This is a genomic window from Candidatus Poriferisodalis sp., from assembly GCF_965215815.1.
Lineage (GTDB): Bacteria > Actinomycetota > Acidimicrobiia > Acidimicrobiales > Poriferisodalaceae > Poriferisodalis.
This window is the reverse complement of the sequence record NZ_CBDCEO010000013.1, coordinates 2,298,459-2,413,801: the sequence shown is the minus strand read 5'-3', so window position 1 is coordinate 2,413,801 and position 115,343 is coordinate 2,298,459. Positions and strand designations below refer to the sequence as shown.

Sequence of the window (115,343 nt, the reverse complement as noted above, 5' to 3'; positions counted from 1 at the left end):
GGTGCCGTCGCAATAGATCATCACGAGCATCCGCGACTGGTCATCGACGCCGTAGTCGTCGCTGCTGGGCAGCACCTCCACATAGCGATCGCCACGACGGCTCGATGCCGTCAGGCCGTCGACGACGAGGCTGCCTCTCGTTCCGCAACCGCTGTTCGAGCGAACTGAAAAATCGCCTCCGCTGACACCGACCCGGAGAACGGTTCCGCCGCTGAAATCTTCACCTGCAACGCTGAATGCCGATTCCGAGGTGACGAGCAGGTCGCCTCGGTTGCGAGTCAGGTGGACCCAGATGTCCCGTTCGGCGATGTCGGTGAGCGAAGTGTTGCTGTAGTAGTGGCCGACGATGCGATCGCTGGTCCAGCCGTAGTCCAGCGCGTAGCCGAGCGCGCCCCATTGGCTCAGACCATTGCCGTGGCCGAAGCCACGCCCCTCCACGGAGATCACCTCGGGCGCCAATTGGTTTCCAGTCGACTGAGCACCCGCGTCAGGCGTCATGACTGCCAGCACACCAGCCAGCACGACCGCTGCGACGAACGCCTGCGCGCCACGCGCCAGCATCGGGCCCATCACTGCAGCTTGCGCCGCTCGATCTCGAGGTCGTGGGAGACCATCGACGTCACCAATTCCTCGAATTTCATCCGAGGCTCCCACCCCAAGACCCGTCTGGCCTTGGATGCGTCGCCCACCAGCAGGTCGACCTCAGCCGGGCGGAAGAATCGGGGGTCGATCCGAACGTGGCGCTCCCAGTCGTCGATGCCCGCTGCGGCAAATGCAAGTTGGACGAAGTCGCGCACAGCATGGGTATGCCCGGTCGCAATCACGTAGTCGTCGGGCTCGGGCTGCGCCAGCATGAGGTGCATCGCCTGCACGTAGTCGCCGGCGAAACCCCAGTCTCGCTTGGCGTCGAGGTTTCCGAGGGTTACTTCGTCCTGCAGGCCCAGCTTGATGCGAGCAACGGCGTTGGTGACCTTGCGGGTCACAAATTCGAGGCCTCGTCGCGGCGACTCGTGGTTGAACAAGATGCCGCTGCAGGCGTACAGCCCGTAGCTCTCCCGGTAGTTCACGGTGGTGTGATGACCGAACACCTTGGCTGAGCCGTAGGGACTGCGCGGGTGCAATGGAGTCAGCTCGTTCTGAGGGGTCTCGCGCACCTTGCCGAACATCTCGCTGGACGAGGCCTGGTAGAAGCGGATCGGATTCTCCACCCCGCCCACAACGCGGATTGCTTCAAGCAGTCGAAGCACGCCCAGACCGGAGATGTTGGCGGTCAACTCGGGCTGCTTGAACGACAGCGCCACGAAACTGATCGCGCCAAGGTTGTAGACCTCGTCGGGCTGGGTGTACTCGAGTGCGGCGATAAGGGACCCGAGGTCGGCGAGGTCGCCGGGCACGAGTTCGACAAAGGGCAGGTCGGCGGCCATCGTCTCAGAGCGCGGATTGCGCTGGCCGGTGATGAGCCCGACGACCCGGTAGCCCTCGCCGTGCAGGAACTCGGCGAGATACTGGCCGTCCTGGCCGGTGATTCCGGTGATGAATGCCGTCGGCACGGGTCGGCTCCGGTTCGGGTGGATGAAGAGCGGGCGTCAGGGCGCGGCAGCGGTCGGGGCCGGGCCGGCGGCGGTCGTTCCGGCGCGCATGAGGGCCCTTGGTGGGGCCTGTGGCGCCACAGTTCAGGGTACGGGTCACCGGCATCGCCGTGTGGTCACTCAGAACCACCCAGAGGCTCACCCGCGTAGCCGACGGGTTCCGATACGGTGCCGCGGATGGCTCTGCGCCCGCACTTGCGCCAGCGGCGCCCTCTGCTCGCTGCGGCGGCGATGCTGGCAGTTACCGCAGCCGCAGGCATCGGGACTCCGGCTGGCGCTGCATCACGGGTCGAATCGGAACGACTGTGGGGCGCCGACCGTTACGAGACTGCCGCCGAGATAGCCGAAGAATTCGTCTCCCTAGCCGGCTCGACTGACACTGTCATCGTGGCCTCCGGGGAGATCTTTGCCGACGCCTTGGCAGCCACACCGTTGGCGAGCGTGCTCAACGCGCCGATCCTGCTGTCACCGCCGGACGAGCTTCACGAGGCGACACGTGACTTCATCGAGCGCCACCGTGTCGATGAGATCATCATCGCCGGGGGTACCGAAGCCATCTCAGACCAGGTCGAAGACTCGCTGGCGGACCTGATCGACGGTGTGCCTGAACGGCTCGAAGGCGTGAATCGCTACCGGACGGTCACCAACATCGCACGTGAAATCGATGCCGACGACATCGGCACGTTTTGTGGGGACGGCCTCCGCACGGCACTGCTCGCAACTGGGGAGACGTTCGCCGATGCGCTGGCACTGTCACCGCTCGCCTTCTCGGGTCCGCATCCGGTTCTGCTGACTCGCCCCGACCGGCTCTCTGAGGCCGTCGAGGAGTTCGTCGTGGACTATGAGATCTCCCAGGTCGTCATCGCCGGCGGACCTGCAGCGGTCTCCGAATCGGTTGCTGACGAACTGGAAGACCTCGGCATCGAGGTTCGGCGCCTGTGGGGCCAGGACAGGTTCGAGACCGCAGTCGAGATCGCTCGAACACTGACCGACCGCTGCTTCGATACTGACGAGTTCGGCCTCGCAGACGGGTGGAAGTTCCCCGATGCATTGGTCGGCGGAACGTTGCTGGGCCGGCTGCGGGCGCCCCTGCTGCTCTCCGAGCCAGTCCTGCCCGATACGACACGTGGGTTCCTGAGGGGTCCGATTCCCGATTCAGGCACCGTCACGCTCAAGGTGTTCGGCGGACCGGCAGCCGTTTCCGACACCGTCGTCGACGCAGCGATCGACGCTCTGCGTGGTGTCGACCGCGATTGCGATCCACGTACCGACGAGCCAGGAGTTCCACGCAACTTCTCGGTCGAGCCCCGGGACCAAGGTCTGCTCGTCAGCTGGAGGCCGCCAGCGAACATCGGCGGCTCCGGGCCGTCGGGCTACCGGGTCCGGTACCGGCCGGCCGGGGGGCAATGGACGACGATGCGTGACGTCGACTCACCTACAGAGATCACCGGATTGCAGAACACGACGCTGTATGAGGTACAGGTACGAGCAGACGGTGGCTCTTATGGCGTGTGGACGCCCAGCGCATGGGCAACGCCCTCGAACCCCCTCGGGGCTGTCGGCCTAGACGCTCGGGGCGACAGCGTCTCGACCGTCGCGGCATCGGCTTTCGTGCAGCAAGCATCTTCTGGGGACCGAGACTGCCCACCGGCGACCGGATGACAGGTCGCTAGCGTCACTGGCTGTGTCGGGGGCCGAACGAACAACCGCCAGCAGCACCGCTGGCTCCGTTGCCGTCCTCGCCGGTGGGGTGGGCGCAGCCCGGTTCCTGAACGGACTGCTACGCGTGCGCCGACCCGCGGAGGTGACCGCCATCGTCAATGTGGGCGACGACTTCACACTGCACGGCTTGAACATCAGCCCCGACCTCGACACCGTCACCTACACGCTTGCCGGCGAGATCAACCCCGAGACCGGCTGGGGGCGGGCCGGTGAGACCTGGCGGGTGCTCACCGAGCTGGGACGCCTAGGAGGTCAGGACTGGTTCAAACTCGGCGATCTGGACTTGGCGCTGCACCTGTTCCGCACCCAGCGTCGCAGCGAAGGCGCATCCCTGTCCCAGGTGACCGGCGAGGTCGCCGCCAGCTTCGGACTTGGACTGACACTGCTGCCGGTCAGCGACGATCCGATCCAGACCCGCATCACGCCCGCTGAACCCGAGGATGCGACCGAGATCGACTTCCAGGACTACTTCGTGGCTCACCGGCACGGCATTGCTGTGCGAGCTGTTCGCTTCGCAGGCATCGACGAAGCCAGGCCCGCGCCGGGAGTGCTCCGTGCGCTTCAGGACGTAGCGACCATCGTGGTGGCGCCGTCCAATCCGTTCGTCTCGATCGGCCCCGTGGTGGACGTGCCACAGGTACGCGAGACCCTGTGCCGCCGGCGAGACAGCGTCGTCGCCGTGTCGCCCATTGTCGGCGGCACATCGATCAAAGGGCCCGCCGGAGCCATGATGCGTGAGCTGGGCCACGAGCCCAGCGTTGCGGGCGTCGCACGGCTGTACGCCGACTTCGCCGGCACCTTGGTGATCGACCATGCCGATGGCGACCTCGCCCCCGCAGTGGCCGAAGCGGGGATGACGCCCGTCGTCACCGACACGATCATGGCCGACCCGGACCGCGCTGCCACGCTGGCCAAGGCAACGCTCGAAGCTGCGAGCGCGAAGGGAACCACGTGACCATCGAATTGCACCCTGTCGAAGGCATCGGCGAGATCACCCTCGGTGCCGATCTCGGAGCGGTCATCTCAAGCGCCTGCGCGGCGTCGCCCGCGGGCCTGCGTGATGGTGACGTGCTCGTGGTAACGCAAAAGATCGTCTCCAAGGCCGAGGGCGCCATGGAGACCATCGATCCCGACGATCCGCTGTCGCACAAGCCCCTCGTCGAGCGCGAATCGGTGCGCATCCTGCGCCGCCGCGGCGATCTCATTATCAGCGAGACCAAGCACGGCTTCATCTGCGCGAACGCCGGAATCGACCTGTCCAACGTCGAACGGGGCCACGCCGCGCTGCTGCCCGACGACAGCGACCGTTCCGCCAACAAGATCCGTGACCGCATCCGGGCACTGTGGGGATGCACCGTTGGAGTGATCATCTCGGACACCTTCGGACGCCCATGGCGGCGGGGCGTCACCGACGTGGCAATCGGCTGCGCGGGCATCGCCGCGGTCGTCGATTTGAAGGGCACTACCGATGCACTGGGCCGCGAACTCATGGTCACCGAGGTGTGCGTAGCCGACGAGATTGCCTCCGCGGCCGATCTGGTCTGCGGCAAGGCGCGGGGCGTGCCAGTTGCGATCGTGCGGGGAGTCGATCCCAGCTGGTTGCGGCGTGCCTCAGTGCGCTCGGAAATCATCCGAGATCCCGCCGAGGACCTGTTTCGCTAGTCGTCAGACGGCGGCTGGCGCTGCGCGCTCAGTGCAGCGCGCGGAGCCACTTGCTCTCCGCGGCCCACCACCGAGAACTCGCAGAGCGTTGCCCCGGCACCCACGACGACGTCCGGGCCGAGCACCGAGTCGACCACGACGGCGCCGGCGGCGACATGGCAGCCGTTCCCAACTACGGATCGCTGCACGACGGCGTCGGGTCCGATTTCGCATCCGCGGCCGATGACCGACGTCTGGATGCGCGAGTCGGGATGGATGCCTGCAGATGCCACCGTGGCGCCGTCGACCACCCTGGCATCGGCACGCCGGCCTTCGAGGATGTCGAGATTGGCCGCCAGATACTGCTGTGGCGTGCCCGTGTCGAGCCAGTAGGTATCTAAGACCAGCGCCGCCAGCGTTCCGTCTGCGACGAGCTGGGAGAAGACTTCCCGCTCGATGGAGACAGGCTGATCGGGGGGGATGCGATCGAGAACAGCTGGGGTCAGCACGTAGGTGCCGGCGCTGATGGTGGGCCGTTCGCCACGCGGCAGTGCTGTTCGGGTGACACCGGGTTCTGGCTTTTCCGAGAACGACATCACCCGGCCTTGCGGATCGGCCACCACCAAGCCATACGGCGTCGGATCAGCAACGGGCTGCAGCGCAATGGTGGCTTCCGCCCCCGAGCTCGCGTGGAAGCGTGCGAGGGCACCGACGTCGAGGTCGGTCAGCACGTCCCCGTTGAGCACCAAGAACGATCCGGTGATGCCGCTGGCCTCCGCGGCGAATCGCACTGCTCCCGCAGTGCCCCTCGGTCCAGGCTCGACCGCCACCTCGTACGCCAGCCGGCCGATGCGACCCTGCGGGTACGCCGTGGTGAACGCCTCGGCTCGGTAGCCCAGCGAGAGCACCACTTCGTTCACACCGTGTCGGCTGAGGTGCTCGCAGACCCACTCGATCATCGGACGCCCGCACACAGGCAGCATCTGTTTCGGAGTGTCGTTGGTCAGCGGCCGCAGCCGGGTGCCCAAGCCGCCCAGCAGCAGGATCGCCTTCATCCTGAGCTCGGGGTGCTGGCCCTCAGGGTGTCACGGCAGCCGGCTCGCCGCCCATCGAGTTCTCGTCGGTGCCGGGCTCGACAGTCTCAGTGGGTTCGGACGTGACCGGCAGGTCGCCTTCGACCGGCTCGCTCTCGCCTCCGTCATCGAGCACCGGCCCCTCTTCGGTCGAGCCATCGGTGAGCGGTTGGTCCTCTGGCGGCAGGTTCAAGTAGGAGCGCAGGAATGCGTCGTCGGGTCGCGGAACGTCGGCGTTTTCGACGCTCGGATGGACGTAGACGAACACGAAGATCTGGCCGTCGCCCAAGAAGCGCACATCTCGCAGGTCCTCTGTGAAGGCCAGCGCCTTTTCGGCCTGCAAGGTCTCCCAGCGCATGATGCGCAACTCCGCTCCCGGTTCAGAGATGTCCGGATCCTCACTGTCGGGATCAGGCGACGCACATCCCTCGCCGGATTCGTCGAGAATCGTCCCATCGGGCAGCTCGAACCTCGAGTCGTTCAACTCGAACTCGATCTCACCCATGAATGCTCCGACAGTGGCGAATTGCCCCGTCACGCCCGTGTGGAACGGATGGATGTGGATCAGCCCGTCGCCGTGAGTGTGAATGCCAGAGAAGTCATCGACATCGTTGGGGTAGAGGTCGAGGACAAAATCGTCACAGTCGTAGATCGCATAGAGCGAGTGCCAGTGGTCGTCCAGCCGCGGAGGACCAGCGGGGGCATTCGTGGACCGTTCATTTCGGGCCACCAGGATCAGTACGACGCCCAGAATGACGACCAGGAGCATCGCCGCCGGGAACAGAAGGTCGCGCCGAGGGCGGAAGCCTCTGCGGCTCCCGCCGGCACTCGCCGCTTTGGCGACTTTCTTCGCAGCGGCTGATCTCGCCATACGGGGCGACAAGCTACCGGCGCGCCCGCCCGGTCCGGCTCAGCGAAGGCGTTAGCGCCTGCCGAACCCCACTCGCCGGCGTTAGCGCCGGCCGAGGCCTTCGTAAGTGAAGCCTGCTGCGCGCAGCTGGACGGGATCGAGCAGGTTGCGGGCATCCACGATGCGGGCAGCAGCCATCTCGGCGGCCGCCCGGGCCCAGTCCAGCGTCGCGAACTCTGGCCACTCGGTGAGCACGACGGCCACTTCGGCGCCGCGCAGAGCCTCGAACGCAGAACCGCGGACGGTCAGGGCCGCCGGCAGCTGTGCGGAGATGTCGGGTCGAGCGTCGAGGCCGTCGCCCAACGCTGGGTCGTACGCCACGAGTCGCGCTCCTGCCGCTCCAAGCCGGTCGGCCACCCTGAGCGCGGGAGAGCCTCGCAGGTCATCGGTGCCCGCCTTGAAGGTCAGGCCGAGCACCGCCACCGTCACACCATCGAGACACCGAACGTCGACCCCGGGTGCGTCGGTGCTGAGATCCGATGGCCGGCCAGGCTCGGTGCCGACGATGCGAGCAACCTTGGCAACCACGCGGTCGAGCTGCTGATCGTTCACCGTGATGACGCCTTCGAGCAGATGGAAGACGTAGCCGGCGTCGTTCGCGACCGACACCAGGGCGCGCGTGTCCTTGGGCAGGCACGAACCGCCCCAGCCGGGGCCGGGTTGCAGGTACGCGGAACCGATGCGGTGATCAGAGCCGACCCCCTCGAGCACCGAGTCGACGTCGGCCCCGACTGCTTCGCACACAGCGGCGAGCGCGTTCACGAACGAGACCTTGGCGGCCAGGAAGGCATTCGCCGCGTACTTGACCGTTTCGGCTGAAGTCGGATCGCTGAGAATTACCGGCGCATCCACGCCCGCATACAGCGCTGCGACCCGGTGCGCCGCCGAGAGGTCGTCTGCCCCGATGACGATTCGATCGGGTGCCAGGAAGTCGGCCACCGCCGAGCCTTCCCGCAGGAACTCGGGATTCGACGCCAGCGCTACATCGGTCCGTCCCAGTGCAGCCGCGATCTTGGGTGCAGTGCCGACCGGCACGGTGGACTTGGTTACCAGCACCGAGCCAGGCCGCAGGCGTGACGCCACCGAATCGAGTGCAGCCATGAGATAGCTGAGCTCCGTCTCACCGTCAGCACGCAATGGCGTCGGAACGCACAGGAAGGCAAAATCGCACGTAGCCGCAACAGCCTCCGCCGAGATCACGAAGCGGAGGCGACGCTGTGCGATGCCCTCAGCGACCAGCCGGTCGAGATCGGTTTCGCGAATCGGCACAACGCCGGCTGACAGCGACGCCACCTTGGCACGATCGATGTCGGCGCAGATGACGTCATGGCCGAGGTGGGCGAAACACGCCGCCGTCGTGAGGCCGACGTAGCCGGCGCCGACGACGAGGATCCGCTGCTGGGGCGTTGTTCCGCTCATGGCGCAAGATGGTCAGCAGATGGCACGTCGACCCGCCGGTAGCCCGCATCGACGCGCGGCGGCCGCTCACCCGTGTGAAGGATCACCGTGATTGCGTCGAGGTCGTCATGGCCGGAGAATTCTGGCACAGGCACGAGGTGACTGGCCAGCAGTCCCGCTGCAAGGCGACCCTCAGCAGCGAGATAGACGACGGTGCCGTTTGGTGGTTGATCAACACCCGTCGGCATGGCCCCTGTGGCATGCGCGTCGAAGCCGAGTTCGCTGAGCTCCGCCGCGATCCGACGACGCTCCGCGCCGGTGACCAGCACCTTTACGCGCGACTCCACCACGTCATCCCAGCCGATGCCTCGGAACACGTCCAGCACCCGCTGGTTGTCCCGGTCCGCAGTGAGTTCCAGCGACCACCGCACGGGTTCATGGACGTCCTGCACCCGCAACTCGTAGTCCTCAATGTCGTTCTCGAATTCGATGTCGGAGAACTTGGCTGCGAGGCGGCGACCGTCGTTCACGATGCTCAGCGTGTCCGAGGTGGACAGGTGGTCGGCTGCAATGTCGAGCACCGAGAGCAGGTTGATCGGGTTCGCAAGCAAGCCGGGAGCGACCTGCTGCGCCGCGACGCGCATGAACTCCCGTTGGCGGTCATTGCGGTCGAGGTCATTCCAGACACCGTGCCGATTCCAGGATCCGTTAGACGCCTGCTCTTCCAAGTGGCGGCTGCGGACGTACGCCAAGGCCTGCCTGCCGTCCAGGAGATGGGTGCCAGCCTCGGTGAGAAATCCGCTGCGGCTCTCAGATGGGTCGTCCGCGTTCTCCTTGGGCTGATCCCGCAGCGGCCGGTCAAAGGTCATCTCGACGCCGCCGACCGCATCCACCAGATCCAAGAACGCCTGAAAGTCCACTTCGACGAAGTGCTGCAGCGTGATGCCGAGGTTCTCCTCGATGGTGTCGATCAGCCGGGCTGCACGTCCAGCAGCGGTGCGGTCGCGGTTATAGGCGCTGTTGATCTTGGCCACCACGCCGGTGCCCGAGATGTCGCTGGTGCCGGCGATCTCAGCGGCCAGGTCGCGAGGAATCGACATCATGGCCAAGGTGCCGTCGTCGCGCAGCCGGATCACCATGATGACATCCGCAAGCCGGCTGAAGTCCGAGTGGCCATTGCGCAGCGGATCGTCGGGGGCGAGTCCCAGAGTGCTGTCGGTGCCGACGAGCAGGTAGTTCTCGCCGGCCGGGGCGCTCGGCAGCACCGGCTCCCCTGCGGACTGGTCCGCATCGCCAGCCGATCCCGCTGAGAAATCTGCATCGTTTGCCGGGTCGGCGCCGTCACCTGAGGTGCTGCCTGCGACGCCGTTGTCGGGGACTTCGTCCGAGGCTGGATCAGGAATATCAGAGGAGGGGTCAGGCAGGCTGATGACCACATCAGCCGCAGTGACCGGCTGCTGGGGCGCCGATGTGAGCACGTCTGCGAGAGAGTGACGTTCGATCCGCCCGAGCTGGAACAGCACGAATACAGAGCCAGCGGTCGCGACCGCTCCCAGCAGGGTCAACGCCGCCAGCGAAGTAAGAATGAGGCGAGCCCGCCAACTGCGGTGGCTCACTCGGCGGCCTCAGGCCTACTCACTCGGCCGCCTCAGAAAGGGCCTCGCTCAGGGATGGGTAAACGAACAGGCTTTCGGCGATGTCCTGGACTCGCAGGTTCGCGCTCACAGCCAGCGCCACCACCGAGATCAGCTCGGCTGCATGGCGACCCACGATCGATCCGCCCAGGACCTGGCCGGTCAGCGGATCAGAGACGATCTTGACGAAGCCACGAGGATTCTCTTCGATCAGCGCCTTGGCATTGGCACCGAACGGCACCTTGGTGACCCGGATCTTGCGGCCCGTGGCAAACGCCTCGGCCTCGGCAAGTCCGACATCGGCGATCTCGGGCTCGGTGAAGATGGCCGACGCGGCCTTGTCGTAGTCGAGGTGCCGATGGGGCCGGCTGTCGTGCGGGCCCATCGAATGCTCGACGATCTTGCGCCCCTGCATGGCCGCCACCGAAGACAGCGGCAGCTTGCCGGACAAGTCGCCGGCCGCATAAATGCTCGGAACCGACGAGCAGAGGTTGTGATCGACCTCGACGAATCCCTGCTCGTCGACGCGCACGTCGGTGTTCTCGAGACCCAGCCCGTCGCTGTTGGGGATCGAGCCGATGGCAATCAGCGCATGCGATGCCTGCACCGTTCGCCCATCGCTGCAGAAGACTTCTACGGCGTCGCCGTCGCGCACGATGCTCACCGCACGTGCACCCTTGAGCAGGTGCACGCCAAGATCGCCGAAGGTCTGCTCGAGCACAGCGGCGGCCTCGGGATCCTTGTGCGGCAGCACCTGCTGGCGGCTGACGATCAGCGTCACCCTGGAGCCCAACGAGGTGAACATGTGCACGAACTCCACACCGGTCACACCGGAGCCCACGACGACGAGGTGCTCAGGAAGCTCCGCTGGGGGGTACGCGTCACGGGTGGTGAGAATCCGCTCACCGTCGATCGGTGCCCAGTCGGGGATCCGGGGACGGCTGCCGGTCGACAGCACGATGACGTCGGCGGACAGCTCGACCGCTCCGTCGGATGTGTCGGCGCAGACCTCGTTGGGCCCGAGCAGCCGACCTGAGCCAGACAAGATCCGCACACCCTGTCTGACCAGCATCTGCCGGGCCACGTCCGCGAGGCGGTCCTCGATATCGCCGATGCGCTGGCGCAGTTGCGGCGTGTCGACCGACGTGGAGACGTTGGCCAAGCCCATGTCGTCAAGGTGGCCGGCGAAGCTGAGCGCGGAACCCGTGGCGATCATGGTCTTGGATGGCACGCAATCGCGCAGGTGCGCAGAACCGCCGACGATGTCACGCTCGATAAGCGTCACTTCTGCGCCGTAGCGGGCCGCGTAGGTTGCCGCCGAATGGCCCGCTGGGCCACCGCCGATCACGACGAAGCGCTTCTGGGCCATGAGTGGGCAGCGTACCGGTGGCTCCCGGCCCCTCTGTCGTCGCGGCCTCGGAGCGGGACGGGCTCAGCTCAGCGTGGGGCTGCAGAGACCGTCGAGCTCGCTGACCGTGATGCGTTCGCGATTGGCGTAGGTCACCTCGTTGGAGGGATCGGGCCGCAACCGGAACTCGTGGAACGACATCTCCAGCGAATCGAACGCGATGATGCGGCCCGCCAAGCCGTCGCCGATGCCCAGGATCAGCTTGATCGTCTCGAGCGCCTGGATCGACCCGACGATGCCTGGCAGCACGCCGAGCACGCCAGCTTCAGCGCACGAGGGAGCGAGTTCTGCCGGAGGGGGCTCGGGCAGATAATCGCGATAGGTCGGACCGTTGTGCGGGTCGAAGACCGTGACCTGGCCCTCGAAGCGGAAGATCGAACCGTGCACCACCGGAATGCCGAGCTTCACCGACGCGTCATTGAGCAGGTAGCGGCTCGGGAAGTTGTCGGCGCCGTCCACGACGACGTCCCAGCCCGACAAGACGTCGAGCACGTTGTCGGCCCCGAGCCGGGTGTCGTAGGTGACCACGTTGACGTCAGGGTTCAGTGCAGTGAGGGTCTTCTTGGCCGAATCCACCTTGCGGTCGCCCACCCGGTCGACGTTGTGGAGGATCTGACGCTGCAGGTTGGACTCATCGACCACATCCATGTCGATGATGCCGATGGTGCCGACGCCGGCCGCAGCCAAGTAGAGGGCCGCGGGAGAGCCGAGGCCTCCGGCGCCCAGCATGAGCACCTTGGCGTCGAGCAGCTTGAGCTGTCCGGCCTCGCCCACCTCGGGCAGCAGCAGGTGACGCTGGTAGCGGTTTCGCTGCTCGGCGCCGAGGGAGGCAGGCGTGGCCCACGGACGACCTTCGTCCTTCCAGCGGCCAAAGCCGCCATCCATGGAGACCGAGTTGGGGTACCCGAGTTCGGCGAGTGTCTTGGCCGCGAAGGCCGAACGGACGCCGCCGGCGCAATAGATGATGATCTCGGCGTCGTGATCGAGGACGCGGTTCTCGATCTGCGCCTCGAGATGCCCGCGCGGGATATGGATCGCGTCGGCGAGCGCACCCTGCTCGTACTCGTCGGGCTCGCGCACGTCGAGCACGACCGGTGAGCGGTCGGAGATCCACTCGGCCGCGGTGGCCGTGTCGATCTCGGTGATCTCGCGTTTGGTCGCTGTCAGCAGTTCGCGGAACGAGGGCATCTGGGCCTCCCTGTTCGTAACTCGGCGTCGCGTCCGGTGCGACCTGATCAACCGATCAGGTTCTTGCCCTAAATCCTACCTATCCGGTCAGGAATTAGTCACGCCGGCGGGCGGTGCCGCCGCAGATCAGCGGCAGCACCTCAGAGATGGACATTCGCAGGACCATGTCGGCCAGGTGATCCATCTCTGTGGGCTCGGCGTTGACGATCACCACGCGTGCGCCGACCGACTTGGCTGTGGGGACAACCGCAGCGATGGGGTATACGGCCAGCGTCGTGCCCACGGCCAGCATCAGGTCGCAATTTTCAGCTGCGATCTGAGCGCGCAGTAGGTCTCGTGCAACGAGCTGCTGGCCGAAGCTGATCGTGGCGCTCTTGAGAATCCCGCCGCACTCGGGGCATGGTGGGTCGTCCTCGCCGAGCCGCACCCGGTCCAGCGCGGTTCCCATGTCGTCGCGGTAGTCGCACCCCAGGCACGCAACCTCGCGGATGGTGCCGTGCACCTCCACGATCTTGTCGGGGTCTGATCCGGCGTCGTGGTGCAGCCCATCCACGTTCTGCGTCAAGAGCGACACCAACTTGCGACGGCGCTCCAGCTGCACGAGGGCCCGGTGACCGTCGTTGGGCTCGGCGCCCCAGGCCCGGTGGTCCATGCGAGCTCGCCACGCCAAGACACGCACCTGCGGATCGGCCAAGTAGTTCTGCAGCGTCGCCTGCTTCTCGGCGGCGGGGTTCTTCGTCCACACGCCATTGGGACCGCGAAAGTCCGGAATGCCCGAATCGGTGGAGATGCCTGCACCGGTGAGCACCGTGATGGCACGTGCCTCGTCGATCCATCCAGCCACAGTTCGCACCTCGTCGACTGGAGAACTCGAATCGGCCCCACTGTTCATCTCATCGGGGTTCATCTCACCAAGTCTGTCGTATCGCGCATGGCTCGACTTGACGAGCGTTATGGCACTTCCAATAATTTTCATGTTGTTTGATCTGTTTTGATATATAAGTATTCCCATCCAAATGAATGACAGTCACGAGCAAACGTGAGGGAGATCCCAGTGCCAGCTGAACAGAGACCCACATTCCCCGTCCTCCCGGCCACTCCAGATGGGGCAACCCCGGCCACGCTGCAACTAGTCGGTGGCACTTCAACCGGGCCGGGCAGAACTTCACACGACGGAACTGCGGCGGAGCCACTGCGGGTCCTGCAGGTGCGACCTTGGGACGATCCCAACCTTCACCGCGATGGCCACGACCCGCGCTCGGCCTACGTGGAGCGTTTCTGGATCGCTGTGCTCGGCCCCAGTGCGGTCTGGCTGCTGCGGCTGCTTGCGCGCGAATTCGACGAACTGGCCCCAGGTGAGAATCTGCGCCTAGACCTCGAGTCCACAGCGCAGCGACTCGGGCTGCAGCACCGCGGCGGCCGCCAGAGCACGTTCATGAGAACCATCGACCGCTGCCGCACGTTCGATCTGGCCCACTTCGAGAACGACGATGTCCTGATTGTGCGCAGGCAGATACCGCCGGTACCGCGCAGGCTGCACGTCCGCATGCCGCGCGAATTACGCGCCGAGATCGGTCGCTGGACTCGCACCGTTGGACATACGGACTTTTCCGTGGGCGAGACGCGACTGCTTGCGACGTGCATGCTGATGCTTGGCCACGGCCTCCACGAATCCGCAGAGCGGCTCGTGATGCTGGGATTGGCACCTAGGGCCGCCAACGAGGCGACCGCGTGGGCGTGGGCGGATCGTTGCGTGCGGCCTCACGCAACCCGGGGTGTGTGACGCGACCAGCCGGGGCGCCGTCGCTCTCCTGCAGGCCCAGCGCTGCACCCAATCACCAATTGCAGACCAGTTCGACCAGCGTGCGCACACCGAAGCCGGACGCACCCTTGGACAGCTCGCCAGCATCTGAATCGGCTCGTACCGGCCCGGCAATGTCGAGATGCACCCAGGGGGTCTCGCCGACGAATTCCGACAGGAAGATGCCGGCGACGAGCGTGCCCCCGTAGCGACCCTTGCCGATGTTGCGCAGGTCGGCAATCGGCGAGTCCAGCTGCTCGCGATACTCCGCCGGCAGCGGCAGATGCCACAGGTGCTCCCCCGCGGCATGAGCCGCAGCCTCGGTGCGCGCGATCGCCGACGCGTCGTTGCCCATCAGCCCCGCGTACCTGTCGCCCAGGGCGACGAGGCAAGCGCCTGTGAGCGTCGCGAGATCTACCACCAGGTCAGGCTCCTCCTCGACCGCCAGCGAGAGGCCGTCCGCGAGGACGAGCCGGCCCTCGGCGTCCGTGTTCAGCACCTCGACCGTCTTGCCATTGCGGATGCGCAGGACATCGCCGGGCTTGGTGGCCGTGGGTCCGGGTTGATTGTCCGTGCAGCAGCAGATGCCGGTGACCGCGACGTCGGGTGCCAATCGGGCGATGACGCTCATCGCTCCGATGACGGCCGCAGCACCGCCCATGTCCACCTTCATCCATTCCATGCCTTCGAAGGACTTGAGGTTGAGCCCGCCGGTATCGAAAGTGATGCCTTTTCCGACGAGATGGACAACCGCTCGTGGAGTGGCCGACGGCTGCCATCGCATGCGGACGAGGGCGGGGGGCTCTGTCGAGCCTGCGTTGACGCCGAGCAGCCCGCCGCATCGTTCGGCTGCGAGCCGTTCGCGGTCCCATACCTCGACCGACGCAGTGCCCGCTGCGGGATCGCCATCTGCCGCAGCTGCTTCGATTGCATTGACTGCGGCAGTGGCGAGGCCGATCGCGCTGAGCGCACCGGCTGGCTGGTTCACGAGGTCGCGGGCCAGCGCGATCCCGCCGGCCACGGCGGCGGCACGTGCAATGGCTGCTGCCACGTCGGTGCCATCGGGCGCCGCGAGCGCTATCCGCTCAAGCGCAGCCGGCGCCGGCGGGTCGCCCTTGTGCTCGTTGAACCCGTAGGACGCCAGCAGCATGCCTTCGACGACTGCGCCGAGAGCGACATCGGCGCCAACGTCGTCAGACGCTGCCGCCGCCAGCGCCGAGGTCAATGAGTCGAGCTTCGAGGCGGCACGCCAGAGCGAGGCCGACGCCTTGCGGATGTCTGCCGTGGTCAGATCGTCTGAACCCAGCCCGACTGCAATCGGCAGCGTGTCGTCCGCAGTATCGGACGCGCCGACCATGAGCGCCGTGCTGCCCACGGAGCCATCGAATCCGCTGGCGGCCAAGTAGTTGGGTGTTGCACCCAGCGTGTCCAGGGCATCGCTGCGCACCGGCCGGTCGCTGGCGGCCGTGGGCGGCGCAGCAGCAGGGTCGGTGACAACCTCGAATGCGTCGGTCGAAATGGTCAGCGGCACGGCATCCTCGCTCTGTCGTTGCTTACGCGGCTTGGCAGCGGGCGGGGTCCCGCAGCGTGGTTCTACCCGACGCCCAGTCTGGGCGCACCACAGTTTCGCCCAACATCGTCCACTAGTGGGCTGAGCGCAGATGCACGACATCGCCGACAGCCACAGTGTGGGTGGCGCCGGCGTCATCGGTGACCAACAATCGCCCTTCAGCATCGAGGTCGGTCGCGAGTCCTTCGAGGGAGCGCGAGGTCGTCGTCACATCAAACGAGATGCGAACTCGACGCCCGAGAGTGGCCGAATTCTGTCTCGCCTCTTCCAGCACGTCAGTTGTCCCGGTGGCGTCGCTGGCGCCGTCGCCGCTCTGGCAGAGGCGCTCGTACCGAGCGTCGAATCCCTCGAGGATCCGGCGCGCCAGCAGCGTGCGGTCCACTGGAACGCCAGATTCCAGATTGAGGCTGGTCGCGATGCCCTCCAGTTCTGCGGGCACCTCCGGCCACCCGGTGTTCAGGCCTATGCCGACAACAAGTGCGGTGATCTGTCCTTGGGTGCTGATGGATTCGGCCAGGATGCCGGCGAGCTTGCGGTCTTGACGAGTTTCACCAAGGCCCGCCTCGCCAGCGATCACAAGGTCGTTTGGCCACTTCAACTGGGGTCTAACGCTGCTCGTCTGCTCGCATGCGTCGGCTGCAGCAAGTGCGACTGCGAGGGTCACCAAGGCCGCACGAGCAGGAGGCAGCGGACCTGCTGGCGGTCGCAGCAGCACGGACATCATCAACGAGCTGCCCGGCGGCGCCGTCCACCTGCGACCACGGCGACCGCGACCGGCGGTCTGGCGGTCCGCGATCAACACGACCCCCTCGGGTGCGCCGCGTCGGGCCCGATCGAGCAGTTCGGTATTCGTGGAGCCGATCTCGTCGTGCCACTCGACATCGGTGAAGCGGGTGCCGTCGACAGATCTGAAATGCCCAGAGTCAAATTTGGACGGGTCAAATTTGGACGGGTCAAGACGGGACGGGTCGTGCACAGCTGGCACGCAGCGAGCGTACCGGCGACCCCAGGCAAGAATCTTGGGGGCTGCGGCACCTCCCGAGCGGCACCTGTGGGGCAGTGGGTGCTCCGGCCGCCCCATGTGACACCATTGACCGCCGCGGTGTCACTCGCAGAACCAGCCGACAGACTTGCCCGCTGCCAGTCCCAATTGGATTGGCCCAACCGGGTTGGGGTCGGCGTGCACCGGCAGGCCACCACAGCCGGGACCTGACAGTTAGGACCTGATTCGTGTTCAGCAAGCTCCTCATCGCCAACCGGGGCGAGATCGCGGTGCGTGTCATCCGGGCCTGCCGCGAGCTGGGCATCTCATCGGTTGCCGTCTACAGCGAACAGGACCGGGACGCCATGCATGTGCGGCTCGCGGATGAGGCGTTCGCCCTCGGCGGCCAGACGGCAGCCGAGAGCTACCTCAACACCGAAGCAATCCTGGACGTGATCTCCCGCAGCGGGGCTGACGCAGTCCATCCCGGCTACGGCTTCTATTCCGAAAACGCCGACTTTGCGCGGGCCATCACCTCCAGGGGTGTGACCTTCGTGGGACCGCCACCGGAAGCCATCGAGGTGATGGGCGACAAGATTTCGGCACGCCTCGCCGCCGAACGGTGCGGGGTCGCCGGCGTTCCGGGCACCACCGAGGTGATCACTTCGACCGACGACGTCGCTGCCTTTGGGGCGGCCCATGGTTACCCCATCGCCATCAAGGCGGCTTACGGCGGCGGCGGCCGCGGCATGAAGGTCGTTGGCGGGCCTGACGAGATCGAAGCCGCGCTGGAGTCTGCGCAGCGCGAGGCCGAGGCGTTCTTCGGGCGCGGCGAGTGCTACCTGGAGCGCTACCTCACTTGGCCGCGCCACATCGAGATGCAGATCATGGCCGACCATCACGGCAACGCCGTCTGGCTCGGCGAGCGCGACTGCTCCGCTCAGCGCCGGCACCAGAAGCTGGTTGAAGAAAGCCCCGCGCCGCTTCTCGATGACGCCATTCGCAAGGCGATGGGAGACGCAGCGGTGGCGGTTGCCCGATGCTGCGACTATACGAACGCAGGCACCGTCGAATTCCTCTACCAGGACGGCGAGTTCTTCTACTTGGAAATGAACACCCGGCTGCAGGTGGAGCACCCAGTAACGGAGATGGTGACCGGCGTCGATCTGGTCCGCGAACAGATCCGGGTGGCCGCCGGCGAGCCGCTGTCGTTTACGCAGTCGGAGGTGACCTCGGTCGGGCACGCCATCGAGGCACGCATCAACGCCGAGGACCCCGCAGGCGGGCGATTCCTGCCCTCACCCGGGTTGCTGACATCACTGCGTGTGCCCAACGGTTTCGGCGTTCGCTGGGACGGCGGGTACGAGGCAGGCGACACCATCAGCCAGTACTACGACAACCTCATCGGCAAGCTCATCGTGTGGGGCTCGGACCGCCCGACGGCAATCGCTCGCATGCGCAGGGCGCTGGGCGAATTGAGCATCGGCGGCGTGGCCACGACCGCCGCCGCTCACACCGCGATCATGGCGTCGGAGGACTTCCGGGCCGGCACCCACAGCACCAAGTGGGTTGAAGAACAACTCGACCTGAGCGGTGTGAGCGGCAAGGCCGACGGTGAGGCCTCCGTCGGGTCTGGTGGCACACCCGACAGCGACGACATGCCGCGCGTGCGACGCGATGTCGTCGTCGAGGTCGATGGCAAGCGATTCTCGGTGAGCGCATGGGTGCCCGAGACAGCCTCGGCCGCCGCTGCGACTGCTTCGACGCGCCCGAGGCGCGCAAGCAGCACCGCTTCAGCCAGCACCGGTACGGGGCAGGTGACCGTCCCGATGCAAGGCACCATCGTCAAGATCCTTGTTGAGGTCGGCCAAGAGGTCACCAGCGGTGAGGGCGTGGTCGTGCTCGAAGCCATGAAAATGGAGAACAGCATCAACGCGGACCGCTCCGGAACCGTCACCGAGATCAAGGTCGCGCCAGGCGACACCGTGGGCGCCGGCGACGTGGTGGTCGTTATCTCGTAGGCGGGGAGCTCCCAGGCGAGGCGGGTGGCGGAGGAGCCCCCTGCTCCGGGAATCCAGCAGGTTCCAACCTCGCAGGGCTCTCCTCCGCCACCCGCTTGTCCTTCGTGAGCGTCCCGACGTCGAGCTCGATGGCGCGAACTCGGCGCAACGTTCGCTCAGCAATTACCCGGTTGGCTCGCAGCAGGTCCGCGAGGACACCGAGCATCAGCAGCTGCATCGCCACCAGCAACGCAACCGCGCCGATGATGAGCGACTGCACGTGGCCCGATCCGTCAGAGGTCACCAGGAACCAACCGAAGCGGGCGAACAGGAACACGCCGACCGCCGCGAACAGCGCAGCCAACGCGGCAAAAACCCGCAATGGCTCGTGCATGGCGTACACGCGGACGATGGTGCCCGCGGCCCTCCGTACGTACTGCCGCTTGGACTTGAAGAGCCGGGACGGGCGGGTGGTGGGATTCACCCGAACCGGCACATCAGTCACGGCCAAGTCCGACTTGCCGGCCTGGATCACCGTCTCGAGCGTGTAGGTGAACCTTGAGACCACGTTCGCCGCCAGCGCGGCATCGCGGCTATAGGCGCGGAATCCGGAGGTGACGTCAGCCACATCGGTAGCCGAGGCCTGACGCACGGCCCACGATCCGAGTCGCTGCAGCCGCTTCTTGAGCCGTGAGAACTCAGGGTGATTGCGGATGTCCCGCGAGCCGACAACCAGGTCGGCCTGACCAGCCAAGATCGGTTCGGTGAGCCGGCTGATGTCGTCCGAGTTGTACTGGTTGTCGCCGTCGGTATTCACGATGACATCGGCACCCATGCGCAGCGCTGCGTCGACGCCAGTTGCGAAGGCCACCGCGAGCCCCTTGTTCTGCGTCAGGCTCACGACTGCGTCGGCGCCATGAGTCCATGCCACGTCGACCGTGTCATCGGTTGAGCCGTCGTCGATGACCAGCCACTGCACTTCGCTGAAGCCCTCCACCTGGCGCGGCAGCGCGTTCAGGGTCTCCCCCAGCGTCTCTGCCTCATTGAGACAGGGGATCTGGATCACCAGGCGCACCCGCACATTGTGTCGGGTTGACCCGACGTAGGGGAACTCGGGTTCTTAGTCCACGTTGAGATGCCGGAGTCGCAGCGCGGCGAGCCCGAGGCTGACCACCGACACGCAGGCCAGCACGATGATGGAGGTGGCGAGGCGATTGGGGTCGAACCCCAGATCGACGTCGGCGAGATGGGCAAGCACCGAGCGGGCGTATCCGCGCAACGAGAGCCGAGCGGCGAAGTCGCCAAGACCCACCGCCAATCCTTCCCACAGCAGCACATACGCGATACCCCAGAGGACCGCTTTGCGGAACAGCAGTCCGAGGAGCACGAACAGGCACGAATACGCCGCTGTTCCCAGTGCCGCCGCGGTCAAGATGCCCACGGCAAGATCTCCCGACCCGGCAACACGGCCCGACGCAAGCCAGCCTCCCAGCACCGTCGGCGCAACGCACAGCGGCAGCGCCACCGTCATGGACACGGCAGCCGCCGCGACTGCCACTGGAGCGCGGCCCATCGGGCGCAGCCACAGGTACACGAGCGTGCCGTCATCCCGGGCGTCACCCAGCGAGGCCGCTGCGAAGACCAACGAGATGATCGGCACGATGACGATCAGGCCGAAGGCGTCGGCATAGCCAGCACCGTCGCGCAGCATGGCCGACGAGCCGAAATCCCGATCGGCGCCAGCCACTCCCACGACCCACCCGACCACGATCATGATCGCGCCGAGCGCGCCCAGTGCAGCTAGCCGACCCACCGAGACGATCTGGCGGATCAGCACCCGGTAACACAGCAGGGTTGCCCGCACGGCCCCGACGTGCCGATTTGCAGCCACCGAATCCGGGCTCATCGCCGAAGCGCTCATCGTCGTTCCACCAGGTAGCGGAACACCGATTCGAGATCCTCGTCCAACGGCCGCACGGCGCGCAGCCGTGCGCCGAGACGTCGTGCCAGCGGAGCGATCTCGCGTCCGAGCCGATCAACCTCCAGAGTGTCCGCTACGACGATGTCCCCATCGATCTTTACACCGACGACAGTGCCGGATTCCACCAGCGCAGCAGCGAGTGGGCGGGGCCGGTCAGCTTCGATGCTGATTCGGTGCGGGCGGTCATCCATCATCTCGCGCAGCTCGCGGTAGTCGCCGCTCGCGATCAGCCGGCCCTGGGCGATCACGAGGATCCGTGACCCCAGCCGGGCGACCTCTTCGAGCACGTGTGACGACACCAGCACGCAGCGTCCTTGGGCACCCATTTCTTCGAGCAATTCGATCATGCGGCGCCGTTGAACCGGATCGAGGCCGTTGAGCGGCTCGTCCAGAATCAGCACGTCTGGATCGTGCACGAGCGCAGCGGCCAGCTTGGTGCGCTGCCGCATGCCCTTCGAATAGCCCGACACCGGTCGGGGATCGTCCGGGTCGAGTTCAACCAGTCCCAAGGCATGACGCGCGGCTCCCGCAGGATCAGAAACGCCCTGGGTAGCAGCGGCAACGGTGACGAAGTCGACTGCGTCAAGCCGGTCGAACAGGGCGTCCTGCTGCGGTGCCAGACCGATCCGGCCCCGCACGTCGCGGTCGCGGCGAGCATCGGCGCCCAGCACGCGCACCGTGCCCCGCGACGGAGGCGTGAGCCCGCACATCATGCGAAACAGCGTCGACTTGCCCGCACCATTGGGGCCCAGCAAAGCGGTAACACCCGCGCGTACCGCAAACGTCACGTCTGACACGGCCACCACGTCGCCGAAGATCTTCGAGACGCCATGCACCTCGACCATGCCGGTAGGCAATGGCGTGGCCGCAGGTGCGTCCGCTCGTGGCTGGGGTGCCGTCCCGCCATCAAACGGAATCGATTCGGAGACCGCCTCGCCGCCGGCCGAGGCGGGATCAGGCGCAGGCGCCGGGCGAGGACGGGACCTCATTTGCCGCCGTCGATTCGCCGGTAGCGCCACCAGACCACAGCCGCACCTGCCAGCACCCAGGCTGCATTCGCTGCCACCACAAACATTGTCGACAGCTCGCTGATGCTCTGGCCCGGTGAGACTTCGCCCTCGTCGAACGAAGCAAGCGCTCCGACGCCGTAGATCCGGTCCTTCAGTGCAGCGGCAATGTCGCTGAGGTTGAACGCGTACAGCCGAGGGTCCAGCTCTGCGACTTCCACGAGTACGCCTGTGACGAGGCGGCTGCCCAGCAGCAGCAGGATCACGCCGATCGCGGCGAACGCCCGCCGGTCGGTCAGGCTGGAGATGGCCAGGCTGGCAGCGGTGATCGTCGCAGCGATGGCGACGCCGGCAACCAGGATGCGGACGAGGACGACGAGCCAATCGGTGAGGCCGTCAGGACCGGATCCCTCGATGGTGTAGGCGACCAGCAGGAACAGCAGCGGACCAACGGTGATGACGGCCAACGTCACCGCTACCGCCACCGACTTCGAGGCCAGGTAGCTCCAGCGGCGCAGCGGCGTCGACAGGTACAGCGGCAACATCCCGTTGCGACGATCGACCACCAAGATCTCGGGCACGACGATCCCGCAGAAGAAGAACAGCGCCACCTGGATGAAGCCGTAGTACTGGTGGTATTCGGGCAGGATCTGCTCGGAGACCATGTCGATGTCGAGCACTGTCGCGATACCGACGAAGACGACGGCGGGAACGAGCGCTATCACCACCGCCAGCCACGGCAGGAACTTGTGGCGAGCCGGGCGCCCCAGACCGAGCGTGAACCTCACTGAAGAGACGACAACCGCACGCATGGCACCAGCGAGGCCACGTCGCGGACCGCTGTAGGGGCGGTAGCGCTGGTCGAGGATCTGCGCAGCGTCCTCGGCGGCTTGGACTGCCGGCATTTCGACGTCGGCTTGCTCGCTCATACCGATGTCGCTTCGAACAGGTCGGCCAGTGTGCGTCGGCGGGTTTCGAGGCGTCGAATGCGTGCACCCGCCTCGGCGACTGCGTCACGGGCTCGGTCGCACAGCTCGTCCCGGTCGCGGCCGCCCAGACGCAGCGTGGTGCCCAAGCGCTGCACCTCCACACCGGCGCGGCGCAATGTGTTCTCGACGACATCGACCGACCCTGCGGGCTCCGCGACATCGACGAGTTCCAGGGTGACGCCCTCACCATCGCCCACAAGCTCCGCGAGCGGCCCGCTCGCCACCAGACGACCCGCGTCCAGCGCCACGACGTGGTCGCACACGCGCTCGACTTCCTCGAGCAGGTGCGACGAGAGCACGACGCTCACCCCGTGCTCTGCGCTGATCTCGCCGATGAGGGTGAGCATTTCCGTGCGCTGCGTCGGATCGAGGCCCGACGTGGGCTCGTCGAGCAGCACCAGCTGCGGATCTGACGCAATGGCCTGTGCCAGCTTGGCCCGTTGGCGCTGGCCGGTGGACATGGTGCCGAGCGTGCGTGTGCGTTCCTCGCCGAGGCCGACCAGCCACAGGCTGTCCGAGGCTCGAGTGCGCGCCTCGCTGCGGGGCAGGCCGCGCACCTGCGCCAGATGGCGGACGAAGTCGACGGCACGCATCTCGTCGGGCAGCACGTCACGCTCTGGAGCGAACCCGACCTTGGCCCGCAACGTCGCCCCTTGACTGATGGGATCGAGCCCCAGCACTGTCGCCGAGCCCAACGTCGGCGTGCGCAGGCCGAGCAGCGCGTTGAGCAACGTCGTCTTGCCCGCGCCATTCGCGCCGACGAGCCCGGTCACGCCGGGCCGCATCTGGACATCCAGCGCGTCAAGCGCCACCGTCGAGGAGAATCGCTGCGTCAGCGCCGATGTCTCGACGATCAGCGCATCGTCATCGGTGCCGCCGCTCACCTGCTCAACGTATCTGCCGTGCTCCGAACCGACCGGTCAATGGGGGAGGCCGCTGAAACCGTCCCGGCCCACCGGTGCTAGTGAGCAGACTCGGAGAGGCCTGCGACTGCGAGCGCCTTTTGCTTGGCACCTTCGAGGTCGTAGTGCCTGCGGGTGACGATGCGTTGGGCGTACAGTCCCCCGCCTGCCTGCAGGTTGGTGACGAATTTCCAGTCGCCGTAGGAGTCCGCGGTGAGATCCCGGATGGTGTGCATCAGCCGGGCCCGGTACTCCCCGGCGGGTGCCGGTATCGGGCGGCATCGGGACCGGCGCAGCGGGTGCGCTAGAACGACTCGCATGACCGATCCTTCCTATAGGGGCCCTGTGCCTGACACCTCGGACCCCGACGCGGCTGCCACGTACCAACTCGACGGGCACATCGCCACGATCACCTACAACCGGCCCGAGGCGATGAACGCCATCAATGGCGACATGCGGCAGTGCCTGAACGCAGCGTGGATGGAGTTCTACAACGACCCCGACGCTTGGGTGGCGATCATGACCGGCTCCGGAAGGGCGTTCTGCGCCGGCGCCGATTTACGCGACCCGACCCGCGGATCGGCAGGAACGTGGTCGGGGTCGTACTTCGAGATCCCGACCATCAACAGCCTCGAAAGCGGTCTTGAGCTGTTCAAGCCGATCATCGCCGCGGTGAACGGCGCATGCATCGGTTACGGGCTAACAGGGGCTTTGGTGGCGGATTTTCTGATCGCGTCCGACCGTGCGCTCTTCGGCATGCCCGAGGTGAAGATCGGCGTGCCGACCATCGTGGGCTCGATGCGGATGCCGCACAAGATCGGTTGGGCCAACGCCATGGAGATCCTGCTGACCGGCGACAATATCGATGCAGAACGGGCTCGCGAGATGGGTCTGGCGTGGAAGGTCGTGCCGCACGACTCGCTGATGGACGAGGCACGCTCGCTGGCCGAGCGGCTCTGTCAGGGAGCGCCGCTGGCAGTACGGGCCGTCAAGGAAGTGGCGTGGCGCAGCCAGCGCATGGGCTGGACCGAGGCGTTGCGCATGGGCGAGGCGATCCGCAAGATCGTCGGCGACAGCGACGACGCCAAAGAGGGAGGCCGGGCCTTCGCCGAGAAGCGCCCGCCCGAATGGACCGGCGCCTGAGGTGAGTCTTGCTAAGGCCTGTTTACAAAGGTCAAGGCGATGGACTTCGCGCTATGTACCGGCCCGCGGGGAACAACAGAGGCTCTGTAAGTGACTCCAACCATTGACGCCGCTCGGGAGGCAGATTCGCAATAGCCCTCTCTGCTTGGGCAAGTTCGGGGATCTTCTCCAAGCCAGCAGAGAATGCGTTGCTGAATTCAGCAGCCATGACGGCCAAGCCGAGATCGTGGATCATGCGCAATGCAACCCACGCTGTGGCGTACGCGATTTCAAGCCATTGTTGGGTGATTTCTACCCGTTGTCCTTCTTCGCCGTTGATCGGCTTGAAGATGCCCCATAGGTACTCGGCGTGGGCAACGCAGTTTCGGTTGGCGACGCTCTGCTTGATCCATTGAAGCCCCTCGGTTGAACGAATTCGTTGATACCGAGAGAGCGGTACCACCGTTCGCACTTGGTTCTCAGTTGACCAGCAGTTAGCAGTGTCCAGGTCGGTGAACATCGGCAACGTGTTCTGCAACATGCTCTCCAAGCCGTATTGGATTCTCCAGAATCTGCCGATCATCTCCCACACGGATTCGAGTGGCTCCCAGCCCGGTGCTGCTCTGCTTGCTTCACCAGCCAAATGCTACGACTGCGTTGGAGGTGCGATGCGGCTGCCGTTGTCGTCTCGCCGTTCCTTGCCAGTGCGCCCATGCGTGGCTCTCGACTGCTGCTGCGATGACGGGACCGGACTGCCAGCCGCGGCAGATGGCTTCTGCTTGGATGGCGCCGGGGATCGGCTGAACATGCTCGACCCGCGGCAAGCAGATCAGTCATCTCGTGCACGCGGCAATGCCGCGTAGCCGGCGTCTCAAAGGCGTGCTGGGCGGCATCGCACGCGTCAACGTCGTATTCGTCTCCGACGCCGAACTGCCGCTCGTCAAGCTTGCAGACCCCGCACTTCGGCCTGGGCTTCGTCCTCGGCGTCCGGCGCGTCCGGGCACGAGTCGTCGCCCACTGCAAGATCTCGTTTGCCCGACGCAGCTCGCGGTTCTCCTGGCGCAACCGTCGTAGCTCCTCGCTCTCCGATCGAGCTCAGCCCCGCACGGGCACCCGCGTCGATCTCGGCCTGAGCGACCCACTTGCGGACCGAGAACCACGCCGTAGCCGAGCTGCGGAGCCACACGCGTTACCGTCCCCGCCGAGGCGCCCAGCTCCTCTCGCAGCGCCAGCACCATCCGCACAGCGTGCTCCTTTTGCTCGCCGAATACCGACGAGACGCCGCAGGACTCACACGGGATGCCAGGTCGGGCAGCAGCAGCAAGCCCACCCCGGTGGCGATGACGGCCGCGTATTGAGCGCAGCCATCCGCTGCGAGCGCCAGATGCGCACGCACGAGCCCAGCAAGCCGCCGTAGCCGCGTCAATGCTGCCGCCAAGCACGGCGATCATGCCGGTGGGCAGCAGCAGCAAGCCCACCTCGAGGCCAGGCTGCCGCGGCGCGCAGCGGCTCCCGGCGCAGGCTGGCTGCACGAGATACCAATGGCCAAGCAGCATCGAATTGCTGACCACACCGAGGAAGGCTGTCCCGGCGACGACACGCGCTAGGTGCAGAACCGGGTTGACGTCTCCGCTGGCGCCGAGTCCCGCAGCCACCACACCCACCACACCGGCGAGCGGTGCCGCAAAATCCCAGCGAGGGTCGAACCCCTCGATCGTCCTCCTCGGAGAGGAATCAACCGGTACTGCACCGTCGCTGTCGAAGCTTCCGACTGGTTCCCGGGGACCCGCCGCGGGCACGGTGGGTAGTACCGAGCGCACAAGCGTCGCGCCTGCGCACGCGGCCATCGCAATGCACGCCAGGTCGCGGACGGCATCGGGCTGAAACACGAATCCCGTGACGGCTGCGATGATGGCGATCGCTCCGTACAGCGACCGCAGGAGCCAGCCATAGCCGAGCCCGACTTCACGTCGCCGAGTGGTCACCCACAGGTACGCCAGCCCCCCTGTGGCCCACTGGCAGAGCACCGTTGCCACATCGACGGGTGCACCCTCACCCACAGGGGGCCAATCTCAGTCGTAGGGACCCAAGAACTTGGATCCGTCGAAGTGAATGAGATGGTCAGGCGATTCGGCAATCCAGACTTCGGTTTCCCATGCGATGTCTGCGACGTACTGACGGAAGGTTGCGCGATCTGAGAATGCTGTGACGAAGACGAGTTCGAGACGCGGCGATTGCAAGAGCTGGTCCAGTTCGGCTCGGCGATTCGGATCGATGGGTCCGTGCGATGTCACGGCCTCGACAACGACGAGCCACGACTCGTCCACATGCTCGACGATGACATCGGGCATCTTGCCGTGATGGGGAACACTGATACGAGCACGCACGAATGCGTTTTCGTCGTAGACCGCGAACTTCTCATCGGCATCGCCGATGTACCAAACGGCTCCTCCGGGCGTGAATCTTGGACAGAACCCTTGGATGATCTCCTTAATGAGGGGGTTCTGGCCTCCCGGCGACAGATCCACCGAAGTGCCGTCAGGCAAACGCACTGGGATGCGACGCAGTCGGCGCTGGCGCTCAAGCTGGTCGGCGAGCGTCCCTACCCGCTCGAGATAGGTGGCCAGTCGTTCTGACCAAGCGTCGGTGCCGTGCGCCTTGGCCAACGTCCAGGCAATGCCGTTGACCTGGTAGACGGTCTTGCCGCTGTTGGTGGGGCGGTCGGGTCGGGGTTCTTTGTAGCCAAACCGGCTGCGCAGAACTGGTGAATTGTCTGCCGTCGAACCGTCTCGCGGGTATTGGGCGCATAGTCCTTGCCGTAGTCGACGCGCATGAACTTCATCATCTCGGTGATGCCCCGCAGCGGGGTGCTCGCCGCCGCCCACGGCATGTCGGGCTGCACGTCAAGAAGCGCGAGGAAGGCAAGTGCAGAGCGCTCGTTGCTCTGCGCAGGAGGGAATCCGAGTTCCTTGAGAATCCACTGCGCCTCGGAGATGCGCTGGGTGATCTGATGGTTCACCGGACACCTTCGAGAGCCGGGACGTGGCGTTCCACCAGCAAGTCCGTGGCTGCCTGCTCGAAACTAGCTGAGCGTGCCTCGGCACCCAAGGCGAGGAGAGACTGAATGTCCGGATATCGAAGCGACTCTAAGTCGGCAGCGTTCACTTGTGTATGCCCGTTGAACTGCCGGAAGAACAGGTCGACAGCCGTCGAGTTGAGGTAGGCCGCCAATCCCCATGCGAGATCGCGTTCCATGCCTCGGTTCGAGACGTGCAGCACGTTGACGTGATTCTCCATAGCGACGACATCGCTCGGCAGATCCACGGATTCCAGCACTGCCGCGACTACCCGTCGGCGTTCCTCTTTCGATGAGAAACGTTTGACCAGCACGTACTCACCCGAAGGCAGGAACATGCCTTCGGTTGCCGGCGACACCGCAATCGCGCACGGCTTGGAGTTGGATTCACCCGGCCAGTTGATCCTGCCTCGCCGCAAGTGTCCGGGGTAGATCAACGGGATCGCGTCGCCGTCGCAGTCTTCACGCAGGTGCTCCCGCGACCGAAAGTCCACCACCCGGCCTGTCGAGGCTGTGACACCCAATCCTGCCAGCGTCTGCGGGAGGCCTCCTACGTGCTCCGCCAGCACGACGCTCGCGGGGTCCTCGGGTATGCGAATAAAGAGCCGTGGATCCTTCGGGTGGACGATTGAGTCAGCGCTGACTTCATGCCGGCGGGGTTCGTCGAGGCCCGAACCCGAACTGACGGCGATCTGCACCGGGGGGCGCTGAGCGGACCGAACGATCCTGAAGATGATGTTCTCTTGAAGCACCGCGCCGTCGCGAAATGCGGTGTCGCGGGATTCGAAGACGTGGATGTCCCGTAGCGCACAATCGTCCAGCAGGGCCTGCCGGAATGACCTGAAATACGACCCGTTGCAGAAACTCCTCGGGGTGATCGCGACCAGCTGGCCACCGGGAACGAGCAAGCGGCTAGCGAGCCAGACAAAGGCCGAATACAGGTTGCTCGTGCGAACACCAAGACGCCGAAGCCGCTCATGAGTCGCCGAAGCTGTGCGCAGCTTGCCGTATGGCGGGTTCATGATGACGAGATCGAACGGCAGACGTTCTCGCTGGAACATCTCTGGCGCTGCTTGGGCCGCAGCCCATGTCAAGAAATCCGAATGCTCGACACGACCCTGAACAGAGGGCATTACATCGCAGCAGTCACTGAGGGTCGCTTCGAGACTTTCCAGCAGGCGATCGTCGACTTCCACGGCCGTCACGTCCAGCGAGCACTGCCAGCCCTCGCTGGCCGCTCGTTCAACTAGCGCAGCCGCGAGTGACCCGACACCGGCACCAGGGTCCAGGACGCGTACGCGTCCCTCCGGCGGTTCGAACATATCGGCCAGCAGTCTCGCTATCGGAGCGGGCGTGAAGTACTGGCCAAGCTCCGCGCGACTTTCATCGCTCAGCCCCTCGGCCTGCGCGATGCGGCGTTGCTCGGCACGCGTCAGCGGCCCAGCCGCAAGCAGATCATCGACAACTGCCGCCACACGACCTCACCAAACAAGTCGGGTTCGAAACCTGTCGGCAGCATAGGTAAGCCTCAGCTTCGCTACGCGGAGTGTTTCAGGTTGCCTGCGACTGCTGCGCTAGGCCGGGACGGGCCGGGTCCGGGCGCCGAGCTGCACGGCTGAAGCCGATTCAGCGGCGTTGTAGCTGGAGCGGGTCAGCGGGCTGGACTCGACGTGGGCGAGGCCCAGGGCAGTTCCGACCTCTCGCCAACGGTTGAACGAGGGGGGCGGCACCCAGCGTGCGACAGGGATGTGATGGCTGGTCGGCCGCAAGTACTGGCCGATCGTCACGATGCTGACGCCGACTGCCGCGAGATCGGCCAATGTGACGTCGACCTCAGCATCGTCCTCGCCCATGCCGACGATGATGCCCGATTTCGTGACGAGCCCGGCAGATGCGCTACGGGCCAGCAGCGCCAGGCTGCGGGCATAACTCGCTGATGGGCGAACGGCTCGCTGCAACCGAGCAACGGTCTCAATGTTGTGGTTCAGGATGTCGGGGCCCGCGTCGAAGACCCTCTGGAGCGCCTCGGCATCGCCGCCGAAATCGGGCACCAGCACCTCGACCGTCGTGCTTGGCGATTGCGCCCTGATCGCCGCGATGGTCTCGGCGAACGCAGCCGCCCCGCCGTCTGGTAGATCATCCCGGGCAACCGCGGTGACGACCGCATGGTCGAGTTCCATCTCGGCGACCGCCACCGCCACCCGGCGAGGCTCATCGGGATCGAGCGGCGCCGGCTGGCGGGTGTCGACCAAGCAGAAACCGCACGCCCGTGTGCACCGCTCGCCGTTGAGCATGAAGGTGGCTGTGCCCGCACCCCAGCACTCGAAGATGTTCGGGCAGCCCGCCTCCTCGCACACCGTCACCAAGTCGTGCTGGCGCATCACTCGGCGCAGCCTCAGGTAGCCCTCATTGGGGTCCATGCGGGCACGCAGCCACGGCGGCTTCCGCTCGGCGAGACCGAGACCGCCGTTCACCCCGGCTTCTGTCAACCTGGCTCGGCTACGCGGCACAGGGATCTCGACCTGACCGGGACCAAGGCCACGGCTGAAGGCGCTGAGATCGGACGGGCGGTGCCGCCACGCCACATCGGCACGTTCGAAGCCTGTGGGCGACCAACGTTCGGCTGCACGCCGGGCCACCGCGTCCACCACCTCACGCATCGTCGTCGTGCAACCCTCGGCCCGCAGCGATGTCGGTCGGAAGTCACGGATGCCGCACGGGATGATCCGCTCGAACCACGCCAAGTCGGTGTCGACGTTCAGCGCAAATCCGTGCATCGTGCGGCCGCGGCTGAGTCGAACGCCGATCGCGGCGACCTTGCGGGGTGTGCCGTCGAGGTCAAGCCACACGCCCGGATAGCCCCGCATCCGGCCGCAGCCGGTGAGACCGAGGCCAGCCAGTGCGTCGATGAGCACTTGTTCCAAGTCGCACACGTACGCAGCAGTCTCCGCCAGTCCGCCGCCCCGGTTGCCTGGCAAGGACAGGATCGGATAGCCGACGAGCTGGCCGGGACCGTGGTAGGTGAAGTCGCCGCCACGGTCGATACGCACGCAGTCGGCGCCGACCGCCGCCGGATCGACCAGCAAGTTCGCCTCGTCGGCACTCGGGCCCGACGTAAAGACGTGATCGTGTTCCAGCAGAAGCAAGTAGTCATCTGAGTTGTGCGTCCACAGGCGTCGCTGCAAATCGAGCGCCTCGCGGAAGCGAACCCGCCCCAGCCACCGCACCTGCAGCATCAGACGAACGCTCCGCTCTTGTTCGCTACGCTCACGGGCCGCTCGGGCCCCGGCCTCGCTGGCGCCGTTGTTGTGCAACCCGAATCCACTGCAAACTCGCTCGGCCTCAGAGCTCCGCTCCCCAGTCGTGCTGTTCCAGCATCTGGCGGATGTGCCCCAAGAATCCTGCTGCATAGCTGCCGTCGAACGCACGGTGATCCCAGCCCATCGCCAAGTGGCCTACCGAGTGCACCACGATGCTCTCATTGCCGAATCGATCTGCGACCACGACCGGGCGGCGCGCAACGCCGTCGGTCGAGAGCACCGCAACCTGGGGCTGGTTGATGATGGCCGCGGTCGTATAGGTGCCGAACGAGCCGTTGTTGGAGATGGTAAAGGTGCCGCCGGTGATGTCGTCGGGCGTCAGGCGCCGCTCGCGTGCCCGCTTTGCGAGTTCGTTCATGGTGCGAGCGACCCCCCGCAGGCTCAGCGAGTCGGCGTCCCGCAGCACCGGCACGATGAGGCCGTCGTAATCGAGGTCGACGGCGACGCCGATGTTGCGACTTCGCCGGATGCGCAGTCCGCCGTCTTCCACCGAGGCGTTGAGCCGGGGCCAGTGAGCCAATGCGTCGGCGACGGCAACGACGATGAAGGGCAGGTAAGTCAGGCTGAATCCCTCTGATGCTCGCCACGCTTCGCGGTGCGCCCGGCGCACCTGCTCGACGTTCTCGTAGTCGACCTCGACGACGGTAAGAGCGTGGGGCGAGGTGGCCACTGAGTTGACCATGTGCTCGCCGGTCCGACGCCGGATGTTGTTGAACGCCTCGAAACGTGAGTCGCCGTCGGTCCACTCAGCCGCAGCCGCGGCAGCTACCGGTGCCGGCACCAAAGGCGGGCTCGGAGCGGCGGCGCGTACGCCTGCTGGCGACGTTGCTCTTGCTGGCGCGGTCGGGGCGGTTGCAGCCGCCGAGCGCTGCTGCTCGTCGATGGCGTTGAGCACATCGGACCGGGTAATTCGACCGCCTACACCTGTGCCGACGAGTGCAGCGGGATCCAAGCTGTGCTCTCGCACGAGGCGCCGCACCACCGGAGACAGCAGCCGACCACCTCCGTTGCGTGCCGAACCGCTAGTTGAGCCATCGGTCGATGCGGCCGTAGCGGCCGTAGCGGCTGGCGCCACTGGGACCGGAGACTCCGATGCGGGGGCCGCTTCCACCGGCGGCGGAGCGGGTGCGGGGGCTGCGGTCGGGCTGGTGTCGGCGACGGGCGCCACAGGCGGCGGCACGACGGCGCCCTCGCTCACCTCGACAATGGCCAGCACCGTCCCAACGTCCACCAACTCGCCTTCGGGCACACGGATCTCGCTGATGACCCCCTCGATGGGTGAGGGCACCTCGCTGTCCACCTTGTCGGTGGACACCTCATAGAGCAGCTCGCCCACCGTGATCGAGTCGCCGACGCCCTTGAACCAGCGGGTGATGGTCCCTTCGGTGACCGTCTCGCCGAGCTGCGGCAGCACCAGGTCAGCCATATCGCTGCCCCGGTCGGCGTCGGGTGCCCCCATGGCCGCTCATCCGTGGAGCCCCCGGCCTGTAAGCGCCATCATCGTCTCGCCGAACAGCTCGGACAGCGTTGGATGCGGCTGCACCAATGCGGCCACCTCGGAGACCGTGGCCTCCCAGTTGACCGCCAGGTAGCCCTGACCGAGCTGCTCGGTGACCCACGGCCCCATCATGTGAACGCCGAGCACGCGCCCTGCGGTGCCGTCGGCGTCCCGCTCAGCCACGATCTTGACGAGGCCCTCGGTGTCGTTGACGATCATCGCCCGTGAGTTGCCGCTGTAGCGGTGCTTGGACGACACCACGTCGTAGCCGGCTTCGCGGGCCGCTGCTTCGGACAGCCCGGTGAAGGCCACCTCGGGATGGCAGTAGATCGCCCACGGCACATTGGGGTAGTCCACCGGCGCGGGGTCTTCGCCCAGGATGTCCTTCACCGCAACGATCGCCTCTGCGAAGCCGACATGGGCAAGTTGAGGCGTATTGATGAGGTCGCCCACGGCGTAGACGCCGGCCATCGTGGTGCGGCACATTTCGTCAGCGACGACGAAACCCCGTTCATCGAGCGTGACCCCGGTGTCATCGAGGCCGAGGTGGTCTGGGTAGGGCCGCCGTCCCACCGACACCACCACGGCGTCCACTTCCAGCTCGGCCATTTCGGCATCGCTGCGGGCTGACGCAACTGTCGTGTATCGCACGGTCGTGCCGCCGCCATCAACCGGCGAGTGACCAGTGACCTGGCAGCCCGTCCGCACAGCGATGCCTCGCTTGGCAAACGCCCGGTTCAAGGCCTTGGAGATGTCCCCATCGACGCCGGGGATGATCTGCGGCGCGTACTCCAGCACGGTCACCTCAGCACCGAGGTCGGCGAGCATCGAAGCGAACTCGCAGCCGATGGCTCCACCGCCGATGACGGCCACGCGGCTCGGTATCTCATCCAGCGCCAAGACTTCGTCCGAAGTCATGACGAGCGTTCCATCGCGATCGAATCCCGGCAGCGTGATGGGCACCGAGCCTGCCGCCAGCAAGACGTGATCTCCGTGCAGCGTCTGGGTCTCAGACTCGCCGTTGCGCACCAGGACCGACCTGTCGGCGCCCAGCCGGCCCGTCCCCTCATACACCGTGACCTTGCGGCGCCGCAGCAGTCCGGACACCCCAGCCTCGAGGCCGTCGACGATGCGTTGCTTGCGGCCCTGCGAGACGCTGAAGTCCAGCTCGGGCGGCTCGGTGTTCACGCCGAATTCGGCCGCTTGGCCAACCGTGCGCCACACGGCTGCTGTCTCAAGCAACTCCTTGGCGGGTATGCAGCCCCGATGCAAGCACGTGCCGCCCAGCCGGTCCCGCTCCACCAGCGCGACCTTCATGCCCGCAGCGCCGGCATACAGCGCCGCTCCGTAGCCCGCGGGCCCGCCGCCGATCACGACGAGGTCGTAACGAACCGGGGCGCTGGATTCGCCGGAATTCGCTTCATCTGCCATCGCGCGACGAGGGTACGCCTCAAGGCTCACCCGTTTGCACCGGGCTGATCATCTGTCCAGACCGGCGCCGAAGCGCTACAACCAGATCAGCACCCGGATCGTGAACGCCACCAGGATGACGACGCCGGTGACAAGCGCTGTGACAAGCAACGCCCGAGTGCTCACCGGGCCGAATGTAACCCGCGCTCTCGCCTCACAGACCAGGGATAGGCTCGGCGAGGTGCGACAACTGCAATACCGAGCGGCCACTGCACTGGTGGCCGGGTTAATTGGTGTCGGCGTCCTAGCCGGTTGCGGGAGCGATGACGACACGTCCTCGCAGGAACCCGCCGCAACAGCTGCCGACACCTCGACAGAGGCTGCGGCGGCCCCCACGACTGCTGCAGGCGAGACGGGTACCACTGCTGCCGCTGCGCAGGCTCCGGCGACAACCACCGCAGCTGCCGCGGCCCCAGTCGAGACCCGCGCCGAGATCTTGTTGCTGGAGGGAGGGCAACTCGACGGGCAGCCGTTCGAGTTGGCTTCGATGGCGGGGAATGATGTCCTGTTCTGGTTCTGGGCACCGTGGTGACCGGCTTGCCGTCGTGAAGCGCCTGCGGTCGCAGCGCTGAAGCAGGAGCATGGAAACGAACTGCTCATCGTTGGCATCCCCGGTGGTGACTCACAGGAGGCCTACAAGGGCTTCGTCGCCAAGCACGGCCTCGGGGACATCCCGCAGGCTGCCAACGCCGACGGCGAGCTGTGGGGTCAATTCGGGGTGAGTTCACAGCCGCGGTGGGTCCTCGTCCGTGCGGACGGGAGCATTGAACGCGGCAGCGGCGGGATACCGGACAACATCGTCACCGAAGCGCTGTCGCCGGCCTGAGACCGGACGTACCGATGGCCGAGAAGCAAAGTGTCAGCGTTGAGCGGCTCATCGCCGCTTCCGCGGAACAGATCTTCGACGTGCTGTCGGACCCGAGCCGCCATTGCGAGATCGATGGCTCGGGGAGTCTCGTGCGGATGACCAGCTCGCATACCCGTCTGGCGCTCGGCAGCACCTTCAGCATGCGAGTGCATCTCGGCGTCACGTACCCCACCAAGAACCGGGTCCTGGAATTCGAGGAGAACCGGTTGATCGCGTGGGCGCACTGGAACGGACATCGCTGGCGCTACGAGCTCGAGCCCACCGACGACGGCGGCACGCTGGTGCGCGAGACGTTCGTGTGGGGAACGGCACGCTGGCCGCGTGTCATGGAACTCACGGGTTATGACAAGAAGAACGTGCCGTTCATGGAAGCCACGCTCGAGCGGCTGGCAGCCATCTTCGAGACGCCGCCCCCCGCGACCCCCGACACAGACACTGACAACGCCGCCTGAGCAGCCAGCGCGGATGGCCAGCAGCAGCTAGTCGGGCTCGATCACCCACACATCCCCGCCGAGCGCTTCTTCCAGGCGCCGGAGCAGGTCCGCCAGCGTGCGGTCGTCAGTTCGGCGAACGAGGATCGCTTCGTCGCAGTTGTGCATGAACCACGTGTCCCGCCGCCGCATCGCCTTGCCGAACGCCTCTCCGTCGACTGGCGCCTTGGCGCCGAGCACGAATTCCTGAGCTGCTTGCTGGCGGAGCTCGGCGAAGCGTTGACGCGACGGCCCCGGCCACCGTCGTTCGACGCCCTCGAATGCGAGCACCACGGCATATGGCACATCAGCCGTCAGCGCAGCCTCGGCACCCAGCGTCTCGGCACCAAGCCCGAGGCCCGTCGCGACCACGAGATCGGGATGCATCTGGCGCTTGGCAGCGAATACGTCGCTCAGCTGCCGGAGCACCTTGCGTGACACCGGGTTCTCGCTGTACCCGCCGAGCTCCGGCGGCCGGTGACCCAGCACGGCCACGACGTGACCGGCGATTTCCCGGTTCCCCGACGTCGGCTCGTCGGTGCTGACGGTGCCCTTCGGGGAGCCGTGCGACCCTGACCGCCCGTCAGTGAGCTGATCGAGCACGTCATCGTCGAATCGCTTGCCCCGGAGCCCAGCACAAGCGCTCGCAGCGTGCACGGCCAAGGCATCGGCGGCGGAATTCAACCGCTGGCCGGCGTGACCCTTCACCCAAGCAAACTCGACATCGCCCCGCTCCAGCACGGCATCGATGAACGGCTCCCACAGGTCCCGGTTGGCCACCGGCTTGCGCGCTGTGTTCAGCCAATTGCGCCGGTGCCAGCCCTTCCACCATTCGTCGTTGAAGCACTTCACCACGTAGGTGGAGTCGCTCATGATGCGCAACGGCCCGTCCAGCGCTTCGACGGCCTGAGCCGCAGCAGTGACCTCCATCCGCTGGTTCGTTGTCTTGGGTTCGTGGCCGCACGCCCACGGCCCGCTGTCAACCACGTACGCCCAGCCGCCCGGTCCCGGGTTTCCCAGGCACGACCCGTCGGTGAAGACTTCCCGGGCTTGGGCGTTCGGCTGAGGACTCATCCAAGTGCGACACTAGATCCCATGCTCTTTGACGGGCTGCATGAGCAGATCCCCGACATCGATCCCGACGAGACCGACGACTGGCTGCAGTCCTTCGCTGCAGTCGTCGAGGAACGGGGCAAGAACCGGGCGCGCTTCCTGATCCGGCGTCTGATGTCCAAGGCCCGCGAAATGCAGGTCGACTTCCCTGCGACTGTCTCGACCCCCTACATCAACACCATCGCCCCCGAAGACGAGCCGTGGTTTCCCGGCGACGATGGGATCGAGAAGCGCCTGCGAGCCTTCATCCGCTGGAATGCCGTCGCCATGGTGACCCATGCCAACTCGTGGGCCGACGGCATCGGCGGCCACCTGTCCACCTTTGCAAGCTCCGCGGCGCTCTATGACGTGGGCTTCAACCACTTCTGGCAAGGCAAGGACGACGGCGAGCCCGGCGACCACATCTACATCCAGGGCCATGCCGCACCTGGCATCTACGCCCGGGCCTATCTCGAAGGCCGTCTTGACGACACTGACCTCGAGCACTTCCGGCGCGAGATCGGCCGCACCGGACTGTCGTCGTACCCCCATCCGCGTCTCATGCCCGACTTCTGGGAGTTCCCGACAGTCTCGATGGGACTCGGGCCGATCATGGCGGTCTACCACGCCCGCTTCAACCGCTACCTGCACAACCGTCGTATCGACGACACGTCCGAGTCGAAGGTGTGGTGTTTCGTGGGCGACGGCGAGACCGACGAGCCCGAGACGCTCGGTGCGTTGCACCTGGCAGCCCGAGAGCGGCTCGACAACCTCGTCTTCGTCGTGAATTGCAACCTGCAGCGGCTCGACGGGCCCGTGCGCGGCAATGGGAAGATCATCCAGGAACTCGAGGCCAACTTCCGGGGCTCGGGCTGGAACGTCATCAAGGTGATCTGGGGCGGCCGCTGGGACGATCTGCTTGCCCGGGACCGAGACGGCGTCCTGCTCAACAAGATGAACGAGACCATCGACGGCGAGTATCAGCGTTACTCGGTGGAAAGCGGGGCCTACATCCGCGAGCGGTTCTTCGGGCCCGATCCCCGGTTGCGAGAGATGGTCCAACACCTCTCTGACGAGGAGCTGCAAACCCTGCCCCGAGGCGGTCACGACTACAAGAAGCTGTACGCGGCCTACCAGGCGGCCGTGGAGCACGAGGGCAGCCCGACCGTCATCTTGACCAAGACCGTGAAGGGCTGGTCGCTGGGACCTGACCTCGAAGCACGCAACGCCACCCATCAGATCAAGAAGCTGACCCGGACCCAGCTCATGACCATCCGGGAGCGCTTGCGGCTCCACGACGAGGTCGACGCCGAGTTCGACCCTGACGATCCGCCCTATTGCCGCCCCCTGCCCGGTAGCGCCGAACACGAATACTTGGTAGCCCGTCGCAAGGCTCTGGGCGGCCCGTTGCCCAAGCGCATCGGCAACTGGTCCCGCAAGGCACTGCCGATGCCGAGCTCGAAGCCGTTCGAGGAGTTCTCGGCGGGCTCGGGCAAGATGGCGGTGTCGACCACCATGGCCTTCACCCGGATGCTGCGGGCGATGACGCGAGAGCCGGGCTTCGGCGAGCGTGTGGTGCCGATCATTCCCGACGAGGCCCGCACGTTCGGCATGGACTCGTTGTTCCGCGAGCTCGGCATCTACGCCAGCCAGGGCCAGTTGTACGAGCCCGTCGACCACGACCTGCTGCTGTCCTATACCGAGCACATCGACGGCCAGATCCTCGAGGAGGGCATCACCGAGGCGGGTGCGCTGGCCAGCTTCACCGCCGCCGCCACCTCCTATGCCGTCCGCGGCGTGGCGATGGTGCCCTTTTACACCTTCTATTCGATGTTCGGCTTCCAGCGTGTGGGCGACATGATCTGGGCGCTGGCCGACATGAGGGGTCGCGGTTTCCTCATGGGGGCCACGGCCGGACGCACCACGCTGATGGGCGAGGGCCTGCAGCACCAGGACGGCCACTCGCCGCTGCTGGCCTCGGTCGTGCCGCCGTGCCAGGCCTACGACCCGGCGTTCGCCTACGAGCTCGCGGCGATCGTGCGCGACGGGATCCGGCGAATGTACGGGGTGGGCGAGGACATCTTCTACTACCTGACGATCTACAACGAGAACTACATCCAGCCGCCTGAGCCGGACGATCTTGAACTGACAGATCTGCTGGCCGGCATGTACCGCTTTGCCCCTGCGCCGACGGGACGCGCCCACGCCGGCACGATCCTGTTCTCGGGTTCGGCGCAAGGCGCTGCGCGTGCGGCGGCGGATCTGCTGGCGGCGGAGCACGATGTCGGCGTCGACTCGTGGAGCGCCACCTCGTACAAGGCGCTGCGCGAGGAGGCGCTGTCGTGCGAGCGGTGGAACACCCTCCATCCCGACGATCCCCAGCAGGTGCCGTTCGTCACCCGGCAGCTGGCCGACGGCACCGGGCCGGTCATCGCCGTGACTGACTTCATGCGCACCGTGCCCGATCAGGTCTCTCGCTGGATCGGCCGCGACTACACCTCGCTGGGCACCGACGGCTTCGGCCGCAGCGACACCCGCAGCCGACTGCGTGAGCACTTCGAGGTGACCGCCGAGCACATCACGGTGGCGGTGCTGTGGCGCCTTGCCGAGCTGGGCGAGATCGACGCGACTGCGGCCGCCGAGGCCATCAAGCGCTACGGCCTGGCTACCGACAGCGCCGACCCTTGGTCCTCGGCAACGCACTGAGCCGGCCGGCGCCCACGATCCCCGACGCTGCGGGCGCGGCGCGTGCAGACTGTCTCGATGCCCAGCGACATTCCCTGCCCGCAGCGATGGTTCGACGACTACGAGGCCGGTGAGCGCTTCACGTTCGGTACGACGACCATCGACGAGGCCGAGATCATCGAATTCGGCCGCAAGTTCGACCCGCAGCCCTTCCACATCGATCCTGAGGCCGCTCGCAACACCGTCTATGGCCGGATCATCGCATCGGGATGGCATACCGGCTCGATCATGATGAGGATGCTGGGTGAATACCTGTTGGGGCCATCGAGCATGGGTTCGCCTGGTCTCGACGAACTGCGCTGGCTGGCACCGGTGTATCCAGGCGACCCTCTCACCCTCGTGGTCGAGATTCTGGAGGTTCGCCCGAGCCGCTCCAAGCCCGACCGCGGCATCATCAAGATGACCCACGAACTCGTCAACCAGGACGGCACCACGGTGGTGCGCGCGGTGGCGAACATGATGATTGCCCGCCACCCCGCTGATCCAGTCTGACCCGGACCGGTCAGAGATCAGCGATCAGCGATCAGTCGAGGATCACGGCGGGAACTGCCTCAAAATCACGGTAGGAATGCCTATGTTTTCACGGTAGAGATGCCTGCAATTTCACGGTAGTGTTGCTGGGACTGGCGTTGGAGCCTACGTGACGACACTGATTGAGCGACGCATCGAGGACATCGCACAGCAGCGAATGGGCGAGAACCCGGTGCTGCTGCTGCAGGGGCCGCGCACAGTCGGCAAATCGACGCTGCTGCGCGCACTCGCCGAACATCACCGCGCCCGGGTGGTTGATCTCGACGATCCGGCCATACGCGAGGCTGCCTCCGACGATCCCGCTCTATTTGTCTCCGGACCCGGTCCGGTGTTCGTGGACGAATACCAGCATGTGCCTGAGTTGCTCGACGCCATCAAGTCCGAGTTGAATCGCGATGGCTCGTCAGGCCGCTTCGTGATCGCCGGATCCACACGGTTCGCTGCGCTGCCACTCGTGTCGCAATCGCTCACCGGACGTCTGCACCGTATCGAGCTACATCCGTTCAGCCAAGGCGAGATCGACGCCAAACACGAGTCCTTGATCGAGATGCTGTTCGGGGATCCAGCCTCCGTTGTGAGCGCTGTTGCGTCCACGACGACGCGAGACGACTACGCCCAGCGCATCTCCCAAGGCGGCCTTCCTCTGGCGCTGGTTCGCTCGGGCGCCGCGCGCGACCGCTGGTTCGACGACTTCCTCGCTCTGTGCCTTGAACGCGACCTGTTCGAACCGGGCCGAGTGCGTCAGCCCGGCGCGCTCGTGCCGTTGCTCTCGCGCGTCGCAGCCCAGACCGCGCAGGTGCTCAACATGTCCCGCGCCGGGGACGACGTCGGGCTCGCAGCCTCCACGGCAGCCGACTACATCAGGCTCTTCGAAGCCAGCTTCCTCGTCAGGCTGCTCCCCGCATGGGGTCGGACACAGCGAGCCGTCAGCTCGGCGCGGCCCAAAGCGCACATGGTTGATTCGGGCGTCGCGGCGCGGCTGTTGCGCCTTCCCCCAGAGAAGCTGGGGCGTCTCGACCCGGCCGCACTACAACAGTTCGGTCACCTCGTTGAGACGTTCGTGGTGGGAGAAGTGTTCAAGCAGGCGTCATGGCTGGAGCATCGCCCGAGCGTCGGCCACTGGCGAACCCGCGATGGCACCGAAGTCGACTTGGTGCTCGAAAGCGGCTACGACGGCGCCGTCGTGGGCATCGATATCAAGGCAGGCAGCCGGCTGCGGCCGGCCGACCGTCGCGGACTCACGAACCTGCGGTCGATGGTGGGCGACCGTTTCCGAGCCGGCGTCATCTTCCATACCGGTCCCTACTGCGCACGTTTGGACGACACCGGCCGCCTGATCGCACTGCCCATCGATCGCCTCTGGACCCCGATCGAGTCCAAGCCGATCGACAATGACATCTGACGCCATCGGCGGTGCAGATCGGCCGAGATGGGCGAGCAGGGTGGAGCATCGTGCTCGCGACGGGCCGCTCAGCGCACAGATGAGGTACGGCCTACTGCCCCGTCCGAAATCCAGACTGCACGACGGGCATCGCCGGATCGCCTCGGGTACCCGAGAACCAGGCAAGTAGGCTCAGAAAGAGTCTCTTGCGCTGCGAGTGCAAGGCATCAGACCCCGCGAGGAGATCGTGATGGACAGGCGCAGCGTCCACTACTTCGAGCTAGAGACTGACCGCACCGTCGACCTCTTGGACGACGCCTGTTTCGATGCGCTCTACGAGGCAGGCTGTGACGACGCCCTCATCGGCCACTACAGACTCGACTTCGCGCGTGAGGCGGAATCGCTGGAAGCGGCGCTCTCGTCGGCCAAGGCCGACGCGGAGTCAGTAGCAGGCGTTCGCATTGTGGCGGCCAAGATTGGCGCCGACGACATCGACTTCACACCGTCGCCGGACGGCCCGGCCGTGTTGAATGCACCAGCTTCAGCCGAGAGCCGAGCCGTCGCGATCTAGCTGAGGGCAGTCCCGCAAGAGTCCACACGGCCCTACAGATCGCGTCGGCGCACCGCCCAGCAGGGCGCAGCGTTCTAGGTGTACTGGGCGGCGGCCTGGTGTTCCAGCCAGCCCAGCAGGATGGCGACGGCTCGGGGGTCATGGCGGATGCGATGATCTGCCCCCGCGATGAGGCGCAGCTCAGCACCGGGGTGCAGCGACGCGAGGTGGCGAGCTTCCTCATAGGGCACTTGGCGGTCGTTGGTGCCGTGCAGGATCAACAGCGGCCGGTCGGTGAGCCGCTGCACGGCGTCCAGCGCCCTGTTCTGCTTCAGCTCACGGTTCCACGCGCTTGGCGAGCGCGGGAAGTTCTCGGATCTGATGACACCGACATTGCGGCAGTGCGCCAAGAAGGCCTTGGGGTCGCCTGCCCAGTCGTCGAAATCAGCCCTGGGCGCCATGGCTGCCACGCCGCGCACTCGGGGGTCGCGTGCGCCAGCAAGGATGGCCAGCGAGCCACCGGTCGTGGAGCCCACGATCCACACACCGCGGCAGCCGTCTTCCAAGACGTGCTCGATCGAGCGCCCGACGTCGTCGATCCAGCCGAGGAGGGAAAAGTCGCCGTCGGATTCACCGCAGCCTCGCAAGCTGACTGCGAGCACCGTCCAGCCCTGCGCTTCGGCAATGCGCTCCGCGAAGAGCTGGTACGTGCGATTCGGAACACCAGGTCGCTGCTTGGAGGGGAATCCATGGCACAGCACCACCGCCGGTCCACTTCCCGTCGAGCGTGTCGGCCGAACCATCAGCGCCGCAAGATGCGGGCTGCCCTTGATGGTGATCTCGGTGACGGTGGTGCTCACCGCGCTGCGTTTCGACCGGGGCGGCGCGAGGGCAGCGCCGTAGGGGGGAGCATCGGCGATTCCTAGCGACAGAGCCGCGACAGCCGATAGCCGCGGTTGCGCGCTTCAGGCAGCTCGTCGGGTCCGAAAGTGGCGTAGGACTGCGCCGTCACGATGTCGGCGACGGCCGCAGCCAGCTGCTCGGCGACGGCGGGATCGACGGTTGCCACTTCCATGTCGTAGACGATCTGGTTGCGCTTGTCGCCGACGAATCGACAACCGGCGAGCTCCCTCGGGATGTCCATGTTCATATTCTGCCGTCCAACGGTCGCTCCCCTCACCCGAGCCGTGGCCAACGAGGCCCGAACGGGAGAGATTCGGCCAGGGCCTCAGCGGCCGTTGGGGGAAACGGCGGCGAGTGCGCCGATCCGGCGCAGGTATTCCAGGTGCGCGTCCACGACGGCGTAGACCTGTTCGAGCGTCACTTCGAGACCTTCGCGACGTGCGGAGCGGTACAGGTCGGCCGCAGACGAACGATCCTCGGTGATCGTCGTGCTGGTATCGCTGGGCGCCCCGTCGGTGTCGCCTGCCGCTACGCCAGCCGACTCAGCGGGTCCGAACTGCAGTTGGTTGAGATGCTGCCGAAGCAGCGCTTCGAGCTCGTCAGCGTCCAGCGCAGCAGCGATGTCGAACGGCAGCAGATCAGCGACGAACTCCGCTGCCTCAGCCAGACGCCACACCGGCTCGCGTCGCTGGCGGCCAAGGCGCTGAGCCTGTGTGCCGATGACCCCTGCGGCGACGACAAAGCCGATCACCAACGAGATGACGATGACCATGGCGATCACCGATGCCTCCTCGGCCTCAAAGGTGTCATGCGGCGCACCGGCCGCACTGCGTTCTGCGTTGTCTGGTCTACAGGCCGATGCGCTGCGCCAGCTGCTCCCGGTGGTACGCGGGATCGCCGAAGATCAGCTCGGAGCTCTTGGCACGCTTGAAGTAGAGGTGCGCAGGGTGCTCCCACGTGAAGCCGATGCCGCCGTGGATCTGGATGTTCTCCGCGGCGCAATGGAAGTAGGCCTCTGAGCAGTACGCCTTGGCCAGCGATGCCACCGATGGCAGCTCGTCGTTCATCTCTGCGGCGCACCACGCGGCGTAGTACGCAGCCGACTTGGCCGACTCCACCTCGAGCAGCATGTCGGCGCACTTGTGCTTGATGGCCTGGAACGAGCCGATCGGACGACCGAACTGCACGCGGTCCTTCGCGTACTGCACCGCCATGTCGAGCACGAATTGCGCACCGCCCACTTGCTCGTTCGCGAGGGCCACAGCGGCCAGGTCGAGCACTCTGTCGATGTAGGCGAAGTTGTCGGTGTCGCACAGGTGCGTGGCAGGCGTGTTGTTGAAGGAGATCCGGGCCTGCTTGCGCGTCTGGTCCATCGTGGCGAGATTCTCCCGGCTGAGGCCAGCCGCGTCGCCCTCGACGGTGAACAGGTGAATGCCGCCATTGCAGCGGGCGGCCACGACGAACAGGTTCGCTGTTCCGCCGTCAGTCACGAACATCTTCTCGCCCGTGATGGTCGCCGAGTCGCCCGTGTCGGTGGCCTCGACTTCTACGCCGTCGGCGTCCCAGCGACCACTGGCCTCTGCCAGGGCCAGCGTGGCGATGATCTCGCCGGAAGCAATGCCCGCGAGCAGTTTTTCCTTGGCCTTCTCGTTGCCTGAGTGCAGGATGGCGTTGCCGGCCAGCACCACGGTGGAGAAATAGGGCGAGCACAGCAGGCTGCGACCCATCTCTTCCAGCACGATGCCCAGCTCCACGTAGCTGGCACCCTGCCCGCCGTATTCCTCGGGGATGATCAGCGCCTGCAAGCCGAGCTGAGTGGCCATCTGCGACCAAACGGCAGCGTCGTAGCCGTCGTCGGTCTCCATCAGCTCGCGTACGGCGGTCTCCGGGGACTTCTCCTCAAGGAACGAGCGGACAAAGTTGCGGAGCTCTTCCTGCTCCTCGGTGAATGCGAAGTTCACGGACGCGCCTCCGGGCCGGGTGAAGCCAGTGCAATCTGATCACCAGCGCAATAGTCAGGCGAAGTTCTATCACCCCGACACAGGAACGGCTCAGTGCGACTCACGCAGACGGCGTGGAACCTGCAGTGCGAGCCGGGCGTTAGCTTTCGTGACGGACGCTATGCGCAAGCACGAGGCGGATCGCAATGCTGATCCGAAAGCGAACATGACTCAACAACGACAGCGCATTCGTCACAGTTCGGGCAATGCGGCCAACAAGGCGGTGCAGCAATGAGCGACGGGTCCAGCCAGACCCCAGACGCGGACTCGCCGGCAACGGACCCGGTCGCGTCGGCCGCATCGAATGGCAGCGCGGTAGGCCGGCTTATCGGGCGGCCAGGTGCCGGTGCCGGTTTGCTGGCCGGCATTGCGGGCGCCGCCGTGGCGCTGGCTTTCGGTGAACTGATCGACGGACTGGTCGACACGATCCCGTCGCTGGTGGTCGCCGTCGGCGAGGCATTGGTCGACTACTCGCCCGACTGGGCCGTGAAGCTGAGCATCGAGTTGTTCGGAGAGAAGGACAAGGCGGTGCTGGCAATCGGCATCGTCGGCGTGTCGCTGATCATCGGCGGCCTGCTGGGTGCCTGTGCCATGGCGTCACGCCGACGCTGGGTGCCGATCGCAGGCTTCGCTGCGTTCGGTGTCATCGGCGGGTGGACCGCAGCCCGCAACCCGATGAGCCCGTTCGTCGGCTCGTGGATCGTTGCTGTTATCGCAGCAGCGCTCGGCTACGTCACGCTGAGAATGCTGTTGCGACTTGCACCAGCCCGCAGCCCCGCACTCAGCGACGATCAACCACCCCTCGAACCTGCTGCTGAAGGGACTCCGGAAATAGCTCCCGATGCCAGCCGACGGGCCTTCCTGCTCGGCGTCGGCGGCGCCGGCGTGGCGGCTGTGGGCCTTGTGGCGCTGGGACGGCGCGTACGCGGCCCCTCGGCGGCGGAGACCGCCCGGGCCAACGTCAACCTGAATCCGTCCGCGCCCCCCACCACCTCAGCCTCCGCAGGTGCCCCAACCGCAGCGCAGACCACCGCCACGACTGCGGCCCGCCGATCAGCAGCAGCCGAGGTGGCCGCGCTGGACACGCTCGACGAGGTCGCCGGCATTTCCCGTTACCTGACGCCCAATGACGACTTCTACCGGATCGACACGGCGCTGACGGTGCCGCAGGTCGATCCGGCCAACTGGAAGCTCCGCTTTACCGGCATGGTCGACAACCCCTACGAGCTGACCTTCGACGAGATCTTGGCGATGGACCTGTCCGAACACGTCATCACGCTGTCGTGCGTGTCGAATCGTGTCGGCGGCCGTCTCGTCGGCAACGCCATCTGGACTGGTGTGCCGCTGGTGGACCTGCTCGACCGGGCAGGGGTGCAAGACGGCGCTGACCAGGTTGTCGGTCGCTCGGTAGACGACTGGACCGCTGGATTCCCGACAGGGCTCCTGCGCGACGGCCGCAACGCAGTGCTGGCCGTCGGCATGAACGGCGAGCCGTTGCCCACCGCTCACGGCTTCCCCGCGCGCCTGGTGGTGGCGGGACTGTATGGCTACGTGTCAGCGGTGAAGTGGATCGAGGAGATCAACCTCACCACCTGGGACGCCTTCGACGGCTACTGGGTACCACGGGGATGGTCCAAGCGGGGGCCCATGAAGACGCAGAGCCGCATCGACGTGCCTGGCAACGGCGACCGGCCCGTTGCCGGAAATCCGACCGCCATTGCAGGCATCGCCTGGGCGCCGACTCGAGGCATCAGCGCAGTCGAGGTGCGTATCGACGACGGCGCGTGGCAGCAATGCGAGGTGGGCGAAGCGCTGGGTGACGAGAGCTGGGTGCAGTGGCACCGTGCCTGGACGCCCACCGCAGGCACGCACTCCCTGCAGGTTCGGGCCATCGACGGCACCGGCATGACGCAGCCCGAGGGACCGAAGGATGTGCGGCCCGACGGCGCTGAGGGCTGGCACCGGGTCGCCGTGCGGGTCGACGCTGCCTGAGCCGAGAGCACACCTTTTCGCGCTGCCTCTTAGGATGCACGCATGGCTCTGCATTGGTCCGCCACCGGCATCGAAGTCCACAAGCACGTCGTGCGCCCCATCGAGGGTGACTTGCCCAGTGGCTTCCCCGACGACTTCGACAACAACGTCTTCACCATTCGCTGCACCGAGACCGGCGAGGCGATGCTCATCGACGCCGCGAACGAGCACGAGCGTCTGCTCGAGGTGTGCCAGGCGCTTGGCGTGACCAAGGTTGTCGAGACGCACGGTCATTGGGATCACATACAGGCGGTCCCGGCCATTCGCGATGCGGGCATCGAGGTCGGCATTACTTCTGAAGACTCATCGATGCTGCCGAGCTACGACTTCATTCTCGAGGACGACTCGGTCATCGAGGTGGGTCGCCTGCGGATCCGCACTATCCACAATCCCGGCCACACGGCGGGTTCCATGAGCTTCCATGTCGAAGGCACGCCGCTGCTCTTCACGGGCGACACGCTCTTCCCGGGCGGACCCGGCGCAACGGGATTCGGCGGCGACTTCGATCAGATCATCCGCAGCATCGAGGACCGGATGTTCTCGGCGTTCGGGGGCGACACGATGGTGCTACCCGGTCACGGCTTCGACACCACGATCGGCAACGAGTCACCGCATCTGCAGGAGTGGATCGACCGAGGCTGGTAAGCCGCTGGGTCTCACCGGTCGCCACCCGGCGGCTGTGTCTAACCCGTCGCAACCCTGCGACCGAGCGACCTGAACGCTATGTAGAAGGTCACGATGGCGAGCCCCACGATTGAGGCGGCTCCCTTGAGGATCATGAGCCCGTCCCAGCCCTCGAACAGGATCGCTCGCATCGCCTCCATGAGATAGGTGACCGGGTTCCACGCCGCCACCGTGCGGAGCCAGCCTGACATCAGCTCTCGAGGCAGGAACGACGGCGTCAGGAACGCGAACGGGAAGAAGATCAAGAACGACGAGTTCACCGCGGCCGGATTCCCGGTTCGCAGCGCAACCGTGTAGGGGATGCCGCTGTACGCAATGCTCCAAGCAATTGCGAGCAGCAAGAAGACCAAGAACCCCAAGAAGCCGGTCTCGAACCACACACCGAAGGCGAGGCCCATCGCGACCACGAACAGGGCCAGTCCGAGCGCCATCACGATGTCAGCCACCATCAGCCCGAACAGCAGCGTGGACCGGCGGATCGGCGTTACGAGCATCCGGTCGAGATAGCCGGACTGAATGTCGATCACGAGCACGCTCGCCCGAGAAATGCCCGTGACAGCAAAGATGATCGCGACCGGAAGCTGGAACGCCCGGTAGTCGAGGCCGACATTGCTCCCCGAGGGCGCCTGTCCCTCCACGAACGACTCCAAGGCGCCGGTATTCACGACAAAGAAGAAGACGGGGATGATCAGCGTCGGGATCAGGTACTCGGGTTCACGCAACACGCTTCGGACAGCCCGCCTGGCGATCGTCGCTATGTCGGTCAGGAAGCCGACACCGTGAGTCAGGCCTCCCCCTGGGGCGACAGCGGCTTCAGTCATCACCCGCCTCCCGCTGCGGCGTGCACGCCGTCGGGGTGTGTGCCTGGGGCGACCGAATCGGCCTGGTCTGGCGCAGCCTCTTCGGCTGCGACTGTGCTCTCCGCCGCAGCCTCTTCGGCTGCGACTGTGCTCTCCGCCGCAGCCTCTTCGGCTGCGGCCATGCGGTAGCCGGTCGCCTGCAGGAACACGTCGTCAAGCGAGGGCGTCCGTACGGTGAACGCTGTTGGATGCACATCGGCACCGGCCAGCGCCACCGCGACGGCACCGACGAGCCCCGCGCCATCCGAAGTCGCAATGGTGATGCCATGGCGACCCGCAGTCACATCGTCGGCCTGAGGCACGGCTTTCGCTGCCTCCGCCGCGCGAGCGATGTCTTCGGGCTCGAGATCCACCACGATCACGTCGGCGCCCACGGCCCGCTTCAACTCGGTGGGCGTGCCCTGTTGCACGATGCGCCCATCGGCCAGGATCGCCACCCGATCGGCCAGCACATCGGCTTCTTCCAGGTATTGCGTCGTCAGGAAGACCGTCACGCCCAGCTCGTCATTGAGGCGACGCACCTCGTCCCATACCTGGGTTCGGCTCACCGGGTCGAGGCCTGTCGTGGGCTCGTCCAAGAAGAGCACTTCAGGGGCATGGATCAGCGACGCCGCTAGGTCCAGCCGCCGTTTCATGCCGCCGCTGTAGGTGGAGATACGGGCATCGATGGCGTCGCCGATGTCGGCGAGGTCGATGGCGCGCTCAATGGATGCGGCCCGGTCAGTGGGGCGTAGCCCGTAGAGCCGGGCTTGCAGGTCAAGGATCTCGCGGCCGGTCTGTTTCTCGTCGAGCGCTGCGTCTTGCATGGCGACGCCGATGCGGATGCGCACCTCACCGGGATTCTTCGCCACGTCGTAGCCGGCAACCCTGGCGGTGCCCGCCGTCGGGCGCAGCAGCGTGCACAGCATGCGCACGATCGTGCTCTTGCCAGCACCGTTCGGTCCCAAGAAACCGAAGATCTCACCTTGGCGGACCTGCAGATCTACACCGTCGACCGCCCTCACCGAACCGAAGTCGCGGACGAGTCCATGAGCCTCAATCGCCGTTGCTGACCCCTCAGACATCGCCTCGGACACGGGCGGCAGGCTACCGAGCCGCCTGCCGGGCAGACGGAGACTTTCGGGGGTTCAGGATGCTCAGGTCAGTGACGGGAGCACGTCAATGTGGCGGGTGGCGGACTCCCAAGCGTGGGCCAATTCGAGCACCGAGCGGTCGGCGCGATGGCGGCCGACGAGCTGCAGACCGACGGGCAGGCCATCGGTGGTGAAGCCAGCGGGCACCGAGATGGCGGGATGGGTCGTGACGGTGATGTCGCTGCACGAGCGCATCCAGTCGATGTAGGTCTCGAATTCGACACCGTCGATTTCGGTGGGGTACTCGATCTCGACATCGAACGGGGGCACCTGAGTGGTGGGGCACGCCAGGTATGCAAAGCCGCCGCCATCAGGTGACATGAACGCATCGACGCTGGCGAACAGCTGGGTGTGGCGGCGGCATGCATCTGCGTATTCGGCAGTTGACATCGACAGGCCTCGTTCGATGTTCCATACCAAAGTGTCCTTGAGCTGGTCGCGGTGCCGTTCGAGCAGTGGCCCGTGACCGACGGCGAACGTCCAGGCACGACGGGCCTGAAAGATGTGCGGGGCATCCGACAGATCGGGCCAGGCCTCGACAACTTCGCAGCCCAAGTCGGCGAGCACATCAGGCACGTTCGCCGTAGCGGCTCGAACCGCAGGATCGATCGGCAGCCCACCAGCATCGGGTGACCACGCCACCCGCACGCCGCGGAGGTCTCGCTCCAGCGAACCTGCGAAGACCTCCGGCGACTCCTGGTTCGACACCGGCGAGCGGTCATCGGGGCCCGCCAGCGCTCGCAGGAAGAACGCCACGTCGGCCACGGTCCGGGCCATCGGGCCTTCGACCGCCAATGGGAACCACGCGTCCTGCGAGGTGGTTGAAGGCACCCGTCCTGGGGACGGCCGGAAGCCCACGATGTTGCAGAACGCGGCAGGGTTGCGCAGCGAGCCGCCGAGATCCGACCCGTCGCACAGCGGCAGCATCCGGGTGGCCAGCGACACCGCTGCTCCCCCGCTGGAACCGCCGCACGTCTTTGCGAGGTCATAGGGGTTGCGTGTGATGCCGAACACCGGATTGAACGTTTGCGAGCCAGCACCGAACTCGGGCGTATTGGTCTTGCCGACCATCACCGCGCCGGCCTCCCGCTGACGTTCCACCACCAGCGCATCGATATCGGGGACGAAGTCGGCGAACAACGGTGAGCCCATCGTGGTGCGGACACCAGCTGTGAGCGCCAAGTCCTTGTGCGCCACCGGCAGCCCATGCAGCAACCCGAGCGACTCGCCGCGGGCGTGCGCCTCGTCGGCGGCAGCCGCCCGTTCGGCCGCGAGCTCCGGTGTGAACGTCACGATGGCGTTGACGGCGGGATTGACCTGGGCGATGCGTTCAAGGTGTGCCGCAAGGAGCTCTCGCGCCGAGATCTCGCCGTTCGCCAGCATCGCCGCCATCTGCGTCGCGGTCAGCCCGCAGATGCCCGCCTCGTCCCCAGAGCTCGTGTCCATCGGCTCATTCGACCACAGCTGCCGCCTAAGTTGCAGCCCATGAGCCAGTCATTCGCTGCCGGGAGAAGCGATGAGAACCGTCGCACCGGCCAGACCGTCGAGCTGCTGCAGACACTGATCCGCAATGAGTGCGTCAATTACGGCACAGCAACCTCGGGGGGCGAGGTTCGCAACTCCGACACCATTCAGGCCTACCTGGAAGGCGCTGGCCTGGATCTTGAGGTATTCGATGCGGCTCCGGGCCGGCGGTCGCTCGCCACCCGCATCGAAGGCAGCGATCCAAACGCGCCCACCCTGTGCCTGATGGGCCACACCGACGTGGTGCCGGTCAATCCCGACGGCTGGAGCCGTGATCCCTTCGGCGGGGAACTCATCGATGGCGAGGTGTGGGGCCGCGGCGCGGTGGACATGCTGAACCTCACGTCCTCGATGGCGGTGGCCTTCCGGCATATGGCCGAGACGGGCTACCGGCCCAAGGGCGACCTCATCTACTTCGCCTGCGCCGACGAGGAGGCCGGCTCGGCCTACGGCGCTCGCTGGATGGCCGAGAACCACTGGGACGCGATCAGTGCCGACTACGTGCTGACCGAGAACGGCGGTTTGCACTCGGGCTCGGCCGAAGCTCCGTTCATCGGCATGAACGTGGGTGAGAAGGGCGTGGCCTGGCGACGCTTGCGGGTTCGGGGCGTACCCGGGCACGGCTCACGACCGTTCCGGCAGGAAAACGCCCTCGTCAGGGCAGCCGCAGTGGTGCACCGGATCTCGCAGTACCGCCCGCCGCCGAGGTTCCACGAACTATGGCGGGAACAGGTCGACACGCTCGGTGTCGACGACGAGACCAAGGCGATCATGCTGGACGAGGCACTCATCGAGGACTGGCTCGACGCCCATCCCAGCGCTTCGGTGGCAGCGCACCTGTACTCGTGCACCCACACCTCGTTCTCGCCGAACGTCATCGGTGCGCCCAACACAATGAAGACCAACGTGATCCCGGACCACGTCGACATCGAGGTGGATGTGCGCACGCTGCCCGGCGAGGGCACAGCGGAAGTGCAGGCGCACCTGAATGAGGCGCTCGGCGATCTGGCCGGCGATGTCGAGGTCGAGATCATCATGAACGACCCTGCCTCGGTCAGCCGCGTCGAGACGCCGCTGTGGGACGCGCTGCAAGTGGCGGTGGGTCGGCGTTTCCCGACGGCTCGGCTCACCCCGCAGCTCATCATCGGGTTCACCGACTCCCGCGTGTACCGGGACATGGGCGCTGTGGCCTACGGGGCCGGACTGTTCAGCCCCGAACTGGACGGCGGCGACTACGGCGCCCGCTTCCACGGCAACGACGAGCGCATCGACGTCGAATCGCTGGCGCTGACCACCCAGCTCTGGCTCGACGTGGTCGACAGCCTCTGGGACTGAGGGCTGCGGGTCTACGACCTGAGCCCCGGTTGGGGCATTTGGGGCCAGCCATACACTGAGCCGCATGACACTGGGCGGCCTAGCGCCGGACGCTGCCTCGGGCGCACCCCTCTTCGAGATCGATGGCTTGGGTGTCCGAGCTGTTGAGGGACCGCAGATCCTCCAGAGCGTGGATCTGACGGTCAACGCGGGCGAGTGCCACGCCATCATGGGCCCCAACGGGTCGGGCAAATCGACGCTGGCAACGACGATCCTGGGATCGCCCGAATTCGAGGTGACCGGCGGGGAGATCCGCTTCCGAGGCGACGACATCTCCGAATGGGATCCCGACGCCCGCTCCAAGGCCGGGCTGTTCCTGGCCTTCCAGTACCCCCAGCACATCCCTGGCGTGTCGGTGCGCAACTTCCTGCGCCAAGCAGTCTCAGCACGGCGTGGCGAGGACGTGTCGGCCATCGAGATCTACGTCGCGATGGGCGAATGGATGTCACGGCTTGGCATGGATGAGTCGTTCATGGACCGCTACCTCAACGAAGGGTTCAGCGGTGGCGAGCGCAAGCGCAACGAGATCCTGCAGCTGGCCCTGCTCGAGCCTGAATTGGCCATTCTGGACGAGACCGATTCGGGGCTCGACATCGACGCACTGCGAGTAGTGGCAACGGGCCTGCAGCAAGTTCGCGCCGAGCGATCGCACATGGGCGTCGTGCTCATCACCCACTACGAGCGCCTGCTCGACGAGATCGAACCCGACCATGTGCATGTGCTGGTCGACGGGCGGATCGTGGCCTCGGGCGGTCCCGAACTGGCCGCCGAACTCGAACGCGACGGCTACGAACCCTTCGAGCAGAAGGCCGCGGCGTGAGCACCGGGGGCGACGTCGCGATCGACGGCCCCATCGATGCGACGGTCAAAGCGCAATTCCCGCTGCTCGAACGCAGCGTCCACGGCCATCCGATCGTCTACCTGGACTCTGCGGCGTCGTCGCAGAAACCAGCAGTCGTGCTCGACGCCATGGACAACTACTACCGCACCATCAACGCCAACGTCCATCGCGGCGCGTACGAGATCGCCGCGGCGGCCACCGAGCAGATGGAAAGTGCCCGAGCGGATGTCGCTCGCTTCATTTCGGCGCCCAGTGCCGACGAGATCATCTTCACCAAGAACGCCACCGAGGCGATGAACCTGGTTGCCCGATCATGGGGTGGCTCCAACCTTGGCCCTGCCGATGCGATTGTGCTCACCGAGATGGAGCACCACGCCAACATCGTGCCCTGGCACATCCTGGCGGCCGAGCGGGGGTTCGAGATCCGCTGGATTCCGATCACCGCTGACGGCTACCTGGACCTGACCGACCTGGACCGTTTGCTCGACGGGGCGAAATTGCTGTCGGTCACGGCGATGAGCAACGTGTTGGGCACGCTGAACCCCATCCCCCGACTCGCGGCCGCAGCCCACGACGCAGGTGCGCTGATCAGCGTGGACGCGAGCCAGTACGTGCCGCACCTGCCCACTGATGTGGGCGCGCTGGGCGCCGATTTCATGGTGTTCACCGGCCACAAGATGTGCGGGCCGACCGGTGTGGGCGTGCTGTGGGCCCGTTCCGAGCTGCTCGAGGCGATGCCGCCGTTTCTGGGCGGGGGCGAGATGATCCTTGACGTCACCAAGGAGGGCTTCCGGCCCAACACGGTGCCCCACAAGTTCGAGGCTGGTACCCCGCCCATCGCGGAGATCGTGGGCCTCGGGGCCGCCGTGCGGTACCTGGAAGGCCTCGGAATGGACGCCGTGCGCGCCCACGAAGTCAGCCTCACCGGCTACGCGCTGCGCACGCTCACCGACCGCCATGGCGACGACATCACCGTGCACGGTCCCTCGGAGCCCGCGCAGCGCGGCGGCGTGCTGTCGTTCGTGTACCGCGATGTGCACCCCCACGACATCTCCCAGGTGCTCGACCAAAGCGGCGTGTGCGTGCGGGCGGGACACCACTGCGCCAAGCCGCTCATGCGATGCCTCGGCGTCACCGCCACGACGCGGGCATCGCTGTACGTGTACAACGACACTTCCGACGTAGATTCGCTGGCAGAGGCGCTCGACGACGTCGGCACCTTGTTCGGCCGCTAGAGGCACCAGGACTGAGGCGGAACGAAACCCGATGGCTGGGCTCGAAGACCTGTACCGAGAGATCATCCTCGACCACTACCGGAACCCGCGCAACCGCGGCGAACTGGAAAGCCCGCCGGCGCATCGCAGCGAGGGCTTCAACCCGCTGTGCGGCGACGAGGTCGTGTTGACCTTCGAGATGGACGGCGACACCGTGACCGACTTGCGGGTCGGCGGCCAGGGCTGCTCGATCAGCCAGGCATCGGCTTCGATGATGTCCTCGGCGGTCATCGGCAAGTCCGCGAGCGAGATCCGCTATCTCACCCGTGCCTTCAAGGCCATGATGTCCATCCACGAAGAAACCATCGGCGGAGACGGATCCGAAGCGCATTTGGGGGATGCCGCTGGGTCCAACGGCGGAGCGCTCCGGCTCGGCGATCTGGAAGCGCTGCGGGGCGTGGTGAAGTTCCCGGTGAGAATCAAGTGCGCGACGCTGGGCTGGAATGCGCTTGCGAGCGGCCTCGACGAGACTTCCGGGGCGGGGTGAGCCTTCCTGCGGATCGGTCCGCCCGCACACGGCGATAAGGGGGACCATGACTGACCAGGCCGCTCGCCGTACCGAACTCGTCGAGCGGGCACGCCAGATCGCCCCGAAGCTGGCCGCCCGAGCGGCGGCCGATCCCTGGGCCCGCCAGATCGCCGCCGACGCCATCGACGAGTTGCGGGCCGCCGAGTTGCTCACGATCGGACAGCCGAGCGCCAACGGCGGTCAGGAACTCGACTGGATCACCTATCTCGAAGTTCACGCGGTGCTGGCCGAGGGCTGCCCGTCGACCGCCTGGCTGGCATGCGTCGGCAACGCTCACGCTTGGCTGGCGGGGCACTGGCCCGATGCCTGCCAGGAAGAGATCTACGCCGGCGGTCCTGACACCTACGTCGCCGGAGTGCTGACCGATCGGGGCGACACAGTCCCGGTCGACGGAGGCTGGACGCTCAACGGCTTCTGGCCGTTCGGGTCGGGTATCGACCACGCCGGCTGGATCGTCCTCGGCGGTCACATCCCGTCGCCAAACGGCGGCGAGCCGATTTCGGGCATGTTCGTCCTGCCCGCCGACGAGGTCTCCTTCCTCGATGACTGGCACGCCAACGGCCTGCGAGCCACGGGCAGCAGCAGCATCGTGGCCAAGGACGTATACGTGCCCGAGCACCGATTCGCCCCCGGCGAAGTGCTGGCTTCAGGCGACACACCCGGCATGGCCCGCAACAGCGGCTGGATCCAGCGCAGTGCGCTCATGCCGACCTTGGCGTACGCCCTCACGCCCGTCGCGATCGGTGCCGCCCGGGCGTCGCTGGCTGCATTCGCCGAGGAAGTGGACGGCAAGGTCATCAGCCACGTCGACGTGCTGCAGACCGATTGGCCGCTGACGCATCGACAGTTCGCCGAATCCCATGCGCTGATCGACCAGGGCGAGCTGCTCCTGCGGCGAACCGCAGAGCTGATCATGGACACCGCACGAGACGGAGAGTTCATGGAACTCGCGCTGCGAGCACGCGTGCGGCTCGACTGCGCTTATGCCGTGCGTCGCTGCCTGGAGGCCGTCGAAACCCTCTACTTGGCAACCGGCGGCCGCGGTGTTCGCGACACCAACCGAATCGGCCGTTTCCAAGCCGATCTGCAGGCCATCAACATGCACGCGATCACCGCGCTCGACCCGGCGCTAGAGGGCTACGGCCGCATCCTCATGGGTCACCCACCCCGCACCCCCCGCCTCTGATCATCTGCGGTGCCCGTCTGAGTGCGTCATCGCTCGGCGCGAAGGTCGCGCCAGCGCCAGGGCGCGTCGGGTCGGAGCAATTCAGGATCGCCGGTCCAAAGTTCGGCATCGTGAGCGATCGCGGTGGCGGCCGCGAACGCGTCTGCGTACGACATTGCGTATTCGGACTTGAGCGTCGCCGCTTCGATGACCCGTGTCGGCGTTGGAATATCGGCTGTCACATTTGCCGAGAGCCGTTGCAACACGCTGTCGGCTGCCTCTGCGCCCCACCGGCGACGCACCGAGTAGAAAACCTCGCCGAGATTGATCCACGACATCACGGCATCGCTGCGCTCCAGCAATTCAGTCGTCATGGTCCTGATCGGATCCCGGCCCTGCAGAAAATGCATCACCGGCCACGTATCGAGAACGACGGCCATCAGGCAGTGCGACCGGCTGGTTGGTCGTCGGCAAGCAGCGCTCCAAACGCGGCCTCACGGGCGTCTTCGCGTTCTCGGTCAGCTCGCCGTTCTGCCAGCAGCTCCACGGCCAAGTCGGGATCCGACGGCAGGCAACCTGCTAACGAGCGAATGTCGTCGACGCGACGGACGCTCACCGCGTCGCCGTCACACCAGAAACTCACACGATCACCCGGGCGGATGCCGAGCTGATCACGGATTTCCTTCGGAATCACGACTTGGCCCTTCGGCCCGACCTTGTGAGTCATACTGGCCAGTATAACTTCTGGCCTTCGAGGTGGCCGCACACGTATTCGTAGAGACCACGCTCCTCCGGCATCTCCTCAGCTAGGCATCGAGTAGGCAGTACTCGGCTTCGATGCCCGCCATCGCTGCGCGGATTCGTGGCCCGTCGTCACCGGACCACACATATAGGGGTGCACCGAGATGCTCCGCAGCAGCGACTGCTTCGGCGCCAAGGCTGGACAGGCGATACGAATCGGCAAGCTCGGCCATGCGAAATGCGAGCAAGCGCATCGGCACAACCTCGACATCGTCACCCAGCATCGCCAATCGACGGCCGAGCGCGCCACGGGCAGCCTGCGGCCATGAACCGGTGAGCGCGCCGCCGGAGGCTGCGACGACGCTCCGGCACAGGCGCACCAAGTAGAGGTTTGTTGTCGCAGGCGAGTGTTCCGCCAGCGTTAGCGCGAGGTCCGAGCCCACCTCGTCCGCGAGCAGATCACGCAGGAGATGATCGTCGAGGACAATCCGGCTCATGTCGTGGCAAGGCCCGGATCGCCGCTGAGCGTCCGGACGAAGGCGGCATGCTCCTCGCGGCCCAACAGGTCACCTAAGAGCCGACGCCCTTGCCCGACGGGCACGGTGAGCACCCCGAATCCAAGATCGAGGACATCCACGGGGCCGCCGTCGTCGAGACTCCACCGATGGCGCGCCGCTGCAGGCAGCGACATCTGACCTGACGAGGACACCAAATACTCGCGCACTGAGTTCATGATCAGAGTCTACTTGGTGACAGGCACATCCCTACCAAGTTTCTTGCAGTGCGAACGCATGGAGCGGGCGCCTGCGGCACAGCCCGTAACGCCCCGCTTTGTCGCTCGCGGCTACCAGCGGTGGCCGGGTGGGACTCCGGTCATCCACTCGGAGATTCGACGTGAGGTGCCGGGCGTCGTGCCTGGCGGCAGCTCGCCGGGGGGGAAGAAGGCCACCTCGGCTATCTCGGGCGAGACGGACTCTTCAACCCGCCAATCGGTGACGACGAACACGACGATGTGGTCGCTGCGACGCCCATGGCGCGAGGAGTACACGCCGAGCACCTTCCGGGGAGCCTCGGCAACGACAATGCCGGTCTCCTCACGCAGCTCTCTGGCTGCCGCCTCCGAAAGCGTCTCGCGTGGCTTCACGCCGCCGCCTGGCAGGAACCAGCCGTCCCGGTAGGTGTGCCGGACCAAGCAGATCCGGCCCTTAGGGTCGACCACGAGTCCGCGCACACCGAGCGTGACCCGAGCCGGCCGCAGGCGCACCCATGCTTCGAAGAGCTGATGCAGCAGGCGGCGCGCGCCCGGCTTCGACTCGATCGTTCCCTCCACCATCTGCGGAGATGCGGATCGATCCCTCTTGTTGCGCCGCTTCAGGCGTCTGCGAGCCATCGAACAGCGATCAGCTTGCGCCGCCCGCCAAACCGTCCATGGCGCGCGCAAGTGCAGCATCCAATTCGGTCACGCCGCCGCGGTCGTGCGTGTTCAGCGCAACCTCGACCGTGCTGTACACGTTCGACCAATTGGGGTGGTGGTTCATCTTCTCTGCCACTAGGGCCGCGGAAGTCATGAATCCGAAGGCCTCCACGAAGCTTCCGAAGCGAAACGTGCGGCGCAATTCGGCTGCCCGACACTTCCCAGTCCCCCAACTCGGCCGCTAGTCCTGCAAGTTCGTCCTGCGACAACAGCTCTCGTGCCATTGGATCATCCTCCCCATGTTTCCCCTTGCCCAGTCAACACCAATCGGCAGGCACATCGAAAGCGCGCTGTGCCGCTCGCGTCAAGGAAGACTCAGCGGCGCTCAGCCCAATTCATCGAGCGGGTCTGCCCAGGGGTCAGCAAACGGATCGTCGGCGGGTGACGGCCCCGCCCCTGCAGCGAGGGAGCTGCCGAGCCCGCCGATGGACACCGTCACGCCAGCCTCAGGTTCGTCGGGCAGGTACGGCGCGTAACCGTCTTTCTCGAGCGCGTCCGCAAGCTCGGGCCCGCCGGAGTCCACGATGCGGCCGCCCACGATCACATGGACTTCGTCGGGTCGGAGGTACTCCAGAATCCGGGTGAAGTGCGTGATGGCCAGGACACCCAGGCCGGTCTCAGTGAGCGCCTCGATGCGTTTGGCGCACGCTCGCAAGGCGTCAATGTCGAGGCCGCTGTCGATCTCGTCCAGGATGGCGATGCGCGGTTGCAGCACCGCCAGCTGGACCGTTTCGTTCCGCTTCTTCTCGCCGCCTGACATGTCGACATTCAGTGGGCGCGCCACCAGCTCAGCCTTCAGCCCGACTGCGGCTGCTTCGGCTTCGAGCAAGACCCGGGTCTGTTCCAGCCGATCGGCAGCCGAGCCGTCATTGCCGGCCCGCAACGCAAGCGCCTCGGACAGCGCCTGAGCTGCGGAGACACCTGGCACCTCAGTCGGATGCTGCATCGCCAGGAACAGTCCGGCTTGGGCTCGCTCCCAGGGGGCCAGGCTCAAGACGTCGATTCCGTCAAAGGTGACCGAACCTGCGGTGACCTCGTAGCCGGGTCGGCCCATCACCACATGCGCAAGGGTGCTCTTGCCCGAGCCGTTGGGGCCCATGACTGCGTGCACCCGTCCCGAGGACACTTCGAGATCGACGCCTTGGAGGATCTTCTGACCGCCCGCGGACGCACACAGGCCCTCGATACGCAGTATGTGAGTAGAGCCTGCGCTCATGGCAGCACCACCGCAATGCCATCGCCTTGGGTGCGTATCTCATAGACCGGCACCGGCTGGGTGGCGGGGAAGCAATTCGGCCGCCCGGTGCGCAGGTCGAAGCTCGACGAGTGCTGGGGGCACTCCAGCGCGCATTCATCAGGCCAGACCCAGCCATCGGCCAACGAGTAGTTCTGATGGGTGCATCGATCGCCGATGGCGTAGAAGTCGTCGCCGATGCGTGCGAGCGCGATGCGATGACCGTCGACATCGAAGCGTCGTGCTTCGCCGTCAGGTACGTCATCACGCTGGCACAGCACCACGGTGCGGACCTCGGCGGTCGGGCTCGTCACGCCGTCTCCATGACGGCCGTATCCATCACGCCGTCCCCATGACGGCCGTATCCATCACGCCGTCTCCATGACGGCCGTGGACACCAATTCATCGATTCGCCGACGCACCGACACAGAGATCTGCTGCGACGGCAGCGCATCGAGGACCTCGTCGAAGAAGCCCCGCACCACGAGTGCCTCGGCCACGTCGGTCGGTACGCCACGGCTCTCGAGGTAGAAGCGCTGGTCGGCGTCGACGGGACCGATGAAGGAGGCGTGGCTGCACTGCACGTCGTTGTTCTCGATCTCGAGGTTCGGCACCGACTCGGCCCACGCATGCGGGGACAGCTTCAAGTTGCGATTTGTCTGATCGGCTACGACGTGGTGGGCATCCGCCTCGATGCGGATCAGCCCGGTGTAGACCACCCGGGCGTGGTCGTCGACCGCCCCTTTGAACAGCAGATCAGAGGTGGTGTGAGGTGCCACATGGGTTTGGAACGTGCGGAAATCCAGCGTGGAGGTGTCACGGCCGAAGTACACGGCGTCGATTTCGCTGTGGCCGCCACGGCCGGTCATGTCTGTGCCGATGCGAGCACGGGTGTATGCGCCGCCCATCGCCACATGACCGATCCGCAGATTGGCGTCTCGGCCCACATCGGAGCAGAGGTTGGCGAGTTGCCACGCGGCGTTGCCGAGTTCCTGCACAGTGAGGTGGCCGAGGTGGGCACCGTCGCCGACGCTCAGCTCGGTGAGTGGGCAGATGAGTGCAGGCGCGTCTCCGCCGGTGTAGTGCTCGATCACCGTGGCCTGGCTCATGCGTCCGGCCATCACGACAAGCCGGGGGAACCATGCCAGCCCATCGACATCGGTGTGGACATGTACGACGATCGGCGCTGTGATGACGGCTTTCGGATCGATGCTGACAGCCAAAGGCGCGGTGGCCAGCGCCAGGTTCCAGTCGCCAAAAACGTCCGGACCCTCGGGAGCCACGGTGCCGATCAGGTCCTCGACGCCATCATCGAGCGTGTTCACCCGGATGCCGTCGGCCTGCACCGACACGTCAATGACGACACCATTGGTGATGCGAATAACCGCAGCGGCGGCGTCATCGACGCCGGCCATCAGGCCCGCCGGGCCCGGAACGCCGCCGGGCGCGGCGAATGTGTACCGATCAGCGTCGAGATCGTCGATCGGGGTGTAGCGCCAGACCTCTTCAGTGAACGACGGCAAGCCAAGTGCGGCCGCGCGGTCCGCGGCGATGCGACGCCGCTTGGTCAACGCGTCGGAGCCGTCGAGCGCGTCGACCAGATTGGGTGTGAACACTATTCGGAGGCTATCGGCGTGTCGGCGACGGGCTCAGTTGCCCTTGCGGCGCTTCTTGCGCTGTTTCTTGCCGCTGCGACCTCGCATTCTGGCCCGGAGTCCCTTGGTTCGAGCATGCTCGGCAGCGACCTCTTCAAATATGCGCGGACCCGCCATATTCACGATGTCCTCGGCCTCGTCCAGCAGCGCCGCAATGGAGTCGTCCTGGCCGATGCTCTCGGGTTCCTTTGCGAAATTCTGAACGCCCAGCGAACCGTGCTGCCATCCGATATCGAGGCGCCGGGGCGAGTACGAGGGACAATCCTCCGGGCAGCGCCACGGGGCCTCCGGTGCAAGGTCGAGATTGCACTTGCGCACAGTGTCACCGTTCGGATACGTCCGGCTCTCGTAGTGTTGACAGTTCGTCCGCATCGGCATGGCAGCTACCTCCCTCAGCGCTGTGCAATCGCGTCGGCGAGCGCAATGGCCCGCCGCGCCTCGTCCACGTGAAGATTCTCGACCATCTTGCCGTCTACGGTTACCACCCCACGACCTTCTGCGACCGCTTCTTCGAAAGCTTCAATGACCCGACGGTGGAAATCCAGCTCATCGAGGCTGGGCGAGAAGGCTCCATTGCACGGCTCGACCTGGCCGGGATGTATCAGCGTCTTGCCGTCGAAGCCGAGGTTTGCTCCCTGTCGGCAGACTGCGGCGAATCCATTGGCATCGCGGATGTCGTTGTAAACGCCATCGAGGGCGCTCACGCCTGCCTCGCGGGCTGCCACCAGGCAGGTGGCCAGATGCGGCACCAGCGCGGCACGATCGGGCGTGATGGTGGCCCGCAATTCTTTGGCCATGTCGTTGGTGCCCATCACTACGGCATCGGTTCGGTCGAAACTGGCGATCTCGCGGGCGTTGCCAATGCCCGCCGGTGTCTCGATCATGGCCCAGATGCGAACCGATTCGGGCGCGCCCGCTGCCTCGAGCAGGCCGGCAACCGCTGCCAGATCAGCGGCGCCTGACACCTTGGGGATGACCACCGCGGACGGTGCCGCAGCACCGGCGGCAGTGATGTCGTCACGCCCCCACGGAGTGTCGAGCCCGTTGCAGCGAATCGTCAGCTCCCGATAGCCGTACTCGCCTGAAGATGCAGCGGCGCACGCACCCTCGCGGGCGGTTTCCTTCGCATCGGGAGCCACAGCGTCTTCGAGATCGAAGATGAGAGCGTCGGCGTCGATGCTGCGGGCCTTCTCGAGCGCCCGGGCGTTCGCTGCGGGCATGTACAGCACCGAGCGCCGCGGGCGGGGGTTGGCGGTGCCGGAGCTCATGGAAATTCTCAGGCGGTCTCGAGGCCGTAGGCCGCCGCCAGATCGGGATCGGCTGCTGCCAGATCACGAGCCAGCCCCAGCACCACCCGGCACTGCTTGACCGTGGCATCGTCCTGCATCTTGCCGTCGATCATGACTGCGCCCGTGCCGTCGCCCATCTCGGTTACCACCCGCTGCGCCCACGCCACCTCGGCGGGCTCGGGGCTGAACACGCGCTTCGCAATGTTGATCTGGCTGGGGTGCAGGCTCCACGCTCCGACGCAGCCCAGCAGGTAGGCGTTGCGGAACTGGTCTTCGCATCCGAGGGGATCGGCGATGTCGCCGAACGGCCCGTAGTAGGGAAGGATCCCGGCGGTGCCGCAGGCATCCACCATGCGGGCCAGGGTGTAGTGCCACAGGTCTTGCTGAAACGACGTCCGAACGTCGTCGTCAACGTCGGGCACTGGATCGGTGCGCACTAGGTACCCCGGATGGCCGCCGCCGACCCGGGTCGTCTTCATGCGTCTGTCAGCAGCGAGGTCTGCCGGTCCCAGCGACAGGCCCTGCATGCGGGGGCTTGCCAGGCAGATCGACTCCACGTTGGCGACGCCGCGGGCTGTCTCCAAGATGGCGTGCACCAGCAGCGGTCGCTCGAGCCCGACACGAGCCTCGAGCTGCGCCAGCAACCGGTCCACGTAGTGGATGTCGGAGGGGCCTTCCACCTTCGGGACCATGATCACGTCGAGCTTGTCCCCGATCTCGTGACACAGCGCCCAGACGTCGTCGAGAAACCACGGCGAGTCGAGGCTGTTCACACGGGTCCACAGCTGGGTGTGGCCCGGTTCCCAGGCCTTGCCGACCTCGATCAGTCCCGCCCGGGCGGCGTCCTTGCTGTCGCCAGACACGGCATCTTCGAGGTTGCCCAGCAGCACGTCGACGGTGGGCGCGATGTCGGGCACCTTGGCCCGCATCCGTTCATTCGACGGATCGAAGAAATGGATCATCCGCGAGGGCCGGAACGGAACCTCGCGCAGCGGTTGAGGCGCCCCGAGCGCCAGCGGGGCAAAGAAGTCTTTTGGGCTGCGCATCAGCCGATCGATCCCTCCATCTGAAGTTCGATCAGCCGGCTCCACTCGACGGCGTACTCCATCGGCAAGGTGCGCGTCACCGGCTCGATGAAACCATTCACGACCATGCCCATCGCCTGTTCAGCGGACAGGCCTCGGCTCATCAGGTAGAAGAGCTGCTCGTCGGCCACCTTGGACACCGTGGCCTCGTGGCCGATCTCGGCATCGCGTGAGCCGATCTCCTGGTACGGGTAGGTGTCCGAGCGGCTGTCCTGGTCGAGCAAGAGGGCGTCGCACTGCACGTGGCTGCGGCAACCGCTCATGCCTTCCTCGACCCGCACCAGCCCGCGGTAGGTAGTGCGTCCGCCGTCCTTGGAGATGGACTTCGAGACGATCTTCGAGGTGGTCTCAGGCGCTGCGTGGACCATCTTCGCCCCGGCGTCCTGGTGCTGACCGGCGCCTGCGTAGGCAACCGAGAGCACCTCGCCCGAGGCCTTGGGCCCCATCAGGTACACGGCCGGGTACTTCATGGTGAGGCGCGAGCCGATGTTGCCGTCGATCCACTCGACGTGGGCCTCGTCGTAGGCGGCGGCGCGCTTGGTGACCAGGTTGAACACGTTGTTCGACCAGTTCTGGATGGTGGTGTAGGTGATGCGTGCGCCCGGCAGCGCCACCAGCTCGACGACGGCTGAATGCAGCGAGTCGGTCGTGTACACCGGGGCCGAGCAGCCCTCGATGTAGTGCACCGTGGCGCCTTCGTCGGCGATGATCAGCGTCCGCTCGAACTGGCCCATGTTCTCGGCGTTGATGCGGAAGTACGCCTGCAGCGGCATCTCCACCTCGACACCGGGCGGCACATAGATGAACGACCCGCCGGACCACACAGCCGAGTTCAACGCTGAGAATTTGTTGTCGCCCGGCGGGATCAGCTTGCCGAAGTAGCGCTGCACCATCTCGGGGTAATCCTTGACGGCGGAGTCCATGTCGCTGAACAGCACGCCTTGAGCTTCGAGATCTTCGCGATTGCGGTGGTAGACGACCTCAGACTCGTACTGCGCCGTTACGCCGGCGAGGTACTTGCGCTCGGCCTCGGGGATGCCCAGCTTCTCGTAGGTGTCCTTGACCGAGTCGGGCAGCTCTTCCCAGGCGTCGACCTGACCCTCGGTGGGCTTGATGTAGTAGTAGATGTCGTCGAAGTAGATCTGCGACATGTCCCCGCCCCAGTTGGGCATGGGCTTGCGCTGGAAGATCTTGTAGGACCGCAGGCGGAAGTCGAGCATCCACTTGGGCTCTTTCTTGAGCGCGGACATCTCGCGGATGATCTCTTCGTTCAAGCCCCTGCGCGGCTTGAAGACGTAGTCTTCCTCGTCGCTCCACCCCAGCTTGTACTTGCCGAGGTCGATTCCAATGGCGGCTTCGGCGGTGTCGGTCATGGGTTCAGCCTAACGCCGCCCGTACCTCTGTCCGGGTGCGGGCGGCTGTGCACACGACCCAGAACCATGCGGCCCGCCGCCGATCAGGGCCTCAGCCGCACAGGGCGGGGGCGAGGCGGCGCCAGCCGTCGAATGCAGCGTCAGGATTGGGGGCCAGAACCTGCACGCAGACGTGGTCGGCGCCGGCATCGAAGTGGGCTTCCACACGGGCTTTGACATCCTCTTCGGTGCCCCAGGCCACGATGGCGTCGACCAGCTTGTCCGACGGTCCCCCGTAGGGGCCGCCGTTGATGTCGGCTTGGGTGAAGCCCAGCCGCAGCAGGTTGTTGGCGTAGTTCGGCAAGCCCAAGTAGATGGCCATGTTCTTGCGGGCCAAGGTCCGGGCCGACTCGGCGTTGGTGTCCAGAATCGCCATCTGCTCGGGGTACAGCGCGGCGTCGGGGCCCATGGTTTCCCGGGCGATCGCTGTGTGCTCCGGCGGCACGAAATAGGGGTGGGCGCCGGCGGTGGCAGTGGCCGACAGCTCCAGCATTTTCGGGCCGAGGGCCGCCAGCACGACCTCGGGCAAGTCTTGAGGGCCGTGGGCCATGAAGCGGGCCTTGTTCATGCGCTCGAGGTACTCGCGCATGTAGCTCAGCGGCCGGGAGTAGTCGTGCTTGCGGATGTACTCGACCAGGTGGTGGTGGCTGACGCCGAGGCCCAGCAGGAAACGCCCTGGGAAGGCCTCGTCGATGGTGCGCAGCGTGTTGGCCATCGTCATGGGGTCGCGGGCGTAGATGTTGGCAATGCCGGTGGCGATCTTGATGGTGCTGGTGCCCTCCAGCAGGCGGGCGGCAGCCACGAATGGGTCACGTCCGACAGCTTCGGGGACCCAGAAGGCCCCGTAGCCAAGTTCCTCCGCTTCGGCGACGAATTCCACACCTTGCACGGACGGCAGCGCGTCGAGCGCCCCCGTCCAGATGCCGACACGTCCCAAGTCGATGCTTCCCATGCTCATGGGTTGCGACGCTACCGCCGCGCCATGCCGCGCGTTCTGGTCGTGAGCAGGTCGGCGGCCAATCCCAGCAGACGGGATACCGTGTCAACATGGAACGCGACGGGGGCGGGCAAGCGTGATCAACGCCGTGGCGGAACAAGCCGACGAGGTTGAGCGCCTGTGCAAACGCTTCAACGTTCAGCGTCTCGAGCTGTTCGGATCGGCCGCCCAGGGGGCATTCGACCCCAGCCGCAGCGACCTGGACTTCATTGTCGATTTTCGGCCTGCCGCCTTGGACAACTATGCCGACACGTACTTCGGACTTCTGGAGGCCCTTGAAGACCTCTTCGGAAGGGCAGTCGACTTGGTAGTCCACTCAACGATCAAGAACCCCTACTTCCTCAAGGCAATCGAGGAGACCAGGACCGCCGTATATGAGGCTTGAGAGCCGGAAATACCTCGACGACATACGGCGGGCCACGCAATCGCTCATGGAATTCACCAGCGGCAAGTCCCTCGCCGACTATCTCGCCGATGCCATGTTGCGCTCCGCGGTCGAGCGACAGTTCGAGATCATCGGCGAAGCAATGACACGGCTTGCGCGGAGCGACGATTCGGCTGCTGCTCGCATCACCGCACACCGGCGCATCATCGCCTTCCGCAATGTGCTGATCCACCAGTACACCGATGTCGACGACCGCCTCGTTTGGGACGTCGCGGAAAAGAGCCTGCCGACCCTCGCCCAAGAGGTCGAAGCGCTGTTGAGCGAGGAATAACGCAGCCGGTCGCTGGATCAGTCGATGCGGCGGAGCTCGCCCATGTAGCGGACTCGGCGGTCCAGGTAGTTCTGCACGCCCGGCAGGATCAGCGAAGCGGTGTCGGGGTGCTCGCGGATCTTGGCCGGGGTGCCGACTGCGATGGTGCCCGGCGGGACCTTCATGCCCCCCGGCACGACCGCTCCGGCGCCAACTAGTGCTCGCTCACCGATCTCGGCATCGTGCAGCACGATCGCGCCTGTGCCAACGAGCGCCTCGTCGTGCACTACGCCGCCTTCGATGTGCGCAAGGTGCCCGATGGTGCAGCGCTCCCCCACTGTCGTGGACCACTCCTCGGTGACGTGCAGTACGGCGTTGTCCTGCACCGAGGTGCCGGCGCCCACGACGATGTCGTTGTCGTCGCCGCGCAGCACCGCACCCGACCAGATCGAGGCCTCGGGACCGATCGTGACGCGACCGATGATGATTGCCTCAGGCATCACGAAGGCATCGGGATGGATGTCTGGCACGTAGTCGCCAAGGGCGTAGATAGGCACGCCGCCAAGCTAGGCGCAGCCGTGGCTGCTCACCACCCGCCTCGACCGTTGGCGGGAGTCCTGTGCCCGGTACTGTGCGCACCTCATGGCGCAGCCACCAGTGGCACCAAAGCGGTCGCACGTCCGGCGAGTGCACGGCACTGAGACCGAGGATCCGTGGCATTGGCTACGAGATCGCGACGACCCGATGGTGCGGGAGCACCTGGAAGCCGAGAACGTCTATACCGAGGCAGCCACCGACCACCTAGCGGATCTGCGCGAGACCCTCTTCGAAGAGATCAAGTCGCGGATCAAAGAGACCCACCAGTCGCTGCCGACGCCGAAGGACGAATGGGAGTACCGGGCTCGCACCGTCGAGGGCCTCCAGTACGGCATCCACGTTCGGCGGCCCAGAGGCGGGACTGACGACCAGGAGACCGTGCTGCTCGACGAGAACGAGCTGGCCGAAGGGCACGACTACTTCGCTGTCGGTGATCTGGCAGTCAGCCCCGATCATCGGCTGCTCGCCTACACCACCGATACCGACGGCGACGAGAAGTACTCGCTGACGGTCTTCGAGATCGCCAGCGGCCGCATGCTCGATGCGCCCGGTATCCCTACCGAGGGCTGCGGGCTGGCGGACCTCAGCTACGGCCTGGTCTGGGCGAACGACAACTCGACCATGTTTGTCGTGCGCACCGACGACGCCCAGCGCCCGAATCGGGTGATCCGCCATGTCGTCGGCACCGACCCTGCCGATGATGTCGAGGTTTACCGGGAGGACGACGAGCGGTTCTGGGTCGGCGTCGGAGCCTCCCGCAGCGACCGCTACATCGGGATCGGGTGCGAGTCGAAGACCACTTCCGAGCATCGCCTTCTCGACGCCGACGATCCGACTTCAGGGCTGTTGCTTGTGCAGGAGCGCCGCCAAGGCATCGAATACGGCATCGACCACCAGGGCGATCGCCTGCTCATCGTCACCAATGACGGCGCGGAGGACTTCCGCCTCATGGAAGCACGGCTCCCGACTGGAGACGGGGACGACTCACGCCCGTGGCGGGAGCTCATCGGTGCTCGGCCTGGGATCCGCCTCGACGGCGTGGACTGCTTCGCCGACTTCGCTGTCGTCCACGAGCGCAAGGACGGACTGGTGTCGATGCACGTCCACGACACCCGCTCCGCAGGCGAGGGATCCCCGCTGGGCCCGGGGTTCGAGATCGAGATGCCCGAGCCCGTCTACGAGGCAGGTGGCGGCTCGAATGCCGAATACGAGACCAAGCGGTACCGCTTCGGCTACACGTCGATGGTCACGCCTCCGTCGATCTTCGAACTGGACCTCGACAACCGAGAGCGAGAACTGCTGGATCAACTCCCGGTGCTGGGTGGCGTCGACCTGACGGCATACCAGACCGAGCGCATCAGGGCGACAGCCCCCGACGGTGCCGAAATCCCCATCAGCGTGGTGTGGAAGCCGAGCGCCATCAGTTGGCCTGCGCCGTGCCTGTTGTACGGCTATGGCGCGTACGAGATGCCGATGCCGGCGTCGTTCTCGTCGGCGCGGTTGTCGCTGCTCGACCGGGGAGTTCTGTTTGCGATCGCCCATGTTCGCGGCGGCGGCGAGCTCGGCCGCCCCTGGTACGAAGGCGGCAAGCTGGCCAAGAAGTCGAACACGTTCGATGATTTCGCTGCGTGCGCTGAGCATCTCGGAGCAGCCAATTGGGCCGACCCTGCACGGATCGCTGCCCGTGGAGGCAGCGCCGGCGGATTGCTGATGGGCGCCATGGTGAACCGCCGGCCGGAATTGTTCTGCGGCGTGGTTGCCGAAGTGCCGTTCGTGGACGTGCTGAACACGATGCTGGACCCCGACATCCCGCTCACAGTCACCGAGTACGACGAGTGGGGCGACCCCGCCGATCCGGAGGCGTTCGAGACAATCCGGTCGTACGCGCCCTATGAGAACGTGGAGGCCGTCGAGCATCCGGCGCTGCTCGTGACCGCCGGGCTCAACGATCCACGGGTGCAGTATTGGGAGCCGGCCAAGTGGGTCGCCAAATTGCGGGAAACGACGACGTCGACGAAGCCGATCCTGCTGCGCACCGAGATGGGAGCCGGCCACGGCGGCCCGTCTGGTCGCTACAACGCGTGGCGCGATGAGGCGTTCGTCCTGGCCTTCATCTGCGACGTGCTCGGCGTGGCGTAAGAGGCTCTAGACGAGGGCCACGATCGCGAGCACGGCGAGCGCGCCGTTTCGAAACAGCGAACCGGCACCGACGGGCTTCGCGGACCAGCGGCCGAAGCAGGCACACGCAGGCCTGTCCTCAGGCGGTCGGCGCAGCACCAGCGCCAGCGCTGCGCTGAAGACGGCTAGCAACCCCAGTGCCAGCCACGCCGGCCACGGCTCGGCTACCCCGGCCGCCAAGCCCGCCCCCAGCACGATCTCGATGGGCGCAATGAGCGAGATCGTCCAGCGCGGCGCACCTATGGCTCGGGCTGCGCCCGGCCATGACGGGTCACGCAGCTTCAACGCCCCCGATGCCAAGAACAGGACGCCCAGCGCTATCCGGGCGACGGTGCCGATCACTCGATCACCCGATCACCCATGTACCCGATCAGGCCCTCAGGCAAAGGTGCCGTAGCCACCCTTCCAGAACAGCAGAGGGTCCTTGGCGTCGAGCACATCGAGCCCCACGACCCGACCGACGACGATGTCGTGATCGCCGCCGTCGTACACGGCCTCGATGGTGCAGTCGATGTAGGCGATCGAACCGTCGATGATGGGGGCGCCAGTCGGCCCGGGACGCCAGCTGAGGTCGACGAACTTGTCATCGGCCCGGCTGGCCATGACGCCGCAGGTAGCCATCTGATCCTGGGCCATGACGTTCACGCAGAACGAGCCGGCCGCACGAATGTCGGCCCACGACGTGGAGTCCTTGGTGGGCAGGAATGCCACGAGCGGCGGATCCAGCGACACCGACGTGAACGAGCCGATGGCCATGCCGACGGGACGGCCCTCGTTGACGGCGGTCACGGCGGCAACGCCGGTCGGGAAGTGCCCAAGCACGTTGCGGAAGAGCCCGGAATCGATGGACGGCTGGTCGCTCGCGTCAGTCACGGTTGCAACCCTAGACACGCCGCCGGGGCCGTTCCCCGTCTCCGTTGGAGCTCGCAGCACCCGGTCCGTTCTGCATGGCCCTATGTAGTCTCCGGCCATGAGTTCGAAGGCAGGCGGGACCACAACAAGCGGCGATGCAGCGAGTGCGCTACGCGATGGCTTGGTTGCCGTCGTGAAGCGGGACTGCCCGACATGCGAGCTGATTGCGCCAGTGCTGGGCGACATCGAGGCCCGGGGTGTGCTGACGGTATTCACTCAGGATGATCCTGCGTTTCCCGAGACGGTGTCAGTCCCCCAGCACGACGCTGACCTGGACTTCTCGTGGCACAACGACATCGAGACGGTGCCGACGCTGATGCGCTTTGAAGACGGCGCTGAAGCCGGACGCATCGTGGGCTGGTCCCGAACCGAGTGGGAGTCGTTCACCGGCCTCGACGAGCTGGGAGACGGCCTGCCCGAGATGCGCCCCGGATGCGGCTCGCTATCGGTGGATCCAGCTCACGCTGTCGCTCTCCAAGCCCGGTTCGGCGGCTCAGCAATGAGCGCCCGCCGCGTCGAGTTCGGCAGCCAGGAGGACGTCCACGAGGCGATGTTCGACCGCGGCTGGTCTGACGGCTTGCCGCTTGTGCCTCCGACCGCCGAACGGGTGGCGGCAATGCTCACGGGCACGACACGCTCCCCCGACGAGGTGGTGGCCAACGTCGCACCGGATCTCGCCGACTGCACAGTCGAGAAGGCGGCCACGAACGCCGTCATGGCTGGCTGCCGGCCCGAGTACTTCCCAGTGGTGCTGGCTGCACTCACTGCTGTGTGCAACAGCACGTTCAACATGCACGGAATGCTGGCCACCACCATGCCGGTGGGGCCTGTGTTCATCGTCAACGGCCCCATTGCGCGCCGGATCGGCATGAACAACGGCATCAACGTCTTCGGTCAGGGCAACCGTGCCAACAGCACCATCGGCCGGGCGGTGCAACTGATTGTGCGAAACGTCGGCGGAGGCCGGCCCGGCGAGGTTGACCGGGCAGCGTTGGGCCAGCCCGGCAAGGTGGGCTTCTGCTTCGCTGAAATCGAAGGCGGGATCGCGGCTGCGCCTGGCCCCGGCAACGGCGACGGCGACACCGGCTGGGATCCGCTGTGCACAGACTTCGGCTTCGAAGCCGGAACGAACACGGTGACGGCCTTCCCCGGCGAAGCGCCTCGTTCGGTCGTCGACCAGATGTCTCGCGATCCCGAATCGCTGGCGCGCACGATGGCGTCCGCGCTGAACGCGATCCATCACCCCAAGCTCGTGCTGGGCTTCGATGCAATCCTGGCGGTGGCACCCGACCACTCCCGTGTCTTCATCGACAGCGGCTGGTCCCGCCAGCAGACGGCCCTGCGCATCAACGAGCTGACGACCCGTCCTGGCGCCGAATTGGTGCGCGGCGCTGGCGGCATCTCCGAGGGAGTCCCCGAGTTCCTGGGCGAGACGGACCTTCCCAAGTTCCGTGAGGGAGGCCTGCACCTCGTGCACTGCGGTGGCGGTGCTGGCCTGTTCTCGGCGGTCATCGGCGGTTGGGTGAACGGCGATGTGGGATCCCAACCCGTGTGTGTCGAGATCGATCCCTGGCGCTAGCAGACTCACTCAACTTCGGGCCGCTCAGACCCTGGGCGACTACAGTCGATCGGGACGTGCCTACCGGATCCAACACAGGGGAGACCACATGAGCACTGTCGTTTTGGACCCCACGAACGAGGCAGCGCCTGCGCATCGTGAACGCGTGACGCGGCCAGACTCGCTGGATGGTCTTACCGTTGGACTGCTGGACATCAGCAAGCCCCGCGGCGACCGATTCCTGAACCGGCTGGAGGAACGGCTGACCGAGCGGGGCCTGCGCGTCGAGCGCTACTCCAAGCCCACGTTCACCAAGCCGGCGCCGGTCGACCTGCGCCACGAGATCGCCACTCAATGCGACGTGGTGATCGAAGCGCTAGCCGATTGAGGCAGTTGCACGTCGTGCAGTGTGCACGACATCGCTGATCTGGAACGCCGCGGCATTCCGTCCGTCTTCGTCGCCACCGTCCAATTCGTCGACGGTGCGCAAGTGCAGGGCAAGGCGCTCGGCTTCGACCCGGCCGCTGTGTGGGTGGAACATCCCATCCAGGACCGCACCGACGACGAGATGGTCGCCATCGCCGACAAGGCCTTCGACGAGCTGATTGAGCAGCTCGTGGCTACTTGAGCCACGAGCCCAACAAGCACAGCGTGGCGGAGTAGTCGACCTAAATCATCCCAGCCGGAGCTGGTCGCCGTCTGCGGTGATCAAGCCTTCGGCGATCAATTCACTGACGAGCCGTTGCACGCGGATCTCGTCGTGTTCGAGATCCATTGCCGCCGCGGCATGAGCGCGCCCTATCTCGCACTCTGACAGCGCAGCAAGCAAGCGTCCCCGGGCCTGCCGGTCGCTGCCCTCATACGGCGCCTGGCGGGTACTGACACCAGCACTGCGGTCAGCCGGATCAGGCCCCTGTGAACCCGCCCATGCGCACCACTTCCGTACCGGGCAGTCGCGGCAGCGTGGGGTCCGCTTGGTGCAGATCCGGTTGCCCAAATCCATCATCGCCTGGTTCCATGACCAGCCCTCCCCAGCGGGCACCAGCTCGTCGGCGATCCGCTGAGCTTGCGATGCAGTCAGCCGGTGACCCGTCCAGCGGGCCAGGATGCGACCCACGTTCGTGTCGACCACCCCGGTGTCGATGCCGAAGGCGAATGCCTGCACGGCCCGAGCCGTGTAGGGACCGATACCGGGCAGATCACCCAAGTCGTCCAAACCGGAGGGCACCTCACCGCCGTGCCGCTGGGTGATGAGCGTTGCCGTTCGCCGCAGGTTGCGAGCGCGGCGGGGGTAGCCCAGTCCTTGCCATGCCGCCAGCACTTCAGACAAAGCCGCCTCGGCACAACGCTGCGGCGTGGGCCAGCGCTCGACAAAGCTCTCGAAGTAGGGCAGAACCCGCTCAACTTGGGTCTGCTGCAGCATGACCTCCGAGACCAGCACAAGCCACGGGTCATGGGTGCGTCGCCACGGCAGGTCTCGTCGCTCGGCCGCCCACCACGTGATCAGGGCACCATGGCGCAAGCTGTCAGGCCTCCCCGACGGCAGCCTCGTCGCTGTAGGGGAAGCGTCGCACGGGCGATGTGTCTCGCTTCCAGATCATCACCTTGCGCCGGAAGTAGCAGACCTCTTCGGATCGCTGATTGAAAGCCCGTGTCTCGACGGTCACCACGCCCCGGTCGGGCCGTGATCCGGACTCCCGCTTGTCCAGCACCTTGGTGACGGCGTAGATGGTGTCACCGTGGAAGGTCGGGCGCGAGTGGGTGAGGGTCTCGACTTCGAGGTTGGCGATGGCAGCGCCGCTCACGTCAGGCACGCTCATGCCGAGCACCAGCGAGTACACGAGGTTGCCCACCACCACGTTCTTCCCGTGCACGGTCTCGTGCTGAGCGAACCACTCATTGGTGTGCAGCGGGTGGTGATTCATGGTGATCATGCAGAACAGGTGATCGTCGGCCTCGGTGATCGTCTTGCCCGGCCAGTGGCGGTACACGTCGCCGATCTCGAAATCCTCGAAGTAGCGCCCGAACGGGCGGTCATGGACGGTCACAGGAACCTCCGCGAAGTGGTGCTGGTGCAAGGGTCGAGCCATGGTAGGGCGCACGGCCCCCGCTTACCGGGTTGACAGCCGGGTTGCTTGGGAGAGCTGGCTTTAGCCTGTGCGACTGTGACCACAACAGGGACAATCGCTGGGACGAACGTGGGGCCTGCCGAACCGGATATGAAGGCGGCGGCCGACGCACTGGCGGCCGGCGTAGAAGCCGTGAACCGCGCGACCAACCACGCCGTTGGCCTCGGTGACGACCACCAGTGCTTCCTCTACGACCTGGCGCACACGGCGTCGGCCATGCGCATCTGCGAGTCCCTACTCGACTGGGGCGCAAAGGGCGACGCAGAAGCACGGCTCGGCTGCGGGTTCATCGCCGATGCTCTGGGCGAGTTCAACGCTCGGCTGTTCGCCCGCGACGCCGAGTGGGGTCTCGAGGTGGGTGCGCTGGATGCAACCCGAGACTTCGTGGCCGCGTACCGCAACCCGTCCTACGTGGCGACGTTGGCTGGCTTGAAGGCGCCCAGCCACCTCGACGAGGACTTTGAGCTCGTAGCGGAGACATTCCGCCGTTTCGGCGAGGACAAGATCGCGCCGGCCGCCGAGCACATCCACCGAGGTGACACCGACATTCCCGAGGACATCATCTCGGGCCTCGCCGAGCTGGGCTGCTTCGGACTGTCGGTGCCCGAGGAATACGGCGGTTTCGCCTCAGGCTCCGAGAGCGACTACCTGGGCATGGTCATCGCCACCGAGGAGCTGTCGCGGGCCTCGCTCGGCGCAGGCGGCTCACTCATCACCCGGCCCGAAATCCTGACCCGGGCGCTGGAACGCGGCGGCACCGAAGAGCAGAAGAAGCACTGGTTCCCCCAGATCGCCACGGGCGAGACCATGGTTGCGGTCGCCGTGACCGAGCCCGATTACGGCAGCGACGTTGCCAACCTGGTTGTCTCGGCAAGCCCAACTGAGGGCGGATGGCTCATCTCGGGCACCAAGACGTGGTGCACCTTTGCCGGCAGGGCCGATGTGCTGATGCTGCTGGCCCGCACCGATCCCGACCGACGCAAGGCGCACCGAGGGCTCAGCCTGTTCATCGTGCCGAAGCCCCGGGCGGAAGGCCACTCGTTCCAATTCACCGACGAGCGCGGCGGCACCATTGAGGGCCGAGCCATCGCCACGCTCGGCTACCGCGGCATGCACAGCTTCGAGATCGCCTTCGACGCCTGGTTCGTGCCCGCAGAAAACCTCATCGGCGGCGATGACGGCATCGGGCAGGGCTTCTACCTGCAGATGGCCGGGTTCGAGAACGGTCGGCTGCAGACTGCGGCGCGTGCGGTCGGCGTGATGCAGGCGGCCTACGACGAAGCCCGGTCCTACGCCGACGAGCGCCGGGTGTTCGGCCAGCCGATTGCCGAGTACCAATTGACCCAGGCGAAGCTGGGCCGCATGTCCGCGATCATCGCGGCAGCCCGTCAGTACAGCCACGAAGTGGCGCGCATGATGGCGCGAGGCGGCGGTGCGCTCGAGGCCTCCATGATCAAGGCGTACGTCTGCAAGGCCGCCGAATGGGTGACCCGCGAGGCCCAGCAAATCCACGGCGGGTTCGGCTTCGCCGAGGAGTACACGGTGAGCCGGCTGTTCGTCGATGCCCGAGTGCTGTCGATCTTCGAGGGCGCCGACGAGACACTGTGCCTCAAGGTGATCGCGCGCCGGCTGCAGACCCAGAACGCCTGAACCGGGGCGCACAGCGCCCGCACCGAGTACGCAACCAACCGACCCGTTCGCCGGTACGGGATAGCTTCGGCGCGTGCATCCCATGGAGCACCTGCGCTACGTCGCTCGGGCGGGCGACCTGTCTCAGGACGTGCTGGTGCGCGAGACCGCTTCAGCGTTGGGTGCGTTGTCGTCGGACCCGCTGGAGCTGGTCACCGTGTGCCGCCGCATTCTCGACAAGTACCCGATTGCCGGTGCGCTCTGGTCAATGGCAGCCCGGGTGTGCGCATCTACACAGCCGTACCGGGCTGCTCGTGAGTTCGTGTCCGAGATGCGCGCCGATGCCACCGCCGACCATGCAGCCGACGCGCTGCCCGCCGACGCTGTGGTCTGCCTGCTGGGCTGGCCCGACCTTGCCGCCGAAGGGCTCGGGCGACGATCCGACGTGACCGTACGGATCATCGACGCCTACGGCGAAGGAGCCGGCTTGGCGCGACGATTGGCAGGGCGTGGCTGTGACGTCATCGACGTTCCGCTCACGGGAATGGCAGCCGCATGCTCCACCGCCGATGTGATCGTCACCGAAGCTGCCGCTGCTGGGCCCGACGCGGTCATCGCTGCGAGCGGTTCGCACGCTGCGGCTGCGGTCGGGTACGTCTCGGGTGTGCAGGTCTGGTGCACGATCGGAACGGGTCGGGCGCTGCCGCAGCAGTTCTTTGAGGCAGCCGCAAGCACCGTCGCTGAGGAACCGTGGGAATGCGATGAGGAAATCGTGCCGCTCGGCCTGTTCAGCCACGTCGTGGGCCCTGAAGGCGTCGAGCCTGCGTCAGGCTGGCAGCGCGCCGATTGTCCCCTCGCAGCCGAACTGCTCCGTCCGGCGATCTGAATACCGGCAAGTCGCTCGTTCGGCCGCGCGAACCGTGGCCAAACCGGGCGGGCGCGGTAGTTTGCCTGCCGTGGAAGCTGGTGCATCTGCCGACATCAAGCTCGAGACACTCAGCGGCCACGCCCACACGCTGGGCGAATGGCTGGTGGTGTTCAACCTGTTGGCCGTCGTCATCGATCCCTACACGCACCAGAGCGGTTGGATCCTGCCCACTGCGTCGCGGCTGTTCTTGGTCTACGAGGAAGCCGACGTACGCTGCGCGTTCGTGGTGTGCAGCGATGCGGAGGGCGCTCGCAGCTTCCTAGGCCGCTTCGCCGATGAGCATCTCGTACTGCTGGACCCCGAGCGCGAGTTCGTGCGTTCGCTCGGCCTTGAGCGTGTGCCGGCACTGGTGCACCTTGCCCAGGACGCCAGCGTGCTCGGCTCGGCCCAGGGCTGGGACGCCGACGAATGGTCGACGGTGATCAACGTCGTGGAAGAGGTCATGGACTGGCGAGCTCGGCCGGTTCTGCCGACTGCTGAAGACCCGGGCAGCTTCGAAGGCACTCCAGCTCTCAGCTAGGTCAGCCGCCGTCGAGCACCCTGACTACTGCGTTCTCGACCGTCGCTCCCTCGTCGGAGTTCTCTAGCCAATCTCGTGCTGTCTTTCGCGCCGTAGCCACCGTCAGCAGGTCCACACCACGACGCTGACACTCGGCGGCGATTTTGCTCTCTACGCCCACGGCGGCCTCCGCAGCGGCATGCGCCAGTTCGACGTGCGCTGACTTACCGCTGTCATAGCTCGGAATCGGCAATTTCCAAAGGTGCGTGTGGAGGTGCCGGGCGCCGAACTGACCCTTCGGCATGAACGGGGCTACAAGTTCACGAAGCGAGAGGGAGTTGATGATGCCGCACACGTAGTAGGCCTCTTCGCGCGTGTCTACAGGCATCCAATATAGGGAGTTCTCTACGATGACATTCGGGTCATCGCAAACTGCAGCTGTGGGGTGCCCTGAAGACGCGTATATGACTCGAATTGCGCGAATTCCATCGACTGTCAGCCGCCACTCCAACTGCGCTGACAATGCATGTACGTAGTCGAGCCGACGAGCGAGAGTCATCGCCCGGCGTTGTTCCCAGACGTCGGACACAAATGCCCAGCGCTCCCGCATTCGTGGCAAGAGCGATGCCGGCTCGATCCGAGTGGCGTCAGAAGGCAGCCACTCAAGACTCTCGTCAGATGCAATTGGCAGGAGAGCAGGAAATGTGCGCAAGAAAAAGAACGGGGCGATGCTCGCTCCCAGAGCCGCATCAAACAAATGGTCAGTCTCGACAGTTTGCTGTGTGATGTCGGCGAGGTCGAGAGAACTCCAAGGCTCTCGACTTGCTAGCTCACTATGGGGGCTGACTCGAATCGTCCCCGCAGCGGCGACAGGCCCAACCAGAGGTGTTTCCTCAACAAAAAACAAGCGCCTCGGAAAAATCGTCGCTCCGTTGCGCACACGCCCCGCATATGGCGACTGAAATCCTTCGTCGCGTACCAGTCGGGATACAGATCGCTCGACGTCAACAGAACCTGGTTGACCAATCCACTTCTCGACTTCTGGCGGGAGTTCGCTGCTGGACTCCGACCGACTGCCGTACACGACGCAGGCGGGCACCGGGAAGAAGCTGTTCGGTTCAAGTGGCTCCAAGTCCCACGGAGTCAAATGCGCGAGGTTCATGTTGAGTGGCGCGACGGACCCCATCCAGCGTCCAGTTCGCCACTTCGCGTAGTGGCCCTGAGCAAGGGCTGAGTGCGGCATAACCATGGCACAAACGCCGCCGGGAGCGAGATAGAGGTCCGCGCAGCGGGTAAAGAAAAGCGCTGCGAGATCAGCATTGGTCGCGAATTGGGCGCCGTCCCAGATGCCGTAGCCGACGCTGAGATCCCGCAGGCGAGCGCCCAGCCGGTCGACGGTCTGGTTGTACGTGATCCAAGGCGGATTGCCGATTACGACATCGACAGCCTCTTCTGCAAGCACAAGGGGCCGCACTACGTTGCGCGTGTAGTAGCTCCAGATGTGATCGCGTCCCTCAGCGTGGAGGTCATTCAAGAGGTCAAGTGTCGGTTCCAGCGCCAAGCGCTCGTCCTCGGGAATTCCCGCGTCAACAAGCGCTTGACGGGAATCACCGCCGATCCGAACCTGCGCGGCAACCTGCTCCATGGCTGCATCGAACATCTCGGGCCGTTCGATGAGGGACCGTGGAAATCGCAGCTCGCGCCGTCGCGGATCCCCCGTGACGGGAATGCTGACTTCAACCTGACCCAACATCCCCTCGGCACGGGTGATCATCTGCAGGGAATCCCCTAGATAAACGGGCGGCGCGAAGTCAGGGCGATCCGTCGCATCCGCGATCGCATCGCGTGAAGCCAGAACCCATTCCGAACGGGCAAGGTGAACGGCCACGGGGTGCACGTCCACGCCGATGATGTTGCGGCGGAGCTTTGCGAGCGTCTCACTCGGCGCCAAGTCCGCCTCGTCCGCAGCATCGAGCAGGTGTCGAATCGCGGCAACGAGGAAGCTCCCTGAGCCGCACGCCGGGTCGAGAACTCGTTGTGCGAGTGGGTCCTCGACGGCTTGGCGGACCATCGCCTCGGCAAGCCAATCGGGCGTGTAGTACTCACCCAACTGCTCGCGCTCGGCTGCAGGGATGACGCTCTGGTACAGCGTCGACGCCAAACCCAATTCGGCACCCGACCAGTCGTAGGAGGCCACCCACGCTGTCATTTCCCGGATGACGTCGACACCGCCGTCAACTTCGGCCAGCCAAGTGAAGAAGTCCGATTCGATCACACCATTGAGACCGGTGTCGGCGGCAAACCGTCGCCCGATAAGCAGGTCGGCTGGTTCGTAGGCGGAGAGGCGTTCGATGTCTACGCCGTATGTGGCTTGAGTGATCATGCCGATCATGGTCACCAAGTAGGTGTGCCGGACGAACAAGCTGTGCAGCGACTCAGTCGCCCCGGCTCCGACGATCTCTCCGAGGGCAACCTCCAGCAGTTCCTGCCACAGGTCGTACTTGATCGCAACAGTGCGGTCTTCTCCGTGCTGCTCGAACAGTCGCCGAATTAGCTCGATGTGGGTTGCAAACACCGGACTGGCCGGGCCAAATTCGGTGCCTACCGTGTTCGCGGTCACAGGCTTCGAACGTTGACCGCTGAAGATGTACTCGTTGAGCCAGCGATAGAGCTCGACACCTCGGCCAACCTGGTCCAAGGTGAACGCCCAGGGATACCCCGTCGGTACGTCCGGCTGTCCGGTTGTGCGGCGCAGCCAATGGCGTCCATCAGTGAGAACTCCGAGGTTTACATCGGGCGAGTCTTCGAGATAGCCGTCGAGTTGGGCCACGTGTTCGGCAGCAGGCATTGCCGCGTCTGCCGCTGTGCCGATGCGCGTCTTGACTTCGACGAAGGCATCCGACAACACAAGGTCAACGCGGCGTCGGGCGATGCGCTGAGGGTCGGGGCTCGCTTCAGACTGCACCTCGTAGAACTCAGTCAGGCCAGTCCCTACCAGGAAGTTGCGCACTGCGGACCGGATGTTGTCCTCGTGTGCCGCAGTGCCGTGCCAATGGAGCATTTCGTTAGCCAGTTCAACGAAGACTGGATCGTCTGCGCTCAACTCGCCTCTCGTCGCCACGGGAGCGAGTGTGTCACCTCACTGTGACACAACGTGTGACCTGGTCGGGAGCCGCGTACGGTCCGTGACGGCGTGGGCCTAGTCAGGGCCGCCGACCCTTCTCGCGATACATCGACCGGTCGGCTGCGTGAATCAACGCCCCGGGCGTCGCGTCGCCGCCGCGGCCAGTCGCGCTGCCGATGCTGACTGTGACACCCATCTCGTACAGAGGGTTGGAAGCGTCGCCCCCTGCGGAGGCGCAGGCCAACGCCGCATGCAGGCGCTCGGTGACGACCTCCATGTCGTCGGAGCTGCGCAGGCCACCACACACGACCACGAATTCGTCCCCGCCCACACGGGCCACGACATCGGAGGGTCGCACTGCGTCACGGATGCACTGCGCCGCCGTGACGAGCACGAGGTCGCCGGCGAGATGGCCGTGCTGGTCGTTCACGAGCTTGAAAGCATCGACGTCGCAGAACGCCACACCCACCACCCGGCCGGTACGCGCTGAGCGAACCAACTCAGAACGCAGGTGACGAAGCGCCCCTTCGCGTGTGGCGACGCCGGTCAGCGCATCGGTGCGCCACGTTCGCCGGCGGCGGCCCGATGCCCACCACATGCCGCCGCCGAATGCTGCAACCAATGCGGCCGCCCCGACTCGCAGCCTCGACATGTCCAGCCAGCTCAACGTGCGCTCCAGCGTCGCGGGCTCCCTCGGGGCGTGAGGTTCATCGGGCGGTCCAGCCCCCGTCCACCATCAGCGAACTGCCCGTGACGTAGCTGCTGGCTTCACTGGCCAGGAACAGCAGCGCGCCGTCGAGCTCGTGCGGCGCGCCGGGTCGCCGCATCGGGGCGTTGCGGCTGATCCAGGCCATCGAACGGTCGTCCTCGAACATCGGCGCCGTCAGCTCAGTCTCGAAGTAACCAGGGCACAAAGCGTTGACCCGCACGCCCCGAGTTGCCCATTGCACGGCAAGGTCACGGGTGAGATTGACCAGACCCGCCTTGGACGCCGCATACGCGGGCTGCAGGTTCGGGGCCGATGCCACATGGCCGTGCACCGAGGCCACGTTGATGATGCTGCCGGTGGCCTCCCGGCCGATGATGTCGGCGGCGGCGAGCCCGGCCAGCAGGAAGCACGCGTTCAGGTTGATGTCGACGACATGCCGGAAGCTTTCGACGTCGGCCTGTTCCCCAGGGTTGATGGCATCGCTAACACCGGCGTTGTTGACCAGTACGTCGACCCGCCCGTAGTGGTCAACGGTCCGTGCGACAAGATCGCGGCAGGCGTCGTCGTCGCCGACATCGCAGGAGATCGCCAGCGCGTCGGGCAGTTGCGAGGCCAGCGCTTCAAGCCGGTCCGCTCGCCGGGCAGCCACAACCACCTTGGCCCCCGCTGCCGCGAACACCTCGGCGAACCGCATGCCGAAACCGCTCGATGCACCCGTCACCAGGCACACCTGCCCATCCAGCCGGAATGGCGAGGTCAGGTCGATCTGCCCGTTCGCTGCGGTCTCACTCATCGACATTCCCCTTCTGGCGCAGTGGTGGGACTCCAGTGCCTGAGCGTACGGCCCGCTGAAGTGCGAATCGAAAGTGCGGATGGAAAGTTGCCCGGGCCTGACACAGGCATAGTGCCCTAGCGTGGGTGACATGAAGATCCGCATCGGCTTTGGGCTGGGCACGCGCAGCTTCACCAACGACCATGCCACCTTCGACCCGTTTGTGGACGCGCTGGAGGACTTGGGTTTCGACTCCTTGTGGCTGAGCGAGCGGCTCGGTGGTGAATGTCCCGACCCGATCGTGGGCCTCGCATATGCGGCAGGCCGCTCCAAGCGCATGAAGTTCGGCATGTCAGTGCTCGTGCTTCCCGGCCGGAACCTCGCCGTGCTGGCCAAGGAGCTCGCCAGCCTCGACCGGCTGTCCGACGGCCGCCTGCTGCCTGCGTTCGGCCTGGGAGTGGCCGATGTGCACGAGCAGGCTGCATTCGGCGTCGAGCGCCGCCAGCGGGCGAAGATGTTCAACGAGGCTCTTCCGCTGCTGAAGCGCTTCTGGGAGGACGAGCCCGTCACTCACCACGGTGACTGGTACCACTACGACGACGTGTCGCTATTGCCGAAGCCGGCCCAAAAGCCCATGGACATCTGGCTGGGCGGAGCGGCAGAGGTCGAGCTTCGCCGCTGCGGGCGCTTCGGCGACGGATGGCTGCCGTCGTTCTGCACGCCCGACATCGCGGCCGCCGGCTGGAAGATCGTGAACGAGGCCGCCGACGAACACGAGCGCTGGATCGACCCTGAGCACTTCGGCGTCCTCGTCCCCTACACCCACGGCGAGATGAGCGCCGGTTACAAGGCAATCCTCGAACGGCGTGCCCCCGGCATCGACCCAGGCGAGATCATCCCGACCGGCTGGGATGGCCTGAGGGACCAACTGCAGCGCTTCATCGAAGTGGGCGCGTCGAAGTTCGTGCCGATCCTGGTCGGTGAGCCCGAGGACTGGTTCGAGGAACTCGAAGGCGTCGCAAACGCCGTTCTGTCGCTGCAGAACTAGGCCTGCTCATCGGCGTCCGTCGACGTCGCTGATGAGCCGAGCAGAGCTGCGATCACTCGCTCGACCGAGGCCCCTCGCGCCTCTTCGAGGACCCCGAGGCGCTCGTACACCTCGCTCGCAGCGCGGTGGAAGCCGTCGGGGAGACCTGCCGCAGCGAACGTGTCTGCAATCTCGTCCATCTCACCCGTCCAGCGCCACGCTTTGGGGCCCACTGCGATTGCGGTGTACGACAGTCGCTGTGACAGGCCGCTTTGCGACAGCGCCCACTCGGCGGACAGCTCATCAGCCTCGCCCTCAGCCGCTGCGAGTGCAGCCACCGACATCAACAGGGCGCTGGTGCCTTTGGTCCACGATGCATAGGCCGTCTTCAACGCCGATGCGGCGCCCGTCTCGCCTCCCTGCAGTACGCGAGATTCCAGTGCGGAACCCTCGAAGCGGGCGGCTACACGGCCAGCGTGAGAGCCCGACAGGTAGAGCCGGGTTGTGCCGGGCTCCCTCGCCGGTGGGCCGATCAGGCTGCCGTCGACGAAATCCTCGAAGAGGGCTCCGATCTTCCGGGCCGTCGTGGGCGACACCGCATTCGCGTCCACGTAGCAGCCTGCGAAACCCGCACCCGCCACGGTGCCAGCCAGTGCCTCGGCCCCATGGGGCGGGCAAACCGAGATCACCATGTCTGCAGCGGCGACCATCGATGCGAGGTCGCCCACGTCAACGAGGCCAGCGTCGGCTGCTCGCTGGCGGGTCGCGTCCGAACGGCCCTCGCTGGCCCACAGCACAGTGCCCGAGCACGCAGACGCAACGGTCACGCCCATGGTCCCTGGGTGCAGGATTCCGGTAACGGTCTCGGGGGGTACCTCGCTCACGGGCAAAGTCCTAGCAGCGACGCTTCTCTGCCGAGTCTCCCGACGGAGTGCTGTCGGCGCCACCGCCCAGATAGGACGTGCGCAGGGCCGGGTTCGCCAGGAGCGCCTCGGCGGTGTCGTCGAGTACGACTCGGCCTGTTTGCAGCACCCAGCCCCGGTCGGCGATCGAGAGCGCCATGTTGGCGTTCTGCTCGACCATGAACACCGTCATGCCGGCTTCGTGAATCTGGGCGATCAGCTCGAAGTTCTGCTGCACCAGTGCGGGCGCAAGCCCCATCGAGGGCTCGTCCATCAGCAGCACCCGCGGCTGGGACATGAGCGCCCGGCCAATGGCCACCATCTGCTGCTCGCCGCCCGACAGCGTTCCGGCCTTCTGGCCGAGACGCTCCTTCACGCGGGGAAACAATTCGAAGACATGCTCCAGATCGGTCGCTATGCCGTCGCTGTCGTTGCGCAGGTACGCGCCCAGTTGCAGATTCTCCCGCACGGTCAGTCGCTTGAACAGCCTCCGGTTCTCCGGAACCATCGTGACGCCGCGGGCGACCCGGTAGCTGATCGGGCGGTCGTTCACGACCTCGCCGTCGAGCACCACTTCTCCCGAGGTGGGCTTGAGCATGCCGAGCAGGGTCTTCAGCGTCGTCGACTTGCCACTGGCGTTGCCGCCGAGCAAGCACACCAGCTCGCCCTCGTAGATGGCCAAGTCGACGTCGCGCAAGGCGTGGACTGCGCCGTAGTGAGCATTCACCTGACGCATCTCCAGGAGAGGAACGGTCCCCTCCGACCCCGGCGCGCTCATGGCCCGCTCTCCAGGGTTCCGCTCGCGGCGCCCGACCTGCTCATGAGGCCGCCGCGCCATGGCCTAGGTAGGCCTCAATGACTTGTGGATCAACCGACACGTCGGCGTAGTCGCCCTCGGCGATCTTCTCTCCGTGGTCAAGCACGATGACACGGTCGGAGACTTCCCGGACCACTTCCATGTCGTGCTCGATCACAACGATCGCGTACCCCCACTCATCACGCAGTCGCCCGATCAGGCCGGTGAGCTCGGCCGACTCAGTGGGGTTCATACCCGCCACGGGCTCGTCAAGCAGGATCAGCTTGGGTTGCGTGGCCATCGCACGGGCGATCTCTAGGCGGCGACGGTTGGCATAGGACAGGGTGAAGGCAGGCTGGTGGAAGCGGTAGCCCACGAGTCGATGGCCGAAGAACGACAGCACCTCTTCGCCGCGACGGCGAATCTCTTCCTCCTCGCGACGAAAGGCCTTCGTCCACAGCAGCGCTCCCACAACGTTCTGGCTGGTCCGGCAGTGCTGGGAGACCATGACGTTCTCGAGCACCGTCATGTTGGCGAACAGCCGCACATTCTGGAACGTCCTGGCGATGCCGCGCGACGTGACGCGGTTGGGATCCAGCCCGATCAGCGACTGCCCCTCGAACAGGATGTCGCCCTCTGAGGCCGGCACAGTGGCACTGATCGCGTTGAACAGCGTGGTCTTGCCTGCGCCGTTCGGTCCGATGACCGAGACGATCTCGCCCGGGTACACAGCCAGGTCCAATCCCGCGAGCGCCTTGAGGCCGCCGAAGTCGACGCTGAGCCCTCGTGTCTCGAGGATCGGTTCCGCCGCCGGGGCATCGGTTTGTGTCGCCGCGCTCACGCCGACTCCCCTGCCGGTCGACTGGCGTCAGCCCCGTTGCCGTGGTCGTCGTCTTCTGTCTGGCCCCGGAGCCAGGCGTCCTGGGCCATCTCTTCTTGATGCAACTCTCGGGTGCGGCGCACGCTCGGGATGAGGCCCTCGGGCCGCGCCAACATCATCCATACCAGCAAGGCGCCATAGATCAAGAGCTTGAATTCGGAGAATTCGGCGAGAAGCCCGGGCTGCTTAGGCCCGCCGAGCACACCGATGAGGACGGCCGAGCCGGCGATGACGCCGACGATGCTGCCCATCCCGCCGAAGATCACCACCACCAGGATGACGATCGAAACGAGGATCAGGAAGCTGGCGGGGAAGACCGAGCCCACCTTGGCGGAGAAGATCGCTCCGCTGAACGAACCGAGCACCGCGCCCACCACGAATGCCAGCAGCTTGACGTTGACCGTGTTGATGCCCATGGCCTCAGCCACAGTTTCGTCCTCGCGCACGGCCATCCACGCCCGCCCGATGCGCGAGCGCTCCAGGCGCCACGACACGTAGATCGCGATCGCACAGAACGCGAGCACGAGGTAGAACACGCTGCGGGGATCGGTGCCCGACACTTCGGCCAGGCCGAAGATCTGTGCCCCGGGGATGTTGGTGATTCCCTGTGCGCCTCCGAACCATCCCGATAGCCAGTCCGACAGGAACAGCAGGCGGATGATCTCGCCGAAACCCAGCGTCACGATGGCGAGGTAGTCGCCGCGCATGCGAATGACCGGCGCTCCGATGAACAACCCAACCAGGCCCGTCAGGACCACAACGCCGATGAGGGCCACGAACCATGGCAGCTCGGGGTGGATCCTGGGCGATGTCGCCGCGGTCAAAACTGCGGCGCTGTAGCTGCCGACGGCGAAGAACGCCACGTAGCCGAGGTCCAGGATTCCCGCGAGCCCGACCACGATGTTGAGCCCCAGCGCCAGGAGCACGAAGAGCCCCACGTTGGCCAGCAACTCGTTGGTGAGCTTGCCGGCAAACATCGGCAGGACGATCAGTACTGCAGCGGTTGCCAGAATCAGCACGAGGTTCGCCTTGCTGCGTGCCGCGCCTTCGAGCAACTCGACACGAGCTCGTGCCCGGCGCACCCGGCCGCGCCCGACGAACGCGAGAACCCCGGACCCCGCAGCGAGGACCATCGCTCCAGTGACGGTCAGGCCACCTCTGGATGCGTAGAACCAGTCCGTCACCGAGTCGATGTGCATGCCCTCGGCCAGGTCCTCGACCAGCGCCTCGAGCACCGCTGCCCCGAAGACGGCAAGCACCATGGTCCACACGACCCGTCGGGCAACGCCAGGCAGGACCCGCAGTAGCCCGCCCGTCGCGCCGATCGCTGCGCCGATGACCAGCCAGATCACCACGGCGAATGCCGTGCCCCGGCCGAAGGCCAGCAGATCGGCCAGGATCGGGCTCCAATTGACGAGCGGCTCGCGTATGTCGAAGTTGGCAATCAGGATCGCAAGCAGCGACACGCCGCCGCCTGCGAGTGCGCCAGCGACAGCACCGCCGACGACTTCGTGCGCGCCGGCTGCGTGATAGGGAACGCCCTCTCGGCGGACTTGATTGCCGACGCGAGTCCCGACTGCGAACGGCACGATGACCAACGTGAGATAGCCGAGGCTCAACAAGCCCTCGATGAGCGTCCTGCCGTCGAGCCGCACCGGCATGTTGGACAGCGAGATGAAGAACTGCCCGAGAACAGCCACAGCACCCATCCGTCCGATGCGACGCCAGTCCTGCGCGAAGACAGGGCGGGGAGGCGCCGCCGCGGAGGCCGCAGTCGTATCGGGAGTCGCCTCATCGGGGGCCATCTGCGTGCTCACGCTCGGTCCTCCCCAGGCAGACGTTCGCCGAACAAGCCTGCTGGCCGCACCAGCAGAACGATGATGAGCATCGAGAACGCCACAGCGTCGCGCAGCTGGGAAACGCCGCTCACGCCCAGCGGCTCCAGGATCAACAGCGGCCCCACAGATTCGGCCACTCCGATCGAGAGCCCGCCGGCCATCGCGCCGCCCAGATGCCCGATCCCGCCGACCACAGCAGCACTGAATGCCTTGATGCCGGGCAGGAAGCCCGTGGTGTGAATGACGCTGCGGAACAGGATCCCCCACAGGATCCCAGCCATCCCCGCCATCGCTCCGCCCACTGCGAACACTTTGACGATGGTGCGGTTGACGTTGATGCCCATGAGCGCCGCTATCTCGGCGTCCTCGGCCACGGCCCGCATCGCCTTGCCGGTCTTGGTGCGATCGACGTAGTACCACAGGGCCGACATCGACAGGGCCGCGACGACCACCACGAGAATCTTTCCGCCCTCGACCTGCAAGAAGGTGTGCTTGGCCTTCACCCAATCCGGCACATCGGGGTAGGACTTGCTGGCGGGGCCCAGCAGGACCACTGAGGCGTTCTGGAGGAAGAAAGACACGCCGATGGACGTGATGAGCGGGATCAACCGCGGTGCGCCGCGCAGCGGCCGGTACGCGACGCGCTCCATGACCACAGCCGTGAGCGTCGAGACGATGATCGACACGACGACGATGAACACCAGCGAGCCGATGAAGTTGGACTCCCACAGACCCGCGTCAGCAAGCTTGTTCGACGTGATCATGCCGGTCATCGCGCCGACCATGAACACCTCGCCGTGGGCGAAGTTGATGAAGCCCAGCACGCCGTAGACCATCGAGTAGCCGAGGGCGATCAGGCCGTACATCGATCCTTGCGCAACACCCGATACCACCAGTCCCCGGAATTGCGCCCCGGTCAGTCCGGTGGCGTCGGGGTTGGCCCAGCGGGCGAACGGGTTATCAGGGTTGATCTCCTGGGCGATGAACGCCAGGAAGCCGACGAGGAGAACCGTCAGCACCCCCACACGGATGACGGTGAGGAACCAGTCGACCTTGGTACGCGGCGTTCTCAATCTGAAACGGGCTGTCCGGTGACGGGGCGCTCCGCTTGGGGGCGCCCCTTCTTCCAACACCGAATTGACCTTAGAGGGCCGGACGTGCTTGGGTTAGTACCTCGCCCATCCGGCTCAGGGAGCGAAGGAGAACATGACGTTCTCCATGCTGGCTTCTACGTTGTCCTCGCCGCCAAGGTTCTGGACGACCGTGATGCGAGCAGCGCCGCAGTCGCCGAACTCGTCGCAGTTGATCGTGCCGATCAGGCCGCTGTAACCCGTGACGCTGTTCAGGTGGTCGCGAATGCCTTGGCGGTCGATGACCAGCGTGTCGCCGTCGAGGAACGAGGCCGCCGTGATCGCGTCCAGCAGCAGCGTGGTGGCGTCGTAGCCATGCGCCCAGAACGAAGCCGCCGGCTTCTCACCCCATCGCGCCTCGTACGTGGCGAGGAAGTCGTTGGCGGTCTTGCCGGTGCTCTGGTTCACGTTGTCGCCGAAGCGCGTGTCGGGTCCCGAGAAGTACATGCCCTCGGTCTGCGGCAGCGCCAGGTAGTTCGTGTTCAGCAGGCCGTCAGCCGCGAGCAGGACGGTGTTCTCGAGACCCGAGACTCCCGGCGCCTGGTCGGCGATGAAGTCACCGGCCGGCTGGAAGATCGGGAAGAACAGCGCCTCGGGGCTCCCGGCGGCAATCTCGGTCAAGACCGGCACCATGTCGGTGTCGTCCTTGTTGACCGCCGTGAACCCAGTCACCGTGCCGCCCTCTGCCTCGAACGCGTCAGCAAACGCCTGCGCGAGGCCTTGGGTGTACGGGTCGCCATCATGGATTGCGGCAGCCGTGGTGAGCCCGAGTTCGCCGAAGACAAACTTCGCCATGGCGGCACCCTGGAAGAGGTCGTTGTGGGCCGTCCGGTAGTAGCCGACGTTGTAGTTCTCGCCTGCGGTGCCCAACAAGTCCGAGGTCAGGGCAGGCGAGGTGTTGCCACCCGAGATCAGGACCATGCCGGCCTCAGTGATGAGCGGTGCTGCAGCGACCGCCGCACCCGAGCAGGAGGTGCCGATCACGCCGAGGACATCTTCGTCAGCGACGATGGTCTGCGCCGCCGCCTGGCCGCCGTCGTTGGAGCACAGGTCGTCGAGCGTCGTTCCTAGGTCCACGTCGAAGCCGTGGATCTGGCCGTAGTCCTCGATGGCCAAGACCGTCGAGCGTTCGATCGGCAAGCCGAAGAACGCGACGTCGCCGGTGATGGCCTCGAGCGACCGGATCTGGATTGCGTCGCCTTCCTCAACTTCGACGATGCCAAGCGCGCCTTCCTCAGGTCGGTCTTCACCGCACGCTGCCGCGATGAGCGCCATCGAAAACAGCAGAGCCAAGATGGTCAAGAGCTTTCGTTGCATGCGTGTTCCTCCCCGTTGAGTTGGCCCGGCGCACCTGCACCAGCGGCCTCGTAGGCACGGCGCACTCAGCCGCACAGCCGTCGGCACCGTGTACTGGCGCCAACATGGGCTACCAAGCTGGATACGTCACATTTGACCCTAGATCACTGCTGAGTCGCATTCGAACCGATTTGCGCCTGAGATTCCTACAGATTCATGAGCACGTAGCGGGCCTATCGCACAATTAATGAGCAGATGTGACCGTAGCGTCACGCCGAGCGCACGTCAACCGTCGGTCGGTCGAGAGAGCCTGCTAGCCATACGGCGTGACTGGCACCGGGGGCGGCCGCTCATGGGCCCGCAGAGTCTCGCCTGAGGCGCTGTTCGCCGTCGGCGCGGCGTCGCAGTATCTCGGTGCAGCGACGGCTGTCGAATTGTTCGACGAGCTGTCGCCGATGACGGTTGCGCTGCTGCGCGTCGCGGGCGCAGGCGCCGTCCTGGTGGTGTTGCGCCGTTCGTGGCGACGGCACTGGTCACGCATCGAGCTGGCCTGGACCGCTGCATTCGGAGTGGTACTGGCGTCGATGAATCTGTTCTTCTACCTCGCCATCGCCCGCGGCCCCCTGGGGAACTCGGTGGCCATCGAGTTCATCGGGCCGATCGCTGTCGCGGTCATCGGCACCAGGACTGCCCGATCAACGTCGGCGCTGGTGGTAGCCGTTGCTGGCGTTGTGACCCTGGCGGGTTTCGCGGCGCCAGAGGCGCAGCTGGGGGCGCTGTTCTCACTGATCGCAGGGGCGCTGTGGGCCGGATACATCGTGCTGGGGCACCGGGTTGCGCGTTCAGGCATGGCGGTCGACGGCCTCGGCGTGGGCATGCTGATCGGTGCCGTGGTGATCAGCCCAGCAGGTGCCGGCGACCTCGGCTCGGCATTGAGCGCTCCGCTCCTGCTGGCAGGTGGCGTTGCGGCGGGGGTGCTGTCGAATGTGATCCCCTACGGAATCGACCAGCTCGTGATGCAACGACTGGCGCGTGCACGGTTCGCCCTGCTGCAGGCTTTGCTTCCCGTCGCTGCAACCTTTATCGGGCTGGTGTGGCTGTCGCAGGTGCCGAGCGCGCGTGAGTTGGCAGGCATCGTGGCCGTGGTTGCAGCGATCGTCATCAACCGGGAGTCCGATCAGATGCCGGGTGACGTCGTTCCCTGAGCTGCGCTGGCTCGGCCAGAAAGCGCCAAGGCGTCGCTAGAAGAGCGGGTTGCGCCAGGTGCTTGCAGCCGCCAGCGCCCCCACGAATGCTGCGGCTCCAATCACTATCAGCAAGCCCCACACGACATAGGGCGAACGCCGCATTGGCATGTCGACGACCTCCCCCGAGAGCCGTTCGGCCAGCGTCGGCGGCTCTCGACGCCGGCTGGTATCCCCGATCGCCAAGCCGGCGAGTACGCCAGCCGTAAGTCCGCCCAGGTGACCGCCGATGGAAATGCCGGGTATGAGGAACGAGATGACCACGTTGACGATGATGAGGCTGCCCAACCCGTCCCGCCACGGATTGCCGCCGCGCAGGTACTCCACCACGTACGCGGCGCCCATCAGGCCGTACACCGCGCCGGATGCCCCGACCACGACCGCGTCGGGTCGAAGCAACAGCGCACCTGCCGAGCCGCCGATGAGCGACACAACGTAGGTTCCAGCCAGCAGAGCCGGGCCGATGAAGCGTTCAAGCCGCCGACCCAGCAGGTACAGCACCAGCATGTTGAACAGCAAGTGCCGCAGGTCGGCATGCAGGAACGTGCCGGTGACGATCCTCCACCATTCCTCCCGCTCAGCTACGTACGGCCCCCAAAGGCTGTAACCGTCAAGAGCGGAGGGACGCAGCGAGCCCCGTGCGGACGGCACGATCCGGGCCAAGTTGTGAGTCAGGGCGAAGACCACGACCGAAGCAATCGCGAATACGACGGTTGCAGTCGGCTGCCCGCCGCGTCGAATGCCCAGCCTTCGCACGATCCTGAACCCTAGGAGTTGTACAGGTGTGGTCGGATGCAAGCAGCAGTAGCTTGCGGACGGCCTTAGGGTCGAGCGACGTTTGCTGAGAGGCATGGAAAAATGTCAACGCTGCAAGATGTGATGGCCCGGTTGCAGCTCGCCGGCACGGCGCAGAACCGGAAGGTCTATGCGCGCCATGGTGCCGCCGAACCGATGTTTGGCGTCAGCTACAAGGAATTGGGCCGCATCGGCAAGCCATTGATGAAGGACCATTCGCTGGCGGCCGAGCTGTGGGAAACCGGCAACCACGACGCCCGCGTGCTGGCGCTGCGCATCGCCGACGCCGCGGAGATGACTAAGACACGGGCCCGTCGCTGGCTGCGAGACGTCAACAATTACATCCTGGCCGAGGCGCTGGGTGGACTGCTTGCACAATCGCCGCACGCTCGGGAGCTCAGCGACGAATGGCGCGACTCACCCCAGGAGTGGCCCGCCTCGGTCGGCTGGTTCATCGTCGTCTGCACAGCCGAGCAGTCCGACGTGTGGTCGGCCAGCGAGCTGCGAAATCTGGTGGCTCAGATCGAATCCGAGATCTCAGATCGGCCGAACCGGGTTCGACACGAGATGAATGGTGTTCTCATCGCCATTGGCCTGCGCGATGAGAACCTGCGCCGCCAGGTAATCGACGTGGACGGCCGCATCGGTCCGGTGCTCGTCGATCACGGCGAAACCGGCTGCAAGACACCTGACATCGGGCCCTATATCGAGCGCACCATTGCACATCGAGCCAGCGTGGCCGCCCGGCGTGCCGCTCGGGCCAGCTCGAAAGTCAGCGCTCAGCGCTAACCGCGCAATAGGCGGCGGGCGATCACTCGGGCCTCATCGAGGTCGGCGACGAAGTGATCCGCTGGAACCCCGCGGAGCACGTTGAGTTCTTTGATGCTCGTTGCCTGTGATCCCTCGATGCCCATCACGATGCACTTCGCGCCCGAGTCCAAAGCGACGTCGACGAGCTGACCGACCATGTAGGCCGCGCTGTCATCCATGTAGCGCGTGTCGGTGAAGTCGAAGATCACCACCTCGTGCTCGGCCACATCGGCGTTGATCGTGTTGAACAGCTTGATTGAAGATGCCGCGGTGTAGATGCCCCGCAGCGACAGCAGGCCCGTGCGCGCTGCGAATGGGTCCGCAGCATCGAGGTCGAAGCTGGGTGTATCGCTGTCGTCCCCAGCGCCCAAGAACGTCATGTCGAGCAAGGGAGTGGACACCACATTGTCGAACTCGAGACGCTCGAACTGGCGCGAACTCGTCAGTGCCGCAGCGACAAGTCCTGCTCCAACTGCGACGACAAGGTCGGCCACAACCGACAGGCCCAACGTCAGCGCCATCACTCCGTACTGGTCCAACTGCGCCCGTCGTACCTGCGTCAGATATTTCCAGTCGATGATGTCGAAGCCGATCTTGATGAGGATCCCGGCCAGCACAGGATGCGGGATGACCTCCGCGTAGCGCCCCAGGCCCAGCACCAGAGCCAACAGCACCAGTGCACAGAGCACACCTGACACGCGCGACCGACCGCCGGCCTTGACATTGGCGACCGTTCCAGATGTGGCACCAGCGCCTGGTACGGCTCCGATGAACGCCGCCAGGACATTGGCCGCTCCCACGCCGATGAGCTCACGATTCGGACGATGCTGGTCACGTGTCATCGAGTCAGCGACCATCGCCGTCAACAGGCTGTTGACCGAGCCGAGCAGCGCGAGCGTCACCGCTGGCGCCACAGCACCAGCCAGATCGCCCCAGGCGAACTCGGGCAGCGCGATGTCAGGCAGCCCTGAGGGCACATGGCCGATGATCGCCACGTCGTCGATCCACAGCACGCTGACTAACGTGCCGATGAACAGCGCTGCGACCGAAGGTGGCAGAAACCGGCGCAGGCGCTGCGGCCAGAACACGCATACGCCAATGGTGAGAGCGCCGAGCGTCACCGCCCCGACTCCGATGTTCCCTATGACATCTGGCAGAGCGCGGACGGAGGCCACCACTCCGCCGGGCACGACCTCGTTACCCAGCAACGGCAGCAGTTGCACTGCGACGATGATCAACCCGACCGCGGAGGTAAAGCCCGACACAACCGGATAGGGCGTGTACGACACGAAGCTGCCAAGGCGCAGTAGGCCCAGCAAGACCTGCACAAGCCCGGCGATCACCACGATGGCAAGCGCTCGGCTGATCTCACCGCCCGCGTAGTTGACAACGACCACCGACATCGCCACTGACAGCGGCGCGGTGGGTCCGGAGATCTGCGTTCTGGAGCCGCCGAACATCGCCGCCAGCAAGCCGACGGCGATGGCGCCGTAGAGGCCTGCGATGGCGCCGAGACCCGATGCGACACCGAAGGCCAGCGACAGCGGCAGCATGACCACCGCCGCTGTGAGACCGCCAAAGACGTCCCCGCGCAGCCGTTCTGCGTTGTAGTTCAGCGTTGGCAAAGCTACAACGAATAGTCCATTCAGAGGCCGAGGATGGCGTTAATGGCCCCCAGCACGGCGGCGGCATCTGGATCGATGAACAGGACCGCAAATCCTGCGTGGTAGATCGTGTCGCCGACACGCGCTGTGACGCTGTAGCGGTTGACCGGGAAGCCCGCGACAATTCCGGCGTAGTCGTGGCCGTAGGACTCGTCGCCCACCTCCGGCGTGTCGCCGGGACTGAACGCCCCCAGCGCTGTCGTGCGCGGCTCGACGAACTCCCCGCACGCGATCAGCTCGGCGTCATAGTCCTTGATGGCCTGCGCGGCCACTTCGGCCGATTCGAAGCGGGCAGCCCAGACGTCGAGGAAGGGTCCCGTCGTCGGGTCTCGGACCCACGTCGCGGCGGAGAACGCGACCGGCTCTACCCCGCCGAAGAGCGCAGTGCCGGGACAGGTCTCTGCCACCGGCATGGTGGTTTCGCTCAGCAGCGTGTCGAGACCCTCAGGCGTTGAGCCTTCGAGCAATGTGCCCTCCACGGCGGCGGGTGTTGCCAAGGCCGCGTCAATCTCCGCGAGATCGGGGTCGACGTAATCGCAGCCTCCCGGTGCGTCGGCGCCGGTGAGCCGATCACTGACCCAGCCAAGGGTCTCGGACAGGAACGTGAGCGTGGTGTCGACGTGTCCGCCGTTGGGATACACCTCAAGGGTGGCGTGGGTGCCCTGTGAGCAGTAGGCACTGTGCAGAGCGCGAACCAACTCGGGTGCCACGATGCTGTCGGCCCAGCCCTGCACGAACAGCACCGGCGAATCGGTGATGGGCACCCCGCCGGCCTGGTTGGCAGCGAGCGCCTCAGCCAGCGGGCCGATCGGATTGATGCCGTCCCAGCCGCTGGGGTTGCGCATCGCATCAGCCTCGAATTCGAAGAAGGCCCCAAAGACTTCGCCAGTGCAGCCCTGCTCGATGACTGCCATCTGATCGATGGCCGCGCCAGAGAAGTAGTCCTCAAGATTGACATCGTCATACGCGGCCGCCACGGCGAACGCGGCCATGACAGCGAATCCCTGCGCAGTGGTGCCGACCGTGTCCATCAAGCCGCCGATGTCGGCAGCAGGGGCGGCAGCAACCACTCCGGCGAGATCCAGCTCAGGTGCGTATGCGGGCGCTATCTGGCCTGTCCACAACGCGGCGTGTCCGCCTTGGGAGAGGCCCCAGACGACGTAGCGGTCGCCGGCGCCGAGGTCCATCTGGCGCACTGCCCGCACGATGTCGATCGTGCTGCGGGCTTCGCTCTCGCCGACCAGATAGGGATGGGTTCCCGGCGTGCCGAGGCCCTCGTAGTCCGTCGCCGCCACGATGTGGCCGGCGGCGGCGATCGCCATGGGAATGCCGGATTCGGCGGGATGCGTCGCCGACGGCGCGCACACGTCAGCCATACCGGTTGTGCCGTGTGCCCACGTGACAATCGGCGAGCCGGCTGCTATTCCCGCAGGGGCGAAGACGAGTCCGCTGACCTCGACGAGATCACCGCCCACACCGGTCGACAGGTACGTGATGCGCCAGCCGTCAAGGTCGCCGGCGTCGACCGGCTCGGCCGACACCAGGTCGCCGGCCGCTGGTGCAGCTGGCGGTGCCTCAGTCGTTGTGGCGGCCGGCGCCTCGGTGGTGGTTACCGCAGGCGCGTCGGTGGCAACCGGCGCTTCGCTGGTCGCGACGGTGGCGGCGGGCGCGGTCGGAGCAGCTGTCGCTTCCGAAGAAAGGTCGGAGTCGGTGTCGCTGCAAGCTGCGGCGACGACGGTGAAGGCGACCAACAGAACGAGGATGCGGTGCATTCCTGCACAGTACGGCTTTGGCCTTTATGCAACGGACACATCGATGCACTGAACACATTGAGCGTCAGGTGCGCCAGCAGCCGACCGACCTCGCATTGGTTGGGGCGAGCGACTTCCTCAGAGGCCCAAGATGGCGTTGATCGAATGCAGCACGGCGGCAACGTCCGGTTCTACGAACACTGCTGCCAGGCCCGCGCTGTACATGGAATCTCCGATGCGCACGACCGTGCCGTAGCGAGTGACGGGCAATCCGGACACGACGGCGTTGTAGTCGACTCCGAACGACTCGTCACCGAGTGCGGGATCGGTGCCAATGCTGAACGAGCCGAAGGCGCCGGTTGCCGGCTCCGTGAACTCCCCACAGGCGATCAATCCCTCGCCGTAGACGCTGAGGGCCTCAGATGCCACCTCGGCTGATTCGAACCGGGCAATCCAGACATCGAGGAACGGTCCGGTCAACAGATCGCGCGCCCATACGGCCGCTGAATACGCGACCGGTTGGATCTCGCCGTAGGTGGCGATTCCGGGACAGATCTCGGCCAACGGAGTGTTCGTGGAGCTCTGGAGATTCACCAAGCCCTCGGGCTGCGAGCTCTCGAGCAGCGTGCCCTCGACGGCAGCAGGCGTCGCCGGCGCCTCGGGGGTTTCAGGCTCCTCTGGTGGCGCTGCAGTGGTGGTGGTGACGATGGGTGCCGCGGTTGTCGTGGTGACGACCGGCGCTTCCGTCGTAGTCACGACGGGTGCGGCCGTGGTTGTGGCGGCGACCGGCGCTTCCGTCGTGTTCGCAGCCGGCGCAGTGGTCGCGGGTGCCTCTGCGGCCGTGGCGGGCGGTTCGTCGTCGGAGCTGCCGCATGCAGCCACGACAAGCGCAAATACGACTAATGGGGCCAAGATTCGTTGCACTCTCGCACATTACGGCCTCAATGAATGCGTGTGCTGCGCTTCGAAGGTGCACGGTGCGCTGATGGCGGCTTGGCCGGTGCGAGTGCGAAGCGCTGTGCCACATGTGCCGAGAACTCCGGAGCCGAAGACATGTCCGCAGTAGGGTCGCGCTGGCCGCTGCGGGGCGTCGCATGTCAGGGATGCCAACCGTCAGCGGAATGCCGAGAGGGGTGTGCAGTGAAGTTCGGGATGACGCTTGCCAACACGGGGCCGCAGGTCGAGGGCGGGGGCGCGATCGCATACGCACAAGCTGCCGAGGCGGCTGGTTTCGAGTCGCTGTGGACCGTGGAGCACGTGGTGGTGCCCGAGGGTTATGCGTCGCCGTACCCGTATTCCGAAGACGGCAAGATGCCCGGAAAGCGGGACGACATCGACATTCCCGACCCGCTCATCTGGATGGCCTTTGCGGCAGCAGCGACGTCGGAGATCAAGCTCGGCACCGGGATCCTCATCGTCCCCCAGCGGAACCCCGTGGTGACCGCCAAGGCGATCGCGACGCTGGACCGCCTGTCGGGTGGACGGGTGATGCTCGGGATCGGTGCCGGCTGGCTGGCCGAAGAATTCGATGCACTGGGCGTCTCCTTCGACGACCGTGGGGACATCACCGACGACTACCTGGCGGCGTACCGGTCGCTGTGGCATGACGAGGTGTGCTCGTACGAGGGCAAGCACGTTTCATTCGACCGCGTGTACTGCCGTCCGCAGCCGACGGGATCGGTACCGATCGTCGTCGGCGGCGACAGCAAGCGGGCCGCTCGCAGGGCCGGCGAGTACGGCGACGCCTTCTTCCCGGTGTCCGGCGATTTCGACGAGATGACAGCGCTCTATGAGCATGCGAAGCGATGTGCCGAGCGGGTTGGACGCGACCCTTCCCAGATCGACTTCATGACACAGGGGCCCGCAACGCCGGAGTACATCGAGCGGGCGGCCGCAGCCGGCATCACCCGCCTCGTCACCTACCCGATGTCCCGCTCGAAGTTCGACGACTTCAGCCGGGACGTCATCACGGCATACGCCGACGCCTAGAACACACATGCTCGACCAGCTGTTCGAGTTCATCGAGGCATCGCCGTCGCCGTACCACGCAGCTGCGGCAGCCGTGGATCGGTTGACCGCCGCGGGCTTCGCCGAAACCGAACGCAGCGAAGGGTGGAACGAGCTCGACGCAGTGCGCGGTTTCGCTGTTCGCGACGGCGGCAGCTTGATCGCTGCGCGAGCCGGTGCTCGTGTCGACCCCGACCGGCTGCGCTTCAGCGTGATCGGCGCTCACGCCGACAGCCCCAACCTGCGCCTGCGCCCGCAACCGGACACCGGCACTCACGGCTACCGCCAGCTCGGCGTGGAGGTCTACGGCGGTGTGCTGCTCAACTCCTGGCTGGACCGCGACCTCGGCCTGTCGGGCCGGGTCGTCGTGCAAGACGGGACGGCCGACGGCCCAGCGATAGTGCTGTGGCGGTGCGACAGGCCGCTGTTGCGTGTCGCACAGCTCGCCATTCACCTCGATCGCGAGGTGAACGATGGCCTCAAACTGGACCGCCAGCAGCACATGACCCCGGTGTGGGGACTTGGGCAACCGACTCCCGAAGGCTTCCGGCAGTTCCTCGCCGGTGAGCTCGACGTCGAGCCCGACGCTGTGCTGGCGTGGGATGTCATGGCGCACGACCTCTGCCCGCCAGCGCGACTCGGGCGCGACGGCGAGATGTACGCCGCCGCTCGCATTGACAACCTGGCGTCATGTCACGCCGCGGTCGAGGCCTTGGTCGGGCTCGACGCTCCGCCTGACGACACCGCAGCAGTCATCGTGCTGTTCGACCATGAGGAGATCGGCAGCGACTCTGCCACCGGAGCCGGCAGCCCGATCCTGGCTGACGCTCTCGAACGCATTGCTCGAAGCCTCGGTGCCGACCGCGAGCAGTATCTGCGGGCGGTGGCTCGCTCGTTGTGCGTTTCAGCAGACGGGGCCCACGCAGTGCATCCGAACTATCCCGAGCGCCACGAACCCGGGCACCTGCCGATGCTGAACGGCGGACCGGTCATCAAGACCAACGTCAACGTCCGCTACGCCACCGATGCGAGGACCAGCGCCCGCTTCGTATCCGCATGCAACTCCGCTGGCGTGCCGCACCAGGCCTATTCCCACCACGGCAACCTGCCCTGTGGCTCCACCATCGGGCCGATCACGGCCTCCCGGCTGGGCATGAGCGTCGTCGACGTGGGTTCGCCACAGCTGTCCATGCACTCGGCCCGGGAGCTTGGCGGCAGCGAAGACCCCGCTCTGCTGACTGCGGCGCTGGGCGCCTTCCTCACCGACAGCTGAGGGCGGCCGCAAAGCGGTGCCGCGGCCGAACGATGTGCGCCGGGCCGGGGCTCAGCCGTGGTGCAGGTAATCGTCGAGGTGTGAGCAGTCGTTGAAACGGCGCAGCACCCATTCGCCGTCGCAGCGCACCACCTGGGTGATCGAGCAGTTGTCGGAGCCGCCGAACGAGAACGGCGTGGACCCGACGATGTGCGCCAATACGGCCCCGATGACTCCGCCGTGCACGCAGGCAGCGATCAGTTGATCGGGGTGCGCTTCGGCGATGCGTTCAAGGGCACCCATGCACCGGCCGATGAGCTGCTCGTTGGTCTCGGCTCCGGGAATGACATCCCAGCGGCGCTCGATGTGCAACTGCACATAGAGGGGGTGATTCTCTGCAGCGAACTGCCGGATCCTCCCGCCGTCCCACTCTCCCAGCGCCACCTCGCGCAGGTCGGGCTCGATCGCTGGCGTCAGACCCAGTCGCTCTGCGAGGGGCTCGAAGGTCTGCTGCGTGCGCCGCAACGACGACACGAACAGCGCGTCGATCGGCTCGGAAGCCAGCCGGCGGGCTACTGCCGCCGCCTGTACATGCCCCTGGGGGGCGAGCGCAGGGTTGCCCTGAGCGCCCAGCATGGGGAAAGGCTCGCCGGGCACGAACGCTTGGGACGCACCGTGACGCACCAGCAGGATCTCGGTAGCACCCGGCGGGCGCTGCCACCGCTGCTGCTCAAACTGCCTGACCTCAGTATCAGAGGCCGCAAGATCATCTTCAGTTGGGGTCACGGCGGCAAGCTATCCCCCACGGAGCCGTCGTCGGCGTGAGGACCGGCCGCGTTGCGCGAGCAGTGCTCGAACGTCGCGCAATGGCAACTAGCTCAGCTGGTACGCGGCCTCGCCGTTGGCCGCCAGGGCCGAACCGGTATTGAAGCCGAACCAGCCGAGTCGCACATCATTGCGGAGACACCCCGCACACACGGGGGTTCTGAGCTGAGGCTGGAGCGTCTGGCGACCCGCCTGCTCAGGCGGCAACGTTCGACGCAACGTCGAGGGCTGCACCGAGGTCGTCCAACAAGTCCGAGATGGTCTCGAGACCGACGGACAGGCGAACGAGGTCGTCCGGCACCTCAAGTGCCGAAGTGCCGAGCCCGCGGCGGATGCATGTGTCATTGCACCGGGATGCTCGATCAGCGACTCCACCGCGCCCAGCGATTCGGCAAGCGTGAACACTTTGGTCGCGGCCACGACCTGCTCTGCGGCAGCCCGACCGCCGTGCATCCGGAACGACACCATGCCGCCAAAGCCGCTCATCTGCCGGCTCGCGATGTCATGGCCGGTGTGGTCGTCGAGACCCGGATACAGCACGGAGCGCACCGCCGGGTGTCCGGCGAGCAGGTCGACCACTGCCTCTGCGCTCGCGCAGTGGCGGTCCATTCGCACTCCGAGCGTCTTGACGCCTCGCAGCGTCAGGTAGCAGTCAAAGGGGCTCGGCACGGCCCCGACCGCGTTCTGGGTGAACACGAGGTGTTCGGCCATGGCGTCGTCGTTGGTGGCTACGAAACCGCCCACGACGTCGCTGTGGCCGCCGAGGTATTTGGTGGCTGAGTGCACCACGGCATCCGCACCAAGTGCGAGGGGCTGTTGCAGGTACGGCGTAGCGAACGTGTTGTCCACCACGACGATGCCGCCCAAGTCGTGGGTGACGGCGCAGATGGCTTCGATGTCGAACACCGTGAGCAAGGGATTGGTCGGCGTCTCCAGCCACACCATGCGCGTCTGTGGCGTCCAAGCATCTCGGATCTTGTCGGGAGCGGTGAGATCGGCGGCAGCGAAGGTGACACCGGCATTGCCGAACACCTTGTCGATGAGCCGCAAGGTGCCGCCGTAGGCGTCGTCGCCCAGCAGCAGGCTGTCCCCTGGGCGCAGGACTCGAAGCAGTGCATCCTCGGCCGCGAGACCGCTGGCGAACGCGAAGCCGTGCTGCGCGCCCTCGAGCGACGCCACACATACCTGGTAGGCGTGCCGTGTCGGGTTCCCGGTGCGGCCGTACTCGTAACCGTGGCGAGGCTGCCCGACGGCCTCCTGGGCAAAGGTGGTTGCCAGCGAGATGGGCGTGACCACCGCTCCGGTGTAGGGGTCGTGAGGCTGGCCAGCTCGAATGGCGCGCGTCTCAAAGCCGTAGTCGTCTGGGTCTTCGAAGCCAGACAGCTGCGGATCGCCGCCCAGCACTACCCAGGCTCCGTGCAATCGCCCGCAGACGCGGGCAGTGGGCCGTCGACCGGCAGTCCCCGTTCCGCCAGCCATTCGTCGTCGAAGACCCGGCTGAGATAGCCGCGACCGGAATCGGGAATGAGGGTCACCACGAGGGAATCTGCCGCCCGGCCGGCCGCGTCCAACTCGGCGGCGACCCGTACAGCACCCGTGATCGCGGTGCCTCCGGAGCCGCCGATGAGCAGACCTTCGGTGCGGGTGACGTGGCGCGCCATGGCGAATGACTCGGCGTCAGTGACGGGAATCACCCGGTCGACGATGCTGGCGTCGTAGGTGGTCGGCCAGAAGTCCTCGCCGATCCCCTCGACGAGATAGGTGCTGCCGTCGCCGCCTGCGTACACCGACTGTGGCGGATCGGCCACGACGACCTGAATCGCCGGATTCTGTTCCTTGAGGTAACGCCCGACGCCGCTGACCGTGCCGCCCGTGCCAGCACCGGCCACGAAGTGGGTGACCCGCCCGCCAGTCTGGTCCCAGATCTCAGGTCCGGTGGTCTCGTAGTGGGCGCGCGGATTGTTCTGGTTGGAATATTGATCCGGCGAGAAGGCCCCGGGCGTCTCGGATCGAAGCCTCGCCGCAGTGGAGTAGTACGAACGAGGGTCTTCCGGCGCAACGGCGATCGGACACACCACCACCTCAGCGCCATAGGCCTGCAACAGCGCCACCTTCTCCGGTGCCACCTTGTCGGTGCAGACAAAGATGCATCGATAACGGCGCTGGGCCGCAACCACAGCCAATCCCACGCCGGTGTTTCCCGAGGTGGGCTCAACGATGATGTCGCCCGGCTGCAGCGTCCCATCAGCCTCGGCCGCGTCAATCATGGCGACCGCAGCACGGTCCTTGACCGATCCGCCGGGGTTGGTGGTCTCGAGCTTCGCCACAACCGGCGTCATGATGTTCGGCGCGACCCGGCCGAGCCGGACCATCGGAGTGCGGCCTATCAACTCCAGTACCGATGGGGCGATGTCGAGCCCGTCAAGCGGGTCCGGCACGCCCGAGGCCATTGGGCCGTCTGCAGCCATCGGTGCGAAAGCCTATGGAGCCCAACGCCCCCGTGCCCGGTTGCAGGGTCGGAAGGTCGGCGGGTTCAGCTAGTCAGCTCGGCAAGCGGCGACAGCTCGGCAAGCGGCGACAGCTCGGGTCGCACAAGCTCGACCCCGCCATCGGGCAGCACCGAAACCTCGTGCCACAGACGCAGCTTCGGCGGGCGTCCCAGCATCTGGACCGTCGCGAGGAACGAGTGGAAGATGGCCAGGTGCGTGGAGTGCGACCGGGACCACGCCTCAAGCGACGCCAGGTCTTCGAACCAGCCCACGAAGCTCGTGGACTCCAGATCGTCGCCGTCGATGGTCTGCTCCCGCAGGAACCGGCTGGAGATGCAGCCGGTATCGGGGTTGCGGGCCAGGAAGTCGATGCCGGCCCGCAGCTTCGGCTCGATGTCGGTGAAGTACAGCTCTCGCTCGTCGTCGGGGCAGTCGTCCCACTTCTGGCCTGAGCGGATGAGGCACAAGTTGGCCGGCAGCGGCGAGCCGGGAGCCGACTTGAAGGGATCATCAGCGCTGGCCGCCATGCGGTCCCGCGCAGCGCCCCAGTACTCGTGCACCTCGGTGATGTCCACCGAGGTCAGGTTCCGCACCCCCGGCAGCGGCCGCTTGGTCCCGGCAATGGTCTCCCAGCGCTCTGCCGGAATGACGGCCGTCTCGCAATAGACCCCAGCTCGTTCCAGCACATCGCAGCCCTGCCGCCAGCGCTCGTAGGCCTCGGGATTCACCCAGTACGTCATGAAGATCGTCTCCACGTCGCCCTGGGCTTCCGCCGCGTCGTCACCCTCGTCGGTGAAGTTCACGATGCGGGCCCGCTCGACGTGATCGGGCCGATGGTCGCCCTCGGTCAGCGCCGACTGCAAATCGGCCAGCGTGTCGTCATTGTCCGGACCCTTCGAGAAGATCATCGAATAGACGGTCACCTCGGGGAAGTCGACGACGCACCACGCCGGAGCGCTCGGCGAGTGTCCCTCAGGACGGTTCGCTGCCATCAGATTGCCCCCATGCGCACCGCTCACAGTCTCGAGTGGCTCGCGGCACCAGTTCGGATCGTACCGCTGCCGCTGATGCCAACAGATCGGCACGCTCCCGCGCCCCACCCGGTCGAACGGGTCCCCAGTCGCCTTGGGTCGACACCGCCGCGCAGGCAGACTTCTTCGCATTCTGCTCCAGGGCATTGGTGTATCTGGCGTGTGACGACTGACAACTACATTGTCGTCATGCCGGTTGTCTCGATCAGGTTCGCTGACACGCCGCTCTATCAGCGACTCAAGAAAATCGCTCGCCGACGCGGGCTCTCGATATCTACGCTTGCACAGCGCCTGATCGACGAAGGACTGAGAATGGATGCCCATCCACTGATCGAGTTCCGGGACTACGCCTCTGGCCGACGCCCCGCGTTGGTCGGTGGTCCTCAGATCGTATGGGTCATCGATGCGATGGTGGGCGGCGACGTGCCGGCTGAGCAGCGCCGCGTCAGGACCGCAGAACTCATGAACCTGAGGTTGACGCAGGTTGACGCCGCGCTCGCCTACTACGCCGACCACACGGCCGAGATCGATACCGACATAGCGGACCGACAGCGGTTCGCCGAAGAGGCCGAAGCAGCTTGGCGGCGCCAGCAAGCACTTCTCAGCGCTTGAGCGCTGCGCCAACGTGAAGCTGCTTCTTGACGAGATGCACTCGCCGCGAGTGGCCGACGCCCTGCGGTCCCAGGGTTGGGATGCCATCGCCGTCGCTGCGGAGAGCACACTGCGCGGTAGGCCAGACACTGAATTGTCCGAATTCGCCATCGAAACCGGCAGGGTGATCGTCACCGAGGACAGCGGCGGCTTCATCAGACTCGCGAATCTGGGCAGCGTCGAAGGCAAGCCCCACTATGGCCTCATCATCACCAACCGTTCGCGTTTCCCCCGCGGATCGGTCGCCTATCCAAACACTCTCATCGAAGCACTGCGCACTTTTCTCGCCGCGCCTCCGGCTGAGAGCGACACCTGGATCCGCTGGCTGTAGAACCCAAATGGCCGGTTCGACGAGCCGACGCCGGTGCGGGTCAGGCGCCGAGTTCGGCGGCGCGGGCCCGGAAGCTCTCGACGTTGGCCTCTTTGATGTCCTCGTAGCCGCGGATCATGTCCGGCAATTCGGCGATCTCGACCGCACGGGAGTAGGCAGCGTCATCGCCGCTGGCCAGCGTGTCGAGCGCCCGGGAGATCATCCCGCGGTACTCGTCAATGAGTTCGCGCTCCATGCGACGGTGAGCCGTCTTGCCGAAGATGTCCAGCGCGCCGCCCCGCAGGCCCTTCATCCGGGACAGCACGGCGAACGCTGCATCGCCCGAACGGCCGAGGCCGATTTTCTTCTTGACCCCCATGCGCCGCATGATCGGCGGGTGCAGCTTGTAGGTGACCTCCGTCTTATCGCCGAACTGGTCACGCACTGCCTGCTGAAACGCCTTGCTGCGGTGCAGGCGAGCAACCTCGTACTCGTCCTTGTACGCCATCAGCTTGTACAGGTACCTCGCCACGGCCTCGCTGAGGGCCGTCTCGTCACCCGCAGCAGCCTCGGCCTCGCGCACCTCGGCCACAAACTCCGCGTAAGCGGCCGCATAGTCGACGCTCTGGTACCCAACGAGGTCCGGCACGCGGATGCGCAGCAGCCGAGCCAGCTCTTCTGACTGATCGGGCACCGAGTCGATGAGCTTCTGCCCCCGCTTGGAAAGACCGGTGTCTCGCTTCACCCGGCCGACTCGGTCGACGTGCAGCGTCTCGGTGAAGTCCGGGTCGAGCACGATCTTGCGGCCGATGCGGAACGCCTGGGTGTTCATCTCGACAGCGACACCGTTGAGCTCGATGGCCCGCTCGATCGCCGAAGCGCTGATCGGCACCACGCCCGACTGGTAGGCGGCGCCGAGGACCAGCACATTGGCCGGCATGTGCGAGCGGAACAGGTTGTCCGACAGCGTGCCAGCGTCGAAGTAGATGTTGCGCTCCGGCGTAGTGGCGTCGTCGATGGAGCGCTGGAACTCCGTCCACTCGGGGAACTCGGCGGAGGTGTCACGCACCATCGCGCTGGTCGGGACCTTTGACGACGACACCAGCGCGACCGTGCGGCCTGCCTGAGCCTTCTCGAGGTTGACCGGGTTGGTGCCTGACAGCAGGTCGAACACGATGTAGGCGTCGGCCTCGCCGGTCCCGACCTTGTTGGCCTCCCCGGCATCGCCCTCCTCGGTGGGTGTGCTGCCGAGGCGGCGGACCTTCAGGTTCGACACCACCGGGCCGCCCTTCTGGGCGAGTCCGGTCTGGTCGAGCCCATTGGCCTGTTTTCCGTCGAGCAGCACCGCTGTGGCGAGCATCTGGTTCACCGTCACCACGCCGGTGCCGCCGATGCCCATCATCAAGATGTTGCCCTCGTCGAGCCGCTCGGGTTCAGGCAAGTCGTCGCCGATTTCGTCCACGGCCGCAGTTGCCTTCGTGGGCACCTTGCCGCCGGGCACCACCTCGATGAACGCCGGGCAGTCGCCGTCGAGGCAGGTGAAGTCCATGTTGCACGAGGACTGGTGAATCGCGGTCTTGCGACCGAACTCGGTCTCGACGGGCTGCACGCTGAGGCAGCTCGACTTCTCGCCGCAATCGCCACAGCCTTCACAGACTGCTTCGTTGATGAACACCCGCATCTTGGGCTCGGCCACCTTGCCGCGCTTGCGATCACGCCGGAGTTCGGCCGCGCACGCCTGGTCGTAGATGAGCACGGTGCAGCCCTCGATGTCACGCAGCAGCCGCTGTGCCTCGTCGAGCCGGTCGCGGTGCCAGACGTCGGTGTCGGGTGCGAACTGAGCGTCGGCTGGGTACTTGCCGGGATCGTCGGCGACGACCATCACCTTGGTCGCGCCCTCGGCGTGCAGCGAGCGGGTCAGGGCCGGCACCTCCATGCCGCCGTCCACGTCCTGGCCGCCGGTCATTGCAACCGCCGCGTTGTAGAGGATCTTGTAGGTGATGTTGGTGCCGGCTGCGATCGCTTGGCGGACCGCCAATGAGCCCGAATGGTGGAACGTTCCGTCGCCGATGTTCTGGAAGCGGTGCTCCATCGTCACGAACGGCGCCGCGCCGACCCACTGCACGCCCTCGCCGCCCATCTGGGTGGTACCGCGCACGTTGCGGGTCGGGGTCATCGCTGCCATGCCGTGGCAGCCGATGCCGCCGCCGGCCTCAGAGCCATCAGGCACCCAAGTCGAGCGGTTGTGCGGGCAGCCCGAGCAGAAACCCGGTGTGCGGCCCGCAGCCTTTGCACCGTCTTTGGTCGTGACAGCCAGCGGGATGGTGATGCGCTCTGGCACGGCCGGGCCGATGCCGTCGGTGCCGAATCGGTCCACCAGGAACGGCCGGACTTTGCGGGCAATCAGGTCGGCGTCCATCTCGCCGTGACCCGGGAACCAGAACTGGTCCTGTGCGTCGCGCTTGCCCAGAATTCGGGGGGCATCGGGCATGCCGTAGAGAAGCTCGCGCGCCAGCGACTCGATGATCGACCGCTTCTCCTCGACCACGACGATCACATCGAGACCACGAGCGAACTCCCGCAGGCTGGTGGGCTCGAAGGGCCAGACAACAGCCGGCTTGAGGATCCGGATGCCACGGCGAGAGAGCTCAGCCCCGCTCAGCCCCATGCGGTCAAGCGCCTCGCGCAGGTCGTAGTACGTCTTGCCTGCTGCGATCAGGCCCACCTTGGCGTTCGGGCTGGTGACCGTCTGGCGGTTGAGCTTGTTCTCCGCCACGAACTTGTCGACCGCAACCATGCGGCCCTCGTGAATCTCGAGCTCCATCCGTACGGCATTCGGACCGAACAGTGAATCTTGCTGGGTGTGGGCCCACGGCTTGCCGTCCCAGTCGAAGGCAGGGCGTGTCGCGCTGACCCGACCGGGGCCGACTTCGACGGTCGAGTACCCGTCGGCGACGTTGGTGACGATCTTGAGCGCGGACCAGAAGCCCGAGTATCGGGAAAGCTCGTAGCCCCAGCGTCCGTAGTCGAGGACCTCCTGGACCGAGCCGGGGTACAGGATCGGCGTCTGGTAGTGGATGAGCACCGGCTCGGATTCCGAAGCCAGAGTGGACGATTTCGACGCCGGATCGTCGCCTGCCACGAGCAGCACGCCGCCCTTGGGGTCGACGCCGCAGACGTTGGCATGACGGATGGCGTCACCGGACCGGTCGACGCCGGGCGCCTTGCCGTACCACATGCCCAGCACGCCGTCGTAGCTGCCCTCGAAGTTGCGGTTCGCGAGCTGGCTGCCCCACACCACAGTGGCGCCGAGATCCTCGTTGAGGCCGGGCTGGAACGTGATGTTGTTCTCGGCCAGCTCTTCGGCGTTGCCGAGCATGAGGCTGTCGATGCCTCCGAGCGGCGAACCCCGATAGCCCGAGACCATCGCAGCGTTGTTCATCCCGTCGCGGCGGTCGGCACGCAACTGGTCGAGCAGCACACGCAGCAACGCCTGGACGCCAGACATCGCGACATCGCCCTCGGCGCGGTCGAAACGGTCCTCCAGCTTGAAGTCTGCGAGTGCCATCGAATCCCCCTGATCGGCCGGAGCGGCTCTTTGCGGAGGCTACCCGTCAGCCTGATTTCCTGCCTGCTGAACGAGGGCGCTCATGTTCTTGACGATGCGTGGGAGTCGTTCCCCGAGCCGTGACCTATCCCCCCGGCTTCTTGGGCAGCAATACCGGTCGTGGGAGCGTGAACGCCAGGCCGAGCGCGCACGCATTCGCCACAGCCGCGAACGAAAAGGTCCAGCCGTAGCCGCCGGTGGCTCCGAGCAATAGCTGTGCGACGTACGGACCAACTGCCGCGAACGACCCCGCTGTGGCGAAGAAACGTCCCACGATCGCGCCGGCATGGGTACGACCGAAGTAGTCCGCGACCAGCGCTGGGAAGACAGCCACGCTCCCGCCATAGGACAGGCCGAAGGCGATCGACGAGGCGTAGAGCAACACCAGCCCGTCGGAGACGGCGATGCCGACGAACGACAGCGTCTCCACCGCCAGGGCCAGCATCACGGCACGGCGACGGTCGATGTGGTCGGACAGCGGGCCGGTCACAATTCTGCCCACGAGCCCGCCGACGCCGATGGAGCTGATGACTCCCGCAGCCAACAGCGGTGAGAATCCGAGGCTCCGGGCGTACTGGACGCCATGTGCGAATGGCACGAACACCACCACGAACGTCAGAGCGAACATCCCGAAGATGCGCCAGAACACCGAGTTGCGCCACGCCTGGTGGGCGGTCCACGCGGCTGTGGGGTCTTCAGTCGCTGAAGCGTCGCTCTGGACTGCTTCCACGACGTACGCCGCCGGCTGCGACGCGACCAGAGAAGGCGCTAGCGGTCGGTCATCAGGATCGGGTGTGCCCCCGTCGGGTCGTTGGCCGATCGACTCCGGGTCGCGCACGAACAACATTGCGGTGGCGGCCATGAGCACACCGCCCGTCACGGCCATCACCGCAATCGCGATCCGCCATCCGTACTGCTCGACGAGCCACGCGGCGATCGGGGGCGCGACGATGCCGCCGGCACTCCCGCCGGAGCCGACGATGCCCGTAGCCAAACCACGCCGGGCGACAAACCAGCGGACGACGGTGGCGTTCGCAGGAACCCACGACGATGACATCCCGAGCGGCGCAATCACGGCAAGGCCGACGAACACCATGACGAGGTTTCCCGCGGATGACAACACCAAATAGCCCGCTGCCAGCAGCACGGAGCCCCCGGCGATGACCCGGCGCGGGCCGATGCGGTCGGTGAGCTGCCCACTCCATGCGCTCACGGCGCTGTAGGTGAGGATGTAGGAGGCGTATGCGAGCTGCAGCCAGCTCGCCGACCAGCCGGTGTCGGCGCTGATGGCACCCTCGAACGTGCCGTAGCTGAACTGGATGCCGTAGACGATGAACAGCACCCAGAATCCGGCCCACGCCACGCGCCAGCCGTGGAACGGCTGGCCAATGAGCACGCTCGCGCCGTCAGGCGGCGAGCCATTGGACGCAGTCACAGGATGCGCATTCTCGTTCGCGGGTGGCCGCTCCCGGCGGCCACCGCTACATGTCGCCAGGCGTGATGTAGAACCAGATGCCGTGCTTCTCGCCGTTGTCCGCCATGGCCTTCCGAGCGGCCACGATCGTGCGTCCCGCTTCAGTGGACTCGAAGAACCAGCGGGTCCCGGCCCACGCGGCCGGCGCATGCTCGGCGAGCGCCAGCGCCGCGGTCTCGTAGTAGCCGCGGATGTCCTGTGCCACGCGTGCGGGAATGCCGGGAATGCCCGCCTCCTTCCACGGTGTGCCCGAAGCGACATCGACAAAGCTCTGTACGGCTGATCCGATGTCGTCGGCGGCAACCGTCCGGCCGGCACCGACCCGGTTGCCGAGCTTGGCGACAGCACGGTCGTAGGCGGGGCGCAGGCCATTGGCTTCATCGACCGCGACGTGCAGGTTTGGGTCGTGGCGGGGCGGCAGCGTGCACGACATCGTCTCGGTGCCGTCGTCGTCGATTGTCTCGGAGAACTTCTCGACGACCGGCTCGGGTGACGACAGCAAGCTGAACGCATGTGCCAGCACCCGATGCTGGAACTCGGCATCGTTGGGCTTGCCGAGCGGCCGACCGAGCGGGAAGTCGCACCAGAGGCCTCGCGGCGGAGCGGTGCCCTGGATGTGGGCGCCGATCGAACCCAGAGTGATCGTCGCCAGTCCCTCTGCCTCAAAGACGTGTGCGAGCGTACTCACGGTACGCGTGCACAGCGGTCAGACGGGAGTGAACAGGACGACGTCCACCTCGTGCTCACGGAGGAACTTCGCCCCCGCAGGCCCCGAGTCCATCCGCACCGCAGACAGGTCGAATTGGTTGCCGGCATAGGACAGGTGGATGTCGGAGACCCGCCCGATGGTGCCGTCAGCCGCCAACTCGTCGAGGCGGTCGATCGGAAAGACGGTGTTGATGTCGAGGGCGATGCCGGTGGCGTCGAAGTTCGGGCTCCAGTGGCCGCACATGTAGTCACGCCGGCCCGCCTCAAGCACGCGGTAGCCGACGTCAGTTGGAGCGAAATCGTCCTGGTCGGGATGGTGCAGCGACGCCGAGGCCACGATTGCCACGGTGGCATCGGCCAGCGGCGGCGGCGTGGTGAACGCCGTGGTCTCGAAATCGGGCAGCTCGAGCCCGCCCGTCAGTGCCTTGACATCGGAATCAGCCATGGCGGCAAAGCTAGGGCACGGGCCTCTCTACGCGCTGAAGCCGACCAGGCGCGACTTCGCGCCCAGCTCAGGCGCCTTCTTCGAGGCCCAGCGAACGCTGACGGAGCCTGCGCATCCCTCGCAACCAGCGATCAGGATCGGAGGCCTTGCGCTCGACGTAGGTCTGGGCCTCGGGGTGCGACAGGATCAGGAAACGCTCCTGCGCCATCGCTTCGGTGATGACCTGCGCCACGAACTCGGGCTCGACGATGCCGTCGGTGCCACCGTCGGCGAGTCTCTGCGGCGCCATGGCTGTGTTCACACCCTGCGGGCACAGCACCGACACCCCGATGCCGTCGTCGCCGTGGAGGATCGCCTCCATCTCGGCCAGCTTGATGCATGCCGCCTTGGTGACCGAATACGGCGCCGAGCCCATGGCCGCGAGCAGACCCGCCGCGCTCGCGGTGTGGACGAGGTAGCCCTCGCCCCGAGCCAGCATCGACGGCAGCACCGCCCGTGCGGCGTACACGTGGCTCATGACGTGCAACTCCCACTGGGACTGCCACGCATCATTGGATGCGACCACTCCGCCCTCGGCGCCGGCTCCTGCATTGGAGAAGAACACGTCGATCGGACCGTGAGCTTCGAGCGTGCGCTCCACCAGTGCGGCGACGGCCTCCTCGTCAGTGACGTCCAGCCCGACTCCCTCGCAGCCCAGCTCGTCTGCGACAGCGTGGGCGGCCTCGGCGTTGTGGTCGGCGACCACGACATGGCGGGCGCCTTGTGCCAACCAGTGGCGTGCCGTCGCGGAGCCAATGCCGCCACCTCCCCCGGTGATGATCGCTACTCGATCGCGTAGTTCCATGACCCTCATCCCTCCTGCCGCTGTGTCCTGCACCATCCTCTTGGCGCACGAACGTCCAACGCAGCCGCATATTGGCGCAGATTTGCGAAGCGGCGCATTCTTTGCGCACAAATGCCGACCAAGACAGCAATTCTGCGCGGATTGTCGATACGGCGAGTTCTTTGCGCAAGAATGCCGACCACAGCCGCAAAATTGCGCAGAATTGCGCTAGGCCGCCGGCTCTGCCGTGCCGATGCCGCCGACCTGCTCGCCTTTGTCGATTGCCTTCAGCCGGGCTGCGTACGCAGTCTCGGCGAGGCGGTCGGCACCGAGGTACCGGCCGGGGCTGGCCCCATCGACGTGTCCCATGATTCCCCGGTAAAGGCCGAACCCGCACAGCGCCGCGAGCTCTTCGGGCATGTCACGGACGTCTTCCGGAGAGAGGCTGTAGTACTGGTTCTGCTGCTGGCGCATCCAACCCCGGCAGTACTGCACGCTGATGCCGAGGCGCCAGTCGTCGGCGGACGTGTTGGCGCCGCCGCAGTGCCAGGTGCCACCGTTCACGATGAGGACCGAGCCGGCAGGCATCTCAGCTGCGATGTAGGAGGGCTTCTCGCCCGGCTGGGGTTCGTGGTCGAAGCGGTGCGATCCAGGAACCAGACGGGTTGCGCCGTTCCCGTCGGTGAAATCGGTGAATGCCCAGATCGTCGTGACCATGAACGGAGGGCGCGGGCGCGGTACATCGATCTGATCGACAAGACCGTCGTCGGAATGCAGGCCTTGGTGCACCTCGCCTGGGCCGATGTGCATGCAGGTGGTACCCGACAGGATCGCTCCCGGCTCCATCAGCCGCTGCGGGAACGGCAGCACGTTGCGGTGGGTCGGCAGCTTCCAGAACGCCCGGTCCTTGTCCAACAGGTTGTACATGCGCTTGGTGGCGAACCCCTCGATGCGGTTCCCCTTCGGCTGGAGATTCAGCTCGTCTTCTACCCGGGCGACGGTGTCGCGGATCTCGGTGACGAGTTCGGGCTCAATGGCGCCCTCGACGATGCAGTAGCCGTTCTCTGCGACCTCGACGAGGTATCGCTTCAGTGCGGCCTCGTCGTAAGTGAAATCGAGGGTGGATGCGCTCATGCGCCCATTCTCGCAGGATGCGCTTTTTCGCGCTGGCCCCGTCAGGTCGTGGTGACACCGGCGAAGGCGAAGTCGCAGCCGTCACGGACTTCGCTGGCGCGACCCAGGAAATGGCTGTCATCGACGTTCCAGGTGTGCTCCGAGCCGTGGCGGACACGCAGGTAGCCGGCGCCGTGAGTCCAGTAGATGCGACCTCCGGCGGCTGTGACGTCGTGGGCCAGCGCGATGTCGACTCGGCGGGGCACTCTGCGCCAGCCGCCGGCTTCCTCCAGGTGGTGCCGGGCGATCAGAAGCACGCCGCCCGAGACGCCGATGAACGGGATGTAACTCTCGGAGAACTTCTGGCGCTGCTGGTCCCGCACAGTCTTGTCGAGCCGTTCGAGATAGACGTACTCGGCGGATTTCCCGATGAGTTCCGCCCCCGAGTATTCGTGGGCAAGCACCAAGTCCCAAATGTGCTCGGCGCCGTAGTAGTCGTCGTCGTCCATCTTGGTAACCAGGGATCCACTCGCTGCCTCTGCTGCGGCTCGCAGCACGCCTCCGAGCGGCTCAGTACCGTCCACTCGAACGATCTGGAGCGAATGGCCAAGGTCGCTTGCGAGGGCCTCGATCTCCGCGTCACTGCCGAAGCCGTCGCCGTGCAGCGCTAGCACCAACTCGAGGCGGGGGTAGGTCTGACTGCTGACTGCGGTCATCACATCGACGAGCCGTTCCGGCCGCCGCGTCGGAGCGAGGATCGACACCTCGGGTGAGTGGACACCCATGCCTGCCGCGGAGAGGATCTGGCGCGCCCGGCCGCGCAGCGAGTGGTCACGCAGCGCGCAACGGCGCATTTCAATGCTGAGCTGTTCGCGACGGTGACTGTCCGCGCCAACGACATCGACTGACGCCATCAGGCCAGTCAGCGTCGGTCCGAGGCTCGCTGCGAGCTCGGGATCGGGCGCGTCGATGTGCACGACAACCCCGGCGCCCGCCAGAGCAGCGAGCGCTCCGGCCCGTTGCGCGGCGTTTCGGTGGTCGCCGGCGGTGTCGGTGAGATGGTGCGGGGAGCGCAGGTCTGCGAGAAGTCCGCCGCCTATGTGGAGGCTGTAGATCGCACTCCCGCCCAGGGACAACAGCGATCGCACCGGCGCCGACTCGGGCACGCAGTCAGCCGACCAGCCGATCGGGTTCACGGCCTCTGGGTTGAAGGCCTGGACCTTCACCTGCGGGGACATTTCGGCAAGCACAGCGACCGCAGGGCGCCGCTCGCTCGAAGCACTCCGAAGCGCCGCATCACCCACGCGCACCGAGTCGGCTACCACGACATCGACATGGTGATCTCCGCCATCACCGACGTGGGTCGCCACCCTCACCGAGGCTGCGAACACCGACGAGGCTTGGCGGCCCGCGACGACGATCTCGGCGCCGAGCGGATAGCGCGCAAGGCGCTGCACATAGCGCTGACTGCGGGGCTGAAGGCCCAGCCAGATGCGCAGACCCTTCCTGATGCGCTGCGGCCACTGTCGGCGCGCCCGCCGAAATGCCCACTTCAACCGTCGCGCTCTCCAGCGGATACCTCGTGCGATCCAGCGGAGACTGCGCAGACGCCAGCGGAGATTGCGCAGGCGCCAGCCGATGGCGCGAGCAACGACACCCATGAAGCGAACGAAATCCCGTGGCCGCCGAACGCGTCCTACGCCAGCCATCAACGTCGACAAGTGGCGCCCAAGACGAGCACGTGCGCGCAGCAGCCGCTTGGCGGGCTCGTGGAGCTTGCGAGCGAGCCACCCCTGCGGCTTCGCCTCCTGTGTCACCGCAAGGCTGTCGACATCAAGTTCGAGGATTGCGCCGACCTCGGAGACTGACCGTCCGGAACGGCGGGCACGGTGGACTGCCCATCCCCGAGTGATGCTGACGCGATGGCCCGAAGCAAGATCCGACTCGCCCGACGCCGCGGTCCCCAGCTGGTTCGCCAATCGGTCGAGCATTCTGGGACGGACGCCAGCACCGGCGGGGACTCGTACATGAAACGCGGCGGACGGGTATGCGTCAGCCGCTCCACCGGGTTCACCCACGCGGACTCGCGGATCGGGGTCAAGCAGCCGGCGCAGACGCTCAAATGACTCACCTGGCCGTTCCGAGACCCAGACAACCAGATCATGGATGTCGCTGGCGAGCACCCGCTCGACGGTGGCGAGCACGTCTTGCTCTTCGGCGTGGCCGGGTTCCACCGTCACTACGAACTGCGGGACGGTGTAGGACCGTCCCGGCGCCGAAGTGCGCAGCCGCCTGTCGGGGATGAGGTGTGAGAGCTTGTCGCGTTGCTGTTCGAGGCTGACGGCTTCGGTCTCGCTGAGCACCGCTCCCTCGCCCTGATGCCAGCAGAGCGCAGACCGCTCAGGCACGAGAACCGCTCCGAGTGCGTAGGCGCGCCAGCCGAACTCGATGTCCTCGGAGCCCCACTGGGTGAATGACTCGTCGAACTCCCCGACTGTCCGGAAGAAATCCGTCGAGACAGCGAAGTTCCCGCCGGTGACCACACGGAAGACGTCATCGGCATCCGATGCCAGGTCCTCGGTCTGTTCCATCCGGCGCTCGATCCACTCGGGACTCTGCACC

Annotated in this window: 107 protein-coding genes and 3 pseudogenes (2 of these 110 cut by a window edge); 34 read left to right on the top strand and 76 right to left on the bottom strand. The window is 66.0% G+C overall.

Annotated elements, in window-relative coordinates:
- Positions 1-570 carry the beginning of a SpoIID/LytB domain-containing protein gene (locus ACOOHB_RS20940; RefSeq protein WP_420446715.1) on the bottom strand. The gene continues 1,596 nt to the left of window position 1, outside the view, so the window shows 570 of its 2,166 coding nt (coding positions 1-570); its start codon is at positions 568-570; its stop codon lies beyond the left edge, outside the window.
- Entirely contained in the window at positions 570-1,550 is a 981-nt protein-coding gene (gene gmd, locus ACOOHB_RS20935; protein WP_420446714.1) for a GDP-mannose 4,6-dehydratase, read from the bottom strand. Before gmd ends, ACOOHB_RS20940 begins: the two co-directional genes overlap by 1 nt.
- A 216-nt stretch (positions 1,551-1,766) precedes the next feature.
- Between gmd and ACOOHB_RS20930 the strand changes: the two genes are divergently transcribed.
- Genes ACOOHB_RS20930 through cofE form a run of 3 tightly spaced genes read left to right on the top strand, consistent with a single transcriptional unit; the run spans position 1,767 to position 4,973 of the window.
- On the top strand, positions 1,767-3,251 hold the full coding sequence (locus tag ACOOHB_RS20930) for a cell wall-binding repeat-containing protein (RefSeq protein WP_420446713.1): 1,485 nt from the start codon (positions 1,767-1,769) through the stop codon (positions 3,249-3,251).
- A gap of 22 nt (positions 3,252-3,273) precedes the next feature.
- A complete protein-coding gene (gene cofD, locus ACOOHB_RS20925) occupies positions 3,274-4,266 on the top strand; it encodes a 2-phospho-L-lactate transferase (RefSeq protein ID WP_420446712.1) in 993 nt (330 codons plus the stop codon).
- A complete protein-coding gene (gene cofE, locus ACOOHB_RS20920; RefSeq protein ID WP_420446711.1) occupies positions 4,263-4,973 on the top strand; it encodes a coenzyme F420-0:L-glutamate ligase in 711 nt (236 codons plus the stop codon). Before cofD ends, cofE begins: the two co-directional genes overlap by 4 nt.
- Here cofE and ACOOHB_RS20915 read toward each other — a convergent pair.
- From ACOOHB_RS20915 to ACOOHB_RS20885, 7 genes are all read right to left on the bottom strand, one after another.
- Positions 4,970-6,007 carry a sugar phosphate nucleotidyltransferase gene (locus tag ACOOHB_RS20915; RefSeq protein ID WP_420446710.1) on the bottom strand — a complete coding sequence of 346 codons (1,038 nt, stop codon included), beginning with the start codon at positions 6,005-6,007 and terminating at the stop codon, positions 4,970-4,972. The genes cofE and ACOOHB_RS20915 overlap by 4 nt on opposite strands.
- A 22-nt stretch (positions 6,008-6,029) precedes the next feature.
- Positions 6,030-6,896, bottom strand: coding sequence for a hypothetical protein (locus ACOOHB_RS20910; protein ID WP_420446709.1), 867 nt, complete (start codon positions 6,894-6,896; stop codon positions 6,030-6,032).
- 81 nt (positions 6,897-6,977) lie between these two features.
- Positions 6,978-8,354, bottom strand: a complete 1,377-nt coding sequence (locus ACOOHB_RS20905) for a UDP-glucose dehydrogenase family protein (RefSeq protein ID WP_420446708.1) — start codon at positions 8,352-8,354, stop codon at positions 6,978-6,980.
- Entirely contained in the window at positions 8,351-9,949 is a 1,599-nt protein-coding gene (locus ACOOHB_RS20900) for an LCP family protein (protein WP_420446707.1), read from the bottom strand. The genes ACOOHB_RS20905 and ACOOHB_RS20900 overlap by 4 nt, the downstream gene beginning before the upstream one ends.
- Before the next feature lie 19 nt (positions 9,950-9,968).
- On the bottom strand, positions 9,969-11,336 hold the full coding sequence (locus ACOOHB_RS20895; protein WP_420446706.1) for an FAD-dependent oxidoreductase: 1,368 nt from the start codon (positions 11,334-11,336) through the stop codon (positions 9,969-9,971).
- 63 nt (positions 11,337-11,399) lie between these two features.
- A complete protein-coding gene (gene moeB, locus ACOOHB_RS20890; RefSeq protein ID WP_420446705.1) occupies positions 11,400-12,563 on the bottom strand; it encodes a molybdopterin-synthase adenylyltransferase MoeB in 1,164 nt (387 codons plus the stop codon).
- A 94-nt stretch (positions 12,564-12,657) separates the two neighbouring features.
- Positions 12,658-13,470 carry an SIR2 family NAD-dependent protein deacylase gene (locus tag ACOOHB_RS20885; protein ID WP_420446704.1) on the bottom strand — a complete coding sequence of 271 codons (813 nt, stop codon included), beginning with the start codon at positions 13,468-13,470 and terminating at the stop codon, positions 12,658-12,660.
- Positions 13,471-13,770: 300 nt separating this feature from the next.
- On the opposite strand from ACOOHB_RS20885, the gene ACOOHB_RS20880 reads away from it, so the two are divergent.
- Positions 13,771-14,346, top strand: coding sequence for a hypothetical protein (locus tag ACOOHB_RS20880; protein ID WP_420446703.1), 576 nt, complete (start codon positions 13,771-13,773; stop codon positions 14,344-14,346).
- Between the two features lie 52 nt (positions 14,347-14,398).
- Here ACOOHB_RS20880 and ACOOHB_RS20875 read toward each other — a convergent pair whose 3' ends face one another.
- Both ACOOHB_RS20875 and ACOOHB_RS20870 read right to left on the bottom strand, forming a co-directional pair.
- Positions 14,399-15,895: a leucyl aminopeptidase gene (locus ACOOHB_RS20875; RefSeq protein WP_420446702.1), complete on the bottom strand. Its 1,497-nt coding sequence runs from the start codon at positions 15,893-15,895 to the stop codon at positions 14,399-14,401.
- Between the two features lie 112 nt (positions 15,896-16,007).
- Positions 16,008-16,919, bottom strand: coding sequence for a biotin--[acetyl-CoA-carboxylase] ligase (locus ACOOHB_RS20870; RefSeq protein WP_420446701.1), 912 nt, complete (start codon positions 16,917-16,919; stop codon positions 16,008-16,010).
- A 245-nt stretch (positions 16,920-17,164) separates the two neighbouring features.
- Here ACOOHB_RS20870 and ACOOHB_RS20865 point away from each other — a divergent pair, with 245 nt between their 5' ends.
- Positions 17,165-18,937: an acetyl/propionyl/methylcrotonyl-CoA carboxylase subunit alpha gene (locus tag ACOOHB_RS20865; protein WP_420446700.1), complete on the top strand. Its 1,773-nt coding sequence runs from the start codon at positions 17,165-17,167 to the stop codon at positions 18,935-18,937.
- On the opposite strand, the gene ACOOHB_RS20860 is transcribed toward ACOOHB_RS20865, so the two are convergent.
- The 6 genes from ACOOHB_RS20860 to ACOOHB_RS20835 form a co-directional block, all read right to left on the bottom strand.
- Positions 18,927-19,982: a glycosyltransferase family 2 protein gene (locus tag ACOOHB_RS20860; protein WP_420446699.1), complete on the bottom strand. Its 1,056-nt coding sequence runs from the start codon at positions 19,980-19,982 to the stop codon at positions 18,927-18,929. The genes ACOOHB_RS20865 and ACOOHB_RS20860 overlap by 11 nt on opposite strands.
- Positions 19,983-20,036: 54 nt before the next feature.
- Positions 20,037-20,837, bottom strand: a complete 801-nt coding sequence (locus tag ACOOHB_RS20855; RefSeq protein ID WP_420446698.1) for a hypothetical protein — start codon at positions 20,835-20,837, stop codon at positions 20,037-20,039.
- Positions 20,834-21,742 carry an ABC transporter ATP-binding protein gene (locus tag ACOOHB_RS20850; protein ID WP_420446697.1) on the bottom strand — a complete coding sequence of 303 codons (909 nt, stop codon included), beginning with the start codon at positions 21,740-21,742 and terminating at the stop codon, positions 20,834-20,836. The genes ACOOHB_RS20855 and ACOOHB_RS20850 overlap by 4 nt, the downstream gene beginning before the upstream one ends.
- A gap of 140 nt (positions 21,743-21,882) precedes the next feature.
- Positions 21,883-22,833, bottom strand: coding sequence for an ABC transporter permease (locus tag ACOOHB_RS20845; RefSeq protein ID WP_420446696.1), 951 nt, complete (start codon positions 22,831-22,833; stop codon positions 21,883-21,885).
- Positions 22,830-23,777, bottom strand: coding sequence for an ABC transporter ATP-binding protein (locus ACOOHB_RS20840; RefSeq protein ID WP_420446695.1), 948 nt, complete (start codon positions 23,775-23,777; stop codon positions 22,830-22,832). Before ACOOHB_RS20840 ends, ACOOHB_RS20845 begins: the two co-directional genes overlap by 4 nt.
- A 77-nt stretch (positions 23,778-23,854) precedes the next feature.
- Positions 23,855-24,115 carry a 4-hydroxyphenylacetate 3-hydroxylase C-terminal domain-containing protein gene (locus ACOOHB_RS20835; RefSeq protein WP_420446694.1) on the bottom strand — a complete coding sequence of 87 codons (261 nt, stop codon included), beginning with the start codon at positions 24,113-24,115 and terminating at the stop codon, positions 23,855-23,857.
- On the opposite strand from ACOOHB_RS20835, the gene ACOOHB_RS20830 reads away from it, so the two are divergent.
- Complete coding sequence (locus ACOOHB_RS20830; RefSeq protein ID WP_420446693.1) at positions 24,114-24,938, top strand: enoyl-CoA hydratase/isomerase family protein; 825 nt, start codon at positions 24,114-24,116, stop codon at positions 24,936-24,938. The genes ACOOHB_RS20835 and ACOOHB_RS20830 overlap by 2 nt on opposite strands.
- Positions 24,939-24,969: 31 nt before the next feature.
- Here the strand turns inward: ACOOHB_RS20830 and ACOOHB_RS20825 are convergent, their stop codons facing one another.
- The 8 genes from ACOOHB_RS20825 to lpdA all read right to left on the bottom strand — a co-directional run bounded on the left by ACOOHB_RS20825 (position 24,970) and on the right by lpdA (position 34,242).
- A complete protein-coding gene (locus tag ACOOHB_RS20825) occupies positions 24,970-25,509 on the bottom strand; it encodes a hypothetical protein (protein WP_420446692.1) in 540 nt (179 codons plus the stop codon).
- A gap of 348 nt (positions 25,510-25,857) precedes the next feature.
- Positions 25,858-26,103, bottom strand: a complete 246-nt coding sequence (locus ACOOHB_RS20820) for a hypothetical protein (RefSeq protein WP_420446691.1) — start codon at positions 26,101-26,103, stop codon at positions 25,858-25,860.
- Between the two features lie 886 nt (positions 26,104-26,989).
- Complete coding sequence (locus ACOOHB_RS20815; RefSeq protein WP_420446690.1) at positions 26,990-27,583, bottom strand: BsuBI/PstI family type II restriction endonuclease; 594 nt, start codon at positions 27,581-27,583, stop codon at positions 26,990-26,992.
- Positions 27,520-27,936, bottom strand: coding sequence for a hypothetical protein (locus ACOOHB_RS20810; protein WP_420446689.1), 417 nt, complete (start codon positions 27,934-27,936; stop codon positions 27,520-27,522). Before ACOOHB_RS20810 ends, ACOOHB_RS20815 begins: the two co-directional genes overlap by 64 nt.
- Complete coding sequence (locus ACOOHB_RS20805; protein ID WP_420446688.1) at positions 27,933-29,468, bottom strand: Eco57I restriction-modification methylase domain-containing protein; 1,536 nt, start codon at positions 29,466-29,468, stop codon at positions 27,933-27,935. The genes ACOOHB_RS20810 and ACOOHB_RS20805 overlap by 4 nt, the downstream gene beginning before the upstream one ends.
- A gap of 99 nt (positions 29,469-29,567) precedes the next feature.
- Complete coding sequence (lipA, locus tag ACOOHB_RS20800) at positions 29,568-31,403, bottom strand: lipoyl synthase (RefSeq protein WP_420446687.1); 1,836 nt, start codon at positions 31,401-31,403, stop codon at positions 29,568-29,570.
- Positions 31,336-32,772, bottom strand: coding sequence for a dihydrolipoamide acetyltransferase family protein (locus tag ACOOHB_RS20795; RefSeq protein ID WP_420446686.1), 1,437 nt, complete (start codon positions 32,770-32,772; stop codon positions 31,336-31,338). Before ACOOHB_RS20795 ends, lipA begins: the two co-directional genes overlap by 68 nt.
- A 6-nt stretch (positions 32,773-32,778) precedes the next feature.
- A complete protein-coding gene (lpdA, locus tag ACOOHB_RS20790; RefSeq protein WP_420446685.1) occupies positions 32,779-34,242 on the bottom strand; it encodes a dihydrolipoyl dehydrogenase in 1,464 nt (487 codons plus the stop codon).
- A gap of 220 nt (positions 34,243-34,462) precedes the next feature.
- Between lpdA and ACOOHB_RS20785 the strand changes: the two genes are divergently transcribed.
- Together ACOOHB_RS20785 and ACOOHB_RS20780 are read left to right on the top strand one after the other, a co-directional pair.
- On the top strand, positions 34,463-34,813 hold the full coding sequence (locus tag ACOOHB_RS20785) for a hypothetical protein (RefSeq protein WP_420446684.1): 351 nt from the start codon (positions 34,463-34,465) through the stop codon (positions 34,811-34,813).
- 308 nt (positions 34,814-35,121) lie between these two features.
- On the top strand, positions 35,122-35,601 hold the full coding sequence (locus ACOOHB_RS20780; protein ID WP_420446683.1) for an SRPBCC family protein: 480 nt from the start codon (positions 35,122-35,124) through the stop codon (positions 35,599-35,601).
- A 27-nt stretch (positions 35,602-35,628) separates the two neighbouring features.
- On the opposite strand, the gene ACOOHB_RS20775 is transcribed toward ACOOHB_RS20780, so the two are convergent.
- Positions 35,629-36,693, bottom strand: coding sequence for an RNase H family protein (locus ACOOHB_RS20775; protein ID WP_420446682.1), 1,065 nt, complete (start codon positions 36,691-36,693; stop codon positions 35,629-35,631).
- A gap of 21 nt (positions 36,694-36,714) precedes the next feature.
- Between ACOOHB_RS20775 and aceE the strand changes: the two genes are divergently transcribed.
- From aceE to ACOOHB_RS20755, 4 genes are all read left to right on the top strand, one after another.
- Entirely contained in the window at positions 36,715-39,417 is a 2,703-nt protein-coding gene (gene aceE, locus ACOOHB_RS20770) for a pyruvate dehydrogenase (acetyl-transferring), homodimeric type (protein ID WP_420446681.1), read from the top strand.
- A gap of 57 nt (positions 39,418-39,474) precedes the next feature.
- Positions 39,475-39,948, top strand: a complete 474-nt coding sequence (locus tag ACOOHB_RS20765; protein ID WP_420446680.1) for a MaoC family dehydratase — start codon at positions 39,475-39,477, stop codon at positions 39,946-39,948.
- Positions 39,949-40,096: 148 nt separating this feature from the next.
- Positions 40,097-41,389 (top strand): ATP-binding protein, encoded by a 1,293-nt coding sequence (locus tag ACOOHB_RS20760; protein ID WP_420446679.1) that lies wholly within the window; start codon positions 40,097-40,099, stop codon positions 41,387-41,389.
- A gap of 229 nt (positions 41,390-41,618) precedes the next feature.
- Positions 41,619-41,939: a hypothetical protein gene (locus tag ACOOHB_RS20755; RefSeq protein WP_420446678.1), complete on the top strand. Its 321-nt coding sequence runs from the start codon at positions 41,619-41,621 to the stop codon at positions 41,937-41,939.
- Between the two features lie 74 nt (positions 41,940-42,013).
- Here the strand turns inward: ACOOHB_RS20755 and ACOOHB_RS20750 are convergent, their stop codons facing one another.
- The 4 genes from ACOOHB_RS20750 to ACOOHB_RS20735 all read right to left on the bottom strand — a co-directional run bounded on the left by ACOOHB_RS20750 (position 42,014) and on the right by ACOOHB_RS20735 (position 44,782).
- Positions 42,014-42,778, bottom strand: a complete 765-nt coding sequence (locus ACOOHB_RS20750; protein ID WP_420446677.1) for an alpha/beta hydrolase family protein — start codon at positions 42,776-42,778, stop codon at positions 42,014-42,016.
- Between the two features lie 62 nt (positions 42,779-42,840).
- The gene (locus tag ACOOHB_RS20745; RefSeq protein WP_420446676.1) at positions 42,841-43,062 is read right to left on the bottom strand and encodes a hypothetical protein; all 222 of its coding nucleotides are present in this window, start codon (positions 43,060-43,062) and stop codon (positions 42,841-42,843) included.
- A gap of 84 nt (positions 43,063-43,146) precedes the next feature.
- Positions 43,147-43,602 (bottom strand): hypothetical protein, encoded by a 456-nt coding sequence (locus ACOOHB_RS20740; protein WP_420446675.1) that lies wholly within the window; start codon positions 43,600-43,602, stop codon positions 43,147-43,149.
- A 67-nt stretch (positions 43,603-43,669) separates the two neighbouring features.
- Positions 43,670-44,782, bottom strand: a complete 1,113-nt coding sequence (locus ACOOHB_RS20735; RefSeq protein ID WP_420446674.1) for an acyl-CoA dehydrogenase family protein — start codon at positions 44,780-44,782, stop codon at positions 43,670-43,672.
- A 270-nt stretch (positions 44,783-45,052) separates the two neighbouring features.
- On the opposite strand from ACOOHB_RS20735, the gene ACOOHB_RS20730 reads away from it, so the two are divergent.
- Together ACOOHB_RS20730 and ACOOHB_RS20725 are read left to right on the top strand one after the other, a co-directional pair.
- Positions 45,053-46,813, top strand: coding sequence for a molybdopterin-dependent oxidoreductase (locus ACOOHB_RS20730; protein WP_420446673.1), 1,761 nt, complete (start codon positions 45,053-45,055; stop codon positions 46,811-46,813).
- 42 nt (positions 46,814-46,855) lie between these two features.
- On the top strand, positions 46,856-47,497 hold the full coding sequence (locus ACOOHB_RS20725; RefSeq protein WP_420446672.1) for an MBL fold metallo-hydrolase: 642 nt from the start codon (positions 46,856-46,858) through the stop codon (positions 47,495-47,497).
- Positions 47,498-47,535: 38 nt separating this feature from the next.
- Here ACOOHB_RS20725 and ACOOHB_RS20720 read toward each other — a convergent pair whose 3' ends face one another.
- From ACOOHB_RS20720 to ACOOHB_RS20710, 3 genes are read right to left on the bottom strand one after another with little or no spacing between them, the layout of a single operon-like run.
- The gene (locus tag ACOOHB_RS20720; protein WP_420446671.1) at positions 47,536-48,357 is read right to left on the bottom strand and encodes an ABC transporter permease; all 822 of its coding nucleotides are present in this window, start codon (positions 48,355-48,357) and stop codon (positions 47,536-47,538) included.
- Positions 48,357-49,472 (bottom strand): ATP-binding cassette domain-containing protein, encoded by a 1,116-nt coding sequence (locus ACOOHB_RS20715; protein WP_420446670.1) that lies wholly within the window; start codon positions 49,470-49,472, stop codon positions 48,357-48,359. Before ACOOHB_RS20715 ends, ACOOHB_RS20720 begins: the two co-directional genes overlap by 1 nt.
- Before the next feature lie 60 nt (positions 49,473-49,532).
- The gene (locus ACOOHB_RS20710; RefSeq protein WP_420446669.1) at positions 49,533-50,975 is read right to left on the bottom strand and encodes an amidase; all 1,443 of its coding nucleotides are present in this window, start codon (positions 50,973-50,975) and stop codon (positions 49,533-49,535) included.
- 39 nt (positions 50,976-51,014) lie between these two features.
- On the opposite strand from ACOOHB_RS20710, the gene ACOOHB_RS20705 reads away from it, so the two are divergent.
- The 5 genes from ACOOHB_RS20705 to ACOOHB_RS20685 all read left to right on the top strand — a co-directional run bounded on the left by ACOOHB_RS20705 (position 51,015) and on the right by ACOOHB_RS20685 (position 56,257).
- Positions 51,015-52,388, top strand: a complete 1,374-nt coding sequence (locus tag ACOOHB_RS20705; RefSeq protein WP_420446668.1) for a M20/M25/M40 family metallo-hydrolase — start codon at positions 51,015-51,017, stop codon at positions 52,386-52,388.
- A gap of 64 nt (positions 52,389-52,452) precedes the next feature.
- Positions 52,453-53,247 (top strand): Fe-S cluster assembly ATPase SufC, encoded by a 795-nt coding sequence (gene sufC / locus ACOOHB_RS20700; protein WP_420446667.1) that lies wholly within the window; start codon positions 52,453-52,455, stop codon positions 53,245-53,247.
- The gene (locus ACOOHB_RS20695; protein ID WP_420446666.1) at positions 53,244-54,503 is read left to right on the top strand and encodes a SufS family cysteine desulfurase; all 1,260 of its coding nucleotides are present in this window, start codon (positions 53,244-53,246) and stop codon (positions 54,501-54,503) included. The genes sufC (ACOOHB_RS20700) and ACOOHB_RS20695 overlap by 4 nt, the downstream gene beginning before the upstream one ends.
- Positions 54,504-54,534: 31 nt before the next feature.
- Positions 54,535-55,029, top strand: a complete 495-nt coding sequence (gene sufU, locus ACOOHB_RS20690) for a Fe-S cluster assembly sulfur transfer protein SufU (RefSeq protein WP_420446665.1) — start codon at positions 54,535-54,537, stop codon at positions 55,027-55,029.
- Between the two features lie 46 nt (positions 55,030-55,075).
- The gene (locus ACOOHB_RS20685; protein ID WP_420446664.1) at positions 55,076-56,257 is read left to right on the top strand and encodes an acyl-CoA dehydrogenase family protein; all 1,182 of its coding nucleotides are present in this window, start codon (positions 55,076-55,078) and stop codon (positions 56,255-56,257) included.
- A gap of 26 nt (positions 56,258-56,283) precedes the next feature.
- On the opposite strand, the gene ACOOHB_RS20680 is transcribed toward ACOOHB_RS20685, so the two are convergent.
- From ACOOHB_RS20680 to ACOOHB_RS20615, 14 genes and pseudogenes are all read right to left on the bottom strand, one after another.
- Positions 56,284-56,676 (bottom strand): PIN domain-containing protein, encoded by a 393-nt coding sequence (locus ACOOHB_RS20680; RefSeq protein WP_420446663.1) that lies wholly within the window; start codon positions 56,674-56,676, stop codon positions 56,284-56,286.
- Positions 56,676-56,963: an AbrB/MazE/SpoVT family DNA-binding domain-containing protein gene (locus tag ACOOHB_RS20675; protein ID WP_420446662.1), complete on the bottom strand. Its 288-nt coding sequence runs from the start codon at positions 56,961-56,963 to the stop codon at positions 56,676-56,678. The genes ACOOHB_RS20680 and ACOOHB_RS20675 overlap by 1 nt, the downstream gene beginning before the upstream one ends.
- Positions 56,964-57,042: 79 nt before the next feature.
- Complete coding sequence (locus tag ACOOHB_RS20670) at positions 57,043-57,474, bottom strand: hypothetical protein (RefSeq protein WP_420446661.1); 432 nt, start codon at positions 57,472-57,474, stop codon at positions 57,043-57,045.
- Positions 57,471-57,710 carry a hypothetical protein gene (locus tag ACOOHB_RS20665; RefSeq protein WP_420446660.1) on the bottom strand — a complete coding sequence of 80 codons (240 nt, stop codon included), beginning with the start codon at positions 57,708-57,710 and terminating at the stop codon, positions 57,471-57,473. The genes ACOOHB_RS20670 and ACOOHB_RS20665 overlap by 4 nt, the downstream gene beginning before the upstream one ends.
- Before the next feature lie 111 nt (positions 57,711-57,821).
- Positions 57,822-58,310, bottom strand: a complete 489-nt coding sequence (locus ACOOHB_RS20660; protein WP_420446659.1) for an NUDIX domain-containing protein — start codon at positions 58,308-58,310, stop codon at positions 57,822-57,824.
- 67 nt (positions 58,311-58,377) lie between these two features.
- Positions 58,378-58,584, bottom strand: a pseudogene (locus ACOOHB_RS20655) (4a-hydroxytetrahydrobiopterin dehydratase); the annotation flags it as partial.
- A gap of 192 nt (positions 58,585-58,776) precedes the next feature.
- Positions 58,777-59,667 (bottom strand): Fe-S cluster assembly ATPase SufC, encoded by an 891-nt coding sequence (sufC, locus tag ACOOHB_RS20650; protein ID WP_420446658.1) that lies wholly within the window; start codon positions 59,665-59,667, stop codon positions 58,777-58,779.
- Positions 59,664-59,999, bottom strand: a complete 336-nt coding sequence (locus tag ACOOHB_RS20645; RefSeq protein WP_420446657.1) for a non-heme iron oxygenase ferredoxin subunit — start codon at positions 59,997-59,999, stop codon at positions 59,664-59,666. The genes sufC (ACOOHB_RS20650) and ACOOHB_RS20645 overlap by 4 nt, the downstream gene beginning before the upstream one ends.
- 54 nt (positions 60,000-60,053) lie before the next feature.
- Positions 60,054-61,301, bottom strand: coding sequence for a Fe-S cluster assembly protein SufD (sufD, locus tag ACOOHB_RS20640; RefSeq protein ID WP_420446656.1), 1,248 nt, complete (start codon positions 61,299-61,301; stop codon positions 60,054-60,056).
- 33 nt (positions 61,302-61,334) lie between these two features.
- Positions 61,335-61,718 carry a hypothetical protein gene (locus ACOOHB_RS20635; protein WP_420446655.1) on the bottom strand — a complete coding sequence of 128 codons (384 nt, stop codon included), beginning with the start codon at positions 61,716-61,718 and terminating at the stop codon, positions 61,335-61,337.
- Positions 61,719-61,732: 14 nt separating this feature from the next.
- Positions 61,733-62,608, bottom strand: a complete 876-nt coding sequence (locus ACOOHB_RS20630) for an HpcH/HpaI aldolase/citrate lyase family protein (RefSeq protein WP_420446654.1) — start codon at positions 62,606-62,608, stop codon at positions 61,733-61,735.
- A gap of 8 nt (positions 62,609-62,616) precedes the next feature.
- Positions 62,617-63,675: an HpcH/HpaI aldolase/citrate lyase family protein gene (locus ACOOHB_RS20625; protein WP_420446653.1), complete on the bottom strand. Its 1,059-nt coding sequence runs from the start codon at positions 63,673-63,675 to the stop codon at positions 62,617-62,619.
- A complete protein-coding gene (gene sufB / locus ACOOHB_RS20620; protein ID WP_420446652.1) occupies positions 63,675-65,087 on the bottom strand; it encodes a Fe-S cluster assembly protein SufB in 1,413 nt (470 codons plus the stop codon). The genes ACOOHB_RS20625 and sufB overlap by 1 nt, the downstream gene beginning before the upstream one ends.
- Before the next feature lie 91 nt (positions 65,088-65,178).
- On the bottom strand, positions 65,179-66,084 hold the full coding sequence (locus ACOOHB_RS20615) for an LLM class F420-dependent oxidoreductase (protein ID WP_420446651.1): 906 nt from the start codon (positions 66,082-66,084) through the stop codon (positions 65,179-65,181).
- A gap of 115 nt (positions 66,085-66,199) precedes the next feature.
- Between ACOOHB_RS20615 and ACOOHB_RS20610 the strand changes: the two genes are divergently transcribed.
- Positions 66,200-66,508 (top strand): nucleotidyltransferase family protein, encoded by a 309-nt coding sequence (locus tag ACOOHB_RS20610; protein ID WP_420446650.1) that lies wholly within the window; start codon positions 66,200-66,202, stop codon positions 66,506-66,508.
- The gene (locus ACOOHB_RS20605; RefSeq protein WP_420446649.1) at positions 66,498-66,839 is read left to right on the top strand and encodes a DUF86 domain-containing protein; all 342 of its coding nucleotides are present in this window, start codon (positions 66,498-66,500) and stop codon (positions 66,837-66,839) included. The genes ACOOHB_RS20610 and ACOOHB_RS20605 overlap by 11 nt, the downstream gene beginning before the upstream one ends.
- Positions 66,840-66,856: 17 nt before the next feature.
- On the opposite strand, the gene ACOOHB_RS20600 is transcribed toward ACOOHB_RS20605, so the two are convergent.
- Positions 66,857-67,375, bottom strand: coding sequence for a gamma carbonic anhydrase family protein (locus tag ACOOHB_RS20600; RefSeq protein WP_420446648.1), 519 nt, complete (start codon positions 67,373-67,375; stop codon positions 66,857-66,859).
- 85 nt (positions 67,376-67,460) lie between these two features.
- On the opposite strand from ACOOHB_RS20600, the gene ACOOHB_RS20595 reads away from it, so the two are divergent.
- Entirely contained in the window at positions 67,461-69,554 is a 2,094-nt protein-coding gene (locus ACOOHB_RS20595) for a S9 family peptidase (protein ID WP_420446647.1), read from the top strand.
- 6 nt (positions 69,555-69,560) lie between these two features.
- Here the strand turns inward: ACOOHB_RS20595 and ACOOHB_RS20590 are convergent, their stop codons facing one another.
- Entirely contained in the window at positions 69,561-69,935 is a 375-nt protein-coding gene (locus ACOOHB_RS20590) for a MauE/DoxX family redox-associated membrane protein (RefSeq protein WP_420446646.1), read from the bottom strand.
- A gap of 36 nt (positions 69,936-69,971) precedes the next feature.
- Entirely contained in the window at positions 69,972-70,466 is a 495-nt protein-coding gene (locus ACOOHB_RS20585; protein ID WP_420446645.1) for a flavin reductase family protein, read from the bottom strand.
- Between the two features lie 97 nt (positions 70,467-70,563).
- Here ACOOHB_RS20585 and ACOOHB_RS20580 point away from each other — a divergent pair, with 97 nt between their 5' ends.
- Together ACOOHB_RS20580 and ACOOHB_RS20575 are read left to right on the top strand one after the other, a co-directional pair.
- Positions 70,564-72,084, top strand: coding sequence for a thioredoxin family protein (locus ACOOHB_RS20580; RefSeq protein WP_420446644.1), 1,521 nt, complete (start codon positions 70,564-70,566; stop codon positions 72,082-72,084).
- Positions 72,085-72,172: 88 nt separating this feature from the next.
- The gene (locus ACOOHB_RS20575; protein ID WP_420446643.1) at positions 72,173-72,691 is read left to right on the top strand and encodes a UGSC family (seleno)protein; all 519 of its coding nucleotides are present in this window, start codon (positions 72,173-72,175) and stop codon (positions 72,689-72,691) included.
- A gap of 45 nt (positions 72,692-72,736) precedes the next feature.
- On the opposite strand, the gene ACOOHB_RS20570 is transcribed toward ACOOHB_RS20575, so the two are convergent.
- Both ACOOHB_RS20570 and ACOOHB_RS20565 read right to left on the bottom strand, forming a co-directional pair.
- Positions 72,737-73,585 (bottom strand): A/G-specific adenine glycosylase, encoded by an 849-nt coding sequence (locus ACOOHB_RS20570; protein WP_420446642.1) that lies wholly within the window; start codon positions 73,583-73,585, stop codon positions 72,737-72,739.
- Positions 73,586-73,589: 4 nt separating this feature from the next.
- A complete protein-coding gene (locus tag ACOOHB_RS20565; protein WP_420446641.1) occupies positions 73,590-74,111 on the bottom strand; it encodes a MaoC family dehydratase in 522 nt (173 codons plus the stop codon).
- Between the two features lie 171 nt (positions 74,112-74,282).
- Between ACOOHB_RS20565 and ACOOHB_RS20560 the strand changes: the two genes are divergently transcribed.
- The 3 genes from ACOOHB_RS20560 (at position 74,283) to ACOOHB_RS20550 (ending at position 77,269) form a co-directional block, all read left to right on the top strand.
- Positions 74,283-75,842 carry an acyl-CoA dehydrogenase family protein gene (locus ACOOHB_RS20560; protein WP_420446951.1) on the top strand — a complete coding sequence of 520 codons (1,560 nt, stop codon included), beginning with the start codon at positions 74,283-74,285 and terminating at the stop codon, positions 75,840-75,842.
- A gap of 73 nt (positions 75,843-75,915) precedes the next feature.
- The gene (locus ACOOHB_RS20555; RefSeq protein ID WP_420446640.1) at positions 75,916-76,707 is read left to right on the top strand and encodes a hypothetical protein; all 792 of its coding nucleotides are present in this window, start codon (positions 75,916-75,918) and stop codon (positions 76,705-76,707) included.
- A gap of 70 nt (positions 76,708-76,777) precedes the next feature.
- The gene (locus ACOOHB_RS20550) at positions 76,778-77,269 is read left to right on the top strand and encodes a hypothetical protein (protein WP_420446639.1); all 492 of its coding nucleotides are present in this window, start codon (positions 76,778-76,780) and stop codon (positions 77,267-77,269) included.
- A 1-nt stretch (position 77,270) separates the two neighbouring features.
- Here the strand turns inward: ACOOHB_RS20550 and ACOOHB_RS20545 are convergent, their stop codons facing one another.
- The 3 genes from ACOOHB_RS20545 to ACOOHB_RS20535 form a co-directional block, all read right to left on the bottom strand.
- Positions 77,271-80,369 (bottom strand): N-6 DNA methylase, encoded by a 3,099-nt coding sequence (locus ACOOHB_RS20545; protein WP_420446638.1) that lies wholly within the window; start codon positions 80,367-80,369, stop codon positions 77,271-77,273.
- An 82-nt stretch (positions 80,370-80,451) separates the two neighbouring features.
- Positions 80,452-81,024, bottom strand: coding sequence for a GGDEF domain-containing protein (locus ACOOHB_RS20540; RefSeq protein WP_420446637.1), 573 nt, complete (start codon positions 81,022-81,024; stop codon positions 80,452-80,454).
- Positions 81,025-81,079: 55 nt separating this feature from the next.
- Positions 81,080-81,874: an SDR family NAD(P)-dependent oxidoreductase gene (locus ACOOHB_RS20535; protein ID WP_420446636.1), complete on the bottom strand. Its 795-nt coding sequence runs from the start codon at positions 81,872-81,874 to the stop codon at positions 81,080-81,082.
- A 130-nt stretch (positions 81,875-82,004) separates the two neighbouring features.
- On the opposite strand from ACOOHB_RS20535, the gene ACOOHB_RS20530 reads away from it, so the two are divergent.
- Positions 82,005-82,901: an LLM class flavin-dependent oxidoreductase gene (locus tag ACOOHB_RS20530; RefSeq protein WP_420446635.1), complete on the top strand. Its 897-nt coding sequence runs from the start codon at positions 82,005-82,007 to the stop codon at positions 82,899-82,901.
- Here ACOOHB_RS20530 and ACOOHB_RS20525 read toward each other — a convergent pair.
- The 6 genes from ACOOHB_RS20525 to ACOOHB_RS20500 form a co-directional block, all read right to left on the bottom strand.
- Positions 82,898-83,764, bottom strand: coding sequence for a DUF1932 domain-containing protein (locus ACOOHB_RS20525; RefSeq protein ID WP_420446634.1), 867 nt, complete (start codon positions 83,762-83,764; stop codon positions 82,898-82,900). The genes ACOOHB_RS20530 and ACOOHB_RS20525 overlap by 4 nt on opposite strands.
- Before the next feature lie 10 nt (positions 83,765-83,774).
- Entirely contained in the window at positions 83,775-84,518 is a 744-nt protein-coding gene (locus ACOOHB_RS20520) for an ABC transporter ATP-binding protein (RefSeq protein ID WP_420446950.1), read from the bottom strand.
- Positions 84,519-84,600: 82 nt separating this feature from the next.
- Entirely contained in the window at positions 84,601-85,419 is an 819-nt protein-coding gene (locus ACOOHB_RS20515; RefSeq protein ID WP_420446633.1) for an ABC transporter ATP-binding protein, read from the bottom strand.
- Positions 85,416-87,275 (bottom strand): branched-chain amino acid ABC transporter permease, encoded by a 1,860-nt coding sequence (locus ACOOHB_RS20510; protein WP_420446632.1) that lies wholly within the window; start codon positions 87,273-87,275, stop codon positions 85,416-85,418. Before ACOOHB_RS20510 ends, ACOOHB_RS20515 begins: the two co-directional genes overlap by 4 nt.
- The gene (locus ACOOHB_RS20505; RefSeq protein WP_420446631.1) at positions 87,272-88,369 is read right to left on the bottom strand and encodes a branched-chain amino acid ABC transporter permease; all 1,098 of its coding nucleotides are present in this window, start codon (positions 88,367-88,369) and stop codon (positions 87,272-87,274) included. Before ACOOHB_RS20505 ends, ACOOHB_RS20510 begins: the two co-directional genes overlap by 4 nt.
- Before the next feature lie 114 nt (positions 88,370-88,483).
- Positions 88,484-89,743, bottom strand: coding sequence for a branched-chain amino acid ABC transporter substrate-binding protein (locus tag ACOOHB_RS20500; RefSeq protein WP_420446630.1), 1,260 nt, complete (start codon positions 89,741-89,743; stop codon positions 88,484-88,486).
- A 305-nt stretch (positions 89,744-90,048) separates the two neighbouring features.
- Here ACOOHB_RS20500 and ACOOHB_RS20495 point away from each other — a divergent pair, with 305 nt between their 5' ends.
- Complete coding sequence (locus tag ACOOHB_RS20495) at positions 90,049-90,927, top strand: EamA family transporter (RefSeq protein WP_420446629.1); 879 nt, start codon at positions 90,049-90,051, stop codon at positions 90,925-90,927.
- A gap of 36 nt (positions 90,928-90,963) precedes the next feature.
- Here the strand turns inward: ACOOHB_RS20495 and ACOOHB_RS20490 are convergent, their stop codons facing one another.
- Positions 90,964-91,722 (bottom strand): rhomboid family intramembrane serine protease, encoded by a 759-nt coding sequence (locus ACOOHB_RS20490; RefSeq protein WP_420446628.1) that lies wholly within the window; start codon positions 91,720-91,722, stop codon positions 90,964-90,966.
- A 102-nt stretch (positions 91,723-91,824) separates the two neighbouring features.
- Between ACOOHB_RS20490 and ACOOHB_RS20485 the strand changes: the two genes are divergently transcribed.
- Positions 91,825-92,550 carry a DNA alkylation repair protein gene (locus ACOOHB_RS20485; RefSeq protein WP_420446627.1) on the top strand — a complete coding sequence of 242 codons (726 nt, stop codon included), beginning with the start codon at positions 91,825-91,827 and terminating at the stop codon, positions 92,548-92,550.
- Here the strand turns inward: ACOOHB_RS20485 and ACOOHB_RS20480 are convergent.
- The 3 genes from ACOOHB_RS20480 to ACOOHB_RS20470 form a co-directional block, all read right to left on the bottom strand.
- Positions 92,547-94,196, bottom strand: a complete 1,650-nt coding sequence (locus ACOOHB_RS20480; RefSeq protein ID WP_420446626.1) for a SulP family inorganic anion transporter — start codon at positions 94,194-94,196, stop codon at positions 92,547-92,549. The genes ACOOHB_RS20485 and ACOOHB_RS20480 overlap by 4 nt on opposite strands.
- Positions 94,197-94,216: 20 nt before the next feature.
- Positions 94,217-96,007, bottom strand: a complete 1,791-nt coding sequence (locus ACOOHB_RS20475; protein ID WP_420446625.1) for a lipase family protein — start codon at positions 96,005-96,007, stop codon at positions 94,217-94,219.
- Between the two features lie 117 nt (positions 96,008-96,124).
- On the bottom strand, positions 96,125-96,910 hold the full coding sequence (locus ACOOHB_RS20470; protein WP_420446624.1) for a hypothetical protein: 786 nt from the start codon (positions 96,908-96,910) through the stop codon (positions 96,125-96,127).
- Between the two features lie 216 nt (positions 96,911-97,126).
- Here ACOOHB_RS20470 and ACOOHB_RS20465 point away from each other — a divergent pair, with 216 nt between their 5' ends.
- Entirely contained in the window at positions 97,127-97,975 is an 849-nt protein-coding gene (locus tag ACOOHB_RS20465; RefSeq protein WP_420446623.1) for an LLM class F420-dependent oxidoreductase, read from the top strand.
- 7 nt (positions 97,976-97,982) lie between these two features.
- On the top strand, positions 97,983-99,266 hold the full coding sequence (locus ACOOHB_RS20460) for a M18 family aminopeptidase (RefSeq protein WP_420446622.1): 1,284 nt from the start codon (positions 97,983-97,985) through the stop codon (positions 99,264-99,266).
- A gap of 51 nt (positions 99,267-99,317) precedes the next feature.
- Here the strand turns inward: ACOOHB_RS20460 and ACOOHB_RS20455 are convergent, their stop codons facing one another.
- The 4 genes and pseudogenes from ACOOHB_RS20455 to ACOOHB_RS20440 all read right to left on the bottom strand — a co-directional run bounded on the left by ACOOHB_RS20455 (position 99,318) and on the right by ACOOHB_RS20440 (position 103,551).
- Entirely contained in the window at positions 99,318-100,031 is a 714-nt protein-coding gene (locus tag ACOOHB_RS20455; RefSeq protein WP_420446621.1) for a histidine phosphatase family protein, read from the bottom strand.
- Between the two features lie 235 nt (positions 100,032-100,266).
- Positions 100,267-101,453 (bottom strand): annotated as a pseudogene (locus ACOOHB_RS20450) (cystathionine gamma-synthase).
- 20 nt (positions 101,454-101,473) lie between these two features.
- Positions 101,474-102,538: a PLP-dependent cysteine synthase family protein gene (locus tag ACOOHB_RS20445; protein ID WP_420446620.1), complete on the bottom strand. Its 1,065-nt coding sequence runs from the start codon at positions 102,536-102,538 to the stop codon at positions 101,474-101,476.
- Positions 102,539-102,603: 65 nt separating this feature from the next.
- Positions 102,604-103,551, bottom strand: coding sequence for a phenylacetaldoxime dehydratase family protein (locus ACOOHB_RS20440; protein ID WP_420446619.1), 948 nt, complete (start codon positions 103,549-103,551; stop codon positions 102,604-102,606).
- Between the two features lie 228 nt (positions 103,552-103,779).
- On the opposite strand from ACOOHB_RS20440, the gene ACOOHB_RS20435 reads away from it, so the two are divergent.
- Both ACOOHB_RS20435 and ACOOHB_RS20430 read left to right on the top strand, forming a co-directional pair.
- Positions 103,780-104,202, top strand: coding sequence for a CopG family transcriptional regulator (locus tag ACOOHB_RS20435; RefSeq protein ID WP_420446618.1), 423 nt, complete (start codon positions 103,780-103,782; stop codon positions 104,200-104,202).
- 13 nt (positions 104,203-104,215) lie between these two features.
- The gene (locus tag ACOOHB_RS20430; protein ID WP_420446617.1) at positions 104,216-104,572 is read left to right on the top strand and encodes a DUF5615 family PIN-like protein; all 357 of its coding nucleotides are present in this window, start codon (positions 104,216-104,218) and stop codon (positions 104,570-104,572) included.
- A gap of 40 nt (positions 104,573-104,612) precedes the next feature.
- Here the strand turns inward: ACOOHB_RS20430 and ACOOHB_RS20425 are convergent.
- The 7 genes and pseudogenes from ACOOHB_RS20425 to ACOOHB_RS20395 all read right to left on the bottom strand — a co-directional run.
- A pseudogene (locus ACOOHB_RS20425) lies at positions 104,613-108,131 on the bottom strand (indolepyruvate ferredoxin oxidoreductase family protein); the annotation flags it as partial.
- Positions 108,132-108,243: 112 nt separating this feature from the next.
- Positions 108,244-109,593: an MFS transporter gene (locus tag ACOOHB_RS20420; RefSeq protein ID WP_420446616.1), complete on the bottom strand. Its 1,350-nt coding sequence runs from the start codon at positions 109,591-109,593 to the stop codon at positions 108,244-108,246.
- Positions 109,594-109,639: 46 nt separating this feature from the next.
- Positions 109,640-110,320 carry a hypothetical protein gene (locus ACOOHB_RS20415; protein WP_420446615.1) on the bottom strand — a complete coding sequence of 227 codons (681 nt, stop codon included), beginning with the start codon at positions 110,318-110,320 and terminating at the stop codon, positions 109,640-109,642.
- Between the two features lie 18 nt (positions 110,321-110,338).
- Positions 110,339-110,785 carry a hypothetical protein gene (locus ACOOHB_RS20410; protein WP_420446614.1) on the bottom strand — a complete coding sequence of 149 codons (447 nt, stop codon included), beginning with the start codon at positions 110,783-110,785 and terminating at the stop codon, positions 110,339-110,341.
- Positions 110,786-110,852: 67 nt separating this feature from the next.
- Positions 110,853-111,629, bottom strand: a complete 777-nt coding sequence (locus tag ACOOHB_RS20405; RefSeq protein ID WP_420446613.1) for an SDR family NAD(P)-dependent oxidoreductase — start codon at positions 111,627-111,629, stop codon at positions 110,853-110,855.
- A gap of 207 nt (positions 111,630-111,836) precedes the next feature.
- A complete protein-coding gene (locus ACOOHB_RS20400) occupies positions 111,837-112,742 on the bottom strand; it encodes a phytanoyl-CoA dioxygenase family protein (RefSeq protein ID WP_420446612.1) in 906 nt (301 codons plus the stop codon).
- A 41-nt stretch (positions 112,743-112,783) separates the two neighbouring features.
- Positions 112,784-115,343 carry the 3' portion of a glycosyltransferase gene (locus ACOOHB_RS20395; RefSeq protein ID WP_420446611.1) on the bottom strand. The gene runs 569 nt beyond the window's last position, so the window shows 2,560 of its 3,129 coding nt (coding positions 570-3,129); its start codon lies off the right edge, out of view; the stop codon is at positions 112,784-112,786.

What these genes read in the sequence shown, in the direction of transcription:
- ACOOHB_RS20930 (WP_420446713.1), top strand. Translation starts at nt 1,767, where the DNA reads ATGGCTCTGCGCCCGCACTTGCGCCAGCGGCGCCCTCTGCTCGCTGCG.
- ACOOHB_RS20915 (WP_420446710.1), bottom strand. Translation starts at nt 6,007, where the DNA reads ATGAAGGCGATCCTGCTGCTGGGCGGCTTGGGCACCCGGCTGCGGCCG.
- ACOOHB_RS20910 (WP_420446709.1), bottom strand. Translation starts at nt 6,896, where the DNA reads ATGGCGAGATCAGCCGCTGCGAAGAAAGTCGCCAAAGCGGCGAGTGCC.
- ACOOHB_RS20905 (WP_420446708.1), bottom strand. Translation starts at nt 8,354, where the DNA reads ATGAGCGGAACAACGCCCCAGCAGCGGATCCTCGTCGTCGGCGCCGGC.
- ACOOHB_RS20895 (WP_420446706.1), bottom strand. Translation starts at nt 11,336, where the DNA reads ATGGCCCAGAAGCGCTTCGTCGTGATCGGCGGTGGCCCAGCGGGCCAT.
- moeB (WP_420446705.1), bottom strand. Translation starts at nt 12,563, where the DNA reads ATGCCCTCGTTCCGCGAACTGCTGACAGCGACCAAACGCGAGATCACC.
- ACOOHB_RS20885 (WP_420446704.1), bottom strand. Translation starts at nt 13,470, where the DNA reads ATGAACCCCGATGAGATGAACAGTGGGGCCGATTCGAGTTCTCCAGTC.
- ACOOHB_RS20855 (WP_420446698.1), bottom strand. Translation starts at nt 20,837, where the DNA reads ATGAGCGCTTCGGCGATGAGCCCGGATTCGGTGGCTGCAAATCGGCAC.
- ACOOHB_RS20850 (WP_420446697.1), bottom strand. Translation starts at nt 21,742, where the DNA reads ATGGTCGAGGTGCATGGCGTCTCGAAGATCTTCGGCGACGTGGTGGCC.
- ACOOHB_RS20845 (WP_420446696.1), bottom strand. Translation starts at nt 22,833, where the DNA reads ATGAGCGAGCAAGCCGACGTCGAAATGCCGGCAGTCCAAGCCGCCGAG.
- ACOOHB_RS20830 (WP_420446693.1), top strand. Translation starts at nt 24,114, where the DNA reads ATGACCGATCCTTCCTATAGGGGCCCTGTGCCTGACACCTCGGACCCC.
- ACOOHB_RS20835 (WP_420446694.1), bottom strand. Translation starts at nt 24,115, where the DNA reads ATGCGAGTCGTTCTAGCGCACCCGCTGCGCCGGTCCCGATGCCGCCCG.
- lipA (WP_420446687.1), bottom strand. Translation starts at nt 31,403, where the DNA reads ATGCAGCAGGATTCTTGGGGCACATCCGCCAGATGCTGGAACAGCACG.
- ACOOHB_RS20795 (WP_420446686.1), bottom strand. Translation starts at nt 32,772, where the DNA reads ATGGGGGCACCCGACGCCGACCGGGGCAGCGATATGGCTGACCTGGTG.
- lpdA (WP_420446685.1), bottom strand. Translation starts at nt 34,242, where the DNA reads ATGGCAGATGAAGCGAATTCCGGCGAATCCAGCGCCCCGGTTCGTTAC.
- ACOOHB_RS20780 (WP_420446683.1), top strand. Translation starts at nt 35,122, where the DNA reads ATGGCCGAGAAGCAAAGTGTCAGCGTTGAGCGGCTCATCGCCGCTTCC.
- ACOOHB_RS20775 (WP_420446682.1), bottom strand. Translation starts at nt 36,693, where the DNA reads ATGAGTCCTCAGCCGAACGCCCAAGCCCGGGAAGTCTTCACCGACGGG.
- aceE (WP_420446681.1), top strand. Translation starts at nt 36,715, where the DNA reads ATGCTCTTTGACGGGCTGCATGAGCAGATCCCCGACATCGATCCCGAC.
- ACOOHB_RS20765 (WP_420446680.1), top strand. Translation starts at nt 39,475, where the DNA reads ATGCCCAGCGACATTCCCTGCCCGCAGCGATGGTTCGACGACTACGAG.
- ACOOHB_RS20755 (WP_420446678.1), top strand. Translation starts at nt 41,619, where the DNA reads ATGGACAGGCGCAGCGTCCACTACTTCGAGCTAGAGACTGACCGCACC.
- ACOOHB_RS20745 (WP_420446676.1), bottom strand. Translation starts at nt 43,062, where the DNA reads ATGGACATCCCGAGGGAGCTCGCCGGTTGTCGATTCGTCGGCGACAAG.
- ACOOHB_RS20730 (WP_420446673.1), top strand. Translation starts at nt 45,053, where the DNA reads ATGAGCGACGGGTCCAGCCAGACCCCAGACGCGGACTCGCCGGCAACG.
- ACOOHB_RS20725 (WP_420446672.1), top strand. Translation starts at nt 46,856, where the DNA reads ATGGCTCTGCATTGGTCCGCCACCGGCATCGAAGTCCACAAGCACGTC.
- ACOOHB_RS20720 (WP_420446671.1), bottom strand. Translation starts at nt 48,357, where the DNA reads ATGACTGAAGCCGCTGTCGCCCCAGGGGGAGGCCTGACTCACGGTGTC.
- ACOOHB_RS20710 (WP_420446669.1), bottom strand. Translation starts at nt 50,975, where the DNA reads ATGGACACGAGCTCTGGGGACGAGGCGGGCATCTGCGGGCTGACCGCG.
- ACOOHB_RS20705 (WP_420446668.1), top strand. Translation starts at nt 51,015, where the DNA reads ATGAGCCAGTCATTCGCTGCCGGGAGAAGCGATGAGAACCGTCGCACC.
- sufC (WP_420446667.1), top strand. Translation starts at nt 52,453, where the DNA reads ATGACACTGGGCGGCCTAGCGCCGGACGCTGCCTCGGGCGCACCCCTC.
- sufU (WP_420446665.1), top strand. Translation starts at nt 54,535, where the DNA reads ATGGCTGGGCTCGAAGACCTGTACCGAGAGATCATCCTCGACCACTAC.
- ACOOHB_RS20685 (WP_420446664.1), top strand. Translation starts at nt 55,076, where the DNA reads ATGACTGACCAGGCCGCTCGCCGTACCGAACTCGTCGAGCGGGCACGC.
- ACOOHB_RS20680 (WP_420446663.1), bottom strand. Translation starts at nt 56,676, where the DNA reads ATGGCCGTCGTTCTCGATACGTGGCCGGTGATGCATTTTCTGCAGGGC.
- ACOOHB_RS20675 (WP_420446662.1), bottom strand. Translation starts at nt 56,963, where the DNA reads ATGACTCACAAGGTCGGGCCGAAGGGCCAAGTCGTGATTCCGAAGGAA.
- ACOOHB_RS20670 (WP_420446661.1), bottom strand. Translation starts at nt 57,474, where the DNA reads ATGAGCCGGATTGTCCTCGACGATCATCTCCTGCGTGATCTGCTCGCG.
- ACOOHB_RS20665 (WP_420446660.1), bottom strand. Translation starts at nt 57,710, where the DNA reads ATGAACTCAGTGCGCGAGTATTTGGTGTCCTCGTCAGGTCAGATGTCG.
- ACOOHB_RS20660 (WP_420446659.1), bottom strand. Translation starts at nt 58,310, where the DNA reads ATGGTGGAGGGAACGATCGAGTCGAAGCCGGGCGCGCGCCGCCTGCTG.
- sufC (WP_420446658.1), bottom strand. Translation starts at nt 59,667, where the DNA reads ATGAGCGCAGGCTCTACTCACATACTGCGTATCGAGGGCCTGTGTGCG.
- ACOOHB_RS20635 (WP_420446655.1), bottom strand. Translation starts at nt 61,718, where the DNA reads ATGCCGATGCGGACGAACTGTCAACACTACGAGAGCCGGACGTATCCG.
- ACOOHB_RS20630 (WP_420446654.1), bottom strand. Translation starts at nt 62,608, where the DNA reads ATGAGCTCCGGCACCGCCAACCCCCGCCCGCGGCGCTCGGTGCTGTAC.
- ACOOHB_RS20625 (WP_420446653.1), bottom strand. Translation starts at nt 63,675, where the DNA reads ATGCGCAGCCCAAAAGACTTCTTTGCCCCGCTGGCGCTCGGGGCGCCT.
- sufB (WP_420446652.1), bottom strand. Translation starts at nt 65,087, where the DNA reads ATGACCGACACCGCCGAAGCCGCCATTGGAATCGACCTCGGCAAGTAC.
- ACOOHB_RS20615 (WP_420446651.1), bottom strand. Translation starts at nt 66,084, where the DNA reads ATGAGCATGGGAAGCATCGACTTGGGACGTGTCGGCATCTGGACGGGG.
- ACOOHB_RS20605 (WP_420446649.1), top strand. Translation starts at nt 66,498, where the DNA reads ATGAGGCTTGAGAGCCGGAAATACCTCGACGACATACGGCGGGCCACG.
- ACOOHB_RS20595 (WP_420446647.1), top strand. Translation starts at nt 67,461, where the DNA reads ATGGCGCAGCCACCAGTGGCACCAAAGCGGTCGCACGTCCGGCGAGTG.
- ACOOHB_RS20580 (WP_420446644.1), top strand. Translation starts at nt 70,564, where the DNA reads ATGAGTTCGAAGGCAGGCGGGACCACAACAAGCGGCGATGCAGCGAGT.
- ACOOHB_RS20560 (WP_420446951.1), top strand. Translation starts at nt 74,283, where the DNA reads ATGAAGGCGGCGGCCGACGCACTGGCGGCCGGCGTAGAAGCCGTGAAC.
- ACOOHB_RS20540 (WP_420446637.1), bottom strand. Translation starts at nt 81,024, where the DNA reads ATGTCGAGGCTGCGAGTCGGGGCGGCCGCATTGGTTGCAGCATTCGGC.
- ACOOHB_RS20535 (WP_420446636.1), bottom strand. Translation starts at nt 81,874, where the DNA reads ATGAGTGAGACCGCAGCGAACGGGCAGATCGACCTGACCTCGCCATTC.
- ACOOHB_RS20530 (WP_420446635.1), top strand. Translation starts at nt 82,005, where the DNA reads ATGAAGATCCGCATCGGCTTTGGGCTGGGCACGCGCAGCTTCACCAAC.
- ACOOHB_RS20520 (WP_420446950.1), bottom strand. Translation starts at nt 84,518, where the DNA reads ATGCGTCAGGTGAATGCTCACTACGGCGCAGTCCACGCCTTGCGCGAC.
- ACOOHB_RS20500 (WP_420446630.1), bottom strand. Translation starts at nt 89,743, where the DNA reads ATGCAACGAAAGCTCTTGACCATCTTGGCTCTGCTGTTTTCGATGGCG.
- ACOOHB_RS20485 (WP_420446627.1), top strand. Translation starts at nt 91,825, where the DNA reads ATGTCAACGCTGCAAGATGTGATGGCCCGGTTGCAGCTCGCCGGCACG.
- ACOOHB_RS20475 (WP_420446625.1), bottom strand. Translation starts at nt 96,007, where the DNA reads ATGCACCGCATCCTCGTTCTGTTGGTCGCCTTCACCGTCGTCGCCGCA.
- ACOOHB_RS20460 (WP_420446622.1), top strand. Translation starts at nt 97,983, where the DNA reads ATGCTCGACCAGCTGTTCGAGTTCATCGAGGCATCGCCGTCGCCGTAC.
- ACOOHB_RS20445 (WP_420446620.1), bottom strand. Translation starts at nt 102,538, where the DNA reads ATGGCTGCAGACGGCCCAATGGCCTCGGGCGTGCCGGACCCGCTTGAC.
- ACOOHB_RS20440 (WP_420446619.1), bottom strand. Translation starts at nt 103,551, where the DNA reads ATGGCAGCGAACCGTCCTGAGGGACACTCGCCGAGCGCTCCGGCGTGG.
- ACOOHB_RS20435 (WP_420446618.1), top strand. Translation starts at nt 103,780, where the DNA reads ATGCCGGTTGTCTCGATCAGGTTCGCTGACACGCCGCTCTATCAGCGA.
- ACOOHB_RS20410 (WP_420446614.1), bottom strand. Translation starts at nt 110,785, where the DNA reads ATGGCTGATTCCGATGTCAAGGCACTGACGGGCGGGCTCGAGCTGCCC.
- ACOOHB_RS20405 (WP_420446613.1), bottom strand. Translation starts at nt 111,629, where the DNA reads ATGGAACTACGCGATCGAGTAGCGATCATCACCGGGGGAGGTGGCGGC.
- ACOOHB_RS20400 (WP_420446612.1), bottom strand. Translation starts at nt 112,742, where the DNA reads ATGAGCGCATCCACCCTCGATTTCACTTACGACGAGGCCGCACTGAAG.